The 110,686-nt window shown below is 65.8% G+C and carries 114 protein-coding genes and 1 tRNA gene (2 of these 115 cut by a window edge); 68 read left to right on the top strand and 47 right to left on the bottom strand.

Annotated features, from left to right (window positions below; all coding sequences use genetic code 11):
- Positions 1–373: the 5' portion of a DUF371 domain-containing protein gene (locus BM282_RS08325; protein WP_089879182.1), read on the bottom strand. It extends 59 nt beyond the left edge of the window; the window shows 373 of its 432 coding nt (coding positions 1–373); its start codon is at positions 371–373; its stop codon lies beyond the left edge, outside the window.
- Positions 374–733: 360 nt separating this feature from the next.
- Here BM282_RS08325 and BM282_RS08320 point away from each other — a divergent pair, with 360 nt between their 5' ends.
- The 3 genes from BM282_RS08320 to BM282_RS08310 all read left to right on the top strand — a co-directional run bounded on the left by BM282_RS08320 (position 734) and on the right by BM282_RS08310 (position 4,088).
- On the top strand, positions 734–1,657 hold the full coding sequence (locus BM282_RS08320; protein WP_089879178.1) for a coiled-coil protein: 924 nt from the start codon (positions 734–736) through the stop codon (positions 1,655–1,657).
- Positions 1,658–1,853: 196 nt separating this feature from the next.
- A complete protein-coding gene (locus tag BM282_RS08315) occupies positions 1,854–2,870 on the top strand; it encodes a hypothetical protein (RefSeq protein ID WP_089879176.1) in 1,017 nt (338 codons plus the stop codon).
- An 87-nt stretch (positions 2,871–2,957) separates the two neighbouring features.
- A complete protein-coding gene (locus tag BM282_RS08310) occupies positions 2,958–4,088 on the top strand; it encodes a DUF373 family protein (protein WP_089879172.1) in 1,131 nt (376 codons plus the stop codon).
- Here BM282_RS08310 and BM282_RS08305 read toward each other — a convergent pair whose 3' ends face one another.
- The 3 genes from BM282_RS08305 to BM282_RS08295 form a co-directional block, all read right to left on the bottom strand.
- A complete protein-coding gene (locus tag BM282_RS08305; RefSeq protein WP_089879168.1) occupies positions 4,089–4,286 on the bottom strand; it encodes a DUF7333 family protein in 198 nt (65 codons plus the stop codon). It lies immediately after the preceding gene.
- Positions 4,287–4,363: 77 nt separating this feature from the next.
- Positions 4,364–5,197, bottom strand: coding sequence for an aldo/keto reductase (locus BM282_RS08300; RefSeq protein ID WP_089879163.1), 834 nt, complete (start codon positions 5,195–5,197; stop codon positions 4,364–4,366).
- 86 nt (positions 5,198–5,283) lie between these two features.
- Positions 5,284–6,651: a geranylgeranyl reductase family protein gene (locus BM282_RS08295; protein ID WP_089879160.1), complete on the bottom strand. Its 1,368-nt coding sequence runs from the start codon at positions 6,649–6,651 to the stop codon at positions 5,284–5,286.
- A gap of 140 nt (positions 6,652–6,791) precedes the next feature.
- On the opposite strand from BM282_RS08295, the gene BM282_RS08290 reads away from it, so the two are divergent.
- The gene (locus BM282_RS08290) at positions 6,792–6,989 is read left to right on the top strand and encodes a hypothetical protein (protein ID WP_089879157.1); all 198 of its coding nucleotides are present in this window, start codon (positions 6,792–6,794) and stop codon (positions 6,987–6,989) included.
- Positions 6,990–7,074: 85 nt separating this feature from the next.
- A complete protein-coding gene (locus BM282_RS08285; protein WP_089879155.1) occupies positions 7,075–7,719 on the top strand; it encodes a DUF6517 family protein in 645 nt (214 codons plus the stop codon).
- 71 nt (positions 7,720–7,790) lie between these two features.
- Here BM282_RS08285 and BM282_RS08280 read toward each other — a convergent pair whose 3' ends face one another.
- Positions 7,791–8,603, bottom strand: a complete 813-nt coding sequence (locus tag BM282_RS08280) for a TrmB family transcriptional regulator (protein ID WP_089879152.1) — start codon at positions 8,601–8,603, stop codon at positions 7,791–7,793.
- 164 nt (positions 8,604–8,767) lie between these two features.
- On the opposite strand from BM282_RS08280, the gene BM282_RS08275 reads away from it, so the two are divergent.
- Positions 8,768–9,145, top strand: coding sequence for a DUF7344 domain-containing protein (locus BM282_RS08275; RefSeq protein WP_449271685.1), 378 nt, complete (start codon positions 8,768–8,770; stop codon positions 9,143–9,145).
- A gap of 88 nt (positions 9,146–9,233) precedes the next feature.
- Here the strand turns inward: BM282_RS08275 and BM282_RS08270 are convergent, their stop codons facing one another.
- Both BM282_RS08270 and BM282_RS08265 read right to left on the bottom strand, forming a co-directional pair.
- Positions 9,234–10,097, bottom strand: a complete 864-nt coding sequence (locus tag BM282_RS08270; protein ID WP_089879146.1) for a 2-oxoacid:ferredoxin oxidoreductase subunit beta — start codon at positions 10,095–10,097, stop codon at positions 9,234–9,236.
- Positions 10,098–10,100: 3 nt separating this feature from the next.
- Positions 10,101–11,846, bottom strand: coding sequence for a 2-oxoacid:acceptor oxidoreductase subunit alpha (locus BM282_RS08265; RefSeq protein ID WP_089879143.1), 1,746 nt, complete (start codon positions 11,844–11,846; stop codon positions 10,101–10,103).
- A 244-nt stretch (positions 11,847–12,090) separates the two neighbouring features.
- On the opposite strand from BM282_RS08265, the gene BM282_RS08260 reads away from it, so the two are divergent.
- From BM282_RS08260 to acs, 4 genes are all read left to right on the top strand, one after another.
- Positions 12,091–12,729 (top strand): FAD-dependent oxidoreductase, encoded by a 639-nt coding sequence (locus BM282_RS08260; protein WP_089879518.1) that lies wholly within the window; start codon positions 12,091–12,093, stop codon positions 12,727–12,729.
- 40 nt (positions 12,730–12,769) lie between these two features.
- Complete coding sequence (locus BM282_RS08255) at positions 12,770–14,143, top strand: outer membrane protein assembly factor BamB family protein (RefSeq protein ID WP_089879140.1); 1,374 nt, start codon at positions 12,770–12,772, stop codon at positions 14,141–14,143.
- A gap of 56 nt (positions 14,144–14,199) precedes the next feature.
- Positions 14,200–15,900, top strand: coding sequence for a methylmalonyl-CoA mutase family protein (locus tag BM282_RS08250; RefSeq protein ID WP_089879136.1), 1,701 nt, complete (start codon positions 14,200–14,202; stop codon positions 15,898–15,900).
- A 131-nt stretch (positions 15,901–16,031) separates the two neighbouring features.
- Positions 16,032–18,011 carry an acetate--CoA ligase gene (acs, locus tag BM282_RS08245; protein ID WP_089879133.1) on the top strand — a complete coding sequence of 660 codons (1,980 nt, stop codon included), beginning with the start codon at positions 16,032–16,034 and terminating at the stop codon, positions 18,009–18,011.
- A 27-nt stretch (positions 18,012–18,038) separates the two neighbouring features.
- On the opposite strand, the gene BM282_RS08240 is transcribed toward acs, so the two are convergent.
- Positions 18,039–18,281, bottom strand: a complete 243-nt coding sequence (locus BM282_RS08240; RefSeq protein ID WP_089879130.1) for a DUF7576 family protein — start codon at positions 18,279–18,281, stop codon at positions 18,039–18,041.
- Between the two features lie 173 nt (positions 18,282–18,454).
- On the opposite strand from BM282_RS08240, the gene BM282_RS08235 reads away from it, so the two are divergent.
- On the top strand, positions 18,455–20,068 hold the full coding sequence (locus BM282_RS08235; protein ID WP_089879127.1) for a long-chain-fatty-acid--CoA ligase: 1,614 nt from the start codon (positions 18,455–18,457) through the stop codon (positions 20,066–20,068).
- A gap of 4 nt (positions 20,069–20,072) precedes the next feature.
- Here the strand turns inward: BM282_RS08235 and BM282_RS08230 are convergent, their stop codons facing one another.
- Positions 20,073–20,828 (bottom strand): GNAT family N-acetyltransferase, encoded by a 756-nt coding sequence (locus BM282_RS08230; RefSeq protein ID WP_089879124.1) that lies wholly within the window; start codon positions 20,826–20,828, stop codon positions 20,073–20,075.
- Positions 20,829–20,951: 123 nt separating this feature from the next.
- On the opposite strand from BM282_RS08230, the gene BM282_RS08225 reads away from it, so the two are divergent.
- The 7 genes from BM282_RS08225 (at position 20,952) to BM282_RS08195 (ending at position 27,701) form a co-directional block, all read left to right on the top strand.
- Positions 20,952–21,626, top strand: coding sequence for a haloacid dehalogenase type II (locus tag BM282_RS08225; RefSeq protein WP_089879121.1), 675 nt, complete (start codon positions 20,952–20,954; stop codon positions 21,624–21,626).
- A gap of 150 nt (positions 21,627–21,776) precedes the next feature.
- Positions 21,777–23,171: a substrate-binding protein gene (locus tag BM282_RS08220; protein ID WP_089879118.1), complete on the top strand. Its 1,395-nt coding sequence runs from the start codon at positions 21,777–21,779 to the stop codon at positions 23,169–23,171.
- 124 nt (positions 23,172–23,295) lie between these two features.
- Positions 23,296–24,282, top strand: a complete 987-nt coding sequence (locus tag BM282_RS08215; protein WP_089879115.1) for a branched-chain amino acid ABC transporter permease — start codon at positions 23,296–23,298, stop codon at positions 24,280–24,282.
- Positions 24,279–25,439, top strand: a complete 1,161-nt coding sequence (locus BM282_RS08210) for a branched-chain amino acid ABC transporter permease (protein ID WP_089879113.1) — start codon at positions 24,279–24,281, stop codon at positions 25,437–25,439. Before BM282_RS08215 ends, BM282_RS08210 begins: the two co-directional genes overlap by 4 nt.
- On the top strand, positions 25,436–26,257 hold the full coding sequence (locus BM282_RS08205) for an ABC transporter ATP-binding protein (protein WP_089879110.1): 822 nt from the start codon (positions 25,436–25,438) through the stop codon (positions 26,255–26,257). Before BM282_RS08210 ends, BM282_RS08205 begins: the two co-directional genes overlap by 4 nt.
- Positions 26,254–26,997 carry an ABC transporter ATP-binding protein gene (locus BM282_RS08200; protein ID WP_089879107.1) on the top strand — a complete coding sequence of 248 codons (744 nt, stop codon included), beginning with the start codon at positions 26,254–26,256 and terminating at the stop codon, positions 26,995–26,997. Before BM282_RS08205 ends, BM282_RS08200 begins: the two co-directional genes overlap by 4 nt.
- Positions 26,998–26,999: 2 nt before the next feature.
- Positions 27,000–27,701 carry a thioredoxin family protein gene (locus tag BM282_RS08195; protein ID WP_245758322.1) on the top strand — a complete coding sequence of 234 codons (702 nt, stop codon included), beginning with the start codon at positions 27,000–27,002 and terminating at the stop codon, positions 27,699–27,701.
- Between the two features lie 18 nt (positions 27,702–27,719).
- On the opposite strand, the gene BM282_RS08190 is transcribed toward BM282_RS08195, so the two are convergent.
- The 6 genes from BM282_RS08190 to BM282_RS08165 all read right to left on the bottom strand — a co-directional run bounded on the left by BM282_RS08190 (position 27,720) and on the right by BM282_RS08165 (position 31,771).
- Entirely contained in the window at positions 27,720–28,115 is a 396-nt protein-coding gene (locus tag BM282_RS08190; RefSeq protein ID WP_089879101.1) for a universal stress protein, read from the bottom strand.
- A 107-nt stretch (positions 28,116–28,222) separates the two neighbouring features.
- Positions 28,223–28,507 (bottom strand): DUF7520 family protein, encoded by a 285-nt coding sequence (locus BM282_RS08185; RefSeq protein WP_089879099.1) that lies wholly within the window; start codon positions 28,505–28,507, stop codon positions 28,223–28,225.
- Between the two features lie 327 nt (positions 28,508–28,834).
- Positions 28,835–30,577 (bottom strand): cytochrome c oxidase subunit I, encoded by a 1,743-nt coding sequence (locus tag BM282_RS08180; RefSeq protein WP_175501449.1) that lies wholly within the window; start codon positions 30,575–30,577, stop codon positions 28,835–28,837.
- Between the two features lie 129 nt (positions 30,578–30,706).
- Positions 30,707–31,066 (bottom strand): DUF6684 family protein, encoded by a 360-nt coding sequence (locus BM282_RS08175; RefSeq protein WP_089879093.1) that lies wholly within the window; start codon positions 31,064–31,066, stop codon positions 30,707–30,709.
- Between the two features lie 54 nt (positions 31,067–31,120).
- Complete coding sequence (locus tag BM282_RS08170) at positions 31,121–31,486, bottom strand: DUF7541 family protein (protein ID WP_089879090.1); 366 nt, start codon at positions 31,484–31,486, stop codon at positions 31,121–31,123.
- Positions 31,487–31,570: 84 nt separating this feature from the next.
- Entirely contained in the window at positions 31,571–31,771 is a 201-nt protein-coding gene (locus tag BM282_RS08165) for a VNG_1110C family protein (protein WP_089879087.1), read from the bottom strand.
- Between the two features lie 167 nt (positions 31,772–31,938).
- Here BM282_RS08165 and BM282_RS08160 point away from each other — a divergent pair, with 167 nt between their 5' ends.
- Positions 31,939–33,051, top strand: coding sequence for an OBG GTPase family GTP-binding protein (locus tag BM282_RS08160; protein ID WP_089879084.1), 1,113 nt, complete (start codon positions 31,939–31,941; stop codon positions 33,049–33,051).
- Positions 33,052–33,143: 92 nt separating this feature from the next.
- On the top strand, positions 33,144–33,593 hold the full coding sequence (locus BM282_RS08155; protein WP_089879082.1) for a TIGR04206 family protein: 450 nt from the start codon (positions 33,144–33,146) through the stop codon (positions 33,591–33,593).
- Here the strand turns inward: BM282_RS08155 and BM282_RS08150 are convergent.
- Positions 33,590–35,029 carry an MATE family efflux transporter gene (locus tag BM282_RS08150; protein WP_089879079.1) on the bottom strand — a complete coding sequence of 480 codons (1,440 nt, stop codon included), beginning with the start codon at positions 35,027–35,029 and terminating at the stop codon, positions 33,590–33,592. The genes BM282_RS08155 and BM282_RS08150 overlap by 4 nt on opposite strands.
- Positions 35,030–35,176: 147 nt before the next feature.
- Here BM282_RS08150 and BM282_RS08145 point away from each other — a divergent pair, with 147 nt between their 5' ends.
- The 3 genes from BM282_RS08145 (at position 35,177) to artA (ending at position 40,079) form a co-directional block, all read left to right on the top strand.
- The gene (locus BM282_RS08145; protein ID WP_089879076.1) at positions 35,177–35,947 is read left to right on the top strand and encodes a VOC family protein; all 771 of its coding nucleotides are present in this window, start codon (positions 35,177–35,179) and stop codon (positions 35,945–35,947) included.
- A 324-nt stretch (positions 35,948–36,271) separates the two neighbouring features.
- Positions 36,272–38,956 (top strand): DUF7827 domain-containing protein, encoded by a 2,685-nt coding sequence (locus BM282_RS08140; protein WP_089879073.1) that lies wholly within the window; start codon positions 36,272–36,274, stop codon positions 38,954–38,956.
- A gap of 184 nt (positions 38,957–39,140) precedes the next feature.
- Positions 39,141–40,079 (top strand): archaeosortase A, encoded by a 939-nt coding sequence (gene artA, locus BM282_RS08135; protein WP_089879071.1) that lies wholly within the window; start codon positions 39,141–39,143, stop codon positions 40,077–40,079.
- Positions 40,080–40,122: 43 nt separating this feature from the next.
- On the opposite strand, the gene dph5 is transcribed toward artA, so the two are convergent.
- Positions 40,123–40,953: a diphthine synthase gene (gene dph5, locus BM282_RS08130; RefSeq protein WP_089879067.1), complete on the bottom strand. Its 831-nt coding sequence runs from the start codon at positions 40,951–40,953 to the stop codon at positions 40,123–40,125.
- Between the two features lie 144 nt (positions 40,954–41,097).
- Here dph5 and BM282_RS08125 point away from each other — a divergent pair, with 144 nt between their 5' ends.
- The gene (locus BM282_RS08125) at positions 41,098–41,421 is read left to right on the top strand and encodes an ASCH domain-containing protein (RefSeq protein ID WP_089879064.1); all 324 of its coding nucleotides are present in this window, start codon (positions 41,098–41,100) and stop codon (positions 41,419–41,421) included.
- Positions 41,422–41,589: 168 nt separating this feature from the next.
- Here BM282_RS08125 and BM282_RS08120 read toward each other — a convergent pair.
- The 3 genes from BM282_RS08120 to BM282_RS08110 all read right to left on the bottom strand — a co-directional run bounded on the left by BM282_RS08120 (position 41,590) and on the right by BM282_RS08110 (position 43,272).
- Positions 41,590–41,662 (bottom strand) — tRNA-Thr (locus BM282_RS08120).
- Between the two features lie 59 nt (positions 41,663–41,721).
- The gene (locus tag BM282_RS08115) at positions 41,722–42,705 is read right to left on the bottom strand and encodes a class I SAM-dependent methyltransferase (protein ID WP_089879061.1); all 984 of its coding nucleotides are present in this window, start codon (positions 42,703–42,705) and stop codon (positions 41,722–41,724) included.
- A gap of 57 nt (positions 42,706–42,762) precedes the next feature.
- Positions 42,763–43,272, bottom strand: coding sequence for an HTH domain-containing protein (locus BM282_RS08110; RefSeq protein WP_139229700.1), 510 nt, complete (start codon positions 43,270–43,272; stop codon positions 42,763–42,765).
- A 140-nt stretch (positions 43,273–43,412) separates the two neighbouring features.
- Here BM282_RS08110 and yqeC point away from each other — a divergent pair, with 140 nt between their 5' ends.
- Positions 43,413–44,162, top strand: coding sequence for a selenium cofactor biosynthesis protein YqeC (gene yqeC, locus BM282_RS08105; protein ID WP_089879516.1), 750 nt, complete (start codon positions 43,413–43,415; stop codon positions 44,160–44,162).
- 21 nt (positions 44,163–44,183) lie between these two features.
- Here the strand turns inward: yqeC and mobA are convergent, their stop codons facing one another.
- Positions 44,184–44,828, bottom strand: coding sequence for a molybdenum cofactor guanylyltransferase (mobA, locus tag BM282_RS08100; protein WP_089879056.1), 645 nt, complete (start codon positions 44,826–44,828; stop codon positions 44,184–44,186).
- A 273-nt stretch (positions 44,829–45,101) separates the two neighbouring features.
- On the opposite strand from mobA, the gene BM282_RS08095 reads away from it, so the two are divergent.
- Positions 45,102–45,281: a hypothetical protein gene (locus BM282_RS08095; protein ID WP_089879053.1), complete on the top strand. Its 180-nt coding sequence runs from the start codon at positions 45,102–45,104 to the stop codon at positions 45,279–45,281.
- Positions 45,282–45,355: 74 nt separating this feature from the next.
- Here BM282_RS08095 and BM282_RS08090 read toward each other — a convergent pair whose 3' ends face one another.
- The 4 genes from BM282_RS08090 to btuC all read right to left on the bottom strand — a co-directional run bounded on the left by BM282_RS08090 (position 45,356) and on the right by btuC (position 50,406).
- On the bottom strand, positions 45,356–46,411 hold the full coding sequence (locus BM282_RS08090) for a transcription initiation factor IIB (RefSeq protein WP_089879051.1): 1,056 nt from the start codon (positions 46,409–46,411) through the stop codon (positions 45,356–45,358).
- Between the two features lie 217 nt (positions 46,412–46,628).
- Positions 46,629–47,810 (bottom strand): tubulin/FtsZ family protein, encoded by a 1,182-nt coding sequence (locus BM282_RS08085; protein ID WP_089879048.1) that lies wholly within the window; start codon positions 47,808–47,810, stop codon positions 46,629–46,631.
- A gap of 227 nt (positions 47,811–48,037) precedes the next feature.
- Entirely contained in the window at positions 48,038–49,390 is a 1,353-nt protein-coding gene (locus tag BM282_RS08080) for a heme ABC transporter ATP-binding protein (protein ID WP_089879045.1), read from the bottom strand.
- The gene (gene btuC / locus BM282_RS08075) at positions 49,387–50,406 is read right to left on the bottom strand and encodes a vitamin B12 ABC transporter permease BtuC (protein WP_089879043.1); all 1,020 of its coding nucleotides are present in this window, start codon (positions 50,404–50,406) and stop codon (positions 49,387–49,389) included. The genes BM282_RS08080 and btuC overlap by 4 nt, the downstream gene beginning before the upstream one ends.
- Before the next feature lie 66 nt (positions 50,407–50,472).
- Between btuC and BM282_RS08070 the strand changes: the two genes are divergently transcribed.
- The 5 genes from BM282_RS08070 to BM282_RS08050 all read left to right on the top strand — a co-directional run bounded on the left by BM282_RS08070 (position 50,473) and on the right by BM282_RS08050 (position 53,891).
- Entirely contained in the window at positions 50,473–51,633 is a 1,161-nt protein-coding gene (locus tag BM282_RS08070) for a PGF-CTERM-anchored ABC transporter substrate-binding protein (protein WP_089879040.1), read from the top strand.
- An 81-nt stretch (positions 51,634–51,714) separates the two neighbouring features.
- Positions 51,715–52,314 carry an NADPH-dependent F420 reductase gene (locus BM282_RS08065; RefSeq protein WP_089879038.1) on the top strand — a complete coding sequence of 200 codons (600 nt, stop codon included), beginning with the start codon at positions 51,715–51,717 and terminating at the stop codon, positions 52,312–52,314.
- Positions 52,315–52,365: 51 nt separating this feature from the next.
- Positions 52,366–52,647, top strand: coding sequence for a signal recognition particle subunit SRP19 (srp19, locus tag BM282_RS08060; protein WP_089879035.1), 282 nt, complete (start codon positions 52,366–52,368; stop codon positions 52,645–52,647).
- Positions 52,648–52,652: 5 nt separating this feature from the next.
- A complete protein-coding gene (locus tag BM282_RS08055) occupies positions 52,653–52,880 on the top strand; it encodes an H/ACA ribonucleoprotein complex subunit GAR1 (RefSeq protein ID WP_175501445.1) in 228 nt (75 codons plus the stop codon).
- Between the two features lie 39 nt (positions 52,881–52,919).
- The gene (locus BM282_RS08050) at positions 52,920–53,891 is read left to right on the top strand and encodes a presenilin family intramembrane aspartyl protease PSH (RefSeq protein WP_089879029.1); all 972 of its coding nucleotides are present in this window, start codon (positions 52,920–52,922) and stop codon (positions 53,889–53,891) included.
- Between the two features lie 16 nt (positions 53,892–53,907).
- On the opposite strand, the gene BM282_RS08045 is transcribed toward BM282_RS08050, so the two are convergent.
- Positions 53,908–54,426, bottom strand: a complete 519-nt coding sequence (locus BM282_RS08045; RefSeq protein WP_089879026.1) for a PUA domain-containing protein — start codon at positions 54,424–54,426, stop codon at positions 53,908–53,910.
- A 120-nt stretch (positions 54,427–54,546) separates the two neighbouring features.
- On the opposite strand from BM282_RS08045, the gene BM282_RS08040 reads away from it, so the two are divergent.
- Both BM282_RS08040 and BM282_RS08035 read left to right on the top strand, forming a co-directional pair.
- Positions 54,547–54,726, top strand: coding sequence for a hypothetical protein (locus BM282_RS08040; protein ID WP_089879022.1), 180 nt, complete (start codon positions 54,547–54,549; stop codon positions 54,724–54,726).
- A 60-nt stretch (positions 54,727–54,786) separates the two neighbouring features.
- The gene (locus tag BM282_RS08035; protein WP_089879020.1) at positions 54,787–55,677 is read left to right on the top strand and encodes a DUF7847 domain-containing protein; all 891 of its coding nucleotides are present in this window, start codon (positions 54,787–54,789) and stop codon (positions 55,675–55,677) included.
- Between the two features lie 5 nt (positions 55,678–55,682).
- On the opposite strand, the gene BM282_RS08030 is transcribed toward BM282_RS08035, so the two are convergent.
- A complete protein-coding gene (locus tag BM282_RS08030; RefSeq protein WP_089879017.1) occupies positions 55,683–56,180 on the bottom strand; it encodes a LabA-like NYN domain-containing protein in 498 nt (165 codons plus the stop codon).
- A 294-nt stretch (positions 56,181–56,474) separates the two neighbouring features.
- On the opposite strand from BM282_RS08030, the gene dapA reads away from it, so the two are divergent.
- The 11 genes from dapA (at position 56,475) to psmA (ending at position 65,592) form a co-directional block, all read left to right on the top strand.
- Positions 56,475–57,401 carry a 4-hydroxy-tetrahydrodipicolinate synthase gene (gene dapA, locus BM282_RS08025; protein ID WP_089879014.1) on the top strand — a complete coding sequence of 309 codons (927 nt, stop codon included), beginning with the start codon at positions 56,475–56,477 and terminating at the stop codon, positions 57,399–57,401.
- Positions 57,402–58,172: a 4-hydroxy-tetrahydrodipicolinate reductase gene (dapB, locus tag BM282_RS08020; RefSeq protein ID WP_089879012.1), complete on the top strand. Its 771-nt coding sequence runs from the start codon at positions 57,402–57,404 to the stop codon at positions 58,170–58,172.
- The gene (locus tag BM282_RS08015; protein WP_089879010.1) at positions 58,169–59,014 is read left to right on the top strand and encodes a 2,3,4,5-tetrahydropyridine-2,6-dicarboxylate N-succinyltransferase; all 846 of its coding nucleotides are present in this window, start codon (positions 58,169–58,171) and stop codon (positions 59,012–59,014) included. The genes dapB and BM282_RS08015 overlap by 4 nt, the downstream gene beginning before the upstream one ends.
- Positions 59,011–60,270 carry a diaminopimelate decarboxylase gene (gene lysA / locus BM282_RS08010; RefSeq protein WP_089879007.1) on the top strand — a complete coding sequence of 420 codons (1,260 nt, stop codon included), beginning with the start codon at positions 59,011–59,013 and terminating at the stop codon, positions 60,268–60,270. The genes BM282_RS08015 and lysA overlap by 4 nt, the downstream gene beginning before the upstream one ends.
- The gene (gene dapF / locus BM282_RS08005; RefSeq protein WP_089879003.1) at positions 60,267–61,133 is read left to right on the top strand and encodes a diaminopimelate epimerase; all 867 of its coding nucleotides are present in this window, start codon (positions 60,267–60,269) and stop codon (positions 61,131–61,133) included. Before lysA ends, dapF begins: the two co-directional genes overlap by 4 nt.
- Positions 61,134–62,240, top strand: a complete 1,107-nt coding sequence (locus BM282_RS08000) for a M20 family metallopeptidase (protein ID WP_089879000.1) — start codon at positions 61,134–61,136, stop codon at positions 62,238–62,240.
- Positions 62,241–62,387: 147 nt separating this feature from the next.
- On the top strand, positions 62,388–62,924 hold the full coding sequence (locus BM282_RS07995; RefSeq protein ID WP_089878997.1) for a BGTF surface domain-containing protein: 537 nt from the start codon (positions 62,388–62,390) through the stop codon (positions 62,922–62,924).
- 87 nt (positions 62,925–63,011) lie between these two features.
- Positions 63,012–63,707 carry an RNase P subunit p30 family protein gene (locus BM282_RS07990; RefSeq protein ID WP_089878994.1) on the top strand — a complete coding sequence of 232 codons (696 nt, stop codon included), beginning with the start codon at positions 63,012–63,014 and terminating at the stop codon, positions 63,705–63,707.
- On the top strand, positions 63,691–64,329 hold the full coding sequence (locus BM282_RS07985) for a class I SAM-dependent methyltransferase (protein ID WP_089878991.1): 639 nt from the start codon (positions 63,691–63,693) through the stop codon (positions 64,327–64,329). The genes BM282_RS07990 and BM282_RS07985 overlap by 17 nt, the downstream gene beginning before the upstream one ends.
- Positions 64,330–64,341: 12 nt before the next feature.
- Positions 64,342–64,821 carry an Rpp14/Pop5 family protein gene (locus BM282_RS07980; RefSeq protein WP_089878989.1) on the top strand — a complete coding sequence of 160 codons (480 nt, stop codon included), beginning with the start codon at positions 64,342–64,344 and terminating at the stop codon, positions 64,819–64,821.
- 6 nt (positions 64,822–64,827) lie between these two features.
- Positions 64,828–65,592 (top strand): archaeal proteasome endopeptidase complex subunit alpha, encoded by a 765-nt coding sequence (gene psmA / locus BM282_RS07975; RefSeq protein WP_089878986.1) that lies wholly within the window; start codon positions 64,828–64,830, stop codon positions 65,590–65,592.
- Positions 65,593–65,772: 180 nt separating this feature from the next.
- Here psmA and BM282_RS07970 read toward each other — a convergent pair whose 3' ends face one another.
- Genes BM282_RS07970 through folP form a run of 3 tightly spaced genes read right to left on the bottom strand, consistent with a single transcriptional unit; the run spans position 65,773 to position 69,495 of the window.
- On the bottom strand, positions 65,773–66,126 hold the full coding sequence (locus tag BM282_RS07970) for a helix-turn-helix transcriptional regulator (RefSeq protein ID WP_089878983.1): 354 nt from the start codon (positions 66,124–66,126) through the stop codon (positions 65,773–65,775).
- Between the two features lie 25 nt (positions 66,127–66,151).
- Positions 66,152–66,904: an NRDE family protein gene (locus BM282_RS07965; RefSeq protein ID WP_089878981.1), complete on the bottom strand. Its 753-nt coding sequence runs from the start codon at positions 66,902–66,904 to the stop codon at positions 66,152–66,154.
- Positions 66,905–66,960: 56 nt separating this feature from the next.
- Positions 66,961–69,495 (bottom strand): dihydropteroate synthase, encoded by a 2,535-nt coding sequence (gene folP / locus BM282_RS07960; protein WP_089878978.1) that lies wholly within the window; start codon positions 69,493–69,495, stop codon positions 66,961–66,963.
- A 110-nt stretch (positions 69,496–69,605) separates the two neighbouring features.
- On the opposite strand from folP, the gene BM282_RS07955 reads away from it, so the two are divergent.
- Positions 69,606–70,043 carry a universal stress protein gene (locus tag BM282_RS07955; protein ID WP_089878977.1) on the top strand — a complete coding sequence of 146 codons (438 nt, stop codon included), beginning with the start codon at positions 69,606–69,608 and terminating at the stop codon, positions 70,041–70,043.
- 30 nt (positions 70,044–70,073) lie between these two features.
- Here BM282_RS07955 and purH read toward each other — a convergent pair whose 3' ends face one another.
- Positions 70,074–71,651: a bifunctional phosphoribosylaminoimidazolecarboxamide formyltransferase/IMP cyclohydrolase gene (gene purH / locus BM282_RS07950; RefSeq protein ID WP_089878974.1), complete on the bottom strand. Its 1,578-nt coding sequence runs from the start codon at positions 71,649–71,651 to the stop codon at positions 70,074–70,076.
- A gap of 168 nt (positions 71,652–71,819) precedes the next feature.
- On the opposite strand from purH, the gene purB reads away from it, so the two are divergent.
- The 7 genes from purB (at position 71,820) to BM282_RS07915 (ending at position 78,684) form a co-directional block, all read left to right on the top strand.
- Positions 71,820–73,211 carry an adenylosuccinate lyase gene (purB, locus tag BM282_RS07945; protein ID WP_089878971.1) on the top strand — a complete coding sequence of 464 codons (1,392 nt, stop codon included), beginning with the start codon at positions 71,820–71,822 and terminating at the stop codon, positions 73,209–73,211.
- A 237-nt stretch (positions 73,212–73,448) separates the two neighbouring features.
- The gene (locus BM282_RS07940; protein WP_089878968.1) at positions 73,449–74,528 is read left to right on the top strand and encodes a glucose 1-dehydrogenase; all 1,080 of its coding nucleotides are present in this window, start codon (positions 73,449–73,451) and stop codon (positions 74,526–74,528) included.
- Positions 74,512–75,150, top strand: a complete 639-nt coding sequence (gene gfcR, locus BM282_RS07935; RefSeq protein ID WP_089878966.1) for a transcriptional regulator GfcR — start codon at positions 74,512–74,514, stop codon at positions 75,148–75,150. Before BM282_RS07940 ends, gfcR begins: the two co-directional genes overlap by 17 nt.
- A gap of 57 nt (positions 75,151–75,207) precedes the next feature.
- Positions 75,208–75,549, top strand: a complete 342-nt coding sequence (locus tag BM282_RS07930) for a glutaredoxin family protein (RefSeq protein ID WP_089878963.1) — start codon at positions 75,208–75,210, stop codon at positions 75,547–75,549.
- Positions 75,550–75,754: 205 nt separating this feature from the next.
- Positions 75,755–76,318 carry a DUF7110 family protein gene (locus BM282_RS07925; protein WP_089878960.1) on the top strand — a complete coding sequence of 188 codons (564 nt, stop codon included), beginning with the start codon at positions 75,755–75,757 and terminating at the stop codon, positions 76,316–76,318.
- Positions 76,319–76,548: 230 nt separating this feature from the next.
- A complete protein-coding gene (locus BM282_RS07920) occupies positions 76,549–77,520 on the top strand; it encodes a phosphoadenosine phosphosulfate reductase family protein (RefSeq protein WP_089878958.1) in 972 nt (323 codons plus the stop codon).
- A 210-nt stretch (positions 77,521–77,730) separates the two neighbouring features.
- Entirely contained in the window at positions 77,731–78,684 is a 954-nt protein-coding gene (locus BM282_RS07915; protein WP_089878955.1) for a phosphoadenosine phosphosulfate reductase family protein, read from the top strand.
- Here the strand turns inward: BM282_RS07915 and BM282_RS07910 are convergent.
- Positions 78,675–79,868: a right-handed parallel beta-helix repeat-containing protein gene (locus tag BM282_RS07910; protein WP_089878952.1), complete on the bottom strand. Its 1,194-nt coding sequence runs from the start codon at positions 79,866–79,868 to the stop codon at positions 78,675–78,677. The genes BM282_RS07915 and BM282_RS07910 overlap by 10 nt on opposite strands.
- A gap of 163 nt (positions 79,869–80,031) precedes the next feature.
- The gene (locus BM282_RS07905; RefSeq protein ID WP_089878949.1) at positions 80,032–80,964 is read right to left on the bottom strand and encodes a winged helix-turn-helix domain-containing protein; all 933 of its coding nucleotides are present in this window, start codon (positions 80,962–80,964) and stop codon (positions 80,032–80,034) included.
- 113 nt (positions 80,965–81,077) lie between these two features.
- Here BM282_RS07905 and BM282_RS07900 point away from each other — a divergent pair, with 113 nt between their 5' ends.
- Positions 81,078–81,797, top strand: coding sequence for a diphthine--ammonia ligase (locus BM282_RS07900; RefSeq protein WP_089878946.1), 720 nt, complete (start codon positions 81,078–81,080; stop codon positions 81,795–81,797).
- A gap of 48 nt (positions 81,798–81,845) precedes the next feature.
- On the opposite strand, the gene BM282_RS07895 is transcribed toward BM282_RS07900, so the two are convergent.
- On the bottom strand, positions 81,846–82,805 hold the full coding sequence (locus tag BM282_RS07895) for a sugar phosphate nucleotidyltransferase (RefSeq protein ID WP_089878944.1): 960 nt from the start codon (positions 82,803–82,805) through the stop codon (positions 81,846–81,848).
- A 220-nt stretch (positions 82,806–83,025) separates the two neighbouring features.
- Between BM282_RS07895 and BM282_RS07890 the strand changes: the two genes are divergently transcribed.
- A complete protein-coding gene (locus BM282_RS07890) occupies positions 83,026–83,328 on the top strand; it encodes a transcriptional regulator (RefSeq protein ID WP_089878941.1) in 303 nt (100 codons plus the stop codon).
- Between the two features lie 23 nt (positions 83,329–83,351).
- Here BM282_RS07890 and BM282_RS07885 read toward each other — a convergent pair whose 3' ends face one another.
- The 10 genes from BM282_RS07885 to BM282_RS07840 form a co-directional block, all read right to left on the bottom strand.
- Entirely contained in the window at positions 83,352–84,191 is an 840-nt protein-coding gene (locus BM282_RS07885) for an HNH endonuclease (protein WP_089878938.1), read from the bottom strand.
- A 47-nt stretch (positions 84,192–84,238) separates the two neighbouring features.
- Positions 84,239–84,931: a type 1 glutamine amidotransferase domain-containing protein gene (locus BM282_RS07880; protein ID WP_089878935.1), complete on the bottom strand. Its 693-nt coding sequence runs from the start codon at positions 84,929–84,931 to the stop codon at positions 84,239–84,241.
- Positions 84,932–84,996: 65 nt separating this feature from the next.
- On the bottom strand, positions 84,997–86,310 hold the full coding sequence (locus BM282_RS07875; RefSeq protein WP_089878932.1) for an ABC transporter ATP-binding protein: 1,314 nt from the start codon (positions 86,308–86,310) through the stop codon (positions 84,997–84,999).
- Entirely contained in the window at positions 86,307–87,374 is a 1,068-nt protein-coding gene (locus BM282_RS07870; RefSeq protein ID WP_089878929.1) for an ABC transporter ATP-binding protein, read from the bottom strand. The genes BM282_RS07875 and BM282_RS07870 overlap by 4 nt, the downstream gene beginning before the upstream one ends.
- 1 nt (position 87,375) lies before the next feature.
- Positions 87,376–88,551, bottom strand: a complete 1,176-nt coding sequence (locus BM282_RS07865; protein ID WP_089879513.1) for an ABC transporter permease — start codon at positions 88,549–88,551, stop codon at positions 87,376–87,378.
- Positions 88,551–89,519 (bottom strand): ABC transporter permease, encoded by a 969-nt coding sequence (locus tag BM282_RS07860; protein ID WP_089878927.1) that lies wholly within the window; start codon positions 89,517–89,519, stop codon positions 88,551–88,553. Before BM282_RS07860 ends, BM282_RS07865 begins: the two co-directional genes overlap by 1 nt.
- Positions 89,520–89,578: 59 nt before the next feature.
- Positions 89,579–91,471, bottom strand: coding sequence for an ABC transporter substrate-binding protein (locus BM282_RS07855; RefSeq protein ID WP_089878924.1), 1,893 nt, complete (start codon positions 91,469–91,471; stop codon positions 89,579–89,581).
- 236 nt (positions 91,472–91,707) lie between these two features.
- Positions 91,708–92,274 carry a hypoxanthine/guanine phosphoribosyltransferase gene (gene hpt / locus BM282_RS07850; RefSeq protein ID WP_089878921.1) on the bottom strand — a complete coding sequence of 189 codons (567 nt, stop codon included), beginning with the start codon at positions 92,272–92,274 and terminating at the stop codon, positions 91,708–91,710.
- A gap of 94 nt (positions 92,275–92,368) precedes the next feature.
- Positions 92,369–92,767: a hypothetical protein gene (locus BM282_RS07845; protein ID WP_089879510.1), complete on the bottom strand. Its 399-nt coding sequence runs from the start codon at positions 92,765–92,767 to the stop codon at positions 92,369–92,371.
- Positions 92,768–93,020: 253 nt separating this feature from the next.
- Positions 93,021–93,530, bottom strand: a complete 510-nt coding sequence (locus BM282_RS07840; RefSeq protein WP_089878918.1) for an Lrp/AsnC family transcriptional regulator — start codon at positions 93,528–93,530, stop codon at positions 93,021–93,023.
- Positions 93,531–94,112: 582 nt separating this feature from the next.
- Here BM282_RS07840 and BM282_RS07835 point away from each other — a divergent pair.
- From BM282_RS07835 to BM282_RS07795, 9 genes are read left to right on the top strand one after another with little or no spacing between them, the layout of a single operon-like run.
- A complete protein-coding gene (locus tag BM282_RS07835; RefSeq protein WP_089879507.1) occupies positions 94,113–95,162 on the top strand; it encodes a monovalent cation/H+ antiporter subunit E in 1,050 nt (349 codons plus the stop codon).
- Positions 95,162–95,437 carry a cation:proton antiporter gene (locus tag BM282_RS07830; protein WP_089878916.1) on the top strand — a complete coding sequence of 92 codons (276 nt, stop codon included), beginning with the start codon at positions 95,162–95,164 and terminating at the stop codon, positions 95,435–95,437. Before BM282_RS07835 ends, BM282_RS07830 begins: the two co-directional genes overlap by 1 nt.
- A complete protein-coding gene (gene mnhG / locus BM282_RS07825; protein ID WP_089878913.1) occupies positions 95,437–95,757 on the top strand; it encodes a monovalent cation/H(+) antiporter subunit G in 321 nt (106 codons plus the stop codon). Before BM282_RS07830 ends, mnhG begins: the two co-directional genes overlap by 1 nt.
- Complete coding sequence (locus BM282_RS07820; protein WP_089878910.1) at positions 95,754–96,290, top strand: DUF4040 domain-containing protein; 537 nt, start codon at positions 95,754–95,756, stop codon at positions 96,288–96,290. The genes mnhG and BM282_RS07820 overlap by 4 nt, the downstream gene beginning before the upstream one ends.
- Positions 96,287–96,766, top strand: a complete 480-nt coding sequence (locus tag BM282_RS07815; RefSeq protein ID WP_089878906.1) for an MnhB domain-containing protein — start codon at positions 96,287–96,289, stop codon at positions 96,764–96,766. Before BM282_RS07820 ends, BM282_RS07815 begins: the two co-directional genes overlap by 4 nt.
- Positions 96,763–97,119, top strand: coding sequence for a cation:proton antiporter subunit C (locus tag BM282_RS07810; protein ID WP_089878903.1), 357 nt, complete (start codon positions 96,763–96,765; stop codon positions 97,117–97,119). The genes BM282_RS07815 and BM282_RS07810 overlap by 4 nt, the downstream gene beginning before the upstream one ends.
- The gene (locus BM282_RS07805) at positions 97,112–98,629 is read left to right on the top strand and encodes a monovalent cation/H+ antiporter subunit D family protein (RefSeq protein ID WP_089878902.1); all 1,518 of its coding nucleotides are present in this window, start codon (positions 97,112–97,114) and stop codon (positions 98,627–98,629) included. Before BM282_RS07810 ends, BM282_RS07805 begins: the two co-directional genes overlap by 8 nt.
- Complete coding sequence (locus BM282_RS07800) at positions 98,626–100,362, top strand: cation:proton antiporter (RefSeq protein ID WP_089878899.1); 1,737 nt, start codon at positions 98,626–98,628, stop codon at positions 100,360–100,362. Before BM282_RS07805 ends, BM282_RS07800 begins: the two co-directional genes overlap by 4 nt.
- Positions 100,362–102,131 (top strand): Na(+)/H(+) antiporter subunit D, encoded by a 1,770-nt coding sequence (locus tag BM282_RS07795; RefSeq protein WP_089878896.1) that lies wholly within the window; start codon positions 100,362–100,364, stop codon positions 102,129–102,131. Before BM282_RS07800 ends, BM282_RS07795 begins: the two co-directional genes overlap by 1 nt.
- A 14-nt stretch (positions 102,132–102,145) precedes the next feature.
- On the opposite strand, the gene coaBC is transcribed toward BM282_RS07795, so the two are convergent.
- Positions 102,146–103,300 (bottom strand): bifunctional phosphopantothenoylcysteine decarboxylase/phosphopantothenate--cysteine ligase CoaBC, encoded by a 1,155-nt coding sequence (gene coaBC, locus BM282_RS07790; protein ID WP_089878893.1) that lies wholly within the window; start codon positions 103,298–103,300, stop codon positions 102,146–102,148.
- 88 nt (positions 103,301–103,388) lie between these two features.
- Here coaBC and BM282_RS07785 point away from each other — a divergent pair, with 88 nt between their 5' ends.
- Entirely contained in the window at positions 103,389–104,627 is a 1,239-nt protein-coding gene (locus tag BM282_RS07785; protein ID WP_139229699.1) for an outer membrane protein assembly factor BamB family protein, read from the top strand.
- Between the two features lie 13 nt (positions 104,628–104,640).
- Here the strand turns inward: BM282_RS07785 and BM282_RS07780 are convergent, their stop codons facing one another.
- Positions 104,641–105,417 (bottom strand): FAD-dependent oxidoreductase, encoded by a 777-nt coding sequence (locus BM282_RS07780; RefSeq protein WP_089878887.1) that lies wholly within the window; start codon positions 105,415–105,417, stop codon positions 104,641–104,643.
- Between the two features lie 105 nt (positions 105,418–105,522).
- On the bottom strand, positions 105,523–106,416 hold the full coding sequence (locus BM282_RS07775; RefSeq protein WP_089878884.1) for a DUF7551 domain-containing protein: 894 nt from the start codon (positions 106,414–106,416) through the stop codon (positions 105,523–105,525).
- Positions 106,417–106,514: 98 nt separating this feature from the next.
- Between BM282_RS07775 and BM282_RS07770 the strand changes: the two genes are divergently transcribed.
- From BM282_RS07770 to trkA (BM282_RS07755), 4 genes are all read left to right on the top strand, one after another.
- Positions 106,515–107,048, top strand: a complete 534-nt coding sequence (locus tag BM282_RS07770; RefSeq protein WP_089878882.1) for a type II toxin-antitoxin system RatA family toxin — start codon at positions 106,515–106,517, stop codon at positions 107,046–107,048.
- Positions 107,049–107,120: 72 nt separating this feature from the next.
- A complete protein-coding gene (gene trkA / locus BM282_RS07765) occupies positions 107,121–108,458 on the top strand; it encodes a Trk system potassium transporter TrkA (protein WP_089878879.1) in 1,338 nt (445 codons plus the stop codon).
- 58 nt (positions 108,459–108,516) lie between these two features.
- Entirely contained in the window at positions 108,517–110,121 is a 1,605-nt protein-coding gene (locus BM282_RS07760) for a TrkH family potassium uptake protein (RefSeq protein ID WP_089878875.1), read from the top strand.
- Between the two features lie 134 nt (positions 110,122–110,255).
- A protein-coding gene (trkA, locus tag BM282_RS07755) for a Trk system potassium transporter TrkA (protein WP_089878873.1) crosses the window boundary here: on the top strand, positions 110,256–110,686 show its 5' portion. Its footprint extends 907 nt past the window's final position; the window shows 431 of its 1,338 coding nt (coding positions 1–431); the start codon lies at positions 110,256–110,258; its stop codon lies off the right edge, out of view.

Raw genomic sequence — 110,686 nt, 5'->3', positions numbered from 1 at the left:
CGCGGTCGACGTCGCCCGCGGCCCCCTCGGCGCCGACGAGTACCGTCCGGTCGTCGACGTAGTCGCTGGTTCGTCCGACGTGACTGCGTTCGTTCTCGAAGGACAGGTCGGGGTGGCCGCGACCCTCGATACGCTGCTCGAACGACTCGCCGCCGTCCGTCCGGACTTCGAGGATAGCGGTGATGGTCGCCGTCTCGTCTCTGCAGGCGTCGACGAACGCCTCGTCGAAGTCCGCGGGCACCCGGTCGGCCTCGACGGCGAGGATGCAGTCCCCCGCGGGCGTCAACCAGTCGTCGCTCGTGACCTCGAACGTACTCGCGTGCTCGGCGGACACGTTCTCGTGCCCGCGCGCGTGCACGACTTCCTCGTACATGCCTCCGTGTCACCGTCGCCGCGGTAAATCGCCCTCGGTTCGGCGTCGGTTCGCTCCGGCCGAGCGAACGACCGGCCGTCCGCAGCGCATGCGTCGTGTTACCACGTTCGTTTATATCGGGGTGGCGTTTCAGTGAGACCGCGTATCACGCCGCTACACGGCCCATGGTAGCTGTTTACAGTGGTCGAGACCACCGAAGCCTTTATTTGTTGCCACGCATTATGTGCTATTACCAGAACGCCTCCGGCGTTCCGGCGGCATAGCACGCAGAATGATCGGGAATTCTTATCCACGGTCGGCAGCACAACCACAAGCAGCCGCCACGCTCGGAGTGGTAATGGTATCGAGGTTTGATCACGCATGGTGACACAGCAAGACGTTCTCAAGGAATACGACGTACAACAGCTCAGCGACTCGGACAACGTTGAGCTCAGCGATGAACAGCTCGAAAGCGGCTCCAAAGGTCAGCTTATCAAGCTCGCAGGCCAGCTGCGAGACCGACGTAACGACCTCAACCAGATGGCTTCCGAACGCGCCTCCAAGCGCGACGACCTGAACGCGAAGACTCGCGAGAAGGTCGACGAAGCCCAGGAACACCGCGAGAAACGCGACGAGCTCAACGAGCAGGTTCAAGAGCACAAGAACAAGCGAAACGAGCTCAACGCGGACGCGAACGAGCTGTTCGACAAAGTCGAACAGATGAAAGAGGACCTCGAACTCGACGACGGGAAAGACATCGAGGAACTCAAAGAAGAGATCGAGCAGCTCGAGTTCCGTCAGCAGACGGAAGTCCTCTCGACCGAAGACGAGCGCGAACTCATCGAGAAGATCGAGAACAAGCGCGAAGAGCTTCGACAGAAGAAGGACAAGGTCGACGACAGCGGTGAACTCGAAGAGCTCATCGCGGAAGCCGAAGAGGTCCGCTCGGAGGCGTCCCAGCACCACCAAGAGGTGACCGAGCTCGCCGACAAGGCTCAGGAACACCACAACCAGATGATCGAGGCCTACCGCGAGGCCGACGACATCCGTGACAAGGCCGACGCGATGCACGAACTCTTCGTGGAAGCCCAGGAGTCTGCCGACCGTCACCACGAGGACTTCGTCCGCGTCCAGAAGCGCCTCCGCGAACTGGACAAGCAGGAAGAAGAAGAGCGCGACGCCGAGCGCGCCGAGAAGCGCGAAGCCGCCAAGGAAGAAGCCGAAGAAATCTACCAGAAGTTCAAGGAAGGCGAGACCCTCGATACCGAGGACCTGATGAAGCTCCAGAAGACCGGGCTTCTCTAAGCGCCGGAACGAACGTTTTCTCTCTATTCTCTCACCCGTTCTGAGCGACTGCGCCGTCCCGCACCGAATCGGCGAGAGCGACGGCCGAATCGGGCGTGACCGACGGGGGCGAGAACACGTCTGCCATCACGCGTATGTGACGGCCGGACGTCGTCCCGAAACAGCGGGCGGGTTCTCCGTCCGTACCCCTTCGACCATGAGTCGCCTCACGTCTCTCTTCCCGGCCGTCGCCGTCGAAGAGTTCGCGGACCTCAGAGAGAGTCCGCGCCAGTGGGTCTTCCTGGTCGGTAGTCGACCGGTCGTCGGCGTCGGACTCTTCCTTTCGTTTCTCGTGGTGTTCTACGGGCTCTGGTGGTTCGGCTTCGTCGACCTCCTGAACCCCACCGCGATGCTGTACGTGCTGAGTAGCCTCGTCGGCGGCAACCTCACGCTCGTCACCCTCGTCATCTCCATCAACCAAGTCATCATCTCCCGACAGTTGGGTTCGCCCGGACAACTCCGCGAGGACATCGAGAAAGTCGACGAGTATCGGCGGCAAGCGTTGGACCCCGCCGACGTCGGCGTCGTCCCGGTCACGCCCGCCGACTTCCTGAAACTGCTCTTAGAGAGCGCCCGCCGCGACCTCCAACGTCTGGGCGGACTGGTCGTGGGGACGGAGAACGAGGACCTCCGCGAAGACACAGACGAGATTGTGACCACGCTGACCGAACACGTCGACCGGGTGAGTCGCCTCATCGAGGGGTCGAACACGGGGACGTTCGACACTCTCTCGGCGCTGTTGACGACGAACTACGCCGACCGAATCTACCAACTGCGCCGTCTGAAGTCGGTCTACCGCGAGGACCTCTCGGAGGACTCGGCGGACCTGTTGGACGAAGTCGTCTCCACTCTCCAAGAGATAGACGTCGCCCGGCAGTACTTCAAGACGCTGTACATCCAGACCGAACTCGCGTACATCTCTCGGGTCCTCCTCTACGCGGGCGTCGTCGCCGAACTCGTCTTGGTGTCGACGCTGTTGGTGCTGAGTTCGTCGAGCGGGACGACGGCCCCCGAGGTGTTGCCGCCGGTTCTCGCGCCGCTCATCGCCGCCATCGGCCTCCTGCCGCTCGCGGTGCTGTTCTCGTACGCGCTCAGACTCGCCGTCGTCACCCAACGGACCATCGCGATAACCCCGTTCACGACGCCCGAACAGGAAGACGAACTCCACCTGTGAGGCGACTCGGACGTCTCTCGGCGCCGTCGTCCGATTCCGGACCGTGCGACCGAGAGGACTTTAACCCCGAGAGACGTTCGCACGCCTGTGACCACGCTCGTCCTCTGTGTGGACCGTTCGAACGACATCGGACGGAAGGCGGGTCTCACGACGCCCGTCGTCGGGTGGGAAGCGGTCCGCTCGCTCGTCACCGACGTGGGACTCGCCGACCCGGAGGACTCGAACGTGAACTGCATCCTCGAAGCCCTCCGCGTCTCGCGTGACCTGCGCGACGAACAGGAGGACGCCGTCGTCGCCGTCGTCTCGGGGGTCAGCGAGACGCTGACGGGCGCGGACCGCTCGCTCGCCGCGCAGATAGACCGACTCGTCGACGAGTACGACCCCGAGTCGGCCATCGTCGTCGTCGACAGCGCGGGCGACGAACGCGTCGTCCCCGTCATCGAGAGCAGACTCCGCGTCGACTCCGTGGACAGAGTCGTCGTCCGGCAGGCCCACGACATCGAGTCGACGTACTACCTCCTGAAGCAGTTTCTCGCGGACGAGGAACTCCGCTCGACGGTGCTGGTTCCCCTCGGCGCGACGCTGCTCTTGATGCCGCTGTTACTCACGCAGTTCTCTCCGGCCATCGCGCTCGCCGGCCTCGCGTCGCTCCTCGGTGCGGCGCTTCTGTACAAGGGACTCGCCATCGACCAGTTCCTCGCGGAGTCGCCCGACAGGGTCAGAGACGCGCTCTACTCCGGGCAGGTGTCCATCGTCACCTACGTCGTCGGGGCGGGTCTCACGCTCGTCGGCGCGTTCCTCGGCGCACTGGAGGTGACGCCGCGCGGCACCGGTACCGGCGCGGCCCTCGTCTCGACGATGGAGTTCGTCTACCACGCCGTCCCGTGGTTGGCGCTCGCGGCGTTGACGGCCAGCGCCGGGCGGTTGCTCGACGAACTCATCGGCACCGACGGCGTCAGTCGCCAGTACCTGAACCTCCCGTTCGGCGTCGTCGCTCTCGGACTCGTCGTCCGCGGGTTCGCCGGCTGGTTCCTCGAACGAGAGGGCATCCTCCTCGGGGCGGAACTGTTCGGCTGGCCCGTCTCGGCGCGGCAGCGACTCGCGCTGTTCATCGTGAGCGGAATCGTCGTCAGCGTCGTCGGCGTCCGTATCGCCGCGACGATGAGCGGCGAGGACGGAGGCGACGCCGAGACGCGAGAAGAAGCGGTCGAACCGTAGTTATCGGGCGCTCCGCGCGCGGTACTCGCCGTGTTTGACGCCGAGTGCGAGACAGATGGCACCGAAGACGAGCATCGCTGGCGTCACCATCATCAGGACGGTACTCGTGGCCATGAACCCCATCACGACGAGCGCGACGGTTCCGAGTGCGACGAGGCCGACGAGGGCGCCGGCGGTCACCGTGAGGTTGTACTCCATACCGAGACGTTGGGACGCGGGCACCTAATGGGTTTCTGCGAGAGACGGTCGCGCCGGTACGACGGGGCGTCCCGTCGTCAGTTCCAGGGAGCGAAGTCGGGGTCGACGCGGCGGTCGGTTCGCTCGATGCCGTCGATGCGGTCGACGTCCTCGTCGTCGAGTTCGACGCGGAGCGATTCCCAGTTGTCGCTGATGTGGTCTTCGCTCGTCGCCTTCGGAATCGCCGTCACGCCCTTCTCGCGAAGCCACGCGAGCGAGACTTGCGCTTCGCTCACGTCGTGTTTGTCCGCGATTTCGTTGAGTTCCGGCACCTCGAACACCTGACCGCGGGCGAGCGGTGAGTACGCGACGACTTCGACGCCGTGTTTCTCGCACGCCTCGCGGAGGTCCTCCTGCTGGAGGAGTGGGTGGCACTCGACCTGGTTCGCGAAGACGGGGGCCTCGGAGTACTCGACGGCCGTGTCGAGGTCCTCGGGTCGGAAGTTGCTGACGCCGATGCGGTCTATCTTGCCCTCCTCGTACAGTTCGTTGAACGCGCGGAACGTCTCTTCGGGGTCGTACTCGCGGGCCGGCCAGTGGATGTAGAGCAGGTCGACCGACGAGACGCCGAGTTTCTTCAGACTCTCTTCGGTGGTCGTCTTCACGTCGTCGTACGAGAGGTAGTCTATCCACACCTTCGTCGCGAGGAAGACGTCTTCGCGGTCGACGTCGGCGTTCTCGATACCGCGACCGACGGCCTCTTCGTTGCCGTAAATCTGTGCGGTGTCGATATGACGATACCCCATGTTCAGGGCCGTCTCGACCGCCTTCGCGCAGTCGTCCGGGTCGTCGTTCTGCCACGTTCCGAGTCCGAGCATCGGCATCCCGTTCGCTCGCGGCACGTCCGCGTCGGTGAGAGACTGCTTAGACATAGTCGACTCGAACGACGTCCGTGAGCGCAAAAGACGTTGCGGCAGAGGCGAGAGCGTACCGTAGCGTGTGGGTGTGCGCCCCGTACTCAGTACTTGGGGTCCGCGCCGGTGAGTTCGTACAGGTCGTCCATCACGCGGTCACGGTTCTTCTGCCAGGCGTCGAACGCGTCCGGCGAGGCGGGGTAGGCGTTGTAGAGCGTCGTGATCTCTTTTGCGCGTTTTCGGACGCGGTAGAGTTCGTACAGCGAGTCCCAGTGTCCGAACGTCTTCACGATGGTCTCCAGTTTGAGACCGAGACTCATCTCCGAGGAGCCTTTGCTCAGCGAGTCGAGCAGTTGCTGACCCGGGAGCAACGAGACGATTTCGACGAGTTCGTCCATCTCGTGGGCCATCCCCCAGATGTTGTAGAGGTCGATGGCGGCGAACCGCTTGCCGAAGTCCGTCATCACGTCGCGGTTGTACTCCCAGAGGTTCGCTTCGCTCACGTCGCCCTCCGAGATTGCCCTGACGGCGTGTTTGGCCGCCCAGTGGGCGGACTTGGCCGCGCCGGGGATACCGCCGCCGGTGGTCGGGTTGACGTGACCCGCGGAGTCGCCCGCGGCGATGAAACCGGGCGCGACGGCGGAGTCGTACGGGCGCCGAGTCGGCAGGGCCGCACCGAGTTTGTCCGTCACCGTCCCGTTTCTCAGTTCGGGGCGCGAGCGGATGTCCTCTTTGAGCACCTCCACGAGTTTCATCGGCTCTTCGGTCATCTGGAAGCCGAGGCCGACGTTTATCTCGGTGGCACTGCGCGGGAAGTACCAGAGGTAGCCGAGTTCTTCGGTCGGTTTGAACACGATGGCGTCGTCGTAGTCGACCGGTTCGGGAACGTCGATGACCTCGCGGTAGGCAGAGCAGAACTGCGAGTAGGAGACGTTGGTGTCGAACTGCGTCCCGGAGAAGTCGGTCTTGTCCTGTAGGAGCGACAGCGCACCCGCCCCGTCGATGGTCACCTCGGCGTCGTACTCGACGGTCTTACCGTTGCGCTTCGCTCGAACGCCCGTGACGCGGCCGTCGTCGTCCTGCGTCACGTCCTGGACGACAGTGTCGTAGTGCATCTCCGTCCCGAGACGCTCGGCCTCTTCGAGGATTATCTCGCCGTACCGCTTCCGGTCGAGGACCGCGCCGGGGGCGCGAAACGGAACGTCGAGGTCGTCTCCCGCGGGGTTCTCGAACACCGCCCGGGTGACGTTCTGGTTGGTGAACGATTCGTCTTTGAGATAGTCGAGGTCGATGACGTCGGGGAAGGTGCTCGTGCCCTTGATGGCGTCACCGCAGGCGATGTGGCCCGCTTTCTCCCGAGGTTTCCGCTCGAGGAGAACGACGTCGAGTCCTTCCGACGCCGCGGTGGCCGCCGCGAAGGCACCGGCCGTCCCTCCACCGACGACGACCATGTCGTAGGCTTCCGCTGGCATGTTACCTCATGTTTCAGCGGCCCTCATAAAAATAAACCGTATCTGCCGCTCGAACGACTGGTTCTGGTGTTTTTCGGGGGACGCAAAAGCGGCATTACAGTTAGTGTGGTGCGAGTTGACAAGCAATCGGGGGAGACACGATGTCACAACTCACCACCGAGAACACGAACGCGTTCGCGCACCGAATCGCCGGCGACTCGCTCGTCTACGACTGCCCCGAGTGCGAGTTCGGGGAGGTACTAGTCACCGACCTCATAGAGTCGAGCGACGCGCGCTGTCTCGACTGCGGCGCCCGCTACCGCCTGCACGTCGAACGAGTCGACGACCGAGACGAGTGAGACGAATCGCTCGGAGGGCGGCGGCGACGGCGACTCCGCGTCCGCCCGGCGCAACGGTCATCGTCTCGCACGTCGTATCAGCGCCGTGTCTCGTCGTTCACTGACAATCGGCTGTATCGTCCTCGTCGTCGCGCTCTCGGGCTGTCTGGGAACGCTCGCGAGCGCCGACGCCGGAGCGACGACGGTACCGTCGTCCGCCTACGAACGCGAGGGGTACGTCGCGGGCAACGCGACGAGCGTTCCGCTCCGCGTCCCCGTCGGCGTCGCCGGCGTCGGCGGCGAGGTGTCGGTGACGAACCACGTCGCCGGCTACTCGCGGACCACCGGGGAGAACGAGACGGCCGCGTTCCTCGTCGTCACGTCGCCGAACGCGCGCGTCGCCGGCATCTCCGCCAACCCGCTCCGGGCCGTGACGGACCCCGGCGTCGTCAGGACGGGCCTCGAACTCGCGAGTCGCGCCCGGACGCTCGGAAACGTGGAGAACGTCACCGACCTCAGAGAACTGTCGACGCGGGACGTCGAACTCCTCGGGGCGACGGCTCCGTTGACGACGTACGCGGGCGTCGTCGACACCGAAGCGGGGAGCGTCGACGTTCGCGTCCACGTCGTGGCCGTCGAACACGGAGACGACGTCGTCCTCGCCCTGTCCGTCCACCCGGCGACGATGGACGAACGCGGGGCCGTCGAACGGATGCTCGCGGCGGCCGAGTACCGCGCTGTCGGCGGATAACCAGCCTCTCTCGGAGCGGTCGGACGCTCTCGGGTCGGTGGCGAGTCGCCGCCGCCCGGCGCCGTCGGGCGTCACCGAGTCGCGGCGTCGAGCGTGCCGGTGACGAGGTGGACGAACCCGATACCGGGTCCGTTTCCGCGACTCCAGACGGCCGACTCGCGGCGCGTCCCGGTGTGTCCGTTCACCTCCGCCGAGACGACCATCGCCGCCTCGTAGTCGACGGAGAACGCTCGGGCGACGTGTCCACTGTCGCCGTCGTCGGGGCGGACGAGTCGAAGCGACTCTTCGAGGTTGACGACGGCGGCGTCCTCGCCCAACTCGTCGACTGCGCGGCGTCTCGCCGCCTCGCTGTCGACCAGAAGCGTCACCTCGACGCCGCGTTCGAGGAGACGCGCGACGTCGCCGAGGAACGGTTGGGTGAGGCTCTCGGCGCGGGCGTAGGCGAGGACGCGGTCCGTCGCCGCGTCGAGCAGTCGGGACTCTCTGTCGCGGACGTGGTCGTGTTTCGCGACGGTCCAGACGCCGTCGTCGTCGCCGCCGTCGTCTACGTCCGTCGCCGGGAGGTGTGCGGCGGCCTCTCGGAGCGCCGTTTCGTGGTCCTCTCGACGACTGGAGATGAGTTCGAGCGCACGCTCTAACGACACCGGCTGGTACGTCCTGGGGTTCGAGTACTCGATGTCGACGAACCCCTGTTCGTGAAGGGACTTCATCGCGTCGTAGACGCGGGAACGCGGAACGGTGGAGACGTCTGCAACCTCACGGGCGGTGCCACGGCCCAACCTGAGGAGCGCGACGTAGCACTTCGCCTCGTAACTCGTGAGGCCAAGACTACTCAGTGCACCGACGGCGTTCTCCGTCGCCGTCTCCGACTGGTACGTGGGCATACTCGCCGTGTGAACGTCGGACGGGTATAACGCTGATGGCCGGTTCTCCCGGTTCTTTCATCCATTTTCCGCCGTTTCGGCCACCAGAGTAATATACGAGCGTAGACGTTTCAGACAGATGTTGTTACATTCGTCCTCACACGTGTTATTTGTATCATCAGTGCGTGAGGATAATTGTGACTTCTCCATCCCTGCAACGAGATGCCGTTTACGGTCTTCTCGGCCATCGCATTCGACGAGCAATCGTCGTCACCGCGCGGGCACAGGACGTCCCGACGCCGTTGTCGGAGATGACATCCGCGGTCGCGAACGCCATCGCAGAACAGACGCAGACGGCGACGCCGGACGGACCGATGCGACTCAGTCGCCTCGAAGTACAACTGCACCACACCCACCTCCCGAAACTCGAGATGGCGGGCGTCCTGACGTACGACGCCGACGCGCAACTCGTCACCGAATTCGACGCGGACGAACTCGAACTCCTCTCGCAGGCGTCGGACACGCTCGAAGCCGAGTTCGGTGGAGCGACGGCGGCCGAGTAGCGGTCGACCGGTCTCTCATCTGCGACTCTCGGGAAGAAAGAAAAATTCGGGCCGCGCCGCACCGTCTCGCTCGTCGTCGGATGCGTTCTCAGTAGAACTCGCGGACGAGGTCCATCGCGCCCTCGGGCGCGCCGTCGTCTATCTCCGACATGTTCTCCGTGAGGTCGTGCTTCTCGTCGTAGGGCACGGACGATTCGTCCTGCCAGACGACGCCTTGGAACTCCTTGTCCGCGTCGAGGATGACCTCTTTTGCGGCCTCGTAGTCGTGTGGGTCGTGGTCGTCTTCGGCGAGGTCCACGAGGTTGTCGCGGAAGTAGTCGTACGTGTCCACGTCGTTGAACGTGACGCACGGACTGAACACGTTGACGAAGCCGAAGCCGTCGTGTTCGATGGCCTTCTGCACGATTTCGGCGTGTCGCTGCGCGTCCGTCGAGAACGACTGCGCGATGAACGTCGCACCGGCCGAGAGGGCGAGTGCCATCGGGTTGACCGGGGGTTGCTGGGGCCCTTCGGGCGTCGTCGACGTCTCGAAGTCCTCGCGCGAGGTGGGCGACGCCTGCCCCTTCGTCAGGCCGTAGATTCGGTTGTCCATCACGACGTACGTCATGTCGACGTTGCGCCGAACGGCGTGGACGAAGTGGCCCGCGCCGATGGAGTAGCCGTCACCGTCGCCGCCGGCGACCATCACTTCGAGGTCGGGGTTCGCGAGTTTGACGCCCGCGCCGACGGGGAGTGCGCGCCCGTGGACGCCGTGGAGGGCGTACGAGTGCATGTACGTCCCGATCTTCCCGGAACAGCCGATACCGGCGACGACGAAGGTGTTGTCGGGGTCGTTCCCCGTGTTCGCGAGTGCCTTCATCATGCCGTTCATCGTCCCGAAGTCACCGCAGCCGGGACACCAGGTGGGTTGCTTGTCGGATTTGAAGTCCGTGAATCGGATTTCGGAGCTCATAGCTTAGGCCTCCATCGTCTGCTTGATGTCCGCGGCGAGTTCGTCCGCCTTGAACCGGACACCGTTGTACTTGTTCACCCGCTTCACGCGAGTGAGCGTGTCGTGTTCGACGACGTCGGCGAACTGTCCCGTGGCGTTACACTCGACCACGATGACCTCGTCGGCGTCCTCGAACGTCTCGGTCAGGTCGAAGCGCGGGAACATGTACGGAATCGACAGGAAGCGAACGTCGATACCGTCCTCTTTCAGCAGTTCCATGGCTTCGACCATCGCGCCCTCGTTCGACCCCCAGGAGACGACGACGGTGTCGGAGTCGGCGTTCCCGAACTCGCGGGGACTCCAGTCTTCTTCCTCCTTTGCCGTCTCGACCTTCCGGGTGCGCTTGTCGACCTGTTCGATGCGCATGTCGGTGTCTTCGGTCCGACGACCGAGTTCGTCGTGTTCGAGTCCGGTCGACATGTGGGCGCCCTCGGCGGTGCCGGGGAACGCGCGCGGGGAGATGCCGTCGTCGGTGATGGCGTGGGGCTTGAACTGGCCCTTCTCGTTCTGCCACTCGCCGATGGTCTCCTCGTCGACGACCTTGCCGCGGTCGATTTCGACCTGGTCCATGTCGAACTCCTCGGGGGAGAACGTCTGTTCGGTGACCGCGAGCGAGAGGTCGGCCGTCAGGTAGACCGGCGTCTGGTACTTCTCGGCGTAGTTGAACGCCTCGACGGTCTTCCAGAAGCACTCGGAGATGGTGGTCGGCGCGAGGACGAACCGCGGAATCTCGCCGTGCCCGCCGTACAGGAGCATGTTCAGGTCGCCCTGTTCCTGCTTCGTCGGCATCCCCGTGGAGGGACCCGAGCGCATCACGTCGACGATGACGAGCGGCGTCTCCGAGGTGGCGACCAGACCGAACGTCTCGGTCATGAGGTCGATACCGGGACCGGAGGTGGCCGTCATCGAACGGGCACCGGCGCGTGCCGCACCCAGCGCCATGTTGATGGCGGAGAGTTCGTCCTCCGCCTGCACGACGTGGCCGCCGAAGTTGTCGATACGACCGGTGAGATACTCCATCACGTCCGTCGCGGGCGTGATAGGGTAGCCGGCGTAGAACTTACAGCCGGCGGCGATGGCGCCCATCCCGATGGCCTCGTCGCCGTTCAGGAGGACGTAGTCCTCGTCGGTCGTCTCTAAGTCGTAGTCGAACTCGTGGTCGAACTCGTCGGCGACGTAGTCCTGCCCGGCTCGGGCAGCCTCTTTGTTGTTGTCGACGAGTTGCTGGCCTTTCGAGCCGAAGCGTTTCTCGAGTGCGCTGTCGAGGTTCTCGATGGGGAAGTCGGCGACTTCGCACGCCGCACCGAGTGCGACGACGTTGCGCATGATGGCGCCACCGGCTTCCTCCGCGAGGCTCTTGAGGGGGACGTCCAGCCCAATCATCCCCTCGGGTATCTCGACGTTCTGCATCGTGGTCCGCTCACCGTCGTAGATGATGACCGAACCCTCGTGCAGTTCGTCTAAGTTCTCCTCGATGGTTCGAGGAGTGAGTGCGATGAGCACGTCGAGTCTGTCGACGACGCTCTGCACCGGGTCCACTGCTGTCCGGACTTTGTACGCCGTGTAGCCACCGCGGATACGCGACGCGAAGTCCTTCGAGGTGAAGACGTGTCGTCCAGCCCGAGAGAGTGCCTGGGCAAAGATCTTCCCCGTCGAGTCGATGCCATCGCCGGCTTCCCCGCCGATGGCCCAGTTGAAGTCCGCAGGCATGTGGGTGAGGGGTACCCATGGACCGATGAAAAGCCTTCTGAAAGGCATTGAGAACGGTGAACAATCCAATCGTCGGAAATGCTGAACATCCCCTACCGTGCGGGCAGTTCCGGACCTCTCGCTGCGCTATTTCTGCACGTGCCCGGCAATTAATGACGCGTTCGTCAACCGGAGTCGTCGGCACCCCGCGTCTCCCGTCGCCGCGATGGCAAGACCCTTCGGCGACGATACCGAACCGACGACCATGGACGCGACAGTCAGCGTCGTCGCAGTCGACGACGTCGGACCCAACACGGTCGCCATCGAGTTCGAGACGCCGGACGGCTTCGCGGCCGAACCCGGCCAGTTCGTCAAACTCTCCGCCACCGTCGAGGGCGAGGAGTACAGCCGATTCTACACGCTCTCGTCGCCGGACGTCGCGGAGACGTTCGAGGTCACCGTCGGTATCGACCCCGATGAGGCCGGCCCGTTCAGCCAGTTCCTCGTCGACCTGCAGTCGGGAGACGAACTCGACGTGTCCGGACCGTTCGGCAAGAGTTACTACGACGGCGAATCGCGCGTCGTCGTCCTCGCGGGCGGACCCGGCGTCGGCCCCGCCGTCGGTATCGGCGAGGCGGCCGTCGCCGACGACAACGAGGTGGCAATCGTCTATCGGACGGACGCGCCCGCGCACGAGAAGAGGCTAGATGCGCTCCGCGACGCCGGTGCGTCCGTCGTCGTCACCGACGGCGAAATCGGGCCCGCCGTCACCGACGTCGTCACGGGCGACGACGACGAACAGGTGTTCGTCTACGGCTTCGCGGACTTCGTCGAAGCGGCCGAGACGGCTATCGACGCCGCCGGCGGCGACGCGGACGCGGCGAAAGTCGAGAACTTCGGCTGAGGGAGAAGCTTCTTTTCACTCTGTGTCGTCGTCGTCAGCGATGGCCCTCCCCACCCGTCGAACGCTCCTCGCTACCGTCGGCGCGACGGCGCTCTCCGGCCTCGCGGGGTGTTCGTCGCTCTCGTCGCTGACGACGCCCGAGGAACCCGCGCAACTGGAAGCCGACGACATCGGGTCGTCGTCGGACCCGACGCCCGGTCGGTGGGCGTACCCGAACTACGACGTGCGAAACACCCGCTACGCTCGAACGGAACCCGGCCCGAGCGACGACCCCGAGGTGCGCTGGCGACACGACGACGCCGGGAGCGGCGTCTCTCTCGGCGCGGCGACGACGGACCGCGCGTACGTCCTGTGGCGGTCCAACGGTGCGTACGAACTCCGCGCGCTCTCGCCCGACGACGGGTCGGTTCTCGAACGCTCGTCGCTCGAAGACGCCCCCGGGAGTCCCGTTCTCGCGGACGACACGCTCTACAGCACCGGCGAGGGGAGAGTGTACGCCTTCGACGCGGAGACGCTCGACGCCCGGTGGACGTTCGACCTGTACGCGTACCTCCGAGAGCACGTCCACGAGTCGTTCCTCGCCGACAGCCGAGACAACTTCCGACCGACGACACCGGCCGTCGGGAACGACCGCGTCCAACTGACGACCCCGTTCGGCGCGCACGGCCTCTCGCTCGACGGCGAGGAACGCTTTCGGCTGTGGAACGAACACGGACACGGCCGGTTCGTCTCCAGAGCGGCACTCGCCGAAGACCGCCTGTATTTCACCGGGCCCGACCGCGACGGCGACTCTCTGCTCCTCGTCGACGGACGGGGTGTCTACGGCTACGGCGACGAGGCCGACGGATTTCTCAGCGCACCCGTGCTCTCGGACACGCACGCGCTCACCACCGTGGCCGGTCGGTCGAACGTCGAGACGGCGTACACGCTCCGCGCGCAGCGCCGAACGGGAAAGACGGACGAACACTCGTGGTCGTTCTCGGGTCACTACACCTCCGGCGCGCACGGCCGCGCGGCGAGCGTCGCCGCCGCGGACGACGACCGCTACTACGTCGGCGACACCATCCCCGTCACCGGCGGCCTCCGGGCGACCGTCTACGCCATCGACCGACACGACGGCACCGTCGCGTGGTCTCGACGGGTAGAGGTCGACTCCGTCTCGTCGCGGACCCGCCCGTTCGCCGTTCTCACCGTTCCGACCGTCGCCGGGGAGACGCTGTATCTCGGCTACGCGCCGACCGTGAACAGTTTCTCGAACAGCGCCGGCGACGGCGCGGGCGTCCTCGCACTCGACAGACGGACGGGCGAGAGACGGTGGCTCCGGCCGGTTGGCTTCCACCCGCGTGACCTCCGCGTCGTCGGCGAGAGCCTGTACGCCACGGACTGGGACGGGAACCTCGCCGTCCTCGGCTGAGCGACTCACCGACCGCGACCCGAATCCTTAATCATTTGTCCGCACAATTCCGCGCCATGTACGACGAGGACGAACTCGCGGACATCCGTGAGGCCCGCGAGGAGTGGGAGTCGGAGACCCGCGACCCCGCCAGAGAGCGGTTCGGTGAGCGGAAAGACCGGTTCGCGACCGTCTCGAACCTCGGTGTCGACGACCTGTACACCCCGAACGACGTGGCCGACCTCGACTTCGAGGCGGACCTCGGGTTCCCCGGCGAGTTCCCCTACACGCGCGGTCCGTATCCGACGATGTACCGCGGTCGGACGTGGACGATGCGGCAGTTCGCCGGGTTCGGCACCGCAGAGGAGACGAACGACCGCTTTCACTTCCTCGTCGAGAACGGCCAGACGGGTCTCTCGACGGCGTTCGACATGCCCTCGTTGATGGGCAAAGACTCCGACGACCCCCTCTCCGACGGCGAAGTCGGGAAAGAGGGCGTCGCCGTCGACACCCTCCGCGACATGGAGATTCTGTTCGACGGCATCGACGTCGGCGAGGTGTCCACCTCCTTCACCATCAACCCCTCCGCGCCCGTCATCTACGCGATGTACGTCGCGCTCGCGGACCAACAGGGCGTCCCGCGCGAGGAGATTCGCGGCACCCTCCAGAACGACATGCTGAAGGAGTTCATCGCGCAGAAAGAGTGGGTCATCCCGCCCGCCCCCTCGCTGGACATCGTGACCGACACCGTGGAGTTCGCCGCCGAACAGACGCCGAAGTTCCACCCCATCTCCGTCTCGGGCTACCACATCCGGGAGGCGGGGTCGACGGCCGTACAGGAACTCGCGTTCACCCTCGCCGACGGCTTCGCGTACGTCGAGGACGCCGTCGAACGCGGGATGGACGTCGACGAGGTGGCTCCGCTCCTCTCGTTTTTCTTCAACTCGCACAACTCCATCTTCGAGGAGGTGGCGAAGTTCCGCGCCGCCCGGCGCATCTACGCCCGCGTGATGGAGGAGTGGTACGACGCCGAGAAACCCGAATCGAAGCGCCTGAAGTTCCACACGCAGACGGCGGGGCAGTCGCTGACGGCCCAGCAACCGCTGAACAACATCGTCCGCGTGACGATTCAGGCGCTGGCGGGCGTCCTCGGCGGGACGCAGAGTCTCCACACGAACAGTTTCGACGAAGCGCTCGCGTTGCCGGGCGAAGAGGCGGTTCGCGTCGCCCTCCGGACCCAACAGATAATCGCCGAAGAGTCCGGCGCGGCCGACACCATCGACCCACTCGGCGGCAGTTTCTTCGTCGAGTCGCTGACCGACGAGGTGGAAGCGGAGGCGATGGCCTACATCGAGGAACTTCGCGAGATGGGTGAGGGCTCCGTCCGCGACGGCGTCCTCGCCGGCATCGACGAGGGCTACTTCCACCGCGAGATTCAGGAGGCGTCCTACGAGTACCAAGAACGCGTCGAAGAGGGCGAGGAAGTCGTCGTCGGCGTCAACAAGTACTCGATGGACGAAGACACCAGACCGGACCTCCTCCACGTCGGCGAGGAGACGCAGGACAGGCAGTTGGCGCGCCTCGCCGAGGTGAAAGAAGAACGCGACGACGACGCCGTGGCGGCGGCGTTAGACGACGTCCGGGCGGCCGTCGAGGCGGGAGACAACGTGATGCCCGCCCTCGTCGAAGCCGTGAAAGTCTACGTCACGATGGGCGAGATAATGGACGTGTTCGCCGAAGAGCACGGCACCTACCGCGAGAAAATCGGCGTGGTCTGAGACCGTTCGCCGTACCCGTCACGCGGCTGAGACGACGGCCGCGTTCGGGGCTACCCCGTCGCCGTCTTCCAATCTCTCGGTTGTGTGTTCGCATAGATTTATCATGCAGGATTCGGTAGTTAGCACGTCCTATGTCAGACGGTGACGGAGAACTGGAGGCACGGCTAGTTGAACAGGAGGAGTTCGAACCCTCCGACGAGTTCGTCGAACAGGCGAACGTCTCCGACCCGGCTATCTACGACGAGTTCGAGGAGAACTGGCCGCACAGTTGGGAACGTGCGGCCGAGATGCTGGATTGGTTCGAAGACTACGACTCGGTGTTGGACGACTCGGAGGGACCGTTCTACGAGTGGTTCCAGGGCGGCAAACTGAACGCGTCGTACAACTGCGTGGACCGGCACGTCGAGAACGGAGACAAGAACCGCGTCGCCATCAAGTGGGAGGGCGAGCACGGGGAGACGCGGACGTACACGTATCAGGACCTCTATCGCGAGGTGAACGAGTTCTCGGCGGCCCTCCTCGACCTCGGCGTCGAAGAGGACGACGTGGTGACGCTGTACATGCCGATGGTACCGGAGCTGCCTATCGCCATGCTCGCGTGCGCCCGCATCGGCGCGCCGCACTCGGTCGTCTTCGCCGGGTTCTCGGCGGACGCCCTCGCGACGCGGATGAACTCCGCGGACTCGCGGTTCCTCGTGACGTGCGACGGCTACTACCGCCGCGGCGACGCCCTCGACCACCTGGAGAAGGCGAACGAGGGCCTCTCCGGTGTGGACCACGGCGTCGACGCCGCCGTCGTCGTCGACAGACTCGGCGACGACGGCTTCGGACACGACCTGAAGGGCAACCAGCACGACTGGGACGACCTGATGGCCGACCACGACGGTGCCCGCGTCGACCCCGTCGAACGCGACGCCGAGGACATGCTGTTTCTCATGTACACCTCGGGGACGACGGGCGAACCGAAGGGGGTCAAACACACCACCGGCGGCTATCTCGCGTACACCTCGTGGACGTCGCACGCCGTCCTCGACCTGAAGCCCGAAGACACCTACTGGTGCTCTGCGGACATCGGCTGGATTACGGGCCACTCCTACATCGTCTACGGCCCCCTCGCACTGGGGACGACGACGGTGATGTACGAGGGGACGCCCGACTTCCCCGAACGGGACCGCCTGTGGGAAATCGTCGAGAAGTACGCCGTCGACGTGTTCTACACCGCGCCGACGGCCATCCGCGCGTTCATGAAGTGGGGTTCGGAGTTCCCCGAACGGCGTGACCTCTCGTCGCTGCGTCTCCTCGGGACGGTGGGCGAACCAATCAACCCCCGCGCGTGGAAGTGGTACTACCAGCACATCGGCGACGAGTCCTGCCCGGTGGTCGACACCTGGTGGCAGACGGAGACGGGCGGGATGATGGTCACCACGCTTCCGGGCATCGGGAAGATGAAACCCGGGTCCGCCGGGCCGCCGCTCCCCGGTATCGACGCGCGTATCGTCGACACCGCGGGCGAAGAGGTCGAAGCGGGCCGTGCGGGCTACCTCACCGTCAACAAACCGTGGCCGGGGATGCTCCGGACGCTGTACAACAACGACGACCGGTTCGTCTCCGAATACTGGCAGGAGTACTCCGACCCCGCCGCCGACGAGTGGGTGTACTTCCCCGAGGACGGCGCGAAGATAGACGACGACGGCTACATCACCATCCTCGGGCGCGTGGACGACGTGCTGAACGTCTCCGGGCACCGCCTCGGAACGATGGAGATAGAGTCGGCCATCGTCGGCGTCGAAGGCGTCGCAGAGGCCGCCGTCGTCGGCGGCGACCACGAGGTGAAAGGCGAGGCGGTGTACGCCTACGTCATCCTCGAAGACGGCTACGAGGAGACGGCGGAGATGCGCGAGCGGATAATCGAGGGCGTCGAAGACGCCATCGGCCCCATCGCGCGCCCCGAACAGGTGATATTCACGCCCGAACTGCCGAAGACGCGGTCTGGCAAGATAATGCGCCGTCTGCTCGAAGAGATAGCCAACGGCGAGGAACTCGGCGATACGACGACGCTGCGGAACCCCGACATCGTCACCGAGATTCAGACGAAGGTGCAGGGCGACTGAACGACCTTCGATACCGGGTCGGTCGTCTCACTCGTCTTTCAACCACGCTTCGATGCACGACTCCTCGCGGAAGTAGTGACGAATCCGTCGGCCGCTCTCTTCGAGGACGACCATGAGGTGTTCCTCCGAGAGGACTAACTCGTCGCCGCAGTTCGTACAGGCTTCGGTCCGCGTCTGACCCGGTTGCCAGAGGCGGTGCGGAACGACGCGGAGGACCGTCGCGTCTTCGTTGCCGCGCGGTGACTGTCCAGCGTACTCTGAGAGTGCCATCGAAGCTCTGTACGTGACCCGTCCTAAAATCTTTTTCTTCAGGCTTCAAGTGATGAATATAATATGGTGGGGAGCGGACCCCATCGCTACGTAGCACTATGATTGGCGGCGGACGACGGAGAGTTTGCGTCGACCCTTGTATTTATCATCGACGTTGGTGAACTATCGATGCGATGGAGAAACCACTGCTCGTCACGGAGTTTTTGGACCGAGCACGGCGGTACTACGGCGAGAAAGAAGCTGTCGTCGCGACCACCGGCGAACGCTACACCTACGACGAACTCGGCGAACGGGCCGACGGGTTCTCGGCGGCACTCGCCGCCCGCGGCGTCGAGAAGGGCGACAGAGTCGCCGTGCTGGACCCGAACACGCACTACCACCTCGAAGCCGCGTACGGGACGATGCAACTCGGTGCGGTGCACACGCCGCTGAACTACCGGCTCGTTCCCGCGGACTACGAGTACATCCTGAACGACGCCGAGGTGAAGGTGGTCTACGCCGACTACGCGTACGCCGAGAAGATAGAGGAGATTCGAGACGACGTGCCGACGGAGACGTTCGTCACCAACGACACGGCGAAAGTCGACGGCGACTGGCTCTCGTTCGACGAACTCGTCGCCGAGTCCACCGACTACGACCGCCCGGAGATGTCGGAAGACGAAGTCATCACCATCAACTACACCTCGGGGACCACGGGCGACCCGAAGGGTGTCTGCCGGACGCATCGGACGGAGACGCTGCACGCGTACTTGACCACCTCCCACCAGAACATCGCCGACGACGACGTCTATCTGTGGACGCTCCCGATGTTCCACGTCAACGGATGGGGCCACATCTACGCCATCACTGGTAACGGTGCGAAACACGTCTGTAACCGCGGTATCCAGGCCGAGACGCTGTTCGAAACCGTACGCGAGGAGAACGTCTCGTATCTGTGCGCCGCGCCGACGGTGTTGAACATGCTGATGGACTACTACGACGAACAGGGCGGCGTCGAGACGGCGGGCGACGCTCCCGTCCGCGTCGCCACGGCCGGTGCGGCCCCCCCGGAGGCGACCATCCGGACCGTCGAAGACGAGTTCGGCTGGTATCTGATGCACGTCTACGGCGCGACGGAGACGGGACCGCTCATCACCACCTCGGACGCCCGACGGTTCTTCGACGACGACAGCGACGACCGGTTCGCGATGAAGAAACAGCAGGGAATCGGCTATCTCGGCACTGACGTCCGTGTCGTCGACGAGGACGGCGAAGACGTGGCCCGAGACGGGCAGAGCGTCGGTGAAATCGTCGTGCGCGGCAACCAGGTGATGGACCGCTACTGGAACAAACCCGAGGCGACCGAAGAGGCGTTCTCGGACCGAGTCGAGGGCTACTACCACATGGGTGACCTCGCCGTCGTCGACGAGAACGGCTTCGTCACCATCCAGGACCGAAAGAAGGACATCATCATCTCCGGCGGCGAGAACATCTCCAGCATCGAGTTGGAGGACACGCTGTTCGACCACGACGCCGTCGGCGACGTGGCGGTCATCCCCGTTCCCTCCGAGGAGTGGGGCGAGTCGCCGAAGGCGTTCGTCGTCCCCGCGAACGGCAACCTCGACGACCCCGGAACGAGCGAAGAGGAACTCATCGCGTACACGCGCGAGCGTATCGCGTCGTACAAAGCGCCGAGAGAAATCGAGTTCGTCGCGGAACTCCCGAAGACGGCGACGGGGAAGATTCAGAAGTTCGAACTCAGAGAGAGAGAGTGGGAGGACGAAGACCGGATGGTCGGGCAGGGATAGGAGTTTACAGGTAAGCGGCGTCCCACCGCGCGGCCTTTCGCTTGTTCTCGCACGTGTTGCACTCGATGCGTTCCATCGTGTCCATCGCGATGTCGAAGCTCTCGTCCTCACCGCACATCCAGCCGTAGCGCTCTTCTCGGTTCTCGTCGGTGAAGACGGCGTAGAACGGGGCTTTCGACCCGCGGACGGCGTCGTCGTACGCGACGTAGACGGTCTGGCCGTCTTCGGTCGTCCGTTCCTCGGTGAGGACTCGGTCCTCGTCCACGTCGAGGAGTTTCTCGTACTCCAGTTCCTCGAACGACTGTTCGCCCACCTCTATCGTTCGCTCGTCGGACTGGTCGTAGCCCTGTTCGGCGTAGAAGTCGCCGCCGGCCTCGTTGTCCGAGAGGACGCGCCCTTCGATTCGGTCGACGCCTTCGCCGGTGAGTTCCTGTTCGATTCGCTTGAGCAGTTGGCTCCCGATACCCTCGCCTCGGTTGTCCGGGAGGACGTGGAGCCAGTCTATCTCGCCGACCGCCTCGCGGCCTTTCGAGACGTACGCCTGGATGAAGCCGACGACCGTTCCGTCGTCGACGGCGACGATGAACACCGTGTTGTCGTCTTCGAGTGCGTCGCCGAGTTTCTCGCTGTCGTACCACCCCTCGACTGCCTCTTCTATCGTCTCCTCGTCGATGGCGTGGCCGTAGGAGGCTTTCATCGACTCGTGTGCCACGGTCCGAATCTGGTCGACGTCTTGCGTCGTCGCGTCTCGCAGGTCCATGCCGTCCAGTACAGCACCGTTTTACTTGACGCTCGTGGCCAGTCGCTCTGGCTGGTAGTTCGTCGCAGTTCGCTCGGCCGGTCGGCACTAGAGTTTCTTGCATCCCCGCTTCGACTGTCGGGTATGGCTCGCGCACTCTGTTTCGACATGTACGGCACGCTCTGCGACACGTCGACGGTGACGACGCGACTCTCGGAGGAACTCGACGTCTCCGGTGCCGTCGTCGACGGCGTCGAACGGACGTGGCGGGAAAGACAACTCCGGTACTCGACGCACGCGGCCCTCATGGAGTCGTACGAACCGTTCTGGAATCTGACGGCGCGAGGACTCGACTACGCGCTGGCCCTCTACGACCTGGACCCCTCCGCGGAGACGCGGCGGCGAATCCTCGAAGCGTACGACGAACTGGAGCCGTTTCCGGACGCCGACGAGACGCTTCGCCGCCTCTCGGAGGACGGGCGCGAACTGGCCGTGCTGTCGAACGGGAATCCGGCGATGCTGAAACGACTCGCCGAGAACACGGGACTGATGAAACACCTCGACAGAATCGTCAGCGCCGGGGAGGTGGAAACGTTCAAGCCCGCACCCGCGGTGTACGAACACGCCGCCGACCGACTCGACCGGTCCATCGGGGACTGCCGCCTCGTCTCCTCGAACGCGTGGGACGTCGCCGGGGCGGGTGCCGCGGGGATGAAGACGGCGTGGGTGAACCGCCGCAACGACCCGCCGGAAGAACTCGGTGCCGACCCCGACCGAGAGCTGAGGTCGCTCGAAGAACTCGCAGACACCGTCGTGTGAATACACTGTCGAATGTGCTAGTATTCCTCTGAAGAAATTCGTCTGGTAAATATTATCATACCCAATATAGTATCTTCCTTTGATTATTATAACCATACGGTAAGGACCATAATACAAAACGATTATTAACAACCAACCGCGCGTAGTCTCATGGCACGGGATAACAAGACTCTCGATCGGCGAGCGGTCTTAAAGGCGGCCGGTGCGAGTACGATTGGTATCGCAGGACTAGCAGGCTGTTCCGGAGGGGGCGGAGGCGGAGACGGTGGCGGCGGCGACGGCGGAGACGGTGGCGGCGATGGGGGCGGAAGCGGCGACCAGTACCCCGCACTCGGTAACTACCCGATAGAGGGAGATACGGCGGTACTGGGGTTCAACGTCCCGCAGTCGGGACCGTACGCCTCCGAGGGACAGGACGAACTCCGCGCGTACGAACTCGCCGTCAAGCACCTGAACGAGGGCGGCGGCTGGGTCGACAGCCAGTTCGACGACCTCTCCGGCGACGGCGTCCTCGACTACACGGTCGACTACGTGGACGGGGACACGGCCACCGACGCCGACACGGCCCGACAGTCCGCCTCTCGGATGATCGAGCGGGACAACGTGATAATGATCACCGGCGGGTCGTCGTCTGCGACCGCCATCGCGATGCAGGGGCTCTGTCAGAACGAGAACGTCCTGTTCATGGCGTGTCTGACCCACTCGAACGACACCACCGGGAAGGACTGCGCCCGCTACGGCTTCCGGGAGATGTTCAACGCCTACATGACCGGGCAGGCGCTGGCACCCGTGGTGCGCGACGAGTACGGCGAGGACCTCCAGTTCTACCAGCTGTACGCCGATTACAACTGGGGACAGACCCAGCAGGAGTCGATGGAGCAGTTCATGACGGAGATCGCCAACTGGGAGCAGGTCGACTCCGTGGCGACGCCTCTCGGGACCAGCGACTACCAGTCGTACCTCTCGGAGGCGGCCAGCTCCGGTGCCGACGTCCTCATCCTGAACCACTACGGTCTCGACGGCGCGAACTCCGTCCAGCAGGCCGTCGACGCCGGCATCGACGAGAACATGGAGATAATCGTCCCGCTGTACAACCGCCCGATGGCCGAGGCGGCCGGCGGCGCTATCGAGGGTATCTTCGGTACGGTGGCGTGGGACTCCCAGATAGACAACGAGCCGTCGAACCAGTTCACGCAGGCGTTCCAGGACGAGTACGACCGCTCCCCATCCGGACCGGCGCAGTTGGCCTACGCGCAGACGCTGCAGTACGCCGCCGCCGTCGAACGCGCGGGCACCTTCTACCCGCCCGAGGTGATAAAGCAGCTCGAAGGCTACGAGTACGACAACATCGGGATGGGCCAAGAGACGATGCGCGCCTGCGACCACCAGGCACAGCGAGACGTGCCGGTCGTGCAGGGGCTTCCGGAGTCCGAACAGGAGAGCGGTCGGTACTTCAACATCATCAACATCACGAGCCGTGACGACCTCGGGTACGCCTGCGACGAAGGCCCCGCGGCCGAGTGTGAACTCGGCCCCGCCGAGTAGTCAGGCTCGCCCGTAACGTCACCTTCATAATCTTTAGACCGAAACTCGAATCCAATACTGTCATGATAACACACATCACAATCCGTGCGGTACGTCGTTCGATACCTCCGGGAGGGATGGCGTCATGAGCATCGTCTCCGAGCTCGCCGTCATCCTCCTGAACGGACTGCAACAGGGGGCCATCTACGTTCTGCTCGCCGTCGGCCTCTCTATCATCCTCGGGACGCTCAAGTTCGTCAACTTCGCGCACGGTGCGCTCTACCTCGTCGGGACGTACGCGGGGCTGTTCATCGCACTCGACGTCACGCTTTCGTCGGGCAAGCTACAGGAGTGGGGGTACGGGGAGTTCGGCCTCGGCTGGGGCTTCCTGGCGGCGCTCATCTTGGTCCCACTCTTCGTCTTCGCCGTCGGCCTCCTGATGGAGCGGTTCCTCGCTCGCTCGTTCTACGACCGGCCCGACACCGACCAGATTCTGGTCACGTTCGGACTCGCCATCGTCGTGCAGGAACTGTTCCGCGTGCTGTTCGGGAGCAACAGCCTCCCGTTCACCCAACCGGAGTACATCCTCTCTGTCATCCCCGTCTCCGGCCCCATGCAACTGCCCATCGTCGGGAGCTTCCCGCGCTGGCGGCTGTGGGTCATCGCCATCACGGCCGTCCTCGTGGGCATCGTCTACCTCCTCGTCGAGCACACGGACTTCGGGCTGGTCGTCCGCGCGGGAACGCGCGACGCCGAGATGGTCCGCCTGCTCGGCATCAAGATATCGCGCCCGTACCTCGTCGTCTTCGGCATCGGTGCCGCCCTCGCGGGCGTCGCCGGCGTCGTCGGCGGCCCGTTGAACGTCGTCAACCCCACCGTCGGGATGAACATCCTCGTCCCCGCGTTCCTCACCGTCGTCATCGGCGGCGTGGGAACCATCACGGGAGCGGTCGTCGGCGGTCTCATCATCGGACTCACGCAGGCGACGCTCATCGGACTGCCTTCCGTCACCATCGCGTCGTTCACGCTCAACTTCTCGCCGTGGTCGCAGGTGGGGCTGTACGCCATCGCGGCGATAATCCTCCTCGTCAGGCCGCAGGGCATCTTCGGTAACGAGGAGGTGGCACCATGAGCGACCGTAACACGACGGGCGAGAGCAGTACTAAGAGCGACGGCGGCACCGTCATCGCCGACAACACGCTCGTCGCCCGCTGGGAGGAGATTCGCGAACGCGAGGCCACGGTGGTCGGCGTGACCGCCATCTGCGTCGCCATCTTCCCGTGGCTGTTCTCCCGCGCGCCGGTGATAAGCGACGTGTTGCTCGGCTACCAGTCGCTGGCGACGCTCATCCTCATCTGGGGCATCTTCGCCGTCGGCTTCGACCTGCTGTTGGGCTACACCGGCCTGCTCTCGTTCGGTCACGCCGCCTTCTGGGGCGGCGCGGCGTACGCCGCGGGCATCGTGGCGAACACCGTCTCGGCGGACCCCATCGTGATGGTCGTCGCAGGCACCGCCTTCGCCGTCCTGTTGGCGTGGGTGCTCGGCTTCCTCTCGCTTCGGCGCGGCGGCATCTACTTCAGCATCCTCACGCTCGCGTTCGCGCAGATGCTGTACTACATGTCGGCGGCCCCACTCGCCTTCCTCACCGGCGGCGAGAACGGCCTGACCGGCATCTCCGTCACGCCGTTGTTCGGCGTCTTCCACCTCGAATCGGACCTGCCGTCGGTGGCTGGAACTCTCATCGGCAACTGGATGTACCTGTTCGTCGGCGTCATCGCCGTTCTCAGCGTCGCGGCGGCGTACCGCATCCTCAACTCGCCGTACGGGATGGTGTTCCGCGCCATCCGCGAGAACGAGCAACGCGCGGAGTTCGTCGGCCTGAACGTCTGGCGGTACAAGCTGATGGCGTTCATCATCTCGGGCGCGTTCGCCGGTATCGCCGGGAGCCTCTTTACCATCCACGGGTCGTACGTCCCCCTCCAGTCGCTGTACTGGACCGAGTCCGGCGAGATAGTCATCATGACCGTTCTCGGCGGGACGGCGTCGCTGTTCGGTCCCATCCTCGGGGCCGGACTGTACCTCTACGTCGAGAACATCGTCAGCGGGGTCCAGCAGTTGACGATTCCGTTCACCGACATCGTCCTCATCAACGACTTCGGGACGTACTGGCACCTGCTCCTCGGACTGGTGTTCCTCGTGGTCATCTGGGTCGCCCCGCGCGGCATCTGGGGGGCGGTTTCGGACCTGCGCGCACTCGTCCGCCGTCTCGCCGGGGGTGACCGCCGATGAGTTCCGACCCGGACGCGCCGTCCGACGCGACGTCGACGCCCGACGCGTCCCGGAGCGGCGAGACGCTGTTGGAGACGCGCGGACTCGTCAAGGAGTTCGGCGGCCTCGTCGCCACCGACGACGTGAGCATCGACGTGAAGCGAGGCGAACGCGTCTCCATCATCGGCCCGAACGGGGCCGGGAAGTCGACGCTCATCAACCTCATCACGCGCCGTCTCGAACCGACGCGCGGCGACATCCTGTTCAAGGGCGAGTCCATCGTCCAGATGGAGCCGCATCAGGTGGTCCAACGCGGCATCTCGAAGTCGTTCCAGACCGCCTCCATCTTCCCGGACCTGACGGTGATGGAGAACGCACAGATAGCCGCGCTGGCCGCCGAACACGGCGAGTTCGGGTTCAACTTCCTCACGCACCGGGACAAGCTCACCGACGTGCACGAACTGGCCGAAGACACCCTCGAAGCGGTCGGGCTACTGGACCGGGCACACAACGACGCCGAGGACCTGCCGTACGGCGACAAGCGCCGCCTCGAAATCGGAATCGCGCTCGCCGCGGAACCGGACCTGCTCCTCATGGACGAACCGACGGCGGGGATGTCACCCGAGGAGACGCAGGCGACGGTCGACCTCATAGAGGAGGTGAAAGAGGAGATGGGACTCACGTTCGTCCTCGTCGAACACGACATGGAGATCGTGTTCAGCATCTCCGACCGCATCGTCGTGCTCAACCGCGGGGGCGTCATCGCGGAAGGGACGCCCGAGGAGATTCGAGGCGACCCCGCGGTGCAGGAGGCCTACCTCGGTGGGGTGGAGCTATGAGCCTGCTCGAACTGGACGACGTGAACGCCTACTACGGCGAGAGCCACATCCTCCGCGGCGTGACGATGAACGTCGAAGAGGGGGAAATCTGTGCGCTCCTCGGCCGAAACGGGGCGGGCAAGACGACGACGCTCCGTTCTATCGCGGGTGCGACGCCGCCGAACGTCCGAAGCGGAACCGTCTCGTTCAAAGGCGAGGACGTGACCGGGAAACCCGCAGAGGACGTCTCGGCGGGCGGTATCTCGCTCGTCCCCGAGGAACGACGCGTCTTCCCGAACCTCACCGTCGCCGAGAACCTCCACCTCGCGGAGGTGGTGAACAACAAGTCGAACACGTGGGGCCGGTCGCTGACGTTCGAACACGAGGGAATGAGCACCGAGGACGTGTACGCGCAGTTCCCCCGACTCGACGAACGCCGCGACCAACAGGCGGGGACGCTCTCGGGCGGCGAGCAACAGATGCTGGCCATCGCCCGCGCACTGAAGCAGAACACGGACCTGCTCCTCTTGGACGAACCGTACGAGGGACTCGCGCCGAAGATAATCGAGGACGTCGAAGACGCCGTCCAGCGCATCAGCGAGGACGGGACGACCATCCTCCTCGTCGAACAGAACGCCGCGGCGGCCATCAAACTCGCCGACCGCGCGTACGTCGTCGACCAGGGACAGATCGTGTTCGACGGCACCGCAGAAGAACTCCGCGAGGACGAAGCGACGCGCGAACGCTACCTCGGGGTGTGACCGTGTCCGCAGACGCACCTCCCGACGGACGCGCCGACCCGGAGGCGACGCTGGACCGCCTCGTCGAACTCGGGGCCGTCGAGGAGGCGGCCGACGGGACGCTCACGACCACCCCGGCGTTCGAGAGCGACAGACGGGTCTACCGAAACACGTACGACTACATGGGCGACGACGGCGTCGCCACCACCGTCGCGGACCTGTTCGGCGTCGACCGCGAGGAGGCGCACAGGCTGCTGGACGCGGGCGAGGTGACGACCGAAGACGTGGTCGCCTACCTCGCGATTCAGTCGTTCGCCGAGGAATCGCTCGGCACCGCCGAACACGCGATGATGGCCGAACTGCTCTCTCGCATCGGGCCGGACACGCCCGTCCCCGCCGGCGTCGACGAACGCGACGACGACACGTATCGGGCGTTCCTCGACGAACACCCGGACGCCGTCGTGACCGTCTGGCGGCACGACTGCAGTCCGTGCGACCTGATGAAAGGGGATATCGACGCCATCCTCGGCGTCGTCCCCGACGACGTCGCCGTCGCGGGCGTCGACGGTGAATCGGTGCCCGAGTTCCGCCGCGAGTTCGGGGTCGACGCCGCGCCCGCCGTCCTCTGTTTCAGAGACGGCACGCTCGAAGCGACGGAGACCGGAAGAAAACGACCGACCGAACTCGCAGCCCTGTTCGACGACGTCTACGGCCAGACGGCGTAGGCGGGTCGAATCCTCTTTTCAGTCGTCGACGCCGGTGACCATCACCGGGCGGGCCGCACCGAGGATGACCGACTGAGTGACGCTGCCGAACAGTGCCTTCCCGGCGGGCGACCGCTTCCGACCGCCGATGACGATGAGGTCCGCGTCGGCGCCGTCCGCCGCGGAGACGATGGCGTCGGCGGGGTCACCGCTGGACTCGTCGACGTCGTACTCGATGCCGGCCGCGTCGAGCGCTTCGCCGGCCTCTCTGACCGAGTGCACCTGCGTCGCCGACGCACCGCTCGGGTTGTCCACGAAGCAGTGAACGAGCGTCACGCGCTTCTCCGAAGCGTCGCCGGGGAGGTTGACGACTTCTTCGATGCATCGCTGTGCGTGTTCCTCCTCGTCGTCGATACCGACTACCACATGATACATACTCACAACTGCCGTGGGACGAAGCTTAGTCTTTTGGGAGACGGCGGCGGCGTCGACCGCTCAGCCCGCGTCTCGGCCGCGCCCCAGACGGTCGAACGACGGCGACGTCAGACCGCGTCGTCGACGTACCGAGAGACGTAGACGACCAGAGACAGCGGAATCCCGAGGACGAGGGCGATGGTCAACGCCCCGTACGCCGCGAACCCGAGCGGAGTGGGTGGAAACGGGACGAGAAAGAGAAAGCGCGGGGCCCTGAGACCGTCGACGAAGACGCCGACGAGGAGGCCGGCGACGCCCGAGACGAGGACGAGCGTCGCGTACAGGATACCGACGAGTCGGGGGCCGCGGAGACTCGCCTCGGTAGTGTCTGTGCCGGCGGCGTCTTCGCTCACGTTCGACTGTCGGGTCGCCCCCCGGTTAGCCGTTCCGCTCTCGTCCGGACCGACGACTCTTTGCCCGTGGCGACGAACAGTACGGTATGTCAGACAGAGACCTCCTCGGTCTTCTCCTCGCCGCCGTCGCGGTGTTGATGTCCGTGACCGGTATCCTCCTCGCCATCTGACCGCCGCCGTCGGCGGGCGGTTCTCTCCGTTCGTGAGCGACGGCGTCGTCACCGTCGGGCCGTCGTAACGACTCCGTGGTCGACGAAACCGCTCTGCTCACCCGGGTGTGCACCGAAAAAGAACCGCAGGCCGCGAGTCGCGTCGTGTCGTGTCGCTTCAGTTCGAGTCGTCGGACTCGACTGCCGGCTGACCGCCGTCGGTCAGCGCTTCTTCTTCCTCACCGCCGTCCGCGAGCGCGGTCTTGATTTTGCGGTCGTACCACTGCCACTCGGCGGTGTAGAGCCCTTCGTCCTTGAGGTTCCACGGGTCGCCGTCCTCGACGACCGGACCCTCCAGCCACGACTGGACGAAGTTCCAGACGAAGATGATCTGTCCGACCAACAGGATGAGCGCGCCGAGCGTCGCCACCTGGTGGAGCGTGGCGAACTCGGGCAGGTACGTCGCGTACCGGCGCGGCATCCCGCCGTAACCGAGTAGAATCATCGCGAAGAACGTCACGTTCGTCCCGACCATCGAGAGCCAGAAGTGCGCCTTCCCGAGCGTCTGCTGGTACATCCGGCCCGTGTAGATGGGGAACCAGTAGTAGATGCCCGCGAACCCGGCGAACGCGATGGCACCCATGACGATGTAGTGGAAGTGACCCACGACGTAGTAGGTGTCGTGAAGCACCAGGTCGATTGGGATAGAGGCGAGGAAGACGCCCGTCACGCCGCCGATGATGAAGTTCGAGACGAAGCCGATACAGTACAGCATCGGCGTCGTCAGTCGGACGTTGCCGTTCCACATCGTCGTAATCCAGTTGAACGTCTTCACCGCACTCGGGATGGCGATGGCCAGCGAGACGGCCATGAACGAGGCGCGGAGGCGGGGGTCGATACCCGTCGCGAACATGTGGTGCGCCCAGACACCGAACGAGAGGACGCCGATGGCGAGCGTTGAGTAGACGACGAACTTGAACCCGAACAGTCGCCGCCCGGAGAACCGCGGCAGGACGTAGCTGACGATACCCATCGGCGGCAGCACGAGGATGTACACTTCTGGGTGACCGAAGAACCAGAACAGGTGTTGCCAGAGGATGGGGTCGCCGCCGTTGATGAAGAACGCCGTGCCGAAGTTCCGGTCCAGAAGCAGCATGAGGATGGCGCTGCCGAGGAGCGGGAACGCGAAGAGGATGAGCCCCGACTGCGTGAGGATGGTCCACGAGAAGATGTCGAGGTTCGCCCACGTGACCTCCTCTGCGCGTTCGGTGAAGATGGTCGCGATGAAGTTGATGGCACCCATGGTGGCCGAGACACCCGAGAGGTGCAGGCCGAGGAGCATCAGGTCGACACCGGCGTTCATCTGGTTCCCGTTACCGACGCCTCCCGAGAGCGGCGTGTACATCGTCCACGCGGTCTGTGCGGGGATGACGTCCGGAATCGGGAAGAAGCCCGCCCAGATGAGCAACGCCGCCGGGGGCAGGAGCCAGAACGCGATGGCGTTGATGCGCGGGAACGCCATGTCGTCCGCGTCGACGAGCAACGGGACGAAGTAGTTCGAGAACGCCGCGATGATGGGCGTCCCGAACAGGAACAGCATCGTGATTCCGTGGCTCGTGAGAAGCGAGTTGTAGAACGTGTTCGAGATGAGCGTCATCCCGGGGTCCGCCAGTTCGACTCGCATCAGCACGACCATCAGGCCACCGACGGCGAACGAGACGAGCGCGAACGCGCCGTACAGAATCCCGATGTCTTTGTGGTCGACAGTGGTCAGCCACCGGATGAGTCCGGCGGGCTTCTCCTTGGAGACGTATCCCTCCGATTGCCCGAAGGCGCCGCCACCCCCTGCGAGCGGAGTGTACGAGCGCCAGTTTTCGATCCGCGCGAGCCACGCGGCGACGGCCACGAGAAAGATTCCCATGAGCACCGTCAGTGCTAGCTGTCCGTTAACCTGCATGGGTCAGACTCAGGAACGGAGGGTAATGAAAGGTTCGGGAATGGCCTCGCCGTTCGGGCGAGACAGAAGGAGAGCCGTCCCGCCGTCGGCGTGTTACGCCTTCTCGCTCTCGGTGAGTTCGGGCGTCTCGTCGTCGCTCTCGGCCGCCGCACGCTCGGCCGCTTCTTCGTACTCTTCGAGCGTCTTCGTGTCCTCGACGGTGGCCTGTCCTTGGAGGTAGACCGCCGACCGCTGTTCGTCACCCGCGATGGCCTTCCCGGAGAGGTACGTCAGTATCGCCAAGAAGACGAACGGCACGATGAGCAGTCCGTACTGTACGGCCGTCGTGAGGGGGTCGAATCCGAACGCCGGAAAGACGGCGAACCCGACGACGAAGAACGCGATGATGCCCAGTGGGATGATGTTGACCGTGAGGTCGAGGATGGTATCCCGGTCGAATATCTCGTTCGCCATACTCGCCACTTTCGGGGCGGAATCAAATAGGTTGTTGGTTCGCCCGCGCCGTCGTCAGTACGAACTGTCCGTCCGTTGCACGAACAGTCGTCCGACGACGCTCCCCAAGAGTAGGAGTCCGCCGCTGACGACGACGGCGTAGCCGCGCGTCTGAAGCCCCGCGTCCGCGACCAGCAACCCGCCGCCGGCCGCGAGGAGTAAGGCACCGAGGATGGCGAGCGGTCCCCACGGTGTCTCTGCGTAGCCAGATTCTTGAGCCATCCCCGCGACGCTCCCCGAGAACAGGATGAGGCCGCCGACGGCGATGGGAAAGAGGTCGAACAGGATTCCGACCTCCGAGATGGGGATGCCGAGTGCGACGAACATCGGCCACGGGCTTGCCATCCGGTACTGGTCGGAGAGTCCCGGCGCGTCGTCCATACTCGTGGTTGGTGTCGCGTCGTACAAAGCGCTTCGGAACGGCGGCACCGCCGTCCGACGAGTGAGTCAGTCGACCCCGCGCGGTCACGGAACGGTGACGCCGTGACGGGTGAGAAACTGGTTCACGGCCTTTATCTCGACCGGACTACCGATTATCTTGCACTGCCCCGCTTTCGGGAAGACCGTCACCGTGTACTGCTGTTCTAACTCCTCGCGGACGTCGTCGAGAGAGTCACAGGGGACGACGATTTGCGTGCTGTCCCGAAGGTTGGAGGGGTCGGGCATTCCTCTGTACGGCACTCACCGGTCCCCCAAATAACGGTGTCGAAGTACGCGTACTGCTTCACTTGCGCGTGTGCGAGCGTCGCGTGGCGTGCGGGACTGTCCTGATACGTCGAGACGCCGGAACCGAAGGAACAACTTTTTCGACGTACGCGGCGGATGTGTAGCCGATGGGACTGGAGGAGGAGATCGAAGCGCTCCAAGACGAGATCGCCAACACCCCGTACAACAAGGCGACCGAGTCGCACATCGGTCGGCTGAAGGCGAAGCTCTCGGAGAAGAAAGAGAAACTGGAGAATCAGTCCTCCAGCGGCGGCGGCCACGGCTACGCGGTCGAGAAGACCGGCGACGTGACCATCGCACTCGTCGGGTTCCCCAGCGTCGGCAAGTCGACGCTCATCAACGCCCTCACCAACGCCGAGTCCGAAGTCGGCGAGTACGAGTTCACCACGCTGAACGTCAACCCCGGGATGCTCCACTACAACGGCGCGAACATCCAGATACTCGACGTTCCGGGGCTCATCGAAGGGGCCGCAGGCGGCCGCGGCGGCGGCAAAGAGGTGCTGTCCGTCGTCCGCACCGCCGACCTCGTCGTGTTCATGCTCTCGGTGTTCGAGATAGACCGCTACGCTCGGCTTCGAGAGGAACTCTACCAGAACAAGATTCGCCTCGACACGACGCCGCCGAGCATCTCCATCTCGAAGAAGCACAAAGGCGGTCTGCAGGTCACGATGACCGACGACGTGTCGCTGGCGGAAGACACGATCAAAGAGGTCCTCCGCGAGTACGGCTACGTCAACGCCGACGTGACCATCCGCGGCGACCTGACCATCGACGAACTCATCGACGGCATCATGGACAACCGCGTCTACCTCCCCTCGATGGTCGCGGTCAACAAAGCCGACCTCATCGACGAGGACTACCTCCCGACGGTGAACGAGAACCTCCGCGAACACGACATCGACCCCGACGAGGCCGTGTTCATCAGCGCCGAGGCCGAGAAAGGTCTCGACGCGTTGAAAGAGAAGATGTGGGAGCGCCTCGGCCTCATCCGCGTCTACATGGACAAGCCCGGACGCGGCGTCGACTACGACGAACCGCTCGTCCTCAGAGAGGGACAGAACACGGTCGACGACGCGCTCCACACCCTCGGCGGCCGACTCGACGAGCGGTTTCGGTTCGCCCGCGTCACCGGTCCGAGCGCCAAACACGACGAGCAACAGGTCGGCCGCGACCACGAACTGGCGGACGAAGACGTCCTCCGAATCGTCGCACAGCGGTAGTCGTTCGTCCGCACCGTATTCCACTGCCTCCGAACCACCTCCTCCCGCCTCCGCACCGTATCCTTCTTGCCACCGCAACCCCGAGTCAGACCGTGTCTCGAACGCCCGACTGGACCGTCCCCGCCCTCCTCTCGTTGCTCGCCGTTCCGTGGTCGGTACAGGTGTTCACGGGCCGCGACGCGACGTTCGTCTTCGCGTGGGGCCTGCTCAACACGAACCCCCTGCAGGTGACGACCCTCTACGACTTCCTGTTCGTCTACACGATGGGACTGCCCGACTACATCTACTCGTGGCCGCTCTCCGTCGTCGTCTACCTCTCGGCGCTCGCGTTCGCCGTCGTCGGACCGCGCGTCGGCTACGTCGACAGACGGGTCGTCGCCGGACTCCTCGCCGTCGCCGGCGTCCTGCAACTCACCTTAGCACAGGGGTTCTCGGTCCAGCCGAATCGGACGGCGTGGCCGCTCGGAACGGTCGTCATGTTCGGCGTCGCGGCGTACGTGTACGGGGTCGGGCGGGAAAATCGGAGCGCGGACGGAGACTAGTCGTCCGCGGGCGAACTCGGCCGGTACTGTTGGCTGACGGATTTCCACTTGCCCGTCGTGAACCGGTGGTAGTTGATGACGCCCGGAACGGTCGTCTCCGCGAGGAACGCGAGGTACAACGCCTCGACGTTGCCCGTCACCGCGCCGAGGTAGGCGATGGGAATCGAACAGCCGAACATGCCGAACAGTTGGCTGTAGAACGGCACTTTCGTGTCGCCGCTGGCGTCCAACGGTCCGGCGGACGCGCCGGAGACGCCCTGCATGACGACGGCGACGCAGGCGGCGTACACCAGCGAGACGGCGATGGGAACCGCGGGCGAACTCGGGTCGTCGACGAACAGACGGACGATGGGTTCGGCGAAGAGGGCGACCAGTATCGCGCTCACGACGTACGTGGCGACGGAGAACAGCACGATTTCGCGGCCGTACGCTTCGGCTTCGTCTTCGTCGTCTTTCCCGAGCGTCTGGCCGACGAGGCTGGACGAGGCCAGTCCGAAGCCCCACCCCGGCGTGTTCATCAGCCCCCAGATGCGGCGGGAGATGACGAACGCCGCGACGACGTTCTCACCGAAGACGTCGACGATGGCGAGCATCGGGAACTCCGCGACGGTCCAGACCAACGAGCGACCGAACACGGGGAGACCGATAGAGACGATGTCGGAAATCGTGTCGGGGTCGAGGTAGTCGCCGAACGGGTCTATCTGGACGGGGAACTCGCCGACTCCGGGCAGTCTCCCCGCGGCGAGTCCCAGCGCGAACGCGGCGGTGACGACGACGTTCGAGAGTACCGTCCCGACGGCGGCCCCCTCCACGTCCATCCCGATGCCGAAGATGAACGCCGCGCTGAGGACGATGTTGACGACGGCACCGCCTGACCGGAGAACCATCGCGGTGTACGCGTCGTCCGCGCCGACGAGCGTTCGACTGCCGACGAGGTTGAGTCCCGCGAACGGCACGCCCAGACCGACGAGTTTGAGGTAGCGAGCGCCGAGTTCGACCGCCTCGGGGTTGTCCGTCAGCACGGAGATGAGCGCCGTGGGAAACAGCCAGAAGACGGCCGTGACGGGCAGACAGGCGACGACGACGAGGACGGTACTCGACCGGACGGCGACGCCCAGTCCCTCGGAGTGGCCCGCGCCGTAGCGTTGCGAGACGAGGGCGAGGGTCCCGGCGGCGACGCCGCCACCGAGGGCGAACGCGAGGCCCCAGTACGGCCCGGCGAACCCGACGCCGGTGATGGCCGCCGTCCCGGAGGCGATGCCGACCATCGCCACGTCGACGGCGTTCTTCGACATTCGAGCGAGGCCGGTGACGATGCGGGGCCACGCGAGTTCGGTCGTTCTGACCGCTCTGTCGCGGTCGATGATACCGAAGTGTGCGAGGAGGAGACCGACCGAGAGGATACCGCGTCTGATTGGGTTGGGGAGACTGGACACGTTCTGAGGGACACCTATTTCGATTCGATACTCCCCCTTTCGATTCGATGGTATTGTGCGTATCGGACCGTCGGTTCGGCTCCGACGCGGCGGTCGGGTACTTCCGCGTTCGGTACCCTTTTCGACGCGCCGTCCGACTCGTCGTACATGTCCGGCATACTCGACCACGTGATGCTGCGCGTCGAAGACCTCGAGGAATCGCTTGAGTGGTACCAGACGCACCTCGACTACGAGGAGAAGGGTCGCTGGGAGGCGGACACGTTCACGAACGTCTACCTCGGTCCGGAGAACCTCCACGAGGAGGGGGCGATGCTCGAACTGACGTACAACCACGACGACCGAACGTACGAGATGGGCGACGCGTGGGGCCACATCGCCGTCCGCGTTCCCGAGGACGAACTCGAATCCTCCTATCAGCAACTGATGGACGAGGGCGTCGACGACTACCGCGACCCCGAATCCTGTAACGGTCGGTACGCGTTCGTCAAAGACCCCGACGGACACGAGATCGAGATCGTCAAGCGCGACTACGGCGAGAAGTGGAGCCTCGACCACACGATGATGCGCGTCGAGGACGCCGACGAGTCCATCGGCTTCTGGACTCGTAAGTTCGAGTACGACCAGACGAAGCGCTGGGAGTCCGACACCTTCGCGAACTACTTCCTGAAGCCCGAAGATGCCTCCGAAGAGGCGATGACCGTCGAACTCACCTACAACTACGACGGTCGGACGTACGACATGGGCGACGCGTGGGGCCACGTCTGCGTGCGGGCGGACGACCTCGGAGAGTACTGGGAGACGCTCATGGAACGCGAGGCCGAGGACTACCGCGACCCCGAGTCGTGCGACAACCGCTACGGCTTCACGAAGACGCCGGACGGCCACGAGATAGAGATTCTCGAACCGAGCGACGACTGAGACGACCCCGCCAAGAACGCTACTCTCCCGACCGTTCTCGTTCTCGTTCTCCGCTATTCGGACTTCGTTCGAGCGACGTTGCCTCCGCTCGACCGTCCCGTATGGTTCCACACACTGCCGAAGAGAAACAAGTTATACGAAGAGAAACTCTGTCTCTAAATTCATTCACTAACAAAAGACATTTAACGCGAAAGGCATAGATTTGCACCGTACCCCTACCCAAGGTGACACGGTGAGTATCGCCGACCAAGTCCGTTCTACCGCGGGCGTTCGGCCTCAGGTCGGCAGAAAGGTGTCGTCGCCGCTTGCAACACCACAACAATCATGACACGCAACAAAGAGCAGTTCCGCGCAGTCGTTCTCGCGGCGCTGATGGTTATGTCGGTTTTCGCCGGCACCATCGCGTTCACGGGCACCGCTGCTGCGGACGCTTCCGCGATCGATCTCGGTGCGGGCGACGGTAACTCGGTCTCTGTCGAGGCTGGGTCGTCCGCCACCATAGACTCTGCATCGGTTTCTGATAGCGACGGTACGCCGGAACAGTTCACCCTGTGGGTGGACGTTAACGGAGACGGTTTCCTGAACGACAGCGAACCGAACGAAACTGTCAACAACGGAGCACCGGCTAGCTTCACTGACTTTGATGTTTCGAGTCTCTCGACGGGCACGTACAACGTTTCTGCCGCTGAAACGACGAACGCCCCATCCTCGAGCATCGAAGCAAACGAGACCGTTGAGGACCAACTGACGGTCACGAAGGCCGCCGCGCCGGTCCTTCAGTCCGCTGTCCACTTCGACAACAGCACGAACAACACCGCTGAAGTCGAACTCGCGTTCGACGAGAATGTCACCGTCCAGACGCTCAACGTCTCGAAGGTTGACGGCAACACGAACCTCGTGACGGGCTTCGAGGTTGACAACGGTCGCGTCGTCGCGACGCTCGGTCAGGCCTACACGGAAGACCTCGAAGTGACCTACAAGGTCACGGACGAGTCGGGTAACACGTACGCGAAGAACAAGACGGCTGACGTCGAGTTCGCCGCAGTCACGACGAACGTCGGCGACTCCGACGACGCCTACAAGGGCTCGACGGTCGCCGTCGTCTCGAACAACACGTCCACGGACGTCGAAATCACCGGCACGGCGGACGACAACTCGTTCTTCCGCTCCGGTTCCACGGGCGACAACAGCAAGGTCTACGTCTTCGACACCGAGAACCGCGACGTCGGTGAGTACGAAGTCGTCTTCGACGGCGACGAGATGCAGAACGCGACCATCGAGATTCGCGAACTGGGTCTCTCCGTCTCCGTCGACGACCTGACGGTCACGAACGACGACGACAGCACCATCGAGGGCACGGTCTCCGCGAACGCGGGCGACCGCCCGGTCACGGTGGAACTCGTCGACGCTGACGACGACACGGTCGAGACCATCGGCGCGACGCTGACGGGTCAGGCCGAATACGACTACACGTTCAACGCGTCGGACCTCGACGCGGGTAACTACACGGTCGTCGCGACGGACAACCAGTCCGGCGTCACGGCCGAATCCTCGTCCATCGTGGTCGAGAAAGCCGGCACGGGCCAGGCTGACTTCGCAGAAGGCATCGTCACCGAAGAGCGTGGCGACATCGCGAACATCACGGTCGAACTCCAGAACACTGACACCGCGACGCTGAAAATCGGCTCGTCCGACGTCGGCTTCGTGAGCAACGTCACGGTCGTCGACGACGACGGTGACGGTATGGTCAACGTCTCGTTCAACACCTACGCCGCGTCCGGTCTCTCGGGCTCCCTCTCGGACACCCAGGCTGAGACGCTCTACTCCGTCGGTGAGGACGACGAGATAGACAGCGCAGAGATCGACTCTGACAACAGCGTCGACGCACTCCTCGACGCAGGCGAGTACGACCTCGAAGTCCAGACCGGTACGGACTCCGACTCTGACGACGCGCAGGGCGTCGGTACCCTCGTCCTCGAAGAGCGCAACACGTCTTCCCTCCAGAGTTGGACGGCTCCGTCCAACGCTGAGATCGAGAACAAGGGAGACGTCTACGCGGCGATCAACAACGGTAACATCACGCAGGACGACGAGATCGCCTTCGGCGACCTCTCCGTCCACCAGCTCGAAGCGTCCGGTCTCGCCGGTGCGCTCGATGCACAGGACGCTGACAACACGACCGCAGCGTTCTTCGCGCTGAACGGCAGCGCGTACTCGCTGACGGTCGAGCAGACGGAAGCCGGTGCGAACCGTGATCCGTTCATGCTCGAACTGGGCAACTCGAGTGCGACGGTCATCTCCGACGCGGAGAACGACACGTACTTCGTTGTCTTCGACTCTGACGAGGTCAACACGACGGGTCGCGACCTCGCTGACGACGACGGCCTGACGGCCAACTTCACGGTCTCCGACGACTCGCCCATCGGTACGGACGAGGAGCAGTCCGTCGAAGATAGCTACGAACTCGTCGAAGCCGAGCACACGCTCGACGACGTGACGGTCGCTGCGGCAGCTGACCAGACCGTCGCAGGCGAGTCGAACGTCGCACCCGGTACGGAGATTAACCTCCGCGTTCGCTCGGACGGCGACACGCAGCCGAGCTTCCTGAAGACGGCGACCGCGTACGTCACCGAGAACGGGACGTACGAGGCTGTGTTCGACTTCAGTGAGCAGTCGGCGAACGACACGTTCACGGTGACGGTCCGTGGTGGCGTCGCTGACTCCATCACCGCAGACGGTACGGTCTCCGCTGCGGACAACGACAGCGAGACCAGCACGGAAGTGAGCGAGACGGTCACGGCTACGGAAGCGCCTGAGGAGACGGCGACGGCGACGGAAGAGCCCGCCGACACCGCAACGGCCACCGAAGAGCCTGAGGAGACGGCAACGGCGACGGAAGCGCCCGCCGACTCCGAGACCGAGACCGAGACGAGCACGCCCGGCTTCGGTGCAGTCGTCGCTGTGACGGCGCTCCTGGCCGCGGCACTCCTCGCAGTCCGCCGCGACTAACGTCTGAACCACCGGTTCACGCCGGCTCTCTTCACACCACTTTCTTTCGACGCGCGACATTCCGCCAGCGACTGCTTCGCGTCTCCACTCTCTACCGTTCACGTTCCAGTTAGTCTCCGCCGCTCTGACGTGACTGGCGCACGGAACGACAAGGGATTTACCTTCGCTACACTATCTGTGTTCTATGCCCGGACTGCTGTCTGACGCACTCGCGTGGGTGGTCATCGCCACGTTCGTCTCGGGTGCGCTCTTATCTCACCGAGACGAGCGGATGGCGCGGTCCGTAACCGCTGCCGCGTGGGGTCTCTTCGCCGTCTTCTGGCTCCAGTTGATTCCGCACTTCGCGTTCGAACACAAGAGCTACATCGAGGGATTCCTCTCGTTGGCCGCCGTTCCCGCCTGTCTGTACGCGGGATATCTCCTCTACAGCGGTCGCGACACGTTGTTCGTTCTGTCGAAGGCCGTCGCCGCGATGGGCGTCATCTACCTGCCGTTCGAGACGATTCCGGCGCTCGCACTGTTCGGGGTAACGATTCCGGCACCGAGAGGAGTCCTCATGGAGACTGTCGCCGCACAGACTGCGTTCCTCGTGAACGCACTCGGCTACTCGCCCGAGATGATCGTCGGCGACCAGGGGTATCTGAACACGTTCCTGTTCATGGACGGCAGTCATCGACTGACCGTGTCCGTCGTCCTCGCGTGTACCGGACTCGGGAGCATGGCCATCTTCGGCGGCCTCATCGCCGCCGTCGACGCACCGCTTCGCCGAAAGGCCCGTGCGCTCGCCATCGCCATCCCCATCATCTACGCGCTGAACCTCCTCCGGACGACGTTCATCACCATCGCGTTCGGCAAGCAGTACATGCAGTTCTTCGTCGACGAGATACTCCTCATGTTCGGTTCCTCGGACCCGTACATGGTCTCGTTCTTCATCTCCGACCGCATCATCAGCCAGTTCCTCGCCGTCGTCGCTCTCGTCGGCGTCACCTACCTCGTCGTCCGCGAGATTCCCGAACTGCTCACCGTCATCGAGGACGTGCTCTACATGGTCACGGGAGACGAGTACGACCTCAGAGACGCCTTGGAACTCGACGGGCGGCAGAATCGCGGCGGCAGCGTCTAACGGATTCTCGTCTTCGCGTTCGATTCGACTTTCCGAGTTCAGCTCAGACTTCGTTCTCCGCGAGAACGTCGTCCGGCGCGCCGCCGAGCGTCCTGAGCGCGTCGGCCTCGACGTGGTGGACGTCGCCCGGAATCACGAGCATGTGAAGTGGGTCGCCGAACTCGCGGTCCGCCAGCGCGGACAGTCGGTCGGCGGCGACGACCGGGTTCTCGCCTCCGGCGCGGGCGACGACGACCCCGAGGACGTCCTCCCACCCCTCCGCGAGCATCTCCGCGGCGTAGTCGCCGGTCATGTACTCGTCGTCGTCCGATTTGTCGCCGAAACGCTCCGCGTTTCGGCTGCTGGTCGGGGTGTCCCCGACCTTGATATCGAGGTAGACCAGCGTGTGCAGGCCGCGTTCGCGGTTCGCCTCGATAGACTCGGTGACGCTCTTCGGCACGCCGTCGGCCCCGTGCGCGTACGGGAACGGGAGCGTCACTGCCTTGCCGAAGCGGTAGTTCTGCAGGCCGGTGAGTCCGCTGGCGGCCGACTGCGCGGTCACGCCGTGAATCAGGCGCGTCTCGATACCGCGTTCGACGGCCCGCAGTCGCAGGTCCACGTGCGTCGTCGAAATCATCGTATCACCCGCCGTCAGGAAGACGACGTGTTCGTCCTCGGCGGCGTCGAGGATGTCCTCGGGATGCTGTTCGACGCCCGCGCGGTCCCGCACGTCGATGTCGATGTCGTGGTACGCTTCGAGGTCTTCGACCGTCGCGCCGACGAGGTGACTCGTGTAGAACTCCGCGTACGCGCGGTCGGCGTCCGCGAGGGCGTCGCGTCCCTCGACCGTGATGGACCGTTCGTCGTACAGACCGAGTCCGATGAAGGTGAGCATACTCACTCTCGGCGTGGCCCTCTGATAAGTGGCGTGTCCTCGCGTCGGCGTCCCGAGGGAGCGATACGGCGCGGTGGGCCGCCTTTCGGCGCGTCGCCGCGAACGGCGATGACACTTTTCACCGTTCCGTCCCGAGTTGGGCGTATGGCAGAGATAGACGTGAACGACTTGCTCCCGAACGAACGCGTCCAGCGGTCCGTCGCCGACGGCGACGTGACGCAACTCACTCGCGGTGCCAGCACCCGCTACGCCGAAGAGGGTGACCGGTTCCAAATCGACGGCGAGACGTACACCGTCACGAGCGTCGAGAAACGGACGCTCGGCGACCTGACCGACGAGGACGCACGGCGCGAAGGCTCCGAGTCGCTGTCGGCGTATCGAGAGCGGATGAAGCGAGTCCACTCCGGGGAGTTCGAGTGGGACGACAGCGACGAAGTGACGACGTATCGGTTCGAGCGGCAGGGGTGAGTTTTTCGGAGAGCGATGTCGGCAGGACAGTACGATGACGGGATTTGAACCTCACTCGCTCCTTGCAGTCGCTCCCCTGCTTCAAATCCCTCCAGTCGCGTATTCACCCGCTCACGCGAACCGAGCACACGCTACGCGGTGCTCGGTGGGTAGTTCGCGGGAAAAGTAAGCCGGTGGAGGGATTTGAACCCTCGGCCTATTCCTTACGAAGGAATCGCTCTGCCAGCTGAGCTACACCGGCGCGGTGGGGCGTTCGTCTGCATTCCTTCATACCCCGATGATAGACAAAAGACTTCCGAATCAGCGCGCAGTGAGCGTGACGTCGACACACACGTTGTACTCGTGCGGCGCGTACGACCGGACGATTCGCTCGGTGTCGATGCGAACCTCGTACTCGGGTTCGGCCGCCTCGCGGATAGCCTCGATTCCGGGGCCGAACGGGTCGTCCTCGTGCTGGATGTCGTAGTAGTGAATCACGCACTCCTCGCCCGCCAGTCGGACGGCGGCGTCGAGGAAGTCCCCGGCGCTGTGCGGGAGGTTCATCACCAATCTGTCCGCCCAGCCCTCGTAGTCGGCGGCCACCTCGCGCACGTCGCCCTGTACCGCTGTGACTCGGTCTTCGACGCCGTTTCGGCGGGCGTTCTCGCGGAGGTAGTCGACGGCGACGGCGTTGAGGTCACAGCCGACCACGTCGGCACCGCGTTTCGCCATCGGGACGACGAAGGGGCCGACGCCCGCGAACATGTCGAACACCTGCTCTCCCTCCCGGACCTGTTCGACGACGCGGTGTCGTTCGGTCGCGAGTCGGGGCGAGAAGTACACCTCGGCGATGTCGAGGAGGAACGAACACCCGTACTCGCGGTGTTCCGTCTCCGTGGAGGTGCCGACGAGGACGTCCCAGTCGCGGACGCGGAGTTCGCCTTTCACTTTCGAGGCGCGGTTGACCACCGTCTCCGCGCGGAGGTCGGAGTCGGCGATGCCGTCGGCGATGCGGCGGGCGCGTTCGGGGTCGTGCTCGTCCAGAATCACCACGTCGCCGAGGCGTTCGTACGTCGGTTCGAAGCCGAGAATGTCCGCGGGCATCGTCTGCGTCTCGCGGGCGTCCACCTCGAACTCGACGACTTCGAACTCCGAACCGGCCGCGGACGCGTCCGTCACGGGGATGTACAGCGACCCCTCTCGGACGGTAATCTCGTACGACTGGTCCACGAGGTCGCGGTCGGCGAGGGCGCGCCGCGCCGCCTCCCCCTCGCTCGTCGGGACGCGGACGCAAGGGACGTTCATGTCCGATGCTGACGGTGAACCGGAGTAAGCGTGACGCTTCGGCGGAGACGGGACCGCTCAGCAGACGACGAGCGGTTCGGTCGGGCGGACCGCCTCCTCGGGTCGGTCCAGCCAGTCCGTCACCGTCGTCGTGTGCCCGCCGCGTTCGTGCGGAAGCACCGCCGTGAGGATGCCGTCGTCGTAGACGGCGACGGCGAACGGCGGCAGGAACTGCTCCGTTCGCTCCGGTCCCATGCGCCCGACGCCCACCGTCTCCACGTGCTCGAAGGCCGGGAGTTCGGCCCCGGTCAGCCACGCCCACTCGCGGAAGTCCGCGATGCGCTCTCTGAGGAACGTCTCTCGGACTCCCCGCGGTCGCTCTACGGGGACCGTCTGGTCCCACTCGCGAACGACCACGTCGTCGACCGCGCCCGCCCGTTCGAGACGGCGCAGTTGCGCCACGCACGGCAGTTCGTCCGCCCGCCTGTCCGCGGTTCGCCGTACCCACACCTCGACGGTTCGCCCGCGGGCGAAGGCGTCCGTCTTCGGCGCACGGGTCTGCTGTCGACGTCCGACTGTCTCTTGCATCGTGTTCACCTCTCGTCCGTAGAGAGGCACGCTGCGGGGATGAACTGGACCCTCGATTCCCGTCGGGTGAGAACGGTTCACGCCCCGACGAACCGGCCGACGCCGTGGTGTTCAAGCGCCCCGAACGCGTGGTGTCGTGTGTGAACGAGACACCGACGCTCCCCGACGCGCTTGGACTCGACGCCGACGCCGTCCTCGCGGCCGTCGGCGCGGGCGGGAAGAAGACGACGCTGTACCGACTCGCCCGCGAGGTATCCGACGCCGTCGTCACCGCGACGGTGCGTATCCCCATCTTCGACGACGAAGTCGAACGCGTCGTCGTCACCGACGACCCCGTCGCCGCCGCGAGAGAGACCGAACCGAGACCGCTCGGTCTCGTCCCCGAACGCGAACGCGAGGACCGCTACCTCGGCTACGACCGAGCGGTGGTCGACGAACTGGCCGCCGCGGGCGTGACGCCGCTGTTCGTGAAGGCCGACGGTGCGCGAAATCGTCTGTTCAAAGCGCCGGCCGAGGAGGAACCGCAGATTCCCGACGCCGCGACGGTGGTCACTCCGCTCGCCTCCGTCCGGGCCGTCGGCGAACCGCTCTCGGAGGCGGCGGTCCACCGACCCGAGCGAGTCGCCGCCCTCTCCGGTCTGGAACCGGACGCCGAGATTCGTCCCGAAGACGTGGCGGCGGTGCTCGCACACGAGTCGGGCGGACTGAAAGGCGTCCCCGAGTCCGCATCCGTCGTCCCGATTCTCAACATGGCCGACACGCCGGACCTCGAAGAGACGGCCCGAGAGATAGCACGGGGCGTCCTCGACCGAACGACGCGCGTCTCGCGAGTCCTCGTCACTCGGCTGAACCGCCCGGACGCCGTCGTCGCCGTCGTCGACCGCGACTGAGGGCGAGTCGGACCAAATACCCTATTCGAGACGCTCTCTGGCCGCTTCGTACTCCTCTCGGGTGTTGACGTTGTCGAACGTCTCGGGCGCGGCGTGGTCGCGTATCTCCGCGTCGGTTACGGTTACCCAGTCGTCCAGTTCGTCCAGCGCGGCGACGATTCGTCCCTCGCCTCGGTCGAGTGCGCGGCCGCACGCCGCGGCCATCGCGTCGGCGCGGTAGACGGCCTGCGTCGTCTGGAACCACTGGTCGTCTCGCTGGGGGACGGCGGCGTCGTGCCCCGCCGCGCGCGAGAAGAGATAGGAGACGAACGCGGGGTCGACGAACGGCATGTCGCAGGCGACGACGGCGGCGTACTCGGCGTCGACGCCTTCGAGTCCCGTCTGGATGCCGGCCATCGGCCCGCGGTCGGGGACCGGGTCGGGGGCCATCGCCACGGGGACGCCACAACCGTCGACGGCGGCCCGGAGTTCGTCCACCTGTTCGTCTCGGCAGTTGACGACGAGGCGGTCGCAGACGGTGGCGAGGCGGTCGACGACGTGTCGGACGAGCGGTTTCCCGGCGAGTTCGGCGAGCGCCTTGTCGGCCTCGCCGAACCGCGTGGAGTAGCCGCCGCCGAGGACGACGCCCTCGCGCGTCGGGTCCTCGCGAATCGGTTCGTCGCTCATACCTCGACCGTCGGGACCGGCGTACAAAAATCCGGAGACGACGCGGTACGAGCGATGTGGTACGGCGCGAGACGACTCGGGCGGGGAGGGCGCAGAACAGCACGACACGAGACGACACGAGACGGCACGAGACGGCACGACGCGGACGACGAACGGCGTTAGCGTTCTTGTCGTCTGCACGCGTAGTACTAGACGCGTCTGGAGTGGTCCACACGCTCGACCGCACGACCGCGTGCGGTCGAGCGTGTGTCGACCACAGACGCGGCGATACCTATGACGTATAGAGCAGTCCTCGCGAACCGAGACATCCACTGTGAGCACTACACGATGACCGACCACGGCGTCGAACTGTACGACGAGACGGAGACGTTCGTCGCGTTCGTCCCGTACGAACATCTCCAGTCGCTCCTGAACGACGACGTCGACTCCGAGGGAGACCCGTCTATCCTCTGAGTCGAGTCTGCGGGAGTTCCGAGAGAGAGGAGAAAAGTCGGCTCTCGCTACCTCGGCGCTTTTCGGCGTCGGCTCTACGCTTCCGCGCCGGACTCGCCGGCGCCGACGAACGGCGTCGCGTCCCACGCTTCGAGCAGTTCCTGGTAGCGGTTGCGGATGGTGACCTCCGAGATGTCGGTCACTTCGCTGATTTCGTGCTGTGTCACGCTCTCGTTCGTCAGTTGCGCGGCGGCGTACAGCGCTGCGGCGGCGAGTCCGACGGGCGACTTGCCCGAGTGGACGTTGTTCTGCTTCGCGTTCTCCAGCAGTTCGCGGGCCGTCCGTTCGGTCTCTTTCGGGACGTCGATCTCCGAGGCGAACCGGGGGAGATACTCGATGGGGTCGGCCGGTTTGATCTCCAGGCTCAGTTCACGGACGATGTAGCGGTACGCCCGTTGGAACTCGTCTTCGCTCACGCGCGAGACGCGAGCGACTTCGTCCAGCGAACGCGGCACCTGAGCCATCCGGGCCGCGGCGTGCAGCGACGCCGTCGCGATGCCTTCGATAGACCGGCCCGGCAAGAGGTCGTCCTCCAGCGCGCGGCGGTAGATGACGGAGGCCGTCTCGCGGACGTTGTCCGGGAGGCCGAGCGCGGAGGCCATCCGGTCTATCTCGCCGAGCGCTTGCTTCAGATTGCGCTCCTTCGAGTCGCGGGTGCGGAACCGCTCGTTCCACGTCCGCAGTCGCTGCATCTTCTGGCGCTGGGTCGACGACAGCGAGTTGCCGTAGGCGTCTTTGTTCTGCCAGCCGATGTTCGTCGACAGTCCCTTGTCGTGCATCATGTTCGTCGTCGGCGCACCGACGCGGGACTTCTGGTCTTTCTCCTTCGAGTCGAACGCTCGCCACTCCGGGCCGTGGTCTATCTCGTTCTCGTCGACGACGAGACCACAGTCCTCACACACGGTCTCGCCGCGTCCGTCGTCACTCGCGAGGTTCGCCGAGCCACACTCCGGACAGCGAAGCGTCTCGTCGGCGTCACGTCCCTGTTCGCTCTCCGTCTCGTCTTCGTCACGTCGGGTGTTCTCCGTACGACGCCCCTCGGAGTCGGCCTGAACGCGCTGACGCGCGTGCGAGGTAGCGGAGTCACTCATTGGTAGGTCGCAGGTCGGGGAGAACGGCACCCGACCCTCGCTCACTCCCACGTAGTGGCTCCGCCCGGAAAAACGTGTTGGCAGTCCACCGACATTATTATCCACTAGCAACTCGTAGAACGGTGGTCCCGGTTCGAGGAGGCGTCAGCGGGGGACAGAGGATGTACAGCGCGGCCGGGAGGAGGGAGGTGCGGACGGAAAACGACTCTCGCGTGGGTCAGAACAGCGGTTCGAGGGCGTCCTGTTCGGCGGAGCCGCTTCGGAGGAGTTCTTGCAGTTTCGCCGACGAGGTGGCCGACTTCTCGTGCATGTCTCGCTGGGCCTCGATAGCGACGCGCTGGAGTTCCTTCACGCGCGGGACGTCCGTGACGCCCGCGAGGAGGACGACGGCGGCGACGTGGCCCGACTTCATCGGGTAGTCGCCGCCGCGAACCTCCATCGACCCCGTCTCCGCTTCGAGCCACCGTCGACTCCGCTCCATCCCGCGGCGGGATATCTCCGCGGGTGGCCCCGCGAGGACGAGGAGCGCGCGTTCGGACCCGGCGACTTCGCAGGGCAACGTGAGGCGGCCGAGCGTGGCCCGGCGGACCAGCGAGGAGACGCGGTTCGCCGCCTCTCCATCGTCTCTCGTCTCGTCGTCCGCGGTCTTCGAGAGACGAGAGAGCAGGCCTCGCTTCGGTCGGTTCACCGCCGTACTGGCGAAGCCGATGGTGGAGACGCCGCCGCCCGCGAGCGTGTTGATTATCTCCGAGGCGTCGACGACGCTCTCGGCGACGGCCCCGCGAGCGTTCGTCTCGCCCGCACTGAAGAGGACGCCGAGACGGCGTGCGAGTTCCTCGTTCGTGCGGTCGAAGCCGCCGGAGACGCTCTCGCCGGACTGCCGCCAGGCGTCGTTGTCGAACACGAGGAGGTTGTCCACCTCGTCGACGAACGTCTTGAACGAGCGCGCGGCGTTGAGCGTGTAGATTCCGCCTTCGTCCTGACCGGGGAGGATACCCAGCCCGTAGACGGGTTCGGTGTAGAGGCGTCGGAGTTCCCGGGCGAGGACGGGGGCACCCCCGCTTCCGGTGCCGCCGCCGAGACCGGCGACGACGAGGAACGCGTCCACCTCGTGCGTCCGGAACTGGTCGACGACGGAGAGCACCTCGTCGGCGTCCTCCGCGGCGACTTCCGCGCCGAGTTCGTTGTCGGCACCCACACCGTGGCCTTTCACGCGGGCCTGTCCGATGAGTACGCGACGCGATTCGGGTATCCGGTCGAGGCCGGCGAGGTCCGCGCGAGCGGTGTTCACCGCCATCGCGTCGACCACGAAGTCGACGCCCGCCTTCGCCTCGTACTCACAGAGTGCTTCGACCACTTTTCCGCCGGCCTGTCCGACACCGATGAGTGCAAGTTTCATGTTGAGTGTTTCTCCTCCGACACAGTCTGCGAACAGAGACAGGTCGGCAGAGATAATGACTATTCACACAAGTAAGACTGTCTTACCTAGTATATTGTCTAGTTAAAACGAACGAACGTGCACGAAGTGAGAACGACCCGTTCTCGGCGGTGTCTCTCGGTTCTCTCCGAAATCGTGCGGTGTAGCCACACGCTGACGAGGGTCTGTCGCACCGACTGCGTCTCCGTTCACTCGGACGGGAGCGATTCGGGTCGTGAGTCCCGCGAGTCGGAGTCGTCCGGGTCGGAGTCGCGCGGGCCGGACGCCCGACGGCCGACTCGGTCGGAGACGGCCGCCAGTACGTCCGACGGCGAGACGGCGACGCCGCGTTCGCGGAGTCGTTCGTACAGTCGTTCGCCCGCCGCACCGGCGTAGTTGCGCGCCGCGAACGGACGTTCTTCGACGAGGACGACGTGGTCGGCGTTCGCCGCCGCCCGGAGGTTCGCGAGGTTGCCCGCGCCCACCTCCACGTCGGCGACGACGACGCAGTCCGCGTCGGCGACGCGCGACTCGACGGCCGCCTCCGCCTCGTCGTCGACGGCGGAGAACGGGTCCACCGTCACCGCGTCGAGACCCAGACTCCGCGCCGTCTCGGTGTCGGTGTCGCCCTCGTTCAACGCGCCGACGGACACCTCGTACCCCGCCGCCGAGAGGAGGTAGAGGTGTCGCGCGGCCGTTCCCCCGCCGCCGACGACGTGGACTCGTCCCTGCGAATCGCCGTCGGCCGTCGAACGCTCCGGAAGCGCGGTGACGTACACGGACCCGGTGACGGGGTGTCGGGCGACGACGGCGTTCGCGCCGAAGGCGCCTTCGAGCGTCTCTTCGGTGAGGACGGCTTCCGGCGGCCCCGTGGCGACGACGGTTCCCGCCGAGAGTAACACGAGTTCGTCGCAGTAGTGCGCGGCGAGGTTCAGGTCGTGGATAGCGGCGACGGCCGTCTTCCCGGACGACACGAGTTCGCGGACCAGTTCGAGCGTCCGGACCTGATGGTTGATGTCGAGACTCGCCGTCGGTTCGTCGAGGAGGAGTACCGGCGTCTCCTGTGCGAGTGCGCGCGCGATGAGGACGCGTTGGCGTTCGCCCCCGGAGAGGTCGCCCACCGACCGGTCCGCGAACCCGGCCGTCTGCGTCCGGTCGAGGGCGCGTTCGACCGCGCGTTCGTCCTCCTCGCGCCACCCGCCGAACCGAGAGCGGTGCGGCGTCCGCCCCATCCGAACCGCCTGCCGCACGTCGAAGTCGAACGTCAGCGTCGTGTCCTGCGGAACGGTCGCGACGAGGCGACTCGCCGCCTTCGACGACAGCGCGTGAATCCGCTCGCCGGCGACGTCGACGGTGCCACGGGACGGCGAGAGCGCGCCGTTCAACGCCCGAAGCAGCGTCGTCTTCCCCGCCCCGTTGGGGCCGATGAGGCCGACGAACGACCCGCGGTCGACGGAGAGGTTCACGTCGTCCAGGATGGTCGCTCCGCCGAGTTCGACGCCGAGTCCGGAGACGCGGACGATGGGGTGTGCGTCGTCGCCGGTGTGGTTCGCGTCGGTCACAGACCGTGCACCTCGCGCGTGCGGAGGAGGTAGAGGAAGAAGGGGGCACCGATGGCGGCGGTGACGATGCCGACGGGAATCTCCGTCGCGCCCGAGCGTGCGAGCGTGTCGGTGGCGACGAGGAACGACGCGCCCGCGAGCGCACTCGTCGGGAGGAGGACGCGGTGGTCCGGGCCGACGACGAGGCGCATGGCGTGCGGGACGACGAGTCCGACGAACCCGATGACGCCGGAGACGGCGACGGCCGCCGCGGTGACGACGCTCGACACGGCGAGGAGGATTCGCTTCGTGCGCTCGACTTCGATACCGAGGCTGTGCGCGTCCGACTCGCCGAGGAGGAGGACGTTCATGTCGTCGGTGTAGACGAGGAGGACGACGAAAAGCGGCGGGAGGAGCGAAGCGGCGACGGCGACTTCGTGCCACGTCGCGCCGCTCAGATGCCCCATCAACCAGTAGACGACGCGGCGGAGGCTCTGACCGCTGTGCAACAGCATGAACGAGATGACGGCGCCGAGAAACGTCTGCACCGCGACGCCCGCGAGCAGGAGCGTCGCCGTCGGCGTCTGCCCGTCGCGCGTCGCGAGGAGGTAGACGGCGAACGCCGTCACGAGCGCGGAGGCGAACGCCGCCCCCTGCAGTTCGAGACCGAACGGGAGCGCGAACGGGAGGACGATGGTGGCGACGGCGCCGACGGCCGCCCCGGAGGAGACGCCGATGATGGAGGGGTCGGCCATCGGGTTGCGGAAGAACCCCTGCATCACGACGCCCGCGGTGGCGAGGGCGAACCCGACGAGGGCCGCGAGGAGGATGCGCGGGAGGCGGACGGAGACGACGATGACGCGGTGCGTCTTCGGAACCGCAAAGCCCGTGGAGGGGAGGAGGTCGCCGAGCACCGCCTTCGTCACCGTCACCGGCGGGATGGCCACCGGGCCGACGCCGGCGCTGGCGAGAACGACGGCGACGAGGAGGACACTCAAGCCCCCCGACCACGCGAGCGCCCGCGTTCGAACGGTCATCTGTCGTTATACAATCCCAATTGGATTAGGTAAATACTTGTTGCATTAACGCACACGCCAGAGCACATGCGACTCAGGACACTCTCGCTCGTATCGCTTCTTCTCGTCGTCGCTCTCGCGCCCGCGACGGGCGCGGCGGCGACCGGACTGACGGACGCGTCACCAGCGCACCCCGCCGCGTCGGCCGCGCAGGCCGACTCGTGTTCGTTCCCCTACTCGGCGACGGACGCCACGGGGACCGAAGTGACGCTCGACTCCGACCCCAAGCGAGTCGTCACGCTGAACCCGAGCGCCGCACAGACGATGTGGGAACTCGGCGCGTCCGACGACGTCGTCGGCGTCTCGCAGTACGCGACGTACCTCGACGGGGCCGACGAGAAACAGAACGTCTCGGGCGCGGGCGGCCCGAGCGTCGAGAAGGTGCTCGCGGCGAACCCGGACCTCGTCCTCGTCCCGAACACGACGTACGGGTTCGCGAAGGACCGGGTCGACCAGATTCGCGCGCAGGGCGTCCCCGTCTTCGTCTTCGGCACGGGCACGTCGCTCTCGTTCGTCGCGGACAAGACCGAACAGACCGGTCGACTTACGGGCAACTGCGAGGCCGGCAGGCGCGTCGCGGACGACGTCCGTACCTCGGCAGAACTGATGCGCGAAGCGCTCGCCGACGAGGAGAAGCCCGTCGGTCTCAACTACTTCTACGGCTACACCTCCGGGGCGAACACGTTCATCGGCGACGTGATGACGACTGCCGGTCTCAGAAACGGCGCGGCCGAGGCGAACGTCACCGGGTTCGGACAGGTCAACGACGAGTTGGTCGTCGAGATGAACCCCGAGTACGTCGTCGTCCCGTCGGGCGCGACGATTCCGACGAACGAGGCGTGGAACAGCACCACCGCCGTGCAGGAGGGCAACGTCGTCGAGGTGAACGAGAACTACCTCCAACAGCCCGCGCCCCGTTCGGTCGACGCCGCGGAGACCATCATGCAGGCGGTCCATCCCGAGGCGTACGAGGAGTACCAGTCGCTGCAGGCCGAGGCGAACGAGACGACGGGGACGGAGGCGCAGACGACGGGCGAGTCCTCCGAGACCGACGCGACGGCCGCGCAGACGACGGCGGCCGGTGACGCGACGGCGACCACGGAGACGGGGGCGAGTTCGCCCGGGTTCGGTGCCGTCGCCGCGGTCGTCTCGCTTCTCGGTGCCGCCCTGTTGGCGACCCGTCGCTGACGCGCGGTCACCGTCTCTCGCCGACACGTCGACTTTTCGACGGCTCGGTAGGGCCATGTTCCACCGCGTCGATACGTCTCTATGAAGGTCGGAATCGTCGGAACGGGGTCTGTCGGCGGGTCGCTCGCGTCGGGACTGGCGGCCGCCGGACACGACGTGGTCGTCGGGTCGCGCGACCCCGAGGCGGCCGAGGTGGCGGACGTCGACGTCGTCACGCAACGGGCGGCCGCCGAACGCGGCGACGTCGTGATACTCGCCCTCCCGGCGAGCGTCGTCGCCGGGGTGGCGGGTGACCTACGAGACGCACTCGACGGGAAGCCGGTTCTCGACGCGGCGAACGAGTACCCGACGCCGGGCGGAGACGCCTCCGTCGCCGCGCGCGTTGCCGACGCCGCGCCGACGGCGAACGTCGTGAAGGCGTTCAACACCATCGGCGCGAACCGGATGACCGACCCGGCGTTCGACGGCGAACGGGCGACGATGTTCCTCGCCGGCGACGACGAGGACGCCGTCTCCGTCGCCGCCGAACTCGCGGCGGACCTCGGCTTCGAACCGGTCGTCGCCGGTGACCTCGCGGCGGCGACGCACCTCGAACACCTCGCGCGGTTCTGGATTCACCTCAGCGGGACGTACGGGCGCGACATCGCGTTCCGCCTGCTCGGAGCGACGGCGGGTCGCTGACGCCGCCCGCGGACCACAACCGTATTACGGGCGCGTCGCGGTCTTCCGACTATGGCTGTGGAGAACGTCATCTGGCCTCGCTACCTCGACGCGACGCTCTCGCGGTCGGCGGGGCGACGCGTCCCACTCGAGGACGCCGTGGAAGAACCGACCATCGACGAGATAGCGAAGGCGGTCCAACAGATCGGATACGACGCCGTCATCGAACGCGACCTGAAACACCCGCGCGAGTGGGAGGCGCGCGGCCGCGTCGTCGTGAAAGGCGCGGAGGACTCGACGAAGAACGACCTCGTACAGGCCGTCGCCGCCTACGTCGGCATCCTCCGAGACTGATGGCGATGCAACGCGTCGGCACCGTCTCGCGAACCGCACAGAACCTCGCCATCGCGCGGTGCGAAGGCGCGGAACACCCGGACATCGGTCGGGAAGTCGTCGACGAGTCGCTCTCGTCGGTCGGTCGCGTCGTCGACGTGTTCGGCCCCGTCAGTCGTCCCTACGTCGCCATCTCGACGAGTGGCCGCGTCGCCCCGGCGACGCTCGTGGGGACGAAACTCTACGCGCGCTGAAACACAACCCCCATAGCCTTCCCTCCAGAACGGTCGTCTATGCGAACACGAGTCGCCTTCGGCGTCGGCTTCGCCGCCCTCATCTTCCTTCTCGTCCAGTTGGGCGCACTGGCTCTCGTCCCGACGTTCTACGACGCAGGCTATCAGACCGTCGAGGACCCGACGGACCCGACGAACAGCGTCGTCTACATCGGTGCCATCCTCCTCGCCACCGGCGTGATGCTCGCGGCGTTCAAGTACGACTTCGACTGGGCCGTCCGCGGCCTCGTCGTCGTCACCAGCGGGATGCTGTCGTGGTACGTCTTCTCCGCCGTCCTTCCCGGCGTCCTCGCTATCGTCGGCGCGGTGGCCGTCTCCGGCGCACTGCTGGCGTATCCCGAGTGGTACGTCATCGACACCGCGGGCGTCCTCATGGGCGCGGGCGCGGCCGGACTGTTCGGAATCAGCTTCGGTCTCCTCCCGGCCCTCGTCCTCCTGACTGCCCTCGCCATCTACGACGCCACCAGCGTCTACGGGACGAAACACATGCTCGACCTGGCGGAGGGCGTGATGGACCTGCGAATCCCCGTCGTCCTCGTCGTGCCGACGACGCTGTCGTACTCGCTGTTGGACGACGACTTCTCGGGTGCGAACGACGTCCACGACGACGCGGACGAGGCGGAGAGCGAGCGGGGGACGACCGACGACGACGCAGACGACGAACCCGTCCGCGACGCGTTCTTCATCGGCCTCGGTGACGCCGTGATGCCGACGGTGATGGTCGCGAGCGCGGCGTTCTTCCTCCCGCGAGAACTCGCCCCCTCCCTCGGTGTCCCCGGCATCCCGGCGCTCACCCTCCCCGCGCTCACCGCGATGGTCGGCATGTTCGTCGGCCTGTTCGCGCTGCTCTGGTTGGTGTTGAAAGGACGCGCGCACGCCGGACTCCCCCTCCTCAACGGCGGTACCATCGGCGGCTACCTCGTCGGTGCCCTCGCGTCGGGCGTGCCGATTCTGACCGCACTCGGTCTGTAACGCAGGACGACGACTCTTACTCCTCACCGGCGCCGTGTCGGACGAACACGGCCATCCCCGTCTGGAAGTCCTCCATCGCTTCGGCGGAGAGTTCCGCGCGGCCGACGCCGATGACGGTGTCGTCGGGCGTCACGACGGCGACTTCGTCACCCGGTCGAACCGCGGGGTCCACGGACTGCACGAACTTCGCGAACGTGTTTTTCCCGTCGCGCACGAACGGTTCGCTCTCCGACCCGACGACGACGCGGTTGGCCGGGTCCGGGAGCGACTCGGTCAGACGGACGCCCCCTTCGACGCCGAGGGTGAATCGCCCGTCGGTGCCGTACGACACGACGCGGCCGTCCTCCGAGAGCACCTGTCGCGGGCGTCCGCTGGTCGAACGCCGGACGGTCAGGTCGTCGTGCGGAAACAGTGCGTCCCCGGCCCCCGCGCCGAACTGGTAGTCGGCGACGGTACGCAGGTCCGAGAGGGTCGCGTCGCCGCCGTCGCCACCGTCGTCGCCGGCACTCGACGCGTCCTCGTTCTCGTCGCTCATACCTCCGCTTGCCGTCGGTGCGTGAAGTCAGTCGCGGTCTCCCCCGCGGCCGTGTAAATTGCTATCACGGTCACCGTGAGAAGAAAGTGCTTAAGTGACAGAGGCTGCTCCGAGACGAGTATGTCGATGGACGTACGGCAAGTCGCGCTCGGAACGGCGCTCCTCCTCGCCAGTAGCGCGCTCTTTCTCGAATCCGGCATCGACGGCCGCCTGTCGCTCGTTCTCGCGGCGACTGCGCTCGCCGCCGTCGTCGTCGCCGTCGCGCACCGCCTCGGGACGGCCACTCACCGTACGGTCTGACGTCGGGCCGCCGGGCCCGGAATACGTGATTTTATCAGGCTGTTTTGACAATCGAAGGACATGGCAGCTCTCCAATCGCTCCGAACGGCGCTCGGGTCGCTCGGTCGAAACCCCGTCCTGTTCCTCGGTGGCCTCGCGTACGCGCTGGTGATACTCCCGCAGACGGCGACGCAGTTGGCCGGCATCCCCGTCGCGCCGACGTTGCTCCAGATACTGACGTTCTTCGTCACCCCGTTCTTCCTCGCGGGCGTCATCGGGATGGCCGGCGAAGCGCTGAACGGTGACACGTCGCTCCCGACGCTCAGACGCGTCGGGAAGAACCGATACGTCCCCCTGCTGGTGGCGAACTTCGTCGAGTTCGTCCTCGTGTTGGCCATCGCCATCGTGGGCCTCATCGTCGTCGCAATCTCGTTCGTGCTGGCGTCCACGAGCGGTGCCCCCGGTCCCGTCCTCGCCGCCGTCGTCGGACTGGTCGTCCTCGTCGCCCTCGCTATCAGCTTCTTCATCCAGTTCTTCCCCGTCGCCATCGCTCTCGGCGACGCCGACGCCATCGGCGGCTTCAAAGAGAGCGTCGGACTCGTCCGAAGGAACCTCCTGAGTACGCTCGGGTACTCCGTCATCAGCCTCGTCGTCACCGTCGTCACCATCGTTCCGACCGTCGGCGCGACGCTGTACCCCGTCCTCTCGAACGTCGACCAACTGCAGGAGATGCAACAGTCGGGAATGGACCAGGCCGCCGCCTCGCAGATGGCGGCGTTCCAACTCTCCACGACGGAAGTCGTTCTCGTCTCCGCCATCTCGCTGGCGACGACGATGCTTCTGTTCACGTTCCAACAGACGTACGCGACGGCGTTCTACCGCGCGCACAGGCCCCGCACCGACGACGGCGACAGCCCGGCCGAATCCGACGTTCGGACGAGCGATACGGGCGCGTCGGCGAACTCGTTCTGAGCGGGTTACAAGAGGAAGGTGTCCTGTCGCTCGGACATGTCGAGGAAGGCGTCGGTGGCCTCGACGAGTTCGTCGGCGGTGGACTCGTTGAACGCGATGACTTCGACGCGGACGCCCTCGTGACGGAGATGCGAGCAGAGACGCGAGAAGTCGCCGTCGCCCGTGCAGAGGACGACGGTGTCGACGTGGTTCGCGAGCGTCACGGCGTCCAGGCTCATCCCAACGTCCCAGTCGGCCTTCTTCGACCCGTCGCCGAACGTCTTGATGTCCTTTATCTTCGTCTCGAACCCGATGTCGACGAGTGCCTCGAAGAAGCTCTCCTCTTCGGGCGAGTCCGCGCGGACGACGTACGCGATGGCCCGCGTCAGTTCGCGGCCGGAGACGGCCTTCTCCAAGAGCGACGAGTAGTCGATGTTCCGCGAGTAGAGGCTCTGCGCGGAGTGATAGAGGTTCTGTGCGTCCGCCAGGATGGCAACCCGCTGGCTCGGGTGAATCTCGGTCATACCCAATCCCCGTGATGATACCTTATCAATTGACGTGACTGGCGCGCCTTCCCTCCGACGGCGGTTCTTGCGCACGACGTAAGCTATTTGACCTCGTGGTGCCGTCCGTCGAACGTGACATTCACCACGTCGTCCCCGTCCGGCACGGACCGGTCGACAGCGACGCGTGGCGCTTTTCTCCGCAAAAAACGCACACCGTGACGCTCTAGGCGGGAGTGGCGACCCGTCTTTGGCGACCCTCGAACCCGAACGCAGTGTGCAGACGACTGACCGACCACGCGACACACAAACACGATGACAGACTTCGACTTGCGAGGGGTGTACCCGGCGATGGTTACCCCGTTCGCCCCCGACGGCAGTATCGACCACCAGACACTCGCGGACGACGCCCGACGCCTCGAACGCGCCGGCGTCGACGGACTCGTTCCCGTCGGTTCGACCGGCGAGAGCGCCACCCTCACCCACGACGAACACGTCGAAGTGGTGGAGACGGTGGTGGACGCCGTCGACGTGCCGGTCATCGCCGGGTCCGGGTCGAACTCGACCCGCGAGGCCCTCGAACTCTCTCGACGCTCGGCCGAGGTGGGCGCGGACGCACTGCTCCTCATCTCCCCGTACTACAACAAGCCCGAACAGGCCGGGTTCGTCGAACACTACCGGACCATCGCCGACGCCGTGGACGTCCCCCAGATAGTCTACAACGTCCCCTCGCGGACGGGCCAGAACATGGAACCGGCGACGGTCGAGGCCCTCGCCGCCCACGAGAACATCGCGGGCTACAAGGCCGCGAGCGGCGACCTGAACCAGATTTCCGAGGTAATCGAACGGACTCGCGACGAGGAGTTCGCCGTCCTCTCGGGCGACGACGGACTGACGCTTCCCGTCCTCGCCGTCGGCGGCGTCGGCACCATCTCCGTCTGCGCGAACGTCGAACCCGAGCGAACCGTCGCGATGGTTCGCGCCGCGTTGGACGACGACGACTACGCCCGCGCCCGCGAACTCCACCACGAACTCGGACCCCTCTGCCGGCAGTTGTTCGTGGAGACCAACCCCATCCCCGTGACCGCGGCGATGGAGATTCGCGGCTACGGTCCGAACGCGCTTCGCCCGCCGCTGACCGAACTCTCCGAGGGACATTACGAGGCGCTGGAAGAACTCCTCTCGGACCTCGAAGCGACGCGCGAGTCGTCGCTCGAACTCGGCGTCGTGGAGGGCGAGTAGATGGCGGACCCCGTCCGAATCGCCGTCGTCGGTGCCGCCGGACGGATGGGCCGGGAACTCCTCGACGTGGCCGGCGGCCGCGACGACGTTCGGGTCGTCCTCGCCGCGAACCGGAGTCCGGTCGACGAGATTTCCGGGCACGCTGTCGAGGACGCCGACGACCTGCCCGAACTCCTCGCGGAGACGGACCCCGACGTGCTGGTCGACTTCACCGGCCCTGAGTCGAGCGTCGAGTACGTCGCCGCCTGCGCGGAGGCGGGCGTCGCCGCCGTCGTCGGGACGACGGGGTTCGACGACGAGCAAGCGAGTGCGCTCGACGACGCCGCCGAATCGATACCGCTCCTGCACGCGACGAACTTCTCGCGGGGCGTCGCCGCCCTCCGCCGCGCCGTCCGCGAAGCCGTCGCCGCCCTCCCCGACTACGACGTGGAGGTGACGGAGACGCACCACAACGGAAAGCGCGACGCCCCCTCGGGCACCGCGAACACTCTGCTCGACGAGATAGACGACGTCCGCGGCGACGCGGAGCGAGTGTACGGCCGCGAGGGCGACCAGCCCCGAACCGAGGGTGAGATTGGCGTCCACGCCCGACGGGCGGGCGGCGTCACCGGCGAACACGAAGTCCTCCTCGCCGACGACCACCAACTCCTCAGCCTGACGCACCGCGCGGGCTCTCGCGGCGTCTTCGCCGCCGGAGCCCTGGACGCCGCCGTCTGGCTCTCTTCTCGTGAGGCCGGACGCTACGACTTCGACGAGGTACTCGACGCATGAGCATGCAAACCGAGATAGACGACCTGTGGAACCGATACCAGAACGACGAACTCACGGCCGACGCCGCCGGCCCGGAGACGCTGGCGACGCTCGACGCCTTCCTCGAATCCCTCGAACAGGGCGACGTGCGGGCCGCCGAGCAGGTGGGCGACTCCGGCCCCGACGGCTGGGTCGTCAACGAGTGGGTCAAGCGCGGCATCCTCTTGAACTTCGGTCTGCGCGAGACCATCGCCCGCGAGTACGGCGACGTGACGTACTACGACGTGCTTCCGCTCCGACAGACCGCGGACCTCGGCCAACGAGGGACACGCAACACGCCCGACGGGACGGTTATCCGCCGGGGCGCACACCTCGGCTCGGACTGCATCATGATGTCGCCCTCGTTCGTCAACGTCGGCGCGTACGTCGACGACGGCACCCTCGTCGACTCCTGTGACACCGTTGGGTCGTGCGCGCAACTCGGCGAGAACGTCAAGCTGGGCGCGAACACGCTGATTGGCGGCGTCCTCGAACCCGTCGAGGACGCGCCCGTCATCGTCGAAGACGGCGTCTCCCTGGGTGCCGGCTGTCGCGTCACCTCGGGCTTCCACGTCGGCGAGAACACCGTCGTCGGCGAGAACACGCTGCTGTCGCCGCGCATCCCCGTCTACGACCTCGTCGAGGACGAAGTGCTGTACGGCCACCTCCCGTCGAACCGCCGGGCGTTCACCCGCTACGTCGAGTCTTCGCTGGGCGACCACGACCTGTTCGCGGGCGGGGCGTACAAACCCGCCGTCGTCGCTCTCGACATCGAGGAGGACACCCTCGACAAGACGCGACGCGAGGAGGCACTGCGCGAATGAGCTCCGTCGGTGACGGAGCGAACGAGGAAAATCCGCAGATTCGCCGCCTCTCCGAGTGGGACGAGAGCGAACTCGCCGCACTCGCCGAGGAGTACGGCACTCCGCTCTACGTCATCGACCGCGACCGCGTCCGGGAGAACTGCGCGCGCCTCCTCGACGCCTTCCCCGACGAGGAGGTTCGCTACGCGGTGAAAGCCCACACCGGCCGCGCCGTCCTCGAAACCGTCCGCGACGTCGGACTCGCCGCCGAATGCGCCTCGGCCGGAGAGGTCGAACGCGCACTCGCCGCCGGATACGAGGGCGCGGAGATACAGTACACCGCGGTCAACCCGCCGGCCCGCGACCTGGACCACGTCGTCGACCGGTGGCGCGAGAACCCCGAGATGACGATAACCGTCGGCGCGGCGGACACCGTCGAACGCCTGCGCGAACGCGGCTTCGACGGCCGACTCTGCATCCGCGCGAACCCCGGCGTCGGCGCGGGCCACCACGAGAAAGTCCGCACGGGCGGCAACGCGAAGTTCGGCGTCCCGTACGACGACGTGGTCGAACTCGCCGAGTCGGTGGCCGGGGAGTTCGACTTCGTCGGCCTGCACGCGCACGCCGGCAGCGGTATCTCCGGGGACGACCTCTCGAATCACCGGGAACTGGTTCGGCGGATGGGTGACCTCGCGCGCGAGGTGGCGTCCACCGTCGGGCCACTGGAGTTCGTGGACGTCGGCGGCGGGTTCGGCGTCCCGTACCGCGAGGACGAACCGCCACTCGACCTGCAAGCCGTCGCCGACGCGACGCGCGAGGCACTCGGCGAGGTGTCGGGGACGCTCGCCGTCGAACCCGGCCGCTACGTCGTCGCCGACGCGGGCGTCCTCCTCACGCGCGTCAACTCCGTGAAGGAAGCGCCCGACGCGACGGTGGTCGGCGTGGACGCGGGGATGACCACCCTCCTGCGCCCGGCGATGTACGACGCGTACCACGAGATTCGAAACCTGTCCACCTCGGAGAACGATGAGGCGATATCTGCCACCGTCGCGGGCCCTATCTGTGAGTCCGCCGATGTGCTGTGTGAGAACAGGTCTCTTGCGTCCCCGCGGCGAGGGCATCTCCTCGCTATCGGGAACGCGGGGGCCTACGGATACGAGATGGCGAGCACCTACAACTCGCGGCCGCGACCGGCCGAAGTCGCACTGGCGGACGGGACGGCCCGTCTCGTCCGGCGGCGCGAGACCCTGACTGACCTCACTACCTTAGAACAATGAGCGTACTCGAAGAGCGAATACCTGTAGCAAAGTACCACGGAACCGGAAACGACTTCATCGTCGTCGACGCGGCCGAGTCGGTCCCCGACCGGCCCGCGTTCGCGACGGCGCACTGCGACCGGGACTCCGGCATCGACGGCGGGTCGGACCGACGCGGCGCGGACGGCGTCCTCTTTCTCGCACTCGAAGGCCGATACTCCCCGCCGCGAGTCGTGATGACGCTCGTCCAACCGGACGGGTCCGTCGCGGCGATGTGCGGCAACGGCGCGCGCTGTGCGGCCGCGTGGGCGGCCGACCGAACCGGGTCGGACGAATTGATGATAGACACGCCCGCGGGGACGCGACACGCCCGCATCGACGGCGACCGGGTCACCATCGAGATGGGCGAACCCTCGTTCCACCCGCGCGACGTGCCCCTCTCCCGCGACGAGGAACTCGTCGAAGAGGACGTCGAGGGCCTCACCGTCACGGCCGTGAACACCGGCGTCCCGCACGCCGTCGCGTTCGTCGACGACGTGGACGCCGTGGACCTCGAAGCGGTCGCACCCGCCGTCCGCAACGCCGACGTGTTCGCCGACGGCGCGAACGTCGTCCTCGCCTCGCGGAACGACGACGGGTCCTTCAGCCAGCGGACCTTCGAACGCGGCGTCGAGGGTGAGACGCTCTCTTGCGGCACCGGTGCCGTCGCAGTCGTCGCCGCGGCCAAGCGCGTCGGACTCGTCTCGGGCGACGACCCCGTGACCGTCTCCCCGCCGGGCGGTGACCTCAAGATAACGGTTCCTGAGGGCGGTCCCGCCACGCTCGCCGGTCCGACCGAACACGAGTTCGAGACGGAACTCGACGTGACCGTTCGCTCCCGGTAGATGACGGCGTTCGACCCCGTTTCGTTTCTCGAACGAGCGGTGCCGCTGGCCTCGAACGACGACGTGACGGAGATGCGCGCGTTCCTCGTCGAGACGCTCTCGGAACACGGAATCGACGCGACGGTGGACGACGCGGGCAACACGCTCGCCGCGAAGGGCGCGGCGGACCCCGAGCGACATCTCGCGTTCAACACGCACATCGACACCGTCTCGCCGCACGTCCCCTTCGAACGCGGGACGGACGACGACGGGACCGACGTGATTCGCGGCCGCGGGTCCTGCGACGCGAAGGGACCGCTTTCGGCCATCCTCGCGGCGTTTCTCGCCGTCGAACCCGCGGCGGACGCCCGCGTCACGCTGGCGATAACCCCCGACGAGGAGGTGCTTTCGACGGGCGCGGCGGCACTCGACGTCGACGCGGACCTGTACGTCGTCGGCGAACCCACGGGACTCGACGTCTGCACCGCGGCGAAGGGGCGATTTCAGGGGACGCTCACCCTCTCGGGCGTCGCCTCGCACGCCGCCGAACCGCAGTCCGGCGTCAACAGCGTGTTCGCCCTCGAACAGGCGCTCGCGGCGATTCGCGCGTTCGACGAGGGGCGAGAGGAGCACCCGCAGTTGGGCGCGGCGACGCTCACGCCGACGATGGTCGACGGAGGCGCGTCGACTAATCAGGTCCCGGCGGAGTGTCGCCTCGTTCTCGACAGGCGGAGCGTCCCCCCGGAGACGGCCGCGGAGTTCCGGTCCTCTCTGGAGGACGCCATCCGCGACGCCGTTCCCGACGACGTTGGCGTCTCGTTCGCGCTGACGGACCGACCGACGCCGTTCCTCGAAGCGTTCGCGACCGAGGAGGACCACGAACTCGTCCGCGCCGTCGCCGCCGCCTCGAAGCGCGCGGGCGGGTCGGGTTCGATTCGTCCGTTCACCGCCGCGACGGAGGCGTCGTACTTCTCGCCGGAACCCGTCGTCGTCTTCGGACCGGGCGTTCTCGCGGACGACGAGGGTGCCGTCGCGCACGCCGAACGCGAGTACGTCCGCGTCGACGACGTTCGGCGCGCGGCGGACGCACTCACCGACGCGACGACCGAACTCGTCGGCGACTGCTGAGACGTGCATGGGCGTCTCACGCTCGGCCGTCTCCGGTGAACTCCGTCCCACTGCACGCAGTTCTGTTCACTGCCGGGCGATGTTGCCGTAATTTTTAGCTCGACAACTATTAACGCCGCCCCACCCGAGCGTCGTCTGCCGATTTCCATGACCGAACGCCCTCCGAAAGACGCCGATGCACAGTCCCCGCGCCGCTTCGTCGGTGCGACGCTCCTCCTCGCGACGTTCGTCGCACTCGGTGCCGTCGTGGCACCCGTCGCCGCCGCGGACGCGTTCACGCCGGCCGAATCCTCGACGACGTTCTACCCGGCCGAGAACCAGACCGTCGCCGGTGAGACGACGCTCGAACCCGGGACGGAACTGCTCGTCTACGTCCGCTCGAACGACGGCGAGTACCGGTTCTCGAAAGACGCCCGCGCGAACGTCACCGACGACGGCACGTACGCCGCGCAGGTCGACCTGAGCGACCTGTCGGAGAACGCCAGCACGTCGGTGAACGTGACGGTCCGGCACGCGACGGACGCGAGCGGTCCCGAGACCACCTACGAGGGCGACCTCCGGCCCGCCGCAGCACAACCCGAGACAGAGACCGAAGACAGCAGCACGTCGGTTCCCGGATTCGGCGCACTCGCCGGTCTGGTCGGTGCCGCCGTCGTCGCACTGTTCCTCGCGCGCCGCGCCTGAGCGGCGGAGTTCCCGCCCCTCGTTTTTTTGCCGACGGCAGACGCCCGAAGCGTAACTGCCATACAGGTCCGCGGAGTCGAATCGGGTATGTACGAGGCGGTCCACGCCCACCCCGACGGCGACAGCACGGTGGCCCGGTTCGCGACGACGGCCGACCGCTACGGGTACGACGGCGTGGTCGTCCGCGCCGACGACGCGCGTCCCGACTACGAGACGCTTCGCGCGGAACTCTCCTGCGACGTCGTCGACGCCGCCGAGATAGTCGCCGACGGCCCGAATCAGGCCAGCGGTGCGGTCGGGAACTACCGGCCGGACCGAACGCTCCTCCTCGTCCGCGGCGGGACGAACGCGCTCAACCGCTTCGCCGTCGAACAGGCCCGCGTGGACGTGCTCACCCGGCCGTTCGCGGGCGAGGGGGACTTCAACCACGTGCTCGCGAAGGCCGCGACGCGCAACGGCGTCCGCGTCGAGTTCGACTTCGGACCCGTCCTCCGCGCCACCGGCGGGCACCGCGTCCGCCACGTCGACGACCTTCGAAAGCTCAAACGCATCCTCGACCACTACGACACGCCGTACGTCGTCAGCGCCAACGCGCGGTCGCATCTCGAACTCCGCGCGCCGAGAGAACTCGTCGCCGTCGGCGAGGAACTCGGCCTCGGCGGAGAGTGGGTCCGCGACGGACTCGACGAGTGGGGCCGACTCGCCGACGAGAATCGGCGGCGACGCTCCGAGTCGTTCATAGCCCCGGGCGTCGAACGTGGCACGTATGAAGAAGACGATTGAGGAACACGCCGACCGGTTCTCCGCTATCGCCACCGACTACGACGAGACGCAGGACTCCGAGGCGTACCGCGCCTGCGCGAACCTCGTCGTCGAACACGCCGCGCCCACCGAGGAAGACGTGGTGTTGGACATCGGGACCGGGACGGGAGCCATCGCACTCGCCCTCGCGCCGAACGCGAAGCGCGTCGTCGGACGCGACATCAGCGAGGGGATGCTCGAACGCGCACGAGAGAAGGCCGCCGAGGCGGGCATCGAGAACGTGGAGTTCGGCGAGGGCCGATTCCGCGACCCGAACTACGACGGCGAGGTGGACATCGTCACGACGAACTTCGCGATGCACCACCTCTCCGACGAGGAGAAACGCGAGGCCATCGCGGTCATCGCCGACCTGAACCCCCGTCGGTTCGTCCTCGGCGACGTGATGTTCTTCGGGACACCGGACCCCGAGGAACCGTTCTACAGCCCCGAGGTGGACGACCCGGCGACGGTCGGGACGCTCGCGGACGCCCTCACCGACGAGGGGTTCGTCCTGACCGCCGTCGAACGAGTCCACGACCAGGTGGGCGTCCTCGTGGCCGAACGGTTCGGCGAGGCGGGCGACCGAGTGCCGGTCGAGGAGTAGTCCGAGGAGTCGATGAAGCACCTCCCGAAACACCTCCAACCGCGGTGGCGCTACCTCGCCGTGAAACTGGAGGCGTGGCCCGACGCGCGGTTCGACCGCGGCGACTTCCAGCGCGAACTCTGGTACGCCGCGCAGAACCTCTACGGAGACGCCGGAAGCGCCGCCGCCGACCTGACGGTGCTGTCCTTCTCCTTCGCCGACGGCGAAGGAGAGACCGTCGTGCGGGCGTACCGCGGCGAAGAGGGACGGGCGCGGGCGGCCCTCGCCTGCGTCACGGAAGTGAACGGCGACCCGGTCGGCGTCCGCGTCGCCGGTATCTCGGGCACGGTGCGTGCCTGTGAAGAAAGGTATTTAGGACGCGGGGCCGGAACTCTTGAAGAGAGAGACGTCGTGTTCGAGGACGAGTCACGGCCCGCCGTCGTCCGCCGTTTAGGGACCGACGTTCGCGGGTCGGGCGGATTCGTCGGCGCGACGCAACTCGATTTCGAGTGATAACTTATGCAGGGACAAGCCCAACAACAGGCATACGACCGCGGGATTACCATCTTCTCGCCCGACGGCCGTCTCTACCAGGTAGAGTACGCGCGGGAAGCAGTGAAACGAGGGACGGCGAGCATCGGCGTCCGAACGCCGGAGGGCGTCGTCCTCGCGGCCGACAAGCGCTCTCGGTCTCCGCTCATGGAACCGACGAGCGTCGAGAAGATTCACAAATCCGACGACCACATCGGCATCGCCTCGGCGGGACACGTCGCCGACGCGCGCCAACTCATCGACTTCGCGCGCCGCCAGTCGCAGGTCAACCGCCTGCGCTACGGCGAGCCGATCGGCATCGAGACGCTGACGAAGGAAGTCACCGACCACATCCAGCAGTACACGCAGGTCGGCGGCGCGCGCCCGTTCGGCGTCGCCCTCCTCATCGGCGGCGTCGAGAACGGCACGCCGCGCCTCTACGAGACGGACCCCTCGGGGACGCCGTACGAGTGGAAGGCCGTCTCCATCGGTGCGGACCGCGGTGACTTGCAGGACTACCTCGAAGAGAACTTCCGCGACGACCTGACGCTCGACGAGGGTATCGGCCTCGCACTCCGCGCCATCGCCTCCACGAACGACGACCAACTCGAAGACGGCGGCGTCGACGTCGCCACCATCTCCACCGAGACGGAGGCGTTCGTCGAACTGGAGAACGACGAAATCTCGGAGTACATCGCCGAGAACGACCTCGAACCGTCGGACGAAGACGAGACCGACGAGTCGGCCGAGTAACGACCCGCATCCCGCGGACTCTCCCGTTCTTCTTCGACCGACTGCGCGTCCTCGGAGCGTCGGCGTCGGCCGCCGAGCGAACGCCGCGCGGGCGGCGGACACCGAATCGCACACGCCGCGGAGCGATGACTCTCGCGCGTCGACGCGGAAACCCGAAACGGACCAGAAAGAGAGTCGCGTTCAGTACTCTTCGTACGCGAGGTTCATCAGCCACTGCGAGAACGCGTTGCTGTTGGCGTTGACCTCTTCCTCGCCGATGAACGGCGACAGCATGTCGCCGGCCATGAGCTTCGAGAAGTCGAGGTCACGCGCGGTGGGTTCGAGGTAGTAGGTGTTGTGCCCGTTGTACACCGTCTCCTCGCGTTCGATGAGGTCGAGCGAGAACAGACGCTCGGCGATACGACTCCCCTTCCGGGAGGTGATGTCCAGTTCCTTCCAGAAGTCGCTCTGATGGATGCCGCCCGACTCTCGGACGAGTTCGAGTCCTGCGAGTTCGTCCTCCGAGAGTTGGGCTTCGGCCTCGCCTACGCTCATATTCTGTGAGTCGCCCGCGACCCGTTTAAAGCTGACTTTCGACGGGTTCGTACGCCGTCTCGCAGGGCGGGCCGGGAGCGAACGCGTACTCGGCGTCGTCGTCGGCCCACAGCGTGACGAGCGACGACGAACGCGTCCCGTACCGCCCCTCGTCGTCGTGGACGCAGACGCCGTAGTCGTGGTCGCGGAGGACCGACGCCGCGCGTTCGCGCCACGCCTCCGGCGACGCGGACGCGTCGGCGGGCGTCAACGCCTCGCGGACGCGACGGGCGTTGTTCGCCTGTTCGGCACCCACCTCGGGACGCCGTTCGGGTTCGAAGTAGTCGCCGTCTGTGCCCACGTTGACGACGACGTGGACGCCGGGGTCCAGTCGCGTCGTCGTCAGCGTTCCGTCCCACTCGAACAGGAAGGCGTCCGTCGCGTCGGCGACGACGAGGTTGAACCCGTCGTAGGTGTCGGTGGCGACGGCCGCTTCGACCGTCTCACGCGCTTTCGCGGCGCTTTCGCTCCGGAGGGCGTCGCGGACGAGTTGCCCGCGCGAGCGTTCGCCGCCGCCCTCGACGTCGACCCAGCGGTTGGTGACGCCGACGAAGACGCCGCGTTCGTTGTAGCCGACCCACGTTCCGCCCGCCTGCACGTCGAGGGGGGCGACGAACGCCGGGTCGCCGTCGACGACAGCGGGTGGTTTCGAGGCTCTGTCGAGGGCTTCGTCGCGGTTCGCGGCGACGACGACGGGCGCGGCGTCGAACGCCTGCCACGCGATGGTCAGGGTACACACGGACGACGGTACGGGGACGGAGGAGAAAACGGTTCGGCGGTTCGGTCCGGCGGCGACTACTCGGGTCCGTCCGCGAACCGCCCCGGATTCCGCGTCGCCAACGCCACGTTCACGGCGGTGACGTTCTCTTCGACGTCGTGGACGCGGACGATGTCGGCCCCGCGTTCGGCGGCGAGTGCCGTCGCCGCGACGGTGGCCGGGAGGTTGTCGCCCGCCTCGCTTCCCACCAACTCGAACATCGACTTGTGCGAGTGCCCGAACAGCAGGGGACAGCCGAGAGCGTCGAACTCGCCGAGTCTGTCGAGCAGTTCGAAGTTCTCGGCTCTCGACTTCCCGAAGCCGATTCCGGGGTCGACGACGACGTTCTCGCGGGGGACGCCCGCCTTCTCCGCGAGGAGGAGTCGCTCGTCGAGTTCCGCTATCACGTCCGACACCACGTCGTCGTAGTCGACGTCCTTTCCGGGGACCACGGGCGCGTCGATGCTGTGCATCACGATGACGGGGACGTCTCTCTCGGCCGCGAGAAACCGCATCGCCGGGTCTTCGAGGCCGGTCACGTCGTTGAGGATGTCCGCGCCGGCGTCGAGTGCCGCCTCCGCCACGGCGGCCTTCCGCGTGTCCACGGAGAGGAGTGCGTCCACGTCCGCGAGGGCTTCGAGTACCGGGACGATGCGGCGAATCTCCTCGTCGACGGGCACCTCGTCCGCGCCGGGTCGGGTGGACTCCCCGCCCACGTCGATGATGTCCGCGCCGGCGTCTATCATCGACTCCGCCCGTTCGAGGGCGTCGGCGGCGTCGTAGAACTCCCCGCTGTCGTGGAAACTGTCGGGCGTGACGTTCAGGATGCCCATCACGGCCGTTCGGTCGTCCCACGGGTAGTCGCGCGACTCGCCCGCACCGGCGTCTGTCTCGTCCGCGTCGGCGTCGCCCACTTCGCCGAGTCCGACGCGTTCCCGCACATCGGCGGCCACGGCCGGCAGTCCGTACGGGCCGTCGGCGAGGCGTTCTGTCAATCGGTCGTACTCGGAGCGCGTACCCATGAGAACCACGTCGGTGAGTTCGCCGCTGGTGTCGTCCCGCGAGGTGGCGCAGTCGCCGCCGACGGCCAGCATCGTCTCCTTCAGCCGAGTCGCCTCCCGCGATTGGAGAGCGAGGTGGACCACTCGGTGGACGCCGTCCTCGGCGGCGGCGAGTGCGTCGTCGGCGGGGACGTGCGCCCGTTCGAGGAGGGCGGCCGCGTCGTCGGCGTCGCGAACCGTCGCGGGCGTAACTGTGCGCGTCCACGTCGCCCGCGCCTCCGCGACGAGAAAGAGCGACCCGACGGCCAGGACGCAGTCGTCCTCGTCGACGCGTTCGCGTGCCGTCTCGACGGCGGCGGCCACGTCGTCGCCGACGGTCACGTCCTCGACGCCGCCGTCTTCGAACACCCGCGCGAGCGTCTCGGGGTCCTCCGCGCGCGGGTTGTTCGGTCGGCAGGTGACGACGCTGTCGGCGTCGGGGAGGGCGCGAACCATCGCCCGGTGGTCTTTGTCGTGCATCGCGCCGAAGACGAGGTGGAGTTCGTCGACGGCGAAGTCGTCGAACACCGTCGCCAGCGACTCGCAGGCGCCGGGGTTGTGCGCGCCGTCGAGGACGACGTACGGGTCCGTCTGCATCACCTCGAACCGACCGGGCCAGTCGGCCCGGCGGAGGCCGCGTTCGAGCGTCGTCTCCGCGAGTTCCGCGCCCGAGGCGTCGGCCACCTGCCGGGCGAGGACGCACGCGATACCGGCGTTCTCGGCCTGATACGGGCCGAGGAGGGGAACCGCGCCGTCGACGCGCCAGCCGTCGCCGTCGACGACGACGGCGGACTCCTGATGGTTCACTCGCCCCGTCGACCGGACGGTCACGTCGGGGGCGTCCGCGTCACCGTCATCGTCACCGTCTCCGTCGGCCCCGCTGTCGCCGACGGTGACGACGCTCCCGACTCGGTCGCGGATAGTCGCCAACGCCGCACCCGTCGCGCCCGTCACGAGGGGGTTGGACTCGGGGGCGACGGCCGCTTTCGTCTCGGCTATCTCTTCTATCGTATCGCCGAGGACGCTCGTGTGTTCGAGCGAGACGTTCGTCACCGCGGCGGCGACGGGCGAGACGACGCTGGTCGCGTCGAGTTCGCCGCCCATCCCGACTTCGAGGACGGCCGCGTCGACGTTCGCCTCCGCGAAGTACCAGAGAGAGAGCGCCGTCACCACCTCGAAGAACGTCAGCGGTTCGCCGTCGGCGGCGCGTTCGACTAACCACGGTTTCGCTCGTTCGACGAACTCGCAGACGGCCGCCTCGGGTATCTTCCGCCCGTCGACGCGGGCGCGTTCGCGGACCGTCTGGAAGTGCGGCGACGTGTAGAGACCGACCGTCAGACCGGCCTCTCGGAGGATGGATTCGGTCATGCGGGCCGTGCTTCCCTTCCCGTTCGACCCGGCTACCTGTACGAACGTCACGTCCTCGTGGGGGTCGTCGAACTCGGCGAGGAGCGCTCGAACCGACGCCGTCCCCGGTTTGACCTGGAACCGGCGGAGGTCGAAGAGGAACCGCACCGCTTCGTGATACTGCATACGCGAACCTCACGAGGGCCGCGCTTAGGGTTGTCGAACGACAGAGGAGTCCGCCGCGAGGACGGCCGACGGGGCCGACGTTGATTACGCTGGCCGTCGAACCCCCGGCCATGTACGACTCGATTCTCGTGCCGACGGACGGGAGCGACGGGACGGCGAAGGCGCTCGAACACGCACTCGAAGTCGCGACGCTGTCGGGCGCGACGATACACGTGCTCTCGGTCGTGGACCGCCGACTCTACCTCGCGGCGAGCGAAGACCAGAAAGACGAGTTACGGGAGTCGCTGCACGACGACGCCGTGGCCGCCGTCGACGACGTGGCCGAGACGGTGCGCGCGTCGGACGTGTCGTGTACGACGGCCGTCCGCGACGGCGTTCCCTACCGCTGCGTGCTCGACTACGCCGACGAACACGGCGTGGACATGGTCGTGATGGGGACGCACGGGCGGACGGGACGCGACAAACTCGCCAGTCTCGGAAGCGTCACGGAACGGGTGGTGCAGAACACGAGTCGGCCCGTCCTCGTCGTGAGTATCGGTCGGGAGTGAGGCGTCCCGCGGGACGTGTCGGTCGGTGCGTCAGTCGTGGCGGAACGTCCGTCGACCGGTGAACACCATGGCGATGCCGTGTTCGTCTGCGGCGGCGATGACGTCCTCGTCGTTCACCGACCCGCCGGGCTGGATGACCGCACCGATTCCCGCTTTCGCGGCCTCCTCGACGCCGTCCGGGAACGGGAAGAACGCGTCCGAGGCCATCACGGCTCCCTCCGGTCCCTTCCCCTCGGCGTGTTCTTCGGCTTTCATCGCGGCGAGGCGGACGGCGTCGACGCGGGACACCTGTCCCATCCCGACGCCCACCGTCTCCGTCCCGTCGGCGAACACGATGCCGTTGGACTTCACGTGCTTCAGCACCTTCCACGCGAACAGCATCGTCTCCAGTTGCTCGTCGGTGGGTTCGGTGTCCGTGGCGACGTCCAGGTCGTCCTCGGTCGGTGCCCAGAGGTCACGCTCTTGGACGAGTCGGCCGCCGACGAGCGACTTCTCCGTCAGGCGGTCGGTTCGCTCGCCGAGTTCGCCCACGTCGAGGACGCGGAGGTTCTGTTTCGAGGTGAGCACGTCGAGTGCGGCGTCGGTGTAGCCGGGCGCGACGACGACTTCCTTGAACGAGTCGATTATCTGTTCCGCCGTCTCGGCGTCGCACTCGCGGTTGAGCGCGACGATGCCGCCGAACGCGCTCATCGGGTCCGTCGCGAGTGCGTCCTCGTACGCCGCCGCGAGCGTGTCCGCGGTGGCACAGCCCGCGGGGTTGGCGTGTTTGATGACGGCCGCGGCGGGTTCGTCGAACTCCTTGATGAGGTTGAGCGCGCCGTCGGCGTCGTTGTAGTTGTTGTACGACAGCGCCTTCGCGCCCTCGTTCAGTTGCGTCGCGCGGACGACAGACGCCTCCTCGCAGGCGTCGTCGGCGTAGACGGCGGCGTCCTGGTGTGGGTTCTCGCCGTAGCGCAGTTCGTCCACCTTGTCGTCGGAGACGAGGCGGCGTTCGGGGAAGTCGCCCCCTTCGTCGCCGTCGACGGTCACGGTGTCGCCGTCGACGTCGATTCGGCCCTCGGCGAACCAGCGGACCGCACGCGGGTAGGCGGTGAACTCCGCCTCGTGGAGGACGCGCGTCTTCAGCGAGTCCTCGTCGTCGGACTCGTAGACGGGGACGGACTCCTGCGTCACGATGGGGCCGGCGTCGACGGCTTCGGTGACGACGTGGACCGTACAGCCGGTCATCCGGACGCCCGCGTCCAGCACCTGTTCGTGCGCGTCCATGCCGGGGAACGAGGGGAGAAGCGACGGGTGGACGTTGAACGTCGTCGGCGCGCCCTCCACGAACGTCTCGGTGAGGATGCGCATGTAGCCGTCCAGACAGACCAGGTCGAAGTCGTACCCCGAGAGCGTGTCGAGGATGCGCGTCTCGTGTTCCTCGCGGGACTCGTCGGCGTCGCGTTCGACGACTTCCGTCGGGATGCCGCGTTCGGCCGCCGCGTCGAGGACGGGCGCGCCCTCCTCGTTCGCGAGGACGACGGCGAGTTCCGCGCCGCCGGGTGCTCGCTCGTCGATGTGAAGCAGGTTCCGCCCGCGATTGCTCGCCAGACCGGCAATCTTGGTCATGTTCGAAGTCCCTCGGGCCGAGAGAAAAACAGTTGCGGTCTCTCCGGGGTGAGTATGCACGTTCGAGTATACAAAGAGGGGTAGTGAGGCGAAGAGGACGGCGAGGTATGCACGAGAGTGGGATAGTCCATCGATACGCTTTTGCACCGTCCGCAGGCATCCTCGCGCATGGACGACCTCTCTCGTTCGGACCCGCTCGCCGCCGTCTCGCCGCTGGACGGCCGATACGCCGGTCGAACCGCACCGCTCGTTCCCTACGCGAGCGAAGCCGCACTGATGCGTGCCCGCGTCCGCGTCGAAGCCGAGTACCTCCTCGCACTCGCGGACCTGGAAGCCACGTCGCTCACGCTCTCCGAGGGCGAACGCGAGGCTATCGCCGGACTCGCCGACGCGTTCGACGGCGACGACGCGCGACTCGTCAAGCGACTGGAGACGGAGGGCGCGGCGGGGTACGCGGCGACGAACCACGACGTGAAAGCCGTCGAGTACTTCCTCCGAACGGAGACGCCGGAACGGGTCCACCCGTGGATTCACTTCGGCCTCACCTCGGAGGACGTGAACAACCTCGCACAGCGACTCCTCGCGAAACCGGCCGTCGAGGAGGTGTTGGTTCCCGCAATCGGAGACGTGCGCGACGAACTGACGACGCTCGCTCGGGAGCACCGTGCGACGCCGATGCTCGCGCGGACGCACGGGCAACCCGCGACGCCGACAACGTTCGGAAAGGAGATGGCCGTCTACGCCGCCCGTCTCGGCCGACAACTCGCCAGAGTGACGCGGGCCGCGGACGGCCTCTCGGGGAAACTCGCCGGGGCGTCGGGGACGTACGCCGCGCACGTCGCCGCCTACCCCGACGTGGACTGGCGAGCGTTCTCCCGCGAGTTCGTCGGCCGTCTCGGCCTCGAACACACCGCGCTGACGACGCAGGTGAACCCCTGTGACGACCTCGCGACGCTCTTCGACGCCCTCCGGGGCGTCAACAACGTCCTCCTCGACCTGGACCGCGACGTGTGGCTCTACGTCTCCCAGCGCTACCTCGGACAGGAGACGACGGAGGGGGAGACGGGGTCGTCGACGATGCCGCACAAGGTGAACCCCATCGACTTCGAGAACAGCGAGGGCAACCTCTCGAAGGCGAACGCCGACCTCACGTTCCTCGCGGACTACGTGACGAACTCGCGACTCCAGCGCGACCTGTCGGACTCGACGGTGAAGCGGAACGTCGGCGCGGCGTTCGCGCACTGTCTCATCGGCTACGGGAAGACCGACGCGGGTCTGGGGAAGGTCGTCCCCAACGAACGGGTGATGCGCGAGGAACTAGAGGGTCACCCCGAACTCATCGGGGAGGCGGTCCAGACAATCCTCCGTCGCGAGGGCGACACCGAGGCGTACGAGCGGGTGAAAGCGCTCACGCGCGGGCGTGCGGTGACCTTGTCGGACTTCCGCGACCTGTTCGACGAACTCGACGTCTCGGCGTCGGTGCGCGAGGAACTCCGCGCGCTCTCGCCGGAGACGTACGTCGGCCTCGGCGACGAACTCGTGGACGAACTCGACGACTGACCGGCCGGTTCGGCGGGCGAACGGTGCGGCGAGCGAACGGTCCGGGGGCGAACCGCTCTTTCTCGGCGTGGTCGCTCACGACGTGTGAAAGTGGCACGGGTGCGGTGAGCGCGAACAGGAGTTGGGCTGGACAGACTGTGACGCGTCGTGGGCTGGCACGACGTGGCACTCACCGTGGTCAATCCTTTACTCATGATAGAATAAATCTTTTGGTGGGGTAGCTCATACGGACGGGGTATGAGAGCTATCGCAGTGAAGCAGGGTGAACGACGACCGGTCCTCGTGGACAAGCCACGCCCGGTACCAGACGCCGGACAGGCGCTGGTTCGGACGCTCCGCGTCGGCGTCGACGGGACCGACCACGAGGTCATCTCCGGCGGACACGGGGGGTTTCCCGAGGGAGAAGACCACCTCGTCCTCGGACACGAGGCTGTGGGCGTCGTCGAAGAGCCCAACGGGACGCGTTTCGACGTCGGTGACGTCGTCGTCCCCACCGTCCGACGGCCGCCCAACGGCGGCAACGAGTACTTCGAACGCGGGGAGGCCGACATGGCACCCGAGGGGATGTACCACGAACGGGGCATCGTCGGCGACCACGGGTTCATGGCGGAGTACTTCGTCAGCCACGAGGACTACCTCGTGAAGATTCCCGCGTCGTTGGCCGACCTCGGATTCCTCGTCGAACCCGTCTCCATCACCGAGAAAGCCGTCGAACTCGCCTACGCCTCCCGGTCGAGTTTCGAGTGGGACCCCGAGTCGGCCATCGTCCTCGGCAACGGGAGCCTCGGACTCCTGACGCTCGCACTCCTGCGCGACCAACTCGGCTACGAGCGTCTGTACTGTCTGGGCCGCCGCGACCGACCGGACCCGACGATAGACATCATGGAGGAACTCGGCGCGACGTACGTCGACTCGCGCGTCACGCCGGTGTCCGCCCTCGCCGAGGAGTACGAGGCGATGGACCTCGTCTACGAGGCGACGGGGTATGCGAAACACGCTTTCGAGAGCGTTCACGCCCTCGCGCCGAACGGTGTCGCAGCACTCCTCGGCGTCCCCGGGTCGTGGGAGTTCGAGGTGGACGGCGGCGACATCCACAGAGAACTCGTCTTGCACAACAAAGCGCTCGTCGGGAGCGTCAACTCGAACGTCTCGCACTTCGAGTCGGCCGTCGACGCACTCGCGGAGATGCCCGAGTGGTTCACCGACGCACTCGTCACGAACGTCTACGGCCTCGACGACTTCGCGGCGGCATTCGATGACGACGATACCACTATAAAAACCGCCGTTCAATTCAGCACGTATGAAGAACGTCGATGACCTCATCGCGAGCGCGGCAGAACTCGCGGACCGTGGTCTGTCCAAAGGCGAAATCGCGGACGAGTTGAACGTCTCGCGCGAGACGGCGAGTTGGCTGGTCGACCGAAGCGGTGCGTCGAGTCCGTCCCAGGGGAGCGACGCCGCCCCCCCGAGTGGGCCGCAGGACATCCACGTCGACTGGAGCGCCATCGGGCGCGACTCGAAGCGGATGGACTACGTCGCCCGCGCGATGGCGGACCTCCTGGAAGACGACGGGGAGGAAGTCGACCTCACTATCGGCATCGAGAAGGCAGGCGCACCCCTCGCGACGTTCGTCGCGCAGGCACTCGACACCGACCTGGGGACGTACGCGCCCGCGAAACATCAGTGGGAAGAGGGCGATATCGACGAACTCGGCGGGTCGTTCTCGCGGAACTTCGCGCAGATTCGCGACCGCCAGTGCTACGTCGTCGACGACACGGTCACCTCTGGGACGACGATGAAAGAGACCATCGACGCCATCCGCGAGGAGGGCGGCGAACCCGTCGCCTGCGTGGTCGTCGTCGACAAGCAGGGTCTCGAAGAGCTAGACGGCGTCCCCGTCTACTCGCTCATCGACGTCGTCGGCGTCGGGCGCGAGTAACCGCGTCTCAGCGGCGACGACGCAACCCCTTTGTCGCGTCGCTACGTATCCCCGCACATGACCTTCCAACCCGGGAGCGACCTGTCCGAAGACGAGATTCAGGCACACGTCGACGAACTCATCGAGTCGAACGACGTGGTGCTGTTCATGAAGGGGAACCGTCTGATGCCGCAGTGTGGCTACTCCGCGCGCGCCATCGAACTCATCGGCAAGCACCGCGAGGAGTTCGAGACGGTGGACGTCCTCCCCGCGCTCGACGCGTACCGCGCGGCCCTGAAAGAACACAGCGGTTGGGAGACCATCCCGCAGACGTTCGTCGACGGCGAGTTCGTCGGGGGGAGCGACATCCTCGCGGAACTCGACGAACGCGACGAACTCGGCGAGACGCTCACGGCGTGAGAGCGGGGACGACCCCGCTTTCGGGTGTCGCTCGCCGACGAACGCGGCGGCGAATCCGCCGACGGCGACGACCTCTCTCGCCGAACTAAATTATCTGTCGAGCGAGCGAATCAAAGAGTAGGCCATATAAGTTCGCAGGACGTACAGTTACACAGGTATCGACGCCGCGCCGCCGCGCGCCAATACACCGATACTACCTCAAACAATGTCAGGCCGCGTATACCGACTTCATTCGACACTCGAACTGCCACTCGAAGACGTTATGGACTACTTCGAGAACGACCCCAAACTGCCGCCAGAAGTCGACGACGTCGAAGTCACTCGCCGCAACAACACGCTCATACTGAAGGCTGTCGCGGCCGACGACAACCTCAGCAAGTACACGCCGACGGCGCAGTTGAAAGCCAGCGTCACGGAGAACCGCGTGTACGAGGAGGAACCCCCGCGCGCCGGTGCCCCGCGGTGGGGCGAAGAAGAAGAGGAGATTCCCTCGGAACTCGTCGAGTTCGCCTGCTTCAAAGGCGACCGAGAGACGGTCCTGCAGAACACCGCGCTCCAGTACCCCATGTTCCTCGTCCTCCGCGAGATCGCGAAGATAGCGGAGAAGGGGACGCTCACGGCCATCACCGAGGCGGACGACGAACTGCACGCCACGCGTATCGTCGAGGGCGACGAACGCCCGGCGACCATCGAAGTGGTGGAGAACCCCTCGAAGGGTGGGTCCGGAAGCGGCGGCGTCAACTGGCGCGACAACAAGTTCATCAGCTAACTCTCCCGTCGTCTCGTCCCGGTCGTGTACCGGCGTCGGACGGAGAACGTTCACGATTTGTCGGTCGAAACTCGCACGCAGAGCGACTTCTGTCACTCCGTGCGCAACAGGACACGCGGAGATTCAGTCACTGAAACGGATAGCTTCGCGTTGGAGGCTCCTGCCGGTCGGTCGCACGGCCTGCGCCGGACAAAAGACACTTTAGGGCTGTAATTAGATGTAATTACTGTATGCCAGAAGGCTTCCCCGACTACCTCGACGTCGACTACACGGACGGCGAAGGAGAGACTCCCGACGACTATCCCACGGTGCAGCACAAGATAGAGAAGGCCATCGAAGTGACGAAGACGGGTCTCGAACAGTACGAGAACCCCGTCGTGATGTGGACCGGCGGTAAGGACTCCACGCTCTGTCTGTACTTCATCAAAGAGGTCGCCGAGAAGCACGGCTACGACGTGCCCCCGGCGGTCTTCATCGACCACTACCAGCACTTCGACGAGATTCACGACTTCGTCGACCACTGGGCCGACGAGTGGGACCTCGAAGTCATCTACGCCCGAAACGAGGACGTGGGTGCCTACGTCGAGGAGAACGAACTGACGCCCGGCGACGACATCGACATCTCGGAACTCTCCGAGCACAACCAGCACCACGTCCGCAACCTGCTCGAGTACGAGGACGAGACGTTCCCGTTCCTGCTCGACACGTACGTGGGTAACCACCTCCTGAAGACGGTGGCGCTGAACGACGCGCTCGAAGAGTACGACGTGGACGGCGTCATCTCCGGCGTCCGCTGGGACGAGCAAGAGGCCCGCGCGGACGAGACGTTCTTCTCGCCGCGTCACGACCCCGACATCTACCCGCCGCACGACCGAATCCAGACCATCCTCCAGTTCGACGAGGCGTCCGTCTGGGACACGTTCTGGAACTTCGTCGTGCCGGACACCGTCGAGGGCTTCCCCGAGGACGGTTACGTCCCGCAGTCCGCAGACGACCTGCCGAACGGACTCACGCAGGAAGACATCCCCGTCTCGCCGAAGTACTTCGCCGGATTCCGTTCGCTCGGAAGCGAAGTGTCGACGGACAAGACGACGGAGGAACCCGCGTGGTTGCAGGACATGGAGAACACGACCGAGCGCGCAGGCCGCGCACAGGACAAAGAGGACCTGATGGAACGCCTGCGCGACCTCGGCTACATGTAAGCCGGGACGTCACGGTTCACAGCCCTCCCCTCCGTGCGGACGCATATCACGTGTCCTGATACGTCCGGACGCGAACTAAACACCGATTCGGTCGCGGTACCGCTTCTCTCTCTCGTTATTCGGCGATTCGTTCCCCACGAGTGCGACTGATTCGTGCGAACAGATAGCTACGCAAAAGTAGATATCCTCACCGTACGATAGGTCGTTTCGATGACTTCCACGTTCCCTTCGTACGTTACTATCGACTACGACGCCGGCCGCGGTGAGAGCGCCGCGGACTACCCGACGCTCGACGACAAGATGGCCAAAGCCGCCGAGGTGACCCAACAGGCCCTCGAACAGTACAAGCGCCCGGCCGTCATGTGGACCGGCGGAAAAGACTCCACCGTCGTCCTCTACGTCGTCCGCGAAGTCGCAAAGGAGATGGGCGTCGACGTACCGCCCGTCGTCTTCATCGACCACTTCGAGCACTTCGACGAGACGGTCGAGTTCGTCGAACGATGGACCGACAACTGGGACCTCGACCTCGTCGTCGCGCGCAACGAGGACTTCGAGCGTCTCGGTGCCTCGCCCGGCGACGAGATTCCCCTCGCGGACCTCTCGGAGACGAACCGCCGCGAACTCGAACGACTGGCGTTCGAAGGCGACACGCTCACTCTCGATGCGGACTCCTTCGAGGGGAACCACCTCCTGAAGACGGTGGCGCTGAACGACGTCGTCACCGAGTACGAGTTCGACGGTATCTTCTCGGGCGTCCGCTGGGACGAACAGGAGTCCCGCGCGAACGAGACATTTTTCTCCGCCCGCCACGACTCGGAGAAGTACCCCCCGCACGACCGCGTCCACTCCATCCTCCAGTTCGAGGAGGCCGACATCTGGGCGGCGTTCTGGAACTACATCGTCCCCGACGCCGCCGAGGGCTACCCGGTCGGCTACGTCCCCGAGAGCGCCGACGACATGCCCGAGGGTCTCACGGCCGAAGACATCCCCGTCTCGCCGAAGTACTTCGAGGGCTTCCGTTCGCTCGGCACCGAAACCGGTTCTGCGAAGTCCGACGACCGCCCCGCGTGGGTGCAGGACCTCGGCGCGAGCAAGGAACGCGCGGGACGCGCGCAGGACAAAGAGGACTTGATGGGCCGTCTCCGCGACCTCGGCTACATGTAACTCGGTCGGCCGATACAGCCTCCTTTAGGACCGACGCCGCGACGGAACGACCAGTCCGGCCCGGTCGGTTCGACGACGAGTGGGCCGACCTGACGCGCGTCGGTTGCGTCCGTCACCGCGTGGGCGTCGGCGAACGCCACTGCCGCGTCGCTTCCGACGAACGACACGGCCGTCTCTTCTCGTTCGACGTTCACGAATCGGTTCTCCCGTGACCCGTCTCGCGCGTAGACGACCCACCCGGACGAGTCCGTGACGCGAACGTCCGCGAAGCAGTTCTCCGCCGACGCGTACAGCCACACCTCGCTCGGCGCGTCCACGACCCGCTGGGTCCCGGTCGTCCGGCCGACGCGAACGTCGGCGAAACGGTTCCCGTCCGACCTGACGAGTCCGATACCGGCGAACAGGTTCGCGTCCGCCTCGAGACGCGTCGCCTCGACATCGCTGGCGTCCATCAGGAGGACGCCCACACCGTTCGACCTCGCCGAGACGTTCGCCAGTCTCACACCGGTCGCGTCGGTCACCAACACGCCGTCGCCCGCGTTGCCGTCGACGGTCACGCCGTCGACTCGCCCGTTCTCGACGGACTGCAAGACGAGACCCGCGACGCGCCCGTCAGTCACGACGCTCTCGGTGACGGTACCGTTCCGCACCGCGCGGAAGACGACGCCGTCCTCGACGCTGCCGGTCACGCGTGCGTCCGCGAGGACGACGTTCGACGACGACTCGACGAGGACGCCGGTTGCGCTGTTCTCCGCGTCGACGTCGGCGACGGTCACGTCCGAGGCGCCCGAGACGACGACGCCGACGTCCAACCCCGCGAACCGGAAGTCGGTGACGACGACGTCCGACCCGCCGACGACGCGAACGCCGACACCCACGTGACTCGGCGTCGGCATCCCCAGTCGCTCGCCGGTCACGCGGAGGCGGTCGCTCGGCGTGACCGAGTGACCGCCGCCGTCGAGGACGACGCCACCGCTCTCGACGCGGAAGCAGTCGTACGTCTCGCTCACCACGTCTCGGGTGAGCGTGTACGCTCCCGGCGTCGTCAGCGTCGTACACGACGACAGACGCACCTGTTCGACGGCATCCACCGGTGTCGCCGATGCGTACGCTACCTCGGCACCCGCCCCTCCAACGACCACCAGTGCGACGACCAGCGTCGCCACTATTCGGTTGTTTCTCATTATGGTCACTCCGCTGGCGTCGCGCCACGGGTACCCACCACCTCGTCTCCGACGAGTCGGCACGCCCCGGCGTCACCGCCGAACGCCGAACGTACGTACGCCACAGCTCGGAATAAGTGATTTCTGAACGATATTTCAGATAGTTACCTTTCTGAAGATTTCTTCAGTCGGTGCGTTCACCCGCCGCTGAGTGGCCCGCCGACTCGCGTTCGACGCTTTCGAGAGAGAGCGTTTCGTCGGCGGTCACCACGAGGCTCTCGTCGCCCGCGAAGAACCGAACACGCACCGAGAGTGGGTCCGTCGAACGCACGTCGGTTTCACACTCGAGGTACTGCGAACGCGACCACGACGGCAGTTCGTCGAAGTCGACGCCGTGGTCGCGGAAGAACGACTTGACGACGGCGTGGTGTGTGAGTAAGCAGCCGATGTCCTCTTCGCCCCAGAATCCACAGTGGGCACACCGAAACACGGCGAACGCGTCGTTCTCCGTTAGTGGTTCGAGGCTACTTCTGCCGCTGGGTCGGTCGGATGCGCTGGTCGGAAGGGTGACCGACCCGTGGCACGCACAGCGAGGACAACTGCCGTGGGCCATCTGCTCGAACGCCGAGCGGAGACGCCTCTCGAAGGCGTCGAGTACCTCCTCGTGCGTCCGGTCCGCAAATCCGGGCGGCGGGAACGGGGCCAACGCGGCGAGGTGGGCACACCGTGTGCACTCGATAGCGAGCAGTTCGTCTTCGTAGCGCGCTTCTAACGAACCACCACAGCGGCTACACCCCCCTTCGACTTCGAACCGTTCGGTGTCGGGGTGGTCGGTCATCTCCCCGGACAGCATCGCCCAGACGACGTTCACCCCTGCCATACGGATGCCGTATCCTTCGTCGGATTTGTGCACGTACGGCCCGACCAGTTTGTTGAGATGGTAGGCGAACTGCCCCGCGTCGCGTACACCGACTCGGACTTGGAGTTTCGAGAACGTCATGGGCGCGGGCGCTGATTCCCACAGCGCACTGAGAATACGCAGTCGTGTCTCGCTGCCCAAGAGAGAGAACGCCGTGGCTGGGTTGACACCGTCGCCGTCGGTGCGTGGTTCCGTCATTCGTGTTCCCCGTAGAGGTACGACGCGTCTGTGCTAAATGATATCTCTCACCAGTTCTGATGGAAAGCCCGCGAACCGGAGAAGGTTTACCACCGACCGCGCTACCGCCAGTAATGACCGACGCTGGCGACTGGGTGAGTCTCTTCTCGGGTGGGAAAGACTCCTCGTGGGCGCTCTACCGGGCACTGGACGCGGGATTGAACGTCGCGCGACTCCTCACGGTCCACCCCGGCGACGACTCGTACATGTACCACGTCCCGGCGACGCATCTCACCGGTCTCGCCGCCGAGAGCATCGGAATCGAACTGGTCGAAGTGACGCCCGACGACTTGGGGGCCGCGGAGGCGACGGACTCGGGCGCACAGGGCGACGCCGAACTCGAACCGTTGGAGGCGGCACTCGAAGCTCTCGCGGACGAACTCGACCTCGCGGGCGTCACGGCCGGCGCCATCGAGAGCGAGTTCCAGACGAACCGCATCGAGGCGATGTGCGACCGACTGGGAATCGACCTGTTCGCGCCTCTCTGGCAGAAAGACCCGCGCGCACTCGGCGAGGCGATGATAGACGCCGGATTCGAGATTCGCATCGTCCAGGTCGCCGCGCGCGGACTGGACGAGTCGTGGCTGGGTCGGACGCTCGACCACGACGCGTTGGACGAACTGACGGAACTCAACGAGCAGTACGGCGTTCACGTCCTCGGAGAGGGCGGCGAGTTCGAGACGTTCGTCACCGACGCGCCGCACATGTCCCGCCCCATCGAACTGGAGTACGAGACGGTGTGGGAGGGAACGCGCGGCCACGTCGAAATCACGGACGCGCGTCTCGGCGAGTGAGACGATAGCTCGGTCGCGAAAGAAGCGAGGCGGACCGTTCGCGCGGCCTTACTCTAAGTGCGAGTGCGCGCCGATGAGCGCGTTCGAGAGGTCGAGGTTCTCGATGTGGGTGTCCTCGTCGACGATGGTGTTCTTGATGTCCGCGTTGCGGATGGTCGAATCGCTGAATATCACGGTCTTCTCCAGCGTCGACCCCTCGACGACGCTGTTGGCCATCACGTGGACGTTCTCGCCGAGTTCGGAGTCGGTCACCGTCGCCGACTCGTGGACGAAGTTCTCGCCGTCGAGATACCACGAGACGGCGTCGAGGTAGCTCTCGGCGGTTCCGATGTCGAACCACGCGCCGTCGAACGTGAACGCGTGGACGTCGCCCTTCTGCTGGAGCCACTGGATGAACCAGCCCGGTTCGTCGGGGTTGTTGCCGCTCTGCAGGTACTCGTCGAACTTCGGAAGCGTCTCCTCGGGGAACGCGTAGCAGGCGATAGAGACGAGCGTGCTGTTCGGGTCGTCGGGTTTCTCCTGGAAGTTGACGACGCGGTCACCCTCCAGTTCGACGAGGCCGTAGGACTTCGCGCGCTCTTTGGACCCGACGTCGTAGGCGGCGATGCACGGCGTGCCCTTCTCTTCGAAGAAGTCGACGAACTCGGAGACGTCGAACGACAGGAGGTTGTCGCCGGCGATGACGACCATGTCCTCGTCGACGTTCTCGCGGTCGATGAGCTGTTCGAGCGCGCCGACGACGCCGAACTTCTCGTCCTCCGCGACAGTCTCCTCGACGGAGAGCGTCGGCTTCTCGAACTTCGACTCCGCGAGATACTCCTCGAACGTCTCGGCGAACCGTTCGTTCGTGCTCACGAACACCTCGGATATCCGGTCGTCCTCTTCTAAGTCCTCGAAGATGACGTCGATGACCGTCTCGTCACCGACCGGTAAGAACATCTTCGGGCGGTGTTTGGTTATCGGCCAGAGTCGAGTCGCGTACCCTCCTGCAAGAACGACTGCCTTCATAGATGCAGAATCATACCCCGGTGACAAGTTCTTTTCCCCTCCTCCCCAAGATGTGATACGAATTCTGCACTCGTCTCAGCGGGTCTCGCCCTTTCTCGTCGCGTCTGTTTACTAATAAATATTAATTGTCTTCGTTACCGAGGGTTCGTTCGGATGAATTTTGTGCCGGCCGCGCCGCGCGAGAGCAAGGACTACCCGTGACGGCGCCGAAGACGAGAGCATGTCGGAGTCCGACGCAGACGCGACGACGCGACAACGAATCGCGGACGCCCTCCGCGAGCAACCGCACACGGCGACGAGTCTCTCGGAGACGGTCGGCCTCCCTCGGTCGTCGGCGTACCACCACCTCGAACACGTCGCACAGTCCGTGAACTCCGCGGACGGCGACGAACGGTTCCTCGTCGCCCCGCCGGAGTGTCGCGAGTGCGGGTTCTCGGCGTTCGACGACCCCGTGAACTATCCGTCTCGCTGTCCGGAGTGTCGCTCCGAGCGTATCGAGGAAGCGGTCTTCAAAATCGAGTAGCGGTTCGGTCGTTCGCCGGACGGTCAGAAGTCGGCGATTTCGCGGTTGTGATAGTCGAGAGCGGCGGCGTCGAGTTCGTGGTCCTCGTGGACGAACAGTTCGCGGCCGTCGACGTCGGCGTCGTAGGCGTGCGCGATGACGTGCGTGTCCGGGTCGACGGCGACCGTCCCGTAGTCGAAGTCGGCGTGGTGGTTCGGACACAGGACGAGGACGTTCTCGGCCACGTCCGGACCGTCGTGCGGTCGGCCGAGGGGTCGCAGGTGGTGTCCCTCCGCGTATCCGGAGGTCGGCCCCTGCCGTCGTCGGGCGCGACAGACCTGGCACGTGGCGTCGTACCGTTCTTTCAGTCGCCGTATCATCGCGCTGTTCCGGACGACGCGGGCGCGCGTGGTTTCGACTCGTTCCGGCGCGTCGAGGTCGGACGCCGCCTCCGCGCGGTCGATTCGCTCTCGGGTTTCGGTCCGGCGCTGGAGAGTGAACCGGTAGACGCGGCGGCCGTCGCTCTCGACTGGGTCGACGGAGACGACGTCGACTCGTCCTTGATACTCCCACCCGCTTGCGTCGCCGCGTCGGTGAAAGAAGAATATCGGGAGCGGATTGCTCCTCGCGTCCGCCAGATACCGGTTTCCGGCCGTCAGCGTCTGGTCTCCGGTCTGCCCTTCGCCGACGTAGTGAAACTGCCCGCCGGTCACGTCGTCGTCGTAGGGGCCGGTGTCCGCCGAGAACAGTCGCAGGTAGCGCTGTTCGTCGGCGTCGTAACAGATTTCGATGCCTCGACCGGTCATCCCCCGGTCGAACAGGTCGCGGAGGTCGGACGCGTCGTAAGCGTCCCCGGGAGTGAGGTCGAGGGCCGCGAGTTTCACGTCACGGCAGTGACGCCACCTCCTGAAAAACGTTCGTACTCCGAACGTTACGCGTCGATTCCGAGTTCGTCGAGGAGCGTCGTGGCCGCGTCGTGCGAGGAACCGGGACCGCGGGCCGTGATGAGGTCACCGTCGACGGTGACGCTCGTGTCCTGGTCGAGTTCGGCGTCCCAGACGCCGCCGGCGGCCTTCACCTCGTCTTCCGTCCAGTACGGAAGCTTTCGGCCGTCGGGCATCAGGTCGTTCTCGTCGACGATTCCCTCCTCCCACTCGTTGGGGAAACCGGTGACCTCGCGGCCCTCGACGAGGGAACTCCCGTCCGCCTCGCGCGTGAAGCCGAGGATACCGACGGCGTGACAGACGACGAGCGCCTTCCCCTCGTCGCCGCCGACGCTCTCTAAGAGCGCCTGTCGGACGTGCCGGTCCTGGTTGATGTCCCACGCGGTGCCGTGGCCCCCGGGCAAGACGAGAGCGTCGTAGTCCGACGCGTCCACCGTCGCCACCGGGACGGGGTTCGCCAGTCGCTCGTCGTTCTCGTGGACCTCCAGCACCTCCTCGGACGTCTCCTCGCCGACTTCGTCGGGGTCGACGGAGCGTTCGTCGACGACCGGTTTCTCGCCCGTCGGCGTCGCGACGGTGATGTCGACCCCGGCGTCCGAGAGCGTGGTCAACGGTTCGGTGCACTCTTCGCCCCAGTAGCCGGACTCGCTGACGATGAACAGCGCGCTCGTATCAGACATGGACTGGAGCGTACGGGTTCGCGAGGAAAAAGCGGCGTGGCCGCGGCAGTTCAGCGGGGCATCCGTCAGTCGCCGGTCGACGGCGTCGAGACGGCGTTCGACTCGGCTTCGCTGACGAGGTGGCACGACGCGACGTGTCCGGCGGGCGTCCGCCTCAGTTCCGGGGCGGACGACTCGCACACCGTCTCGAACTCCTCGGCGAGGAGTTCGCGCCCTTCCGCTTGCTCGTCGTTCGCGAGGTGACGGAGTGCCGTCGAGAGAACCTCCTCGGCGCGGGGGTCCGACAGTTCCTCCGGGATGTCGAACTCGCGCCGAATCTCCGCTCGGACGCGGTCTGCGGGCACCGACTCCGGTTCCTGCCCGGACTCGCTCGCGACGAACTCCCGAACCGCCTCGGCGTTCACGCCGTCGCGTCCGAGGCGGACGCGGAGGTCCATCACGGACCGCCACGTCTTCTGCTCGAAGTCGTAGCCCTCGGGCGGGATGACCTCGGGACACCGCGTGTGGAAGCGGCATCCGGACGGCGGGTTCGACGGACTCGGCACGTCGCCGGAGAGTTCGACGGCGCTCCCGCGTTTCGTCGGGTCCGGTTGCGGAATCGACGACAGCAACGCCCGCGTGTACGGATGCTGGGGGTTCTCGAACAGTTCGTCGGTGGCCGCGAACTCGACGATTTCGCCGAGGTACATCACGGCCACGCGGTCGCATATCTCGCGGACCACCGAGAGGTCGTGGCTGATGAACAGCATCCCGAGGCCGAACTCCGTCTGCACGTCTTTCATCAGCGAGAGAATCTCGGCCTGGATGGAGACGTCGAGCGCCGAAACGGGTTCGTCGGCGACGATGAGTTTCGGGTTCAACACCAGCGCTCGCGCGAGGCCGATGCGCTGTTTCTGCCCGCCGGAGAACTCGTGGGGGTACCGGTCGATGTCGTCGGCGGAGAGGCCGACGCGTTCGAGCAGATCCTTCACGATGCGACGGCGACGCTCGCGGTCGCGCATCCCGTGGACGGTCAGGGGTTCGGCGACGGACTCGCCGACGGACATCCGCGGGTCGAAACTGGAGGTCGGGTCCTGGAAGATCATCTGCGCCTCCCGGCGGAACCGCTTCAGTTCCTTCTTGTCGTACTCGGTGATGTCCCGCCCCTCGAACAGCACTTCGCCGTCCGTCGGTTCTTCGAGGCGGAGCAGCGACGTCGCGGCCGTGGACTTCCCACAGCCAGACTCGCCGACGAGTCCGACCGTCTCGCCGCGTTCGACGGCGAAGCTGATTCCGTCGACGGCGCGGACGTTGCCGACCTGTCGCTTCAGGACGCCCTCGGTGATGGGGTAGTGTTTCTTCAGGTTCCGCACTTCGAGAAGCGGCGCGTCCGAACTCATCTCGCGTCACCTCCCGTCTCGTCGCCGCCGTCCGCGCGCGCGCCGCCGACGGCGTCGGACCCGTCCTCGCCGAGGACGACGGAGGGGTCAGCGCCCGGTTCGAAGTGGACGCACGACACCGCGTGGTCGCCGTCGTCGACGGCGTACATCGGCGGTTGCTCGCCGATTTCGCAGTCTCCGACGGCGTACGGACATCGCGGGTGGAACCGACAGCCGTCGGGTGGTGAGGTGGTCGACGGCAACGACCCGCCGATGGCGCTCATCTTCTCGCCGCGGCCGGGCAGACACTCGAGGAGCGCGCGCGTGTACGGGTGCGAGGGGTTCTCGAATATCTCGTACACGTCGCCCTCTTCCATGACCTTCCCGGCGTACATGACGACGACGCGGTCTGCGACTTCGGCGACGACGCCCAGGTCGTGTGTAATCATCACGATACCCGTGTTGAACTCCTCTTGCACCTGGTTGAGCAGGCGAAGAATCTGCATCTGGATGGTGACGTCGAGCGCCGTCGTCGGTTCGTCGGCGATGAGGAGGTCCGGGTTCGAAGCCAGCGCCATCGCGATGACGATGCGCTGTTTCATCCCGCCGGAGAACTCGTGCGGGTAGTCGTCGATGCGACTCGTCGCGTCGGGGATGCCGACGCGGTCCAAGAGGTCGATGGCGCGTTCGCGGGCCTCCTTGTCTTTCGCCTTCTTGTCGTGGAGTTGGATGGCCTCGCGAATCTGCCAGCCGACGGTGTAGACGGGGTTGAGCGCCCCCTGCGGGTTCTGGAAGATATGGCCGATGCGGCCGCCGCGGAGCGCTTCCAGTTGTTTCTCGGACATCGCGGTGACGTCCTCACCGTCGAAGCGGACGGTGCCGTCGACGATTTCGCCCGGCGGTTCCGGGATGAGTCGCGTGATGGACTCGGCGGTGACCGTCTTCCCGGACCCGCTCTCGCCGACCACGCACACCGTCTCGCCGCGGTCGACGTCGAGACTCACGCCGTCGACCGCTCTGACCGTTCCTTCGTCCGTGTGGAAGTGCGTCTTCAGGTTTCGAATCGAGAGTAGTGGTTCAGTCATCTTAGTCCTCCGCGCGCGGGTCGAGTGCGTCGCGCAACGCGTCGCCGACGAAGTTCAGCGCCAGTACCGTCGTGAACAGGAACACGCCGGGGATGGTCGATATCCACCACGCCGTGTCGATGTCGCTCCGCCCGGCGGAGATGACCTGCCCCCACGAGGGGACCGTCGGGTCGCCGAGACCGAGGAACGAGAACGCCGCCTCGAACAGGATGAGGCTCGGGATGAGCAGACTGGCGTTCGTGATGACCGTGTTCGAGACGTTCGGGACGAGGTGTTTCCGGATGACCCAGAACTCGCTCGCTCCGGCCGACTGGGCGGCCTGGATGTACTCCTCTTCGCGGCGCTGAAGCGCCTCTGAGCGGACGAGTCGGGCCGTCGACCCCCAACTCGTGATGCCGAAGATGACGATGAGGAGGAACAGCGTCCCGCCGTACAGGTACAGCAAGAGCAAGTAGAGGAAGAACGTCGGGAACGTCAGTTGGATGTCGACGTACCGCATCAGCAGTTCGTCCACGATACCGCCGGAGTAGGCGGCCACCGTCCCGACGGCCGTTCCGATGATGATGATGATGAGCGGCGTGATGAGGCCGACTTCGAGGCTGACGCGCATCCCGTAGATGACGCTCTTCATGATTCCCTTGCCCTGCCCGGTGGTTCCGAGCGGGTACTGCCACGTCCCGTGACACATCCCGTCGGAGACGGGGCCGACGCAGGTACCGACCGTCGACTCCGGAACCGAGAGGAACACGGGTGGCTGGTACTGCGCGAGGACGTTCAGGTCCGGTTTCGCGATGAACAGCGGACCGACGAGTCCCAGTCCGAAGATGCCGACGAGGAAGACGCCGCTGACGACGGCGGCGCGGTTCTTCCGGAACTCGCGCCAGTAGCGACGACTCATCCGCGGGTTGTCGTACAGCGGGTAGACGGCGAAGAAGACGACGGTGAGGAGCGTGACGACGAGGAGCCAGTCCAACTGCGTCACGTCCCACTCGAACGGCGTCGTGAACGTCGGCCCGTCGTTGGCGACGACGACGTAGTCGTACACCAACAGCAGTGCAACGACGCCCAGCGAGGCGAGAAAGCCCGCCGTCTGGGTCGTCAGGCTGTCCAGCCCGGACCGCTGCATGTCGTCCCAGTCGATGTCCTCGAACCGGTCTCTGTAGTCTTCGCCTCCCATCATCGCTCACCGTAGCTGATTCGCGGGTCCAACACCGTGTACGCCAGGTCCTGAAACAGGTTTCCGACGATGGCGATGAACGTCGGGATGAGCACCGTCGCGAGGACGAGTGCGACGTCCTGTTGGATGATGGCTTTGTAACTCAACTGCCCCAGTCCGGGGATTCCGAACACCACCTCCACGAGGTAGGAACTCACGAGGACGATGTTCAGGATGTCGCCGACGAGGATGGTCGAGAGCGGAACCAGCGCCGGGCGGAAGATGTGGCGCGTGACGCGACGCCAACTGTCCGCACCCTTCGCCTTCGCCGTCTTGACGAACTCGGCGTTGACGTACTCCAGCGCCGTCGCGCGCGAGAACCGCATCTCGCTCGCGATAGAGGAGAGCGTCACGACGAGCGTCGGGGCGATGAGTTGCTGGACGTTCTGCAGCGAGAACCACGGCACGTCCGAGTGGTAGTAGATGGGAATCCAGCCCAACCACACCCCGAAGATGAGTATCATCAGGATGCCGAACCAGAAGTCCGGGATGCTAATTCCGAAGAACGCGAACGCCGACGCCGCGTAGTCTTCCAGCGAGTTCCGGTGGGTGGCCGAGTACAACCCGATAGCGACGCCGAGGACCGTCGAGATGATGAGCGCGGGCGTCGCGTACATGACCGAGTACGGCCACGCCTCTAGTATCGCCTCCGTGACGGGCTGTGACCGGGTCTCAGACCACCCCCAGTCCAGCGTCACCATGCCTATCATGTAGTTCTTGTAGCGTTCCCAGAGCGGTTGGTCCAGTCCCCGAGCACGCTCGTACGATTCCTGTGCCTCTTCGAAGTCGCCTCCCTCCTGTACCTGCTGTGCGACGTAGGACGCGGCCTGCGGGTCCGGGGAGGCCGCCATCAACCCGAAAGTGAGAGAGAGGATGATGAACGTCGCCACTACGGTCCACGCGAGGCGGCGAGCGATGTACCACTTCATGTTTTTACTGTGCTAATCATTAGCAAATAGTTGCGCAAAAGGCGCTCGGTGCGCTCTGCTTACTGCTCCGCGAGGTACCAGGTGGAGCTGTCCCAACCCTGGAGGTAGCCGTACTCGCCCTCGGCGGGCATACCCATGTAGTTCTTCGCGTACGCGTTCTTGTAGACGCTGAAGTTGAGGAAGTTGCTCGGCTGTTCCTCACTGAGCGCACCGAAAATCTTCGCGAACGCCTGCTTGCGCGTCTCGTCGTCCGTCGCGGTTCGGGCCTCCTGGTAGAGGTCCGCAATCGGCGCTTCGGGGTCGTAGCCCATGAAGTTGAAGCCGCCGTCCGGCACCCAGAACACGTTGGACCCGTCGGGGTTGATGGGGTACGCGTTCAGCGAGACGCCGTACAGCAGGTCCCACGGCTCCTGCGACGTGGCGTCGAGACCGGCGTTGAAGCTCGGGTTGCCGCCGTCTTTGCTGTTGAGAAGGTATTTGTTCTGCAGCGTGTTGAACGGACCGCCGTTCGTCGGCTTGACGTTGATTCCGATCTTGGCCAGTTCCTGCTTGTAGAACTCGGCGACCGTCTGGTTGTTCTGCGACCCGGCGCGGTAGACGAACGTGAGTTCGACCTGGTTGCCGTCGCCGTCGACGAGCGTGTCGCCGTCGTAGCTGTAGTCGGAGCCCGAGATGGCGTCTTCCATCATCGAACGGGCCTTCTCCGCGCCGTAGGAGTCGCCGACGCCGAACTCTTCGACCTGGTCGGTCAGATACCACGGCGACCACTCGGGCTGGAACGTCTGCGCGACGGTGGGGAAGCCGCGGTAGATGTTCTCCGCGATGGCCGTCTTCGAGACGGCCGTCGAGAGCGCGCGGCGCACGTCCGTGTTCTGCAGCATCTCCCAGCCGTTGGGACGCTGGTTGTAGTACGCCATCCCACAGAACGGGTTCGGCGGGAAGCGGAACTTCAGGTGGTCCATGCCTTGGAACTGTTCGACCTTCTGGGAGGGAACGTCCTCGAAGTACGTGAGGTCGCCCTCCTTGAGGGCCGACAGGCGCGTGGACTCCTCGGGGATTATCTGCAGTTCGTACTGGTCGAAGTACGGCGCGTCAGCGAAGCGCTCCGGAATCTCTTCGGAGCCGGCGATTTCGCGCAGGTAGTAGTCCTCGGCGCGCGTCGCGACGAAGCGCGACTCTCGCTTCCATTCCTCGAAGTCGTACGGGCCGAGGTTCCCGGTGTACGACAGCGAGTTGAGCTCTTCGTCCTGCTTGAGTCCCTCGACGTCCTGATTGTCGACGTACTCTTTGACGAGGTCTTTCGGCAGACAGCGACCGCCCCAGAACGCCGTGGAGGCGATGAACGCCGGTTCGGGTTCGGGGAGCGTGACCATCATCGAACGCGTGCCGGTCTTCTCGATGGTGAGGTCTTTCCAGTCGGAGAACTGGACGACGCCCGCCCAGTTCTCTTTCGTTTCCGACTCCTCGGGTGAGAGCGCGCCGTAGAGGTTCTGCGCCGTGTAGACCCAGTCCTCGGCCGTCAGGTCGCCGTAGGGGTCGCTCCAGCGGAGGTTGTCGCGGAGGGTGAACTCCCACTCCTGTTTGTCCGTCTCGGAGTACTCCTCGACCCACAGCGGGACGATTTCGCCGAAGTCCTTGAAGTCGTAGGCGAAGTCCATCGTCGCACCGACGAACTTCGCGGAGGAGGTGTCGCTGTGGAAGAGGAAGTTGACCGACTTCGCGTCCGTCGCCATCGCCTCGCGATACGTGCCACCGACGGTACGACCGGAGGAGTCGTCCGTCTCGGTGGCTGAGTCGGTCGATTCGGTCGTCTGACCGCCGCCGTCTTCGCTCGTTGTCGTCTGGTTGTTCTGCTCACCGGAACAGCCAGCGAGGCCCGCGGCGCCACCCACGCCGAGTGCCTTGAGCCAACTGCGCCGATTGATACGTTTATCCGTGTTGCCGGATGGCATAGATTGTTAAAACAACCATTTACTAATATACTCTTCGGTTGGAAAAATCCAAACCTCGGCCTCGATACCGGTGTACAGTGGTTACCACTCGGTTATTTCTCTGTATTATTCGACGTTCGAGTAAAAATTGGCGTTCGCTCGTGTCGCTCGACTATAGTGACGTCTGCACGTCGTCACTCACTCGACCGCACGACTGCGTGTGGTCGGATGAGAAATCAGTTGCAGACGCTACGATATCAGTCGTCGCCGTCTTCGTCGACGATGACCACTTCGCCGTCCTCGACGGTGACGTTGATGAGGGTCTTGACGTGGTGGTCGGTGTCGTCGAGTTCGTTCGGTCCCGCCTTCTTGATGACCGCGACGGTGTCGACGACGTCCGCTCCCGTCGACTTCAGTGCGTCCAGAACCGCGCGCATCGTCCCGCCGGTCGAGAGGACGTCGTCGAGAACGAGGACGCGGTCGTCCTCCTGCACGTCGTTGATGAACATGTCGTTCTCCGAGTATCCGGTCTGTTGGCTCAGAGAGATCTCTCCGTCGAGTCCGTACTGGCGCTTCCGGATGACGACGAGAGGAATGTCCGTCATGAGGGAGACGGCCGTCGAGATGTGGATGCCCATCGCCGCGGGCGTGACGATTTTGTCCACGTCTTCGAGGTCGGCCTTCCGGATGATCTTGATGACGATCTCGCGAAGGAGGCCCGGTTCGAGCATCGGAACCCCGTCGCTGATGGGGTGGACGAAGTACTCGTAGTCTCCCTTCTCGATGATCGGCGCTTCGAGGAGCGACTGCCGCAACTGGTCCATGTCGCCGGTTCATCGGGTCCGGAATAAAAGGTGGCGGTTCGGCGGCCGTATACGACCGGGGCACACGGCCCGTGACATCGTGCCGCGTGGACGCTCAGACGCTGAGCAGACTCATCGCGGCGCGGACGAGCGGTTCTTCGGGCTCGTCGGGGTCCGCGACGAGGAGCATTCCCCGTCCTCCGCAGTACACCTGTAAGAGTTTTCGCCCGTCGAGCGTCCCCGATTTGTACTCGACGCGGTCCTGCGTCGGTCGGAGTCCCGCGAAGAGACCGTGGCGGACGAAGTCCTGCCGCATCTCCTCTGCGAGTTCCGAGATGGTCTCGGTCAGTTCACCGCTGTCGTCGTACGACGAGGAGAGTTCGTCGCTGACGTGAAAGAGGTCGAACGCCGTCGCCCCGTAGACGGCGATGAGGTCGAGTGGTTCGTCTGCGACCCGTTCGAACGTCTCCACGGCGACGTTCCGATTCGGGCCTGGCCAGTTCGCGCTTTTCATCTGTGCGGGGTTGTGTATCATACACGCCCCCATCCGTTCCGACGCGGGAGTCTCCCATCCCCCGAATCCACGCCTGGAACCTTCATGCAATTCGTGATTATCTGATGTTCATATAAATGTATAGGTGAAATATAAACTATCTGGCCATTCCGAGAACCGCCGGATGCGACCTCTCATCGAGATACTCGTTCGCCCTCGACGACGGACTCCGCCCGTGAATGTTCGGCGTGCGTTCCCGAGTCGACGAACGGTCTCAGTGCCGTTCTTCGCCGCTCTCGTCGGTCACGGTCGCCCCTTCGTCTTCGTCCACGAAGCCTTGATAGGGACAGATAAACTCGTCTCGGATGAGCTGTTCGTCGACGATTTTGAGGCCGAGTGCGTCCAGTTCCTTACTGATTCGATTGAGGTTGTCGTGGTTCTCCCCGATAGCGTTCACGTAGACGTTTCGCTCCCCGGTCATTATCTCGCGGACGGCGGTCACGCCCCGGATGTCCCGCGCCTGGTTCGCGAGTGCGTCCCGGTCCGGGACCGGGGCGGTACAGATTATCTTGACGTACAGCGGGTAGCCGGCGAGGTCGTAGTCGATGTCGATATGATAGCCTCGGATGATCTCCGCCTCCTCTAACTTGTTGATGCGGGTCCGAACCGTACTCGACGACAGTCCGAGTTTCTCGGCGATATCCGTGGACGACGTCGCTCTCGCGTCCTGCTGGAGGTAGTACAGTATGTGTCGATCGACGGAGTCCAGTTCGCCGTTCTTCATCGATGGTGAATGCTGGCTTCCCCGAGAGATATAATCTTGTCCTCTGGGCCGTCCGCACTCGCCCCTCGGCCGCGACCGCAGTTCTCCATTATCTTTGACGAAAGATGAATTAAGCGAACGAAGTTTGACGAACCGTCAATAGAAACAGCAAATTTATTGGCTCCTGTCACCAACCGAGGGACGGAATTAGACTGCTGACGAGCAGTCGACACAGATAATGATCCGAACCCGACCCGAGAGAAGCGGCTCTGACGGGGCGAACGACTCACTCTGCCACGTTCGCTCGCCCGTTCGAGACGCGCGGCACGTGCTGAGAACGTGTCGGCCTCCGGAGACCACCGCCGCCAGCGAGACGACAGCGGCGGGGTCCTCAACGGGCCGATTCGCGGTGTTCGACGGTTCCACTATGTCCCCACCAACCGTCATCACAGGCGCTCTAAGAGGCGAAGACGAGCGCACAGAGCTGACGAGAAAGAAAGTCTTAACGGCCTCGGTCAGGAATCTCGTACCATATGTTGGGTTCAAGCGCTGCCGATCTAATCTCCGCTTACAGCAGAGACTCGTTCCGATGAGGTGGGCTCGGTGACCAGTTCTCGCCTCCTCGTTCCGGTCTCTGAGTCGAAGACCCTCCGGAGTACAGTCGAGCACGCCGTCCGACAAGCGGTCGAACACGCCGACGAGTCCGACCGCCCGGCGTCGGTTCACTTCGTCTACCCGTGCTCCCAACGGCTCACCTTCGAGCGCGAGAGCGAGAGCGAGAGCGAAGAGATCCGAACCGCCAGGTCGCTCCTCGAACGGGTGACGGTCTGGGCCGAAGAGGACCGCGGCGACGACGAGGAAGCGGTGACGTTCGAGACGGCGATGGTCGGTACCAGAGAGTACCTGTTCAGTCCAAGCGACTACGCCGACGCCCTCGTCCAATACGCGCGGAAACACGACCTCGACCTCGTCGTGTTCGACCCTGGGTTCAATCCACTCGGGACGACGCCGTTGCTTCCGCCGCTGGAGAACGAAGTTCGTCGCGCCGGCGTCGAGATTCAGGAGGCGCCGGTCCAGCGCGAACGCCGGACCCCGCTCTTGGTCCGACGCGCGACGCTCGCGCAGTTTCTCAGCCTGTTCGCCATCTCGTACGGCTTCTACCTGCTCCTCGCGGGGTCGTTCGCCGCCTTCGAACTCGCCACCGGCGCCATCAGCGCGGGTATCGTCTCCGTTGCGCTCTGGGGAATCTCGCTCACCACGCCGCTGAAACCGGCCCAAGCGGCCGTGAGGTTCGGTCGATTCGTCCTGTACGTCCCGTATCTGTTGTGGGAGATAGTGAAGGCGAACGTGACGGTCGCGTACGTCGTGCTCCACCCCGACCTCCCGATAGACCCGGAGATGGTCGAGTTCGATGCGGCCGTGTGGTCTGCACTACCGGTGACGACGCTCGCCAACAGCATCACGCTCACCCCGGGGACGCTGACGGTCGACGTGTCCCGACGACACTTCACGGTGCACACGCTCACCCCGGACTCGCGCGACGACCTGCTGTCCGGCGCGCTCGAACGGGCGGTCAGGTTCGTCTTCTACGGCCGGGCGGCGGCCCGCATTCGCTCGCCGCTCGAACGCCAGCAAACGGAGGACGAAGAGTAATGGTGCTCGTCGAAGACGCACTGTTGCTCGCCGCCTCCGCGTTCATCGTCACCTCGTTCGTCGGCCTCTTCCGCGTCGTCCGCGGTCCGACGATGCCCGACCGCGTCATCGCCATCAACGTCGTCGGCTCGAACGTGGTCATCGTCATCGCCCTGCTGGCTGCCGCCGTCGGTGAACCGGGAGCGCTCGACATCGCCTTGGTGTACGCGCTGTTGAACTTCCTGTTGAGCGTCGCGATCTCGAAGTTCACCGTCGAACGCGGGGGGGTGCTCTGATGACGCCGACCGAAATCGCGGTCGTCGTACTCCTCGTCGGCGGCGTCTTCTTCGCCGTCGTCGCCGCCGTCGGACTCGTCCGTCTCCCCGACCTCTACACGCGCGCACACAGCACCTCGAAGAGCGAGACGCTCGGCGCGGTTCTGGCGCTCGCGGCGGTGACGATTGCCTTCGACGGCGGTCTGTCGACGATAAAGACCGCGCTCCTGTTACTGTTCATGTTCATCACGAACCCGACTGCCGCACACGCCATCGTCCGTGCGGCGTCCGAGCAAGGCATCGAACCGTGGACCACGGACACGGAGGAAGACCAGTCATGATCGGCGTGTTAGACGTGGTTCTGCTCGCGTTCATCCTCGGTTGCGCCCTCGCGACGGCGCTGCTCCGCGACGTGCTCGGGTCGATTATCGCGTTCAGCGCGTACAGCCTGGGTATCGCGGTCATCTGGGTGTTCCTTCGCGCCCCCGACGTGGGGCTCACGGAGGCCGCCGTCGGTGCCGGCGTCATGACGATTCTGTTCTTGGTGACCATCGCGAAGACGAGTCGCCCGTCGGGCGAGCGCACCCTCGAACGAATCGACTACCGCGCGGCAGGCATCGCAATCGCCCTCGTCGCCGTCCTCTCGACGACGCTCGTCGCCCTCCCGCCGTTCGGGAGCGCGGAGTCGGCGGTCCTCACGGACGAGGTGACGAGGTACTACCTGGCGAACGCGTACGAACAGACGGAAGTCAAAAACGCCGTGACCGCCGTCCTCGCCGGATACCGCGGATTCGACACGCTCGGCGAGGCGGCGGTCGTCTACGCGGCGGGGGTCAGCCTCCTCGTCGTCCTCAAAAAGCAGGTGTTCGCATGAGTTCTGATACATCACAGCCAGAGTCGGCCGAATCGGAGTCTCCGTACGTCGAAAGCCCGATAATCATGACGACCGTCCGCGTGATAACGCCGTTCGTGTTCACGCTCGGACTGTTCGTGATGTTCCACGGCGCGGACTCCTCGGGCGGCGGCTTCCAGGGCGGCGTCATCGTCGGAACGGTCGTCCTCATGCTCGGTATCGCGTTCGGCATCGAGACGACTCGCGAGTGGATTGGGCCGAACATTCCCATCCTGATGATCTGCCTCGGCGTCCTCGCCTTCCTGCTGATCGGAATCGGGTCGGTGCTGCTCGGCGGCGGATTCTTAGAGTACAGCACGTACGGGTTCTACCACGCCACGAAGTACGGCATCGAGTTCGTCGAGTTAGCCATCGGTCTCATCGTCTCCGGAATCGTAACCGGGCTCTTTTTCGTCATCGCGTCTGGACTACAGGGTAACAGGAGTGACGTACGGTGATCGAGTTTCTGGCCTCCCGCCTCTACTATCTGGTATCGTTCCTCCTCTTGGGCGTCGGTACCTACATGATGGTCGGAAACGCCAACCTGGTGAAGAAGGTTATCGGGATGAACGTCTTCCAGACGGGCATCTTCCTGTTCTTCATCGTGAGCGCGTTCGTGAGCGGGGGCAGTCCGCCGCTCCTCACGGCCCCGGAACCGTACGTCAGTCCGCTCCCGCACGTGCTGATACTGACCGCCATCGTCGTCGGGGTGAGTCTCACCGCCGTCGCGCTCGGACTCATCGTCCGAATCTACGAGGAGTACGGCACCCTCAACGAGAACGCGATTCGGAAGGTGATCTCGGATGAGTGAACTCCCGCCGTTCCTCGTGGCGGTTCCGCTCCTCGGCTCCGTCCTCGCGTTGCTCGCGGGACTCGCTCGCTCGCGGACCGGATGGGCGGTCGCCGCCGTCACGGCGGTTCTCCAGACCGCGCTTGCGGTCGTTCTGGCCGTGCGCGCGTTCAGCGGCGACCCGATTCGGTACGTCGTCGGAGGGTTCACGGCACCGTTCGGAATCGAACTCGTCATCGACGGCCTGTCCGCGACGATGGCGGTTCTCGTGGCCGTCGTCGCCCTCGGCGTCCTCGGTTACGCGCGGGTCGCCGGGCCGCGCTCGAACGCCTTCTACGCGACGTACCTGCTGCTCGTCGCCGGGCTCTCGGGAATGAGCATCACCGGCGACGTGTTCAACATGTACGTCTTCTTGGAGATTACGGGGCTGGCCGCGTACGCGCTGGTCGCCAGCGGCGAGAGCGGCCGGTCCGCCCGCGCCGCCCTCAAGTATCTCCTCGTCGGGACCGTCGGCGCGTCGCTGTTCCTGTTGGGAATCGGGTTCGCGTACGTCGCGACGGGGACGCTCAACATGGCCGACCTCTCGGGGCAACTCGCCGAGGTGGGCCACGGGTCGCCCCTCGTTCAGGCGTCGTTCGCGCTCCTCGCCGTCGGCCTGTTCGTCAAGATAGCGGTGTTCCCGATTCACACCTGGCAGCCGGCGGCGTACGCCGGTGCGCCCGACTCCGTCAGCGCCCTCATCTCCGCGCTCGTCTCGACGATTGCGGCGTACGCGCTGATTCGCATCGTCTTCACGGTCTTCACCGTCGACTTCCTCGTCGCGAACTCGTTCGCACGGACCCTGCTCATCGCCGCCGCAATCGTGAGTATCGTCGTCGGGAGCGTCCTCGCGGTCACGCAGCAGGAGATAAAACGCATGCTCGCGTACTCGTCGGTCTCGCAGTTCGGCCTCGTCGTCGGTGCCGTCGCGGTGGCCAACGGAACCGCGCTGACCGGTGCCGTGATACACCTCGTCGGGCACGCGATTATGAAGGGGGGGCTGTTTCTGACGACCGGACTCGTCGCGAACGTCGCCGACGCTCGGACGGTCGACGACTACCGGGGACTCGCCGAGCGCTTCCCGGTCGGTTCGGTGGCGTTCGGGGTTCTCGCGCTCGCGATGGTCGGCGTCCCGCCGGCCGTCGGATTCGTCGGTAAGTGGTACATCGCGCTGGGCGCCGTCGAGGCGGGGGCGTGGCCGCTCGTCGTGGTCATCCTCGTGAGTACGCTGCTGACGCTGGCGTACTTCGCGCAGGTGATAGAGCGGATATTCTTCCGCGAGTCCGACGCCGCGAGCGCCGCGAGCGCCGAGACGACGACCGACGAGACGTTGTTCACCGACGGAAACGGCGCCGACACCGACCGACCCTCGGTCTCCTTCGGGATGCGAGCCACGGTGCTTCTCGCCGCCGTCCTCGCGGTCGCCCTCGGCGTCGCCGCATTCGAGTACGGACAGCTTCTGCAACCAACTATCGAGCGTCTCCTCGTATGACCGAAGTAGCCTCACTCAGACCGATCGCCGCAGTGCTCGTCTCAGCCATCGCTATCGTGCCGATTCTCGCTTCGGCGGGACGGCCGAACCTCCGAGAGGGGTGGACCGTCCTCGCCGCGGTAGTGAAACTCGGCGTCATCGCGAGCATGGTCCCGGGCGTTCTCGGCGGGACGGTGTACGTGACCGAACTGGGGACGTTTCTGCCGGGGATACAGTTCACGCTCAGAGCCGACCCGCTCGGAATCTTGTTCGGTCTGCTCGCGAGTCTGCTGTGGCTCGTGACGAGTTTCTACAGCGTCGGTTACATGCGCGGGCTGTCCGAACACGGCCAGAGCCGGTACTTCGCGGCCTTTGCGGGGAGCGTCTCCGCGGCCATCGGAATCGCGTTCTCCGCGAACCTCCTCGTCCTGTTCGTCTTCTACGAACTGCTCACGGTCGCGACGTATCCGCTCGTCACGCACGACGAGACGCCGGAGGCCCGCGCCGCCGGTCGGAAGTACCTCGCGTACACGTTCGGTGGCGGCGTCGCCGTCCTCTCGGGCACGATACTGGTCTTCTGGATGACCGGAATGGGGACGACGGCGTTCACGCCCGGCGGAATCGACCAACTGGCGAGCGCCGACCCCGTGTTCGCGCGGGCCGCGTTCGCGCTGTTGGCGACCGGGTTCGGCGTGAAGGCGGCGCTCATGCCACTGCACTCGTGGCTCCCCGACGCGATGGTCGCGCCGACGCCTGTCTCGGGCCTCCTGCACGCAGTCGCGGTCGTCAAGTCCGGCGTGTTCGGCATCGCCCGGGTCGTCCTCGACGTGTACGGCCCCGGCCTCATCGCGGACCTCGGTCTGGGCGTGCTTTTGGCCTCCGTCGCGGCGTTCACCCTCGTCGTCGCCAGCCTCATCGCGCTCAGACAGGACAACCTCAAGCGACGGCTGGCGTTCTCGACGGTGAGCCAGCTGTCTTACATCGTCCTCGGATTGGCCGTCCTCAACCCGATGTCCATCACCGGTGCGCTCTTGCACATCCCCGCGCACGCCTTCATGAAGCTCACGCTGTTCTTCTGTGCCGGTGCGATTCACGTCGAGACGCACACTGACGACATCAGCAACATGGCCGGTATCGGAAAGCGGATGCCGCTGACGATGGCCGCCTTCGGCGTGGCGTCGTTGGGGATGGCGGGAATCCCCCTCGTCGCCGGGTTCGTCAGCAAGTACTTCCTGCTCATCGGGACGGTGTCCGCCGGTGACATCGTGTTCACGGTCGCGTTGCTCGTCTCGGGCGTCCTCAACATCGCGTACTTCTGGCCGGTGGTGTACGCCGCCTTCTTCGAGTCGCCGGGAGAGACCGACCGGAAACCCGTCATCGAGAACGTCCTCGGCGGGCGGTTCAGCGAGCGCTCGCCCAGCGCGGCGACCGACGGCGGGACGGACCGGACGGACGACGGGAGCGCTCCCGCGGACGTTGACAGCGACGACCACGGATACGCCGCCGACCACGAGGGACAGGGGATGAAAGACCGGGCCGAAGCCGCCGCCCACATCCGAACCGAACACGGCGACGACGCCAGTCCCGCGTGGGAACACCGCCGCTGGAACGGCGACGAGTCGACGTGGTTCATGCTGGGTCCGATTCTGTTCGCGATGGTCGGGTCCATCGTCCTCGGTATCGTCCCCGACACCGCCGTCTTCCTGCGCATCGTGAGGCTCATCGTCGAGGGCGTCACGGGGGTGGCTATCTGATGGTCGACCCCGTCGTGCCCGTCGTTCCGCCGTTCGTGCCCGTCCTGTTGGCGGCGCTGCTGCTTCCGTTCCTCGGGCGTCGCGCGGGCCACCTGCTCGGCATCGTCGCCACGGGCGTCGTCGTCCCGTACGTCTGGCTGACGCCCGCCGGTCAGCACCTCCCGGTTCGGCTGTTCGGTTTCGACGCGGTGCTGTACAACGTCGACCCGTTCTCGACGCTGATGGGGCTGATATTCGGATTCATCGGCGCGGTTGGCGTCCTCTACTCGTGGTACTCTAAGGCGCCGTCGCTCCAGACCGCGTTCGCGCTCTCGTACGTCGGGACCAGTCTCGGTGCCGTCTTCGGCGGCGACTGGCTCTCGCTCATCTTCTTCTGGGAGCTGATGGCCGTCACGAGTACGCTTCTGGTGTGGCACTACGGGGGGCGGGCGGTGCGCGCCGGCTACCGCTACGCGCTCCTCCACGGCATCGGCGGGACGCTCCTGTTGGGCGCCGTCGTGTGGCACTACGTCGAAGTCGGCTCGTTCCTGTTCACCGCCGCGGAGGCCGGGATGGCGGGGACCGTCGCGCCCGTCCTCGCGGCGGTCGGTATCGGCGTCAACGTCGGGTTCGTCGGTCTGCACGCGTGGTTGCCCGACACGTACCCGCGGCCGCACATCGCCGCGAGCGTCTTCCTCTGCGTGTTCACGACGAAGACCGGCGTCTACGGGATGTATCGGGCGTTCCCCGAGGGCAACGTCGCCATCGCCTACATGGGCGGGTTGATGGCCGTGTTCGGAGCGACCTACGCGCTGTTCCAGAACGACATGCGCCGGTTGCTCTCTTACCACATCCAGTCGCAGGTCGGCTACATGGTCGCCGCGGTCGGAATCGGGACGACGCTCGCGCAGTCCGGCGCGATGGCGCACGTCTTCAACCACATCCTCTACAAGGGGCTGTTGTTCATGGCCGCGGGCGTCGTCATCTACCGCACCGGGACCGAGAGCCTCAAGAAACTCGGCGGACTGGGCCGAGAGATGCCCCTGACCGCGGTTTCGTTCGCCGTCGCCGCGCTCTCTATCGCCGGGTTCCCCCTGTTCAACGGCTTCGTCAGCAAGGGAATCATCATCTCGGCCAGTCACTACGACTTCCCGGCGGGGCCGTTCGCCGTCGGTGACTTCCACACGCTGGAGTTACTCCTGCTCATCGGGGGCGTCGGCACGTTCCTCTCGTTCATCAAGTTCGGCTACTACGCCTTCCTCCACGGCGAGTCCGACCGCAACGTCGCGGACGCCAACGTGGGCCAGAGCGTCGCGATGGTCTCCGTCGCCGTGCTCTGCGTCTTCTTCGGCGTCTTCGACTCGGCGCTTTTCGCCCTGCTCCCGTACGACGTGACCACCGAACAGGTCGTCTCGCACGCGTACGTGACGTACACCGTCGGCCACGTCCTCGAAGGGCTGGCGCTCGCCGCAATCGGTCTCGTCGGGTTCGTCCTCATCAAGAAGCCGCTGTCGTCGGTCGGTCGCGTCCCCGACGTCGACAGCCTGTACAACCCCGCCGCGCTGTACGGGTCGCGTGCGGTCGTCGTCGGTATCACGGAACTGTACGCGGCGGTGGACCGGGCGGCGGTGCGGACCGCTCGGGTCATCACCGACGCGGTGAACGACCCGGAGACGGTGCTGAAGCGGTCGACGAGTCGGGACAGCGTGCAGTTGCGAGCGGACATCGGAACGAGCGTCGCGCTCGTGACGCTCGTCGTCCTGAGCGCCTTCGCGTTGATGTTCGTCTGACCCGGCCGGATAGGCTACGCCACTTCCGCGGCCAACTCTTCTGCGACGCGCGCGCCGAGCGCCCGTTTCGACCCGGTGAACGACGTCACGTCGTCCGCGCGGACGAACAGCGCCCGCGTCTCCGCCGCACCCATCACGGCGGCGTCGTTGGCGACGACGAACGACAGGTCCGCTCGGTCGAGAATCCTCCGCGCGGCGGCTATCATCGCCTCGTCGTCGCCCGACGTTTCCGCCTTGAACCCGACGATGGGCAGGTCGGCGCGTCGCTCGCGCACGCTGTCGATGAGTTTCGGCGTCGGTTCGAGTTCGAGCGTCCGGGGCTCGCCCGACCGGAGTTTCTCCCCCGCCGCCTCGACCGTGTAGTCCGAGATGGCGGCCGCAGAGACGAGTGCGTCGGCGTCGGCGACGACGGACGCTACTGCTTCGAGCATCTCCGCGCCCGTCTCGACGCGCACCGTCTCGGCGTACGGCACGTCGTCGCCGTCGTGGACGAGCGTCACGTCCGCGCCGCGGGCGTAACACGCGCGGGCGACTTCCCGCCCCGTCCGGCCGGACGCGCGGTTCGTCAGCACGCGGACGGGGTCGATGGGTTCGGACGTCGCACCGGCGGTGACGACGACGCGCTTCCCGGCGAGCGACTGTTCGGTCGTCGCCCGCGCGACTTCGGTGACGATGGCGTCCTCGGTGGCTATCTTCGCCTTCTCCTCTTCGACCCGCGGCGCGACGAACCGGACGCCCCACGACTCCACGCGGTCGATGGCGTCCAAGACGCCGGGGTGGTCGTACATCGGTTCGTGCATCGCGGGGGCGACGACGACGGGCACGTCCGCGCCCAACGCCGTCGTCGCACAGGTCGTCACCGGGGTGTCGTCGACGGCGCCGGCTATCTTCCCGACGGTGTTCGCCGTCGCGGGCGCGAGGAGGAGGACGTCCGCCCACCCGTCGCGGCCGCAGAGTTCGACGTGTTCGACGCGGCCCGTAATCTCGGTCACCACGTCGTTCTCGGTGGCGAACTCGACGGCCCACGGGTGGACGATTCCCCGCGCACTCTCGGTCATCACGCCGCGGACGGACGCGCCCTGTCGACGGAGTTCGTGGGCCAACTCGACCACCTTCACCGCGGCGATACTTCCCGAGACACCCAACGCGACGTTCACGCCTTCCAGCATCGTCGTGCGATTCGAGACGGGCGGGGTAAAACTGTCCGGTGCGGGTGTGAGGAGAAGATTCACGTCCGCGTTCGAGAACTTCGAACCGATGCCCTCCAGACGAGACGTGCTCTGCGGTGTCGGCGTCGCCGGCGTCGCCGGACTCGCCGGATGTCTCGGCGAAGACGAGTTCGGCGCGCCCGAGACGCCGACCGACGAGTGGTGGACCGCCCGCCGAGACACGAGAAACACCGCCTGTGCGCCCGACGCGACGCCGCCCGACTCGGAACCCGAACGCCGCTGGTCGCGGTCGTTCGAGACGGAAACACCCGTGGGGATCCTCGTCTCGTCCGACTCCGTGTACGCGGTCCGCGAGACCGGAACGGACGCCTTGAGCCGGGACGACGGGAGGTGGAAGTGGAACACGCACGGGAGAGACCAGACGCCCGCCAGGGGCCTCCCCCGAGCGGCGACGCTCGCACCGGACGCGCTCTACACGGCCGACGGCCGACACCTCCGCGCCTTCGACCGCGACGGGACGGTACGCTGGCAGATCGCGTATCCGAACACGGTCGGCACCTCACGCATCTACGGCGTCCTGCCGACCGACGACGGCGTTCTCCTCGGTGACCACGGCAGGCTGATGGCGTTCGATTCGAACGGGAATCACCGGTGGACGTTCGGGACGAACGGCGCTGACGCGACGTATCCCGGTGTCGCGGCCGACGGTGATAGCGGAACTGACCTCCTCCTCGCCGCGCCCGGACCGCTCCAGTCGCTGTCGCCGCCCTCGGACTTCGGCTCACTCCTCGGTCGGTCACCCGGCATCGAGTGGGTGACGAATGCCCGCGGCCGCCCGACGTGGCCCGTCGTCACCGACGAGTACGTCGTCGTCGGGGACACTGACAGGGCGGGCGGCGCGCGGACCCGCGGGGACCTCCACGTCTATCGCCGGGACGGAACGCGCGTCCGGTCGGTGCCGACGGAGGGCGGTCACTCCCACCTCGCGCTCACCTCAGACGAGTCTGCTATCGTCTACGGAACCGGCGTCGGGGGCGACGGCGAGGGAACCGTCACCGCACTCGAACTCGCGTCCGGCGAGACGCGGTGGACGCGCGATGACCTGGCCGTGGCCGACTGGGGGACCTCGCTCGTCGTCTCGGGGACCACCTGCCTGTTCGCAGGGGCGACGGACGACCGGTCGTCTCGCGTCCACGCGCTCGACGCCGCGACGGGCGAGACGAAGTGGACGCTCTCGATGGACGCGGGCACCGCCGAGAGCGTCGTCGTCGCCGGGACCCGCGTGTACGTCGTCACGAGGGCGGGCGTCGTCGCGGCCTACGAGTGACGCGACCCCGCGTTCACTCCTCCAGTCGCCCGAACTCGTCCTCGACCAGACTCGGGTGCGTCCGCTGCGGTTCCGAGTGCGAGTCGGCGAAGAACGACTGCATCACCTCGCGCGACTCGGCCTCTCGCCGCGCGCGTTCCTCGGCGTCTATCTCCTCGCATCCCGGCGGAACCTCCCGCCCGCGGTCGGTGAAGTAGCCCTCCGGCGTCACCCAGTCGTGGTAGTACGGCACGTCGCTGTCGTGAATCAGCGTCAGGGCGGCCTCCGCACCGTTGCCCGCCGAGACGACGGCCTGGTGGTACGCTTCGGTGAGTCGGCCGGCCGCGTAGACGCCCTCCACCGAGGTTCGGCCGAGTTCGTCCACGTCGACGTAGCGCTTGCTCCCGGCGTCGCGAATCGTCACGCCGAGTCCGTCGAGGTAGTCCGCGTCGCTCCAGGAGGTTGCGACGAGGTACTCCGTCCGAACCGTCTCGACGCTCCCGTCGAACTCCACGGACGCGACGAACCGCGCGCCCGCCTCGTCGACCCGTTCCACGTCGAGGACGCGGCCCTCGGTTCGCTCGACGCCGTTTCGGTCCGCCTGCTCGCGGAGGAGGTCACAGAACAGGCGAGCGTTGACGCCCGCGGGGAACCCCGGGACGTTCTCCAGGTGGGCGTTTCGGTTCAGGATGCTCTCCGGGTCGTCTACGACCAGCGTGTCGAGTTCAGCCCGCGCGGTGAACGTCGCCGCGGTGAGGCCCGCGACGCCGCCACCGACGACGAGTACGTCCGTCGACGACTGTCGTTCCATGCCGTCCGCTACCACGGATTCGCGGATGAGTCCGTCGGTTTCGACGGGGGTGGCGGCGAGAACGGCGGCGGCGACGGCGACAGCGGCGAGGACGGCGACGGCCTCTCAGAGGTAGTAGTCCGCCTCGTTCAACCGCCCCTCGTCGGTGACGTTCAGACTGACCAGTCCGGCCGAGTCGCGGCCGTCCTCGACGCGGAGTCGCCACCGGCCCTCGGTCAACGGCGTCGCCTCGGTGAACGCCACCGAACGCTCGTCGAGGCGGCGGACGACGTCGACGGCGACGGGGAGCGTCGGGAGTCTCCCGGTCCGTTCGGCGAGTGCGTAGCCGCCGAACGTCACCTCCCACGCGTCGCCCCCGGGCACTCCGGAGACGTCGAACCCGCGGACGAACGACGCGTCTTCGAGTCGCGCCATCGTCGCACCGAGGGCGTCCCCGACCGTCGGTTCCGGTTCTATCGCACCCGTCGTCGCGTCGCCGAGCGAGGACGCCGCTTCGGCGACGACGGTTCGCTGTCCGTCGTCGTCGAGTCGGACGTCGAGTTCGCTCAGCACGCTCCACAGCATCGCGAGACAGAAGTCGTCGTGGTCGTCGACGACTTCCGCGAGGGTGAGGTACGTCTCCATCGCGGCCGACTCCACGCCTCGGTGCCCCGTCGTCGAGAGCGACTCGAACACCGCGCCCGTGACGTCGTGACAGAACGAGAAGTACCGAGTCCGCGCGTCCGCCTCGGCGGGCGGGGCGTGTTCGAGTGTGCCGTCGGCGACGCGCCGGACCAGCGGTTCGTGGTGGGGCACCTGCGGGTCGTAGCGTCGGAGCGCCGAGCGGTAGTCGCTCGCGGCGTCGGCGGCCCGTTCGGCGTCCGAAGCGGTCCCGAACCGAAGGCCGACGAGCGGGAGTGGTTCGCGACCCAGTCGGTCGCAGACGACGGCGTACGGGCCGTCCGACGCGGAGAGACGGTCAGCGTGCGAACGGATGTCACGGAGCGTCCCACCCACCATGTACGTGAACAACTCGACGTGACAGAAAAGAAGTTTCTGATACAGGTTTCGGACGGAGTCCCACAAGGCTTTGTTCGCCGCCGCCGAACCCGCGTCTCGTGGACGAAATCGTCGTCAGCACCGTCGTCTACCTGCCACGCGAGGAGGTGTACGACTTCGTCGTCGACTTTCCCCGGTACGCGAACTACTCGAAGCACCTTCGAGACGTGACGCGACGCGGGGACGGTGAGACCGGTACGCGCTACGAGATGCGGTTCTCGTGGTGGAAACTGAACTACACGACGGTGTCGGAGGTGACGGAACTGCACCCGCCCGAACGGGTCGAGTGGCGTCTCGTCAAAGACCTGCGCGCCCGCGGTCGGTGGCGTATCGAGGAACTGGAGGACCTGCCCGCGGACGCCCCCGAGGACGCAGAGACGGCGTCGCGAGTGTTCTTCGAGGTGTCGTACGACGCCGACTCCGCGGACGAGGACACGCTGAACCTCCCGCGGTTCGTCTCGTTGGGGTGGGTCATCGACAAGCTGAAACCCGCCTTAGAGAACGAGGCCGAACGGGTCGTCGAACGCATCGTCGAGGACTTAGAGGGTCGCCGTCGCCCGGTCGAGTTGTCCGTCGAGCGACGAACGGGGTGACCGCGATGGCGAAAGAGGAATACCACTCCGCCAACAACCCGTGACAGTAATGCTAGCCGGAGGGAACTCCTGATGCGTGTCGTCATCGTCGGCGCCGGACAGGTCGGGTCGAGTATCGCGTCCGACCTCGAAGACACCCACGAAGTCGTCGTCGTCGACCGCGACGAAGAACGCATCGAGGAGATAAACTACTCGTACGACGTCCTCGGCATCGCGGGCGACGGCACCGCCGTCTCGACGCTCGAACAGGCGGGCGTCGAGGACGCCGGGATGGTCATCGCCTCCACCGACAACGACGAGACGAACATCGTCGTCTGCTCCACCGTGAAGGCCATCAGCGACGCCTTCACCATCGCGCGGGTGAAGAACACCGAGTACCTCCGCACGTGGCAACGCTCGAAGAAGGCGTTCGGCATCGACTTCATGGTCTGTACGAACCTGCTGGCCGCGGAGTCCATCGTCCGCATCATCGGCCTCCCGGCGGCCCGCGACGTCGACCCCTTCGCCGGGGGGGAAGTGCAGATGGCGGAGTTCGAGGTGGCAGAGAACAGTCCCGTCGCGAACGTCACGGTTCGCGAAGCGGACCGCTTCGACGCGTTGACCTTCGCCGCCGTCCTCAAGAACGGCACCGTGGAGATTCCGCGCGGTGAGACGGTCATCCAACCGGGTGACCGCGTCGTCGTCATCGGGACGCCGAAGAGCGTTCAGGAGTTCGCTCGCACCGTCGCGCCCGACGAGTCGCCGGGGACCACAGAAGAGGTCGTCGTCGTCGGCGGGTCCGAAGTCGGCTACCAAGTCGCCAGACTCCTCGAAGAGCGCGGGTTCCACCCTCGACTCGTCGAACGGGACGGCAACCGGGCGCGGCAACTCGCGGAGGACCTGCCGGAGACGGTGGTGATGGAGTCCGACGCGACGGACATGGAGTTCCTCGAACGCGAGCACATCGGCGACGCGGACCTCGTGGTCGCCGCCCTCGAATCGGACGAGAAGAACCTCCTCGTCTCACTCTTAGCCGCCCGCCTCGGCGTCGAACGCACCGTCGCCGTCATCGACACCACGGAGTACGTCGAACTGTTCGAGGCCGTCGGCGTCGACGTGGGCGTGAGTCCGCGCGAAGTCGTCGCCGAGGAGATAACCCGCTTCACCCGCGAGGGAGACGCCGAGAACGTCGCGCTCATCGAGTCCGACAAGGCCGAAGTGCTGGAGATAGAGGTCGACGACGCGAGTGTCCTCGCCGGACGCGAGATTCGCGAGTCCGTCCGCGACCTCCCGGAGGGCGTCGTCATCGGCGCGATAACGCGCAACCACGAGTTCATCACGCCGCGCGGGGACACCGTCATCGAGGCGGGCGACCACGTCGTCGTCTTCGTCGACACGTCGGTCGTCGGCGACGTGACGCCGCAGCTGTGACCCGACCGTTCCGTAAAATAATACCCTCCGGCACGAGACGACGGAGACAGCCTCTCAGATGAAGTTACGCGTCGACTATCGAGCGAGCGTCAGTCTCGTCGGGACCGTCCTCAAGTATCTCGCAGTCCCGCTGTGCGTACCGCTCCTGGTGGCGCTGTACTACGGCGAGACGGTGGTCCCCTTCGCCGTCACGATGCTTCTGACGTTCTCTCTCGGAACGGCGATGGAGCGACTCGAACCCGACCCGGACATCCGCGCCCGCGAGGGATTTCTCATGGTCGCGCTGACGTGGTTCGCCGTCACCGCCGTCGGGGCCGTCCCGTACCTCGTCGAAGCGCTCGGCATCCCCGGAGTCGCACCTCCGGCCCATCCGGCCTCGACGCTCGGTAACCCCGCGAACGCGCTGTTCGAGGCGATGAGCGGGTTCACGACGACGGGCGCGACAGTTCTGGGGGACATCTCCTTCGAGACGCACACCCGCAGTATCATGATGTGGCGGCAGGTGACCCAGTGGCTCGGCGGGATGGGAATCGTCGTCCTCGCCGTCGCCATCCTGCCGGAACTGTCCGTCGGCGGCGCGCAGTTGATGGACGCCGAAGCGCCCGGGCCGGGCATCGAGAAACTCACCCCTCGAATCGCGGAGACGGCCCGCGCGCTGTGGGGTGCGTACCTCGGGCTGACCGTCCTCGAAGCGGCCCTCCTGTACGGACTGTTCCTCCTCGGCGTCGACGACGGCATGACGTTGTACAACGCCGTCGCGCACGCCCTCACGACGATGCCGACGGGGGGATTCTCGCCCGAAGCGCGGAGCATCGAGGAGTTCTCGGCGGCCGCCCAGTGGATTATCATCCCGTTCATGGTCGCCGCCGGAACGAACTTCGCGCTGTTCTGGCACGCGCTGACCGGCGACCCGCGGCGCGTCTTCGAGGATACGGAGTTTCGCTTCTACGTCGGGGTCATCGCCACGCTCACGGCCATCCTCTCGGTCGTTCTCTTCACCGGCGCGGGATTCGCGAACGCCGTCCCCGCCGGCTCGACGTTCGACGCCGCGTACCTCTCGGAGTTCACCGGCCGCGTCGTCGGCCAACTCGAACCCGCCGTCCGGCAGTCGATGTTCCAGGTGGTCTCCATCGTGACGACGACGGGCTACGCGAGCATGGACTTCAACGCGTGGAGTCCGGTCGCGCAGTATCTCCTCCTCTTCGCGATGTTCATCGGCGGGTCCGCGGGGTCGACCGGCGGCGCGGTGAAGATAGTCCGCTGGTACGTCATCCTGAAATCCATCCGTCGGGAACTGTTCACGACGGCTCACCCCGACGCGATTCGCCCCGTCAGACTCGGCGGCCGCGCCCTCGACGAACGCGCGATTCGCGGTATCTACGCGTTCACGCTGCTGTACGTCGTCATCTTCTTCGTCGCCGCCGGACTCCTGTTCTTGGACGCCGCGCGCTCCGGACTCGACCTCTCGGTGTTAGAGACGATGTCCGCCGCCGCCTCGACGCTCGGTAACGTCGGACCGGGGTTCGGTGCGGTCGGTCCGATGGGCAGTTACCTCGCGTTCTCGGACGCGAGCAAACTGTTCATGGTCGGGCTGATGTGGCTCGGTCGACTGGAGATTCTGCCCGTCCTCGTGCTCTTGACGCCGGAGTACTGGCGGCGCTGAGCGCGTGTCGGCGCGGACGACTCCGTTTCGGGCGTCCGTGGTGACGACGGCGGGCGAGACGCCGCCGGAGAAGCAACGTTGATGAACGTGCTGCGTCACTCCTGCAGTATGCTGCACCCCCGCGGGAGGAGACCGTGCGCGTCGTAATCGTCGGTGCCGGAGAGGTCGGTTCGAACATCGCGGCGAGTCTCTGTGACTCGCACGAGGTGGTCGTCGTCGACCACGACCCAGACCGGGTCGAGGAACTGAACTACTCGCTGGACGTCCTCGCCGTCGCGGGCGACGCCGCGTCGATAGAGACGCTGGAGGACGCGGACGTCGGAGCGGCCGACCTCCTCGTGGCGAGCACCGACGACGACGAGACGAATCTCGCCTCCTGCGGCACGGCGAAGGCGCTCGGAGACGCCTTCACCATCGCGCGAGTCAAACAGTACGGCTACCTCCGGACGTGGGAGCGCGCGCCGGGTACGTTCGGCGTGGACTTCATGGTCTGCTCGAACCTCTTGACCGCGGAGGACATCGTCAAGATAATCGGGCTTCCGACGGCCGTCGACGTCGAACGGTT

Source organism: Halogeometricum limi, assembly GCF_900115785.1.
In the GTDB taxonomy this organism is placed as follows: Archaea; Halobacteriota; Halobacteria; order Halobacteriales; family Haloferacaceae; genus Halogeometricum; species Halogeometricum limi.
The sequence above is the reverse complement of the archived record's forward strand: the minus strand, read 5'-3'. Positions and strand labels throughout refer to the sequence as shown.

What these genes read in the sequence shown, in the direction of transcription:
- BM282_RS08320 (WP_089879178.1), top strand. Translation starts at nt 734, where the DNA reads ATGGTGACACAGCAAGACGTTCTCAAGGAATACGACGTACAACAGCTC.
- BM282_RS08315 (WP_089879176.1), top strand. Translation starts at nt 1,854, where the DNA reads ATGAGTCGCCTCACGTCTCTCTTCCCGGCCGTCGCCGTCGAAGAGTTC.
- BM282_RS08305 (WP_089879168.1), bottom strand. Translation starts at nt 4,286, where the DNA reads ATGGAGTACAACCTCACGGTGACCGCCGGCGCCCTCGTCGGCCTCGTC.
- BM282_RS08300 (WP_089879163.1), bottom strand. Translation starts at nt 5,197, where the DNA reads ATGTCTAAGCAGTCTCTCACCGACGCGGACGTGCCGCGAGCGAACGGG.
- BM282_RS08295 (WP_089879160.1), bottom strand. Translation starts at nt 6,651, where the DNA reads ATGCCAGCGGAAGCCTACGACATGGTCGTCGTCGGTGGAGGGACGGCC.
- BM282_RS08290 (WP_089879157.1), top strand. Translation starts at nt 6,792, where the DNA reads ATGTCACAACTCACCACCGAGAACACGAACGCGTTCGCGCACCGAATC.
- BM282_RS08280 (WP_089879152.1), bottom strand. Translation starts at nt 8,603, where the DNA reads ATGCCCACGTACCAGTCGGAGACGGCGACGGAGAACGCCGTCGGTGCA.
- BM282_RS08270 (WP_089879146.1), bottom strand. Translation starts at nt 10,097, where the DNA reads ATGAGCTCCGAAATCCGATTCACGGACTTCAAATCCGACAAGCAACCC.
- BM282_RS08265 (WP_089879143.1), bottom strand. Translation starts at nt 11,846, where the DNA reads ATGCCTGCGGACTTCAACTGGGCCATCGGCGGGGAAGCCGGCGATGGC.
- BM282_RS08260 (WP_089879518.1), top strand. Translation starts at nt 12,091, where the DNA reads ATGGACGCGACAGTCAGCGTCGTCGCAGTCGACGACGTCGGACCCAAC.
- BM282_RS08255 (WP_089879140.1), top strand. Translation starts at nt 12,770, where the DNA reads ATGGCCCTCCCCACCCGTCGAACGCTCCTCGCTACCGTCGGCGCGACG.
- BM282_RS08250 (WP_089879136.1), top strand. Translation starts at nt 14,200, where the DNA reads ATGTACGACGAGGACGAACTCGCGGACATCCGTGAGGCCCGCGAGGAG.
- acs (WP_089879133.1), top strand. Translation starts at nt 16,032, where the DNA reads ATGTCAGACGGTGACGGAGAACTGGAGGCACGGCTAGTTGAACAGGAG.
- BM282_RS08240 (WP_089879130.1), bottom strand. Translation starts at nt 18,281, where the DNA reads ATGGCACTCTCAGAGTACGCTGGACAGTCACCGCGCGGCAACGAAGAC.
- BM282_RS08235 (WP_089879127.1), top strand. Translation starts at nt 18,455, where the DNA reads ATGGAGAAACCACTGCTCGTCACGGAGTTTTTGGACCGAGCACGGCGG.
- BM282_RS08230 (WP_089879124.1), bottom strand. Translation starts at nt 20,828, where the DNA reads ATGGACCTGCGAGACGCGACGACGCAAGACGTCGACCAGATTCGGACC.
- BM282_RS08225 (WP_089879121.1), top strand. Translation starts at nt 20,952, where the DNA reads ATGGCTCGCGCACTCTGTTTCGACATGTACGGCACGCTCTGCGACACG.
- BM282_RS08220 (WP_089879118.1), top strand. Translation starts at nt 21,777, where the DNA reads ATGGCACGGGATAACAAGACTCTCGATCGGCGAGCGGTCTTAAAGGCG.
- BM282_RS08215 (WP_089879115.1), top strand. Translation starts at nt 23,296, where the DNA reads ATGAGCATCGTCTCCGAGCTCGCCGTCATCCTCCTGAACGGACTGCAA.
- BM282_RS08210 (WP_089879113.1), top strand. Translation starts at nt 24,279, where the DNA reads ATGAGCGACCGTAACACGACGGGCGAGAGCAGTACTAAGAGCGACGGC.
- BM282_RS08205 (WP_089879110.1), top strand. Translation starts at nt 25,436, where the DNA reads ATGAGTTCCGACCCGGACGCGCCGTCCGACGCGACGTCGACGCCCGAC.
- BM282_RS08200 (WP_089879107.1), top strand. Translation starts at nt 26,254, where the DNA reads ATGAGCCTGCTCGAACTGGACGACGTGAACGCCTACTACGGCGAGAGC.
- BM282_RS08190 (WP_089879101.1), bottom strand. Translation starts at nt 28,115, where the DNA reads ATGTATCATGTGGTAGTCGGTATCGACGACGAGGAGGAACACGCACAG.
- BM282_RS08180 (WP_175501449.1), bottom strand. Translation starts at nt 30,577, where the DNA reads ATGGGAATCTTTCTCGTGGCCGTCGCCGCGTGGCTCGCGCGGATCGAA.
- BM282_RS08175 (WP_089879093.1), bottom strand. Translation starts at nt 31,066, where the DNA reads ATGGCGAACGAGATATTCGACCGGGATACCATCCTCGACCTCACGGTC.
- BM282_RS08170 (WP_089879090.1), bottom strand. Translation starts at nt 31,486, where the DNA reads ATGGACGACGCGCCGGGACTCTCCGACCAGTACCGGATGGCAAGCCCG.
- BM282_RS08165 (WP_089879087.1), bottom strand. Translation starts at nt 31,771, where the DNA reads ATGCCCGACCCCTCCAACCTTCGGGACAGCACGCAAATCGTCGTCCCC.
- BM282_RS08160 (WP_089879084.1), top strand. Translation starts at nt 31,939, where the DNA reads ATGGGACTGGAGGAGGAGATCGAAGCGCTCCAAGACGAGATCGCCAAC.
- BM282_RS08145 (WP_089879076.1), top strand. Translation starts at nt 35,177, where the DNA reads ATGTCCGGCATACTCGACCACGTGATGCTGCGCGTCGAAGACCTCGAG.
- BM282_RS08140 (WP_089879073.1), top strand. Translation starts at nt 36,272, where the DNA reads ATGACACGCAACAAAGAGCAGTTCCGCGCAGTCGTTCTCGCGGCGCTG.
- artA (WP_089879071.1), top strand. Translation starts at nt 39,141, where the DNA reads ATGCCCGGACTGCTGTCTGACGCACTCGCGTGGGTGGTCATCGCCACG.
- dph5 (WP_089879067.1), bottom strand. Translation starts at nt 40,953, where the DNA reads ATGCTCACCTTCATCGGACTCGGTCTGTACGACGAACGGTCCATCACG.
- BM282_RS08125 (WP_089879064.1), top strand. Translation starts at nt 41,098, where the DNA reads ATGGCAGAGATAGACGTGAACGACTTGCTCCCGAACGAACGCGTCCAG.
- BM282_RS08115 (WP_089879061.1), bottom strand. Translation starts at nt 42,705, where the DNA reads ATGAACGTCCCTTGCGTCCGCGTCCCGACGAGCGAGGGGGAGGCGGCG.
- BM282_RS08110 (WP_139229700.1), bottom strand. Translation starts at nt 43,272, where the DNA reads ATGCAAGAGACAGTCGGACGTCGACAGCAGACCCGTGCGCCGAAGACG.
- mobA (WP_089879056.1), bottom strand. Translation starts at nt 44,828, where the DNA reads ATGAGCGACGAACCGATTCGCGAGGACCCGACGCGCGAGGGCGTCGTC.
- BM282_RS08095 (WP_089879053.1), top strand. Translation starts at nt 45,102, where the DNA reads ATGACGTATAGAGCAGTCCTCGCGAACCGAGACATCCACTGTGAGCAC.
- BM282_RS08090 (WP_089879051.1), bottom strand. Translation starts at nt 46,411, where the DNA reads ATGAGTGACTCCGCTACCTCGCACGCGCGTCAGCGCGTTCAGGCCGAC.
- BM282_RS08085 (WP_089879048.1), bottom strand. Translation starts at nt 47,810, where the DNA reads ATGAAACTTGCACTCATCGGTGTCGGACAGGCCGGCGGAAAAGTGGTC.
- btuC (WP_089879043.1), bottom strand. Translation starts at nt 50,406, where the DNA reads ATGACCGTTCGAACGCGGGCGCTCGCGTGGTCGGGGGGCTTGAGTGTC.
- BM282_RS08070 (WP_089879040.1), top strand. Translation starts at nt 50,473, where the DNA reads ATGCGACTCAGGACACTCTCGCTCGTATCGCTTCTTCTCGTCGTCGCT.
- BM282_RS08065 (WP_089879038.1), top strand. Translation starts at nt 51,715, where the DNA reads ATGAAGGTCGGAATCGTCGGAACGGGGTCTGTCGGCGGGTCGCTCGCG.
- srp19 (WP_089879035.1), top strand. Translation starts at nt 52,366, where the DNA reads ATGGCTGTGGAGAACGTCATCTGGCCTCGCTACCTCGACGCGACGCTC.
- BM282_RS08055 (WP_175501445.1), top strand. Translation starts at nt 52,653, where the DNA reads ATGCAACGCGTCGGCACCGTCTCGCGAACCGCACAGAACCTCGCCATC.
- BM282_RS08050 (WP_089879029.1), top strand. Translation starts at nt 52,920, where the DNA reads ATGCGAACACGAGTCGCCTTCGGCGTCGGCTTCGCCGCCCTCATCTTC.
- BM282_RS08045 (WP_089879026.1), bottom strand. Translation starts at nt 54,426, where the DNA reads ATGAGCGACGAGAACGAGGACGCGTCGAGTGCCGGCGACGACGGTGGC.
- BM282_RS08040 (WP_089879022.1), top strand. Translation starts at nt 54,547, where the DNA reads ATGTCGATGGACGTACGGCAAGTCGCGCTCGGAACGGCGCTCCTCCTC.
- BM282_RS08035 (WP_089879020.1), top strand. Translation starts at nt 54,787, where the DNA reads ATGGCAGCTCTCCAATCGCTCCGAACGGCGCTCGGGTCGCTCGGTCGA.
- BM282_RS08030 (WP_089879017.1), bottom strand. Translation starts at nt 56,180, where the DNA reads ATGACCGAGATTCACCCGAGCCAGCGGGTTGCCATCCTGGCGGACGCA.
- dapA (WP_089879014.1), top strand. Translation starts at nt 56,475, where the DNA reads ATGACAGACTTCGACTTGCGAGGGGTGTACCCGGCGATGGTTACCCCG.
- dapB (WP_089879012.1), top strand. Translation starts at nt 57,402, where the DNA reads ATGGCGGACCCCGTCCGAATCGCCGTCGTCGGTGCCGCCGGACGGATG.
- BM282_RS08015 (WP_089879010.1), top strand. Translation starts at nt 58,169, where the DNA reads ATGAGCATGCAAACCGAGATAGACGACCTGTGGAACCGATACCAGAAC.
- lysA (WP_089879007.1), top strand. Translation starts at nt 59,011, where the DNA reads ATGAGCTCCGTCGGTGACGGAGCGAACGAGGAAAATCCGCAGATTCGC.
- dapF (WP_089879003.1), top strand. Translation starts at nt 60,267, where the DNA reads ATGAGCGTACTCGAAGAGCGAATACCTGTAGCAAAGTACCACGGAACC.
- BM282_RS08000 (WP_089879000.1), top strand. Translation starts at nt 61,134, where the DNA reads ATGACGGCGTTCGACCCCGTTTCGTTTCTCGAACGAGCGGTGCCGCTG.
- BM282_RS07995 (WP_089878997.1), top strand. Translation starts at nt 62,388, where the DNA reads ATGACCGAACGCCCTCCGAAAGACGCCGATGCACAGTCCCCGCGCCGC.
- BM282_RS07990 (WP_089878994.1), top strand. Translation starts at nt 63,012, where the DNA reads ATGTACGAGGCGGTCCACGCCCACCCCGACGGCGACAGCACGGTGGCC.
- BM282_RS07985 (WP_089878991.1), top strand. Translation starts at nt 63,691, where the DNA reads ATGAAGAAGACGATTGAGGAACACGCCGACCGGTTCTCCGCTATCGCC.
- BM282_RS07980 (WP_089878989.1), top strand. Translation starts at nt 64,342, where the DNA reads ATGAAGCACCTCCCGAAACACCTCCAACCGCGGTGGCGCTACCTCGCC.
- psmA (WP_089878986.1), top strand. Translation starts at nt 64,828, where the DNA reads ATGCAGGGACAAGCCCAACAACAGGCATACGACCGCGGGATTACCATC.
- BM282_RS07970 (WP_089878983.1), bottom strand. Translation starts at nt 66,126, where the DNA reads ATGAGCGTAGGCGAGGCCGAAGCCCAACTCTCGGAGGACGAACTCGCA.
- folP (WP_089878978.1), bottom strand. Translation starts at nt 69,495, where the DNA reads ATGCAGTATCACGAAGCGGTGCGGTTCCTCTTCGACCTCCGCCGGTTC.
- BM282_RS07955 (WP_089878977.1), top strand. Translation starts at nt 69,606, where the DNA reads ATGTACGACTCGATTCTCGTGCCGACGGACGGGAGCGACGGGACGGCG.
- purH (WP_089878974.1), bottom strand. Translation starts at nt 71,651, where the DNA reads ATGACCAAGATTGCCGGTCTGGCGAGCAATCGCGGGCGGAACCTGCTT.
- purB (WP_089878971.1), top strand. Translation starts at nt 71,820, where the DNA reads ATGGACGACCTCTCTCGTTCGGACCCGCTCGCCGCCGTCTCGCCGCTG.
- BM282_RS07940 (WP_089878968.1), top strand. Translation starts at nt 73,449, where the DNA reads ATGAGAGCTATCGCAGTGAAGCAGGGTGAACGACGACCGGTCCTCGTG.
- gfcR (WP_089878966.1), top strand. Translation starts at nt 74,512, where the DNA reads ATGAAGAACGTCGATGACCTCATCGCGAGCGCGGCAGAACTCGCGGAC.
- BM282_RS07930 (WP_089878963.1), top strand. Translation starts at nt 75,208, where the DNA reads ATGACCTTCCAACCCGGGAGCGACCTGTCCGAAGACGAGATTCAGGCA.
- BM282_RS07925 (WP_089878960.1), top strand. Translation starts at nt 75,755, where the DNA reads ATGTCAGGCCGCGTATACCGACTTCATTCGACACTCGAACTGCCACTC.
- BM282_RS07920 (WP_089878958.1), top strand. Translation starts at nt 76,549, where the DNA reads ATGCCAGAAGGCTTCCCCGACTACCTCGACGTCGACTACACGGACGGC.
- BM282_RS07915 (WP_089878955.1), top strand. Translation starts at nt 77,731, where the DNA reads ATGACTTCCACGTTCCCTTCGTACGTTACTATCGACTACGACGCCGGC.
- BM282_RS07910 (WP_089878952.1), bottom strand. Translation starts at nt 79,868, where the DNA reads ATGAGAAACAACCGAATAGTGGCGACGCTGGTCGTCGCACTGGTGGTC.
- BM282_RS07905 (WP_089878949.1), bottom strand. Translation starts at nt 80,964, where the DNA reads ATGACGGAACCACGCACCGACGGCGACGGTGTCAACCCAGCCACGGCG.
- BM282_RS07900 (WP_089878946.1), top strand. Translation starts at nt 81,078, where the DNA reads ATGACCGACGCTGGCGACTGGGTGAGTCTCTTCTCGGGTGGGAAAGAC.
- BM282_RS07895 (WP_089878944.1), bottom strand. Translation starts at nt 82,805, where the DNA reads ATGAAGGCAGTCGTTCTTGCAGGAGGGTACGCGACTCGACTCTGGCCG.
- BM282_RS07890 (WP_089878941.1), top strand. Translation starts at nt 83,026, where the DNA reads ATGTCGGAGTCCGACGCAGACGCGACGACGCGACAACGAATCGCGGAC.
- BM282_RS07880 (WP_089878935.1), bottom strand. Translation starts at nt 84,931, where the DNA reads ATGTCTGATACGAGCGCGCTGTTCATCGTCAGCGAGTCCGGCTACTGG.
- BM282_RS07875 (WP_089878932.1), bottom strand. Translation starts at nt 86,310, where the DNA reads ATGAGTTCGGACGCGCCGCTTCTCGAAGTGCGGAACCTGAAGAAACAC.
- BM282_RS07870 (WP_089878929.1), bottom strand. Translation starts at nt 87,374, where the DNA reads ATGACTGAACCACTACTCTCGATTCGAAACCTGAAGACGCACTTCCAC.
- BM282_RS07865 (WP_089879513.1), bottom strand. Translation starts at nt 88,551, where the DNA reads ATGGGAGGCGAAGACTACAGAGACCGGTTCGAGGACATCGACTGGGAC.
- BM282_RS07860 (WP_089878927.1), bottom strand. Translation starts at nt 89,519, where the DNA reads ATGAAGTGGTACATCGCTCGCCGCCTCGCGTGGACCGTAGTGGCGACG.
- BM282_RS07855 (WP_089878924.1), bottom strand. Translation starts at nt 91,471, where the DNA reads ATGCCATCCGGCAACACGGATAAACGTATCAATCGGCGCAGTTGGCTC.
- hpt (WP_089878921.1), bottom strand. Translation starts at nt 92,274, where the DNA reads ATGGACCAGTTGCGGCAGTCGCTCCTCGAAGCGCCGATCATCGAGAAG.
- BM282_RS07845 (WP_089879510.1), bottom strand. Translation starts at nt 92,767, where the DNA reads ATGAAAAGCGCGAACTGGCCAGGCCCGAATCGGAACGTCGCCGTGGAG.
- BM282_RS07840 (WP_089878918.1), bottom strand. Translation starts at nt 93,530, where the DNA reads ATGAAGAACGGCGAACTGGACTCCGTCGATCGACACATACTGTACTAC.
- BM282_RS07830 (WP_089878916.1), top strand. Translation starts at nt 95,162, where the DNA reads ATGGTGCTCGTCGAAGACGCACTGTTGCTCGCCGCCTCCGCGTTCATC.
- mnhG (WP_089878913.1), top strand. Translation starts at nt 95,437, where the DNA reads ATGACGCCGACCGAAATCGCGGTCGTCGTACTCCTCGTCGGCGGCGTC.
- BM282_RS07820 (WP_089878910.1), top strand. Translation starts at nt 95,754, where the DNA reads ATGATCGGCGTGTTAGACGTGGTTCTGCTCGCGTTCATCCTCGGTTGC.
- BM282_RS07815 (WP_089878906.1), top strand. Translation starts at nt 96,287, where the DNA reads ATGAGTTCTGATACATCACAGCCAGAGTCGGCCGAATCGGAGTCTCCG.
- BM282_RS07805 (WP_089878902.1), top strand. Translation starts at nt 97,112, where the DNA reads ATGAGTGAACTCCCGCCGTTCCTCGTGGCGGTTCCGCTCCTCGGCTCC.
- BM282_RS07800 (WP_089878899.1), top strand. Translation starts at nt 98,626, where the DNA reads ATGACCGAAGTAGCCTCACTCAGACCGATCGCCGCAGTGCTCGTCTCA.
- BM282_RS07795 (WP_089878896.1), top strand. Translation starts at nt 100,362, where the DNA reads ATGGTCGACCCCGTCGTGCCCGTCGTTCCGCCGTTCGTGCCCGTCCTG.
- coaBC (WP_089878893.1), bottom strand. Translation starts at nt 103,300, where the DNA reads ATGCTGGAAGGCGTGAACGTCGCGTTGGGTGTCTCGGGAAGTATCGCC.
- BM282_RS07785 (WP_139229699.1), top strand. Translation starts at nt 103,389, where the DNA reads ATGCCCTCCAGACGAGACGTGCTCTGCGGTGTCGGCGTCGCCGGCGTC.
- BM282_RS07780 (WP_089878887.1), bottom strand. Translation starts at nt 105,417, where the DNA reads ATGGAACGACAGTCGTCGACGGACGTACTCGTCGTCGGTGGCGGCGTC.
- BM282_RS07775 (WP_089878884.1), bottom strand. Translation starts at nt 106,416, where the DNA reads ATGGTGGGTGGGACGCTCCGTGACATCCGTTCGCACGCTGACCGTCTC.
- trkA (WP_089878879.1), top strand. Translation starts at nt 107,121, where the DNA reads ATGCGTGTCGTCATCGTCGGCGCCGGACAGGTCGGGTCGAGTATCGCG.
- BM282_RS07760 (WP_089878875.1), top strand. Translation starts at nt 108,517, where the DNA reads ATGAAGTTACGCGTCGACTATCGAGCGAGCGTCAGTCTCGTCGGGACC.